Source organism: Rhizobium sp. Pop5 (assembly GCF_024721175.1).
GTDB lineage: Bacteria > Pseudomonadota > Alphaproteobacteria > Rhizobiales > Rhizobiaceae > Rhizobium.
In genome coordinates this window covers 627,702-743,044 of record NZ_CP099402.1, presented here as the reverse complement: position 1 = coordinate 743,044, position 115,343 = coordinate 627,702, and the positions used below count along the sequence as shown (strand labels likewise).

100 protein-coding genes and 10 pseudogenes (2 of these 110 cut by a window edge) are annotated in these 115,343 nt (G+C 59.6%); 44 read left to right on the top strand and 66 right to left on the bottom strand.

Annotated elements, in window-relative coordinates; genetic code table 11:
- From NE852_RS31490 to NE852_RS31470, 5 genes are all read right to left on the bottom strand, one after another.
- A protein-coding gene (locus tag NE852_RS31490) for an aspartate ammonia-lyase (RefSeq protein WP_008523495.1) crosses the window boundary here: on the bottom strand, positions 1 to 1,272 show its 5' portion. The gene continues 144 nt to the left of window position 1, outside the view; the window shows 1,272 of its 1,416 coding nt (coding positions 1-1,272); it begins with the start codon at positions 1,270 to 1,272; its stop codon lies beyond the left edge, outside the window.
- Between the two features lie 10 nt (positions 1,273 to 1,282).
- Positions 1,283 to 2,161: a 4-hydroxy-tetrahydrodipicolinate synthase gene (dapA, locus tag NE852_RS31485; protein ID WP_008523494.1), complete on the bottom strand. Its 879-nt coding sequence runs from the start codon at positions 2,159 to 2,161 to the stop codon at positions 1,283 to 1,285.
- A gap of 50 nt (positions 2,162 to 2,211) precedes the next feature.
- Positions 2,212 to 3,624 (bottom strand): aldehyde dehydrogenase family protein, encoded by a 1,413-nt coding sequence (locus tag NE852_RS31480; protein WP_258157036.1) that lies wholly within the window; start codon positions 3,622 to 3,624, stop codon positions 2,212 to 2,214.
- Positions 3,624 to 4,685 carry a homoserine dehydrogenase gene (locus NE852_RS31475; protein WP_258157035.1) on the bottom strand — a complete coding sequence of 354 codons (1,062 nt, stop codon included), beginning with the start codon at positions 4,683 to 4,685 and terminating at the stop codon, positions 3,624 to 3,626. Before NE852_RS31475 ends, NE852_RS31480 begins: the two co-directional genes overlap by 1 nt.
- 245 nt (positions 4,686 to 4,930) lie before the next feature.
- On the bottom strand, positions 4,931 to 5,407 hold the full coding sequence (locus NE852_RS31470) for an Lrp/AsnC family transcriptional regulator (RefSeq protein WP_008523489.1): 477 nt from the start codon (positions 5,405 to 5,407) through the stop codon (positions 4,931 to 4,933).
- A 171-nt stretch (positions 5,408 to 5,578) separates the two neighbouring features.
- Here NE852_RS31470 and NE852_RS31465 point away from each other — a divergent pair, with 171 nt between their 5' ends.
- The 9 genes from NE852_RS31465 to NE852_RS31425 all read left to right on the top strand — a co-directional run bounded on the left by NE852_RS31465 (position 5,579) and on the right by NE852_RS31425 (position 13,957).
- Positions 5,579 to 6,979, top strand: a complete 1,401-nt coding sequence (locus NE852_RS31465; RefSeq protein ID WP_258157034.1) for an aspartate aminotransferase family protein — start codon at positions 5,579 to 5,581, stop codon at positions 6,977 to 6,979.
- A 29-nt stretch (positions 6,980 to 7,008) separates the two neighbouring features.
- Positions 7,009 to 7,785 carry an amino acid ABC transporter ATP-binding protein gene (locus NE852_RS31460; RefSeq protein WP_008523486.1) on the top strand — a complete coding sequence of 259 codons (777 nt, stop codon included), beginning with the start codon at positions 7,009 to 7,011 and terminating at the stop codon, positions 7,783 to 7,785.
- A 37-nt stretch (positions 7,786 to 7,822) separates the two neighbouring features.
- Positions 7,823 to 8,641, top strand: coding sequence for a transporter substrate-binding domain-containing protein (locus NE852_RS31455; RefSeq protein WP_258157033.1), 819 nt, complete (start codon positions 7,823 to 7,825; stop codon positions 8,639 to 8,641).
- Positions 8,642 to 8,702: 61 nt separating this feature from the next.
- Positions 8,703 to 9,416, top strand: coding sequence for an ABC transporter permease subunit (locus tag NE852_RS31450; protein WP_008523483.1), 714 nt, complete (start codon positions 8,703 to 8,705; stop codon positions 9,414 to 9,416).
- Between the two features lies 1 nt (position 9,417).
- Positions 9,418 to 10,098 (top strand): ABC transporter permease, encoded by a 681-nt coding sequence (locus tag NE852_RS31445; RefSeq protein ID WP_008523482.1) that lies wholly within the window; start codon positions 9,418 to 9,420, stop codon positions 10,096 to 10,098.
- Between the two features lie 23 nt (positions 10,099 to 10,121).
- Positions 10,122 to 10,475, top strand: a complete 354-nt coding sequence (locus NE852_RS31440) for a cupin domain-containing protein (protein ID WP_008523481.1) — start codon at positions 10,122 to 10,124, stop codon at positions 10,473 to 10,475.
- 43 nt (positions 10,476 to 10,518) lie between these two features.
- Positions 10,519 to 11,838 carry an FAD-binding oxidoreductase gene (locus tag NE852_RS31435; RefSeq protein WP_037170765.1) on the top strand — a complete coding sequence of 440 codons (1,320 nt, stop codon included), beginning with the start codon at positions 10,519 to 10,521 and terminating at the stop codon, positions 11,836 to 11,838.
- A gap of 140 nt (positions 11,839 to 11,978) precedes the next feature.
- Positions 11,979 to 12,962 (top strand): hydroxyectoine utilization dehydratase EutB, encoded by a 984-nt coding sequence (eutB, locus tag NE852_RS31430; RefSeq protein WP_008523479.1) that lies wholly within the window; start codon positions 11,979 to 11,981, stop codon positions 12,960 to 12,962.
- Positions 12,962 to 13,957: a cyclodeaminase gene (locus NE852_RS31425; protein WP_008523478.1), complete on the top strand. Its 996-nt coding sequence runs from the start codon at positions 12,962 to 12,964 to the stop codon at positions 13,955 to 13,957. Before eutB ends, NE852_RS31425 begins: the two co-directional genes overlap by 1 nt.
- A gap of 26 nt (positions 13,958 to 13,983) precedes the next feature.
- Here NE852_RS31425 and NE852_RS31420 read toward each other — a convergent pair.
- Positions 13,984 to 14,868 (bottom strand): annotated as a pseudogene (locus NE852_RS31420) (LysR substrate-binding domain-containing protein).
- Between the two features lie 427 nt (positions 14,869 to 15,295).
- Between NE852_RS31420 and ltaE the strand changes: the two are divergent.
- From ltaE to NE852_RS31390, 6 genes and pseudogenes are all read left to right on the top strand, one after another.
- Positions 15,296 to 16,333: a low-specificity L-threonine aldolase gene (gene ltaE / locus NE852_RS31415; protein WP_008523477.1), complete on the top strand. Its 1,038-nt coding sequence runs from the start codon at positions 15,296 to 15,298 to the stop codon at positions 16,331 to 16,333.
- Between the two features lie 309 nt (positions 16,334 to 16,642).
- Positions 16,643 to 17,633, top strand: a pseudogene (locus NE852_RS31410) (threonine dehydratase).
- A 381-nt stretch (positions 17,634 to 18,014) separates the two neighbouring features.
- Positions 18,015 to 18,437, top strand: a pseudogene (locus NE852_RS31405) (ATP-binding cassette domain-containing protein); the annotation flags it as partial.
- 118 nt (positions 18,438 to 18,555) lie between these two features.
- The gene (locus NE852_RS31400; protein ID WP_008523475.1) at positions 18,556 to 20,058 is read left to right on the top strand and encodes an NAD-dependent succinate-semialdehyde dehydrogenase; all 1,503 of its coding nucleotides are present in this window, start codon (positions 18,556 to 18,558) and stop codon (positions 20,056 to 20,058) included.
- 84 nt (positions 20,059 to 20,142) lie between these two features.
- A complete protein-coding gene (locus NE852_RS31395; RefSeq protein ID WP_008523474.1) occupies positions 20,143 to 20,496 on the top strand; it encodes a cupin domain-containing protein in 354 nt (117 codons plus the stop codon).
- A 192-nt stretch (positions 20,497 to 20,688) separates the two neighbouring features.
- Positions 20,689 to 21,524 (top strand): annotated as a pseudogene (locus tag NE852_RS31390) (GNAT family N-acetyltransferase).
- Positions 21,525 to 21,771: 247 nt separating this feature from the next.
- On the opposite strand, the gene NE852_RS31385 reads toward NE852_RS31390, so the two are convergent.
- The 5 genes from NE852_RS31385 to NE852_RS31365 form a co-directional block, all read right to left on the bottom strand.
- A complete protein-coding gene (locus tag NE852_RS31385; protein ID WP_008523467.1) occupies positions 21,772 to 22,248 on the bottom strand; it encodes an Lrp/AsnC family transcriptional regulator in 477 nt (158 codons plus the stop codon).
- 282 nt (positions 22,249 to 22,530) lie between these two features.
- Complete coding sequence (locus NE852_RS31380) at positions 22,531 to 23,604, bottom strand: tartrate dehydrogenase (protein WP_258157032.1); 1,074 nt, start codon at positions 23,602 to 23,604, stop codon at positions 22,531 to 22,533.
- Positions 23,605 to 23,830: 226 nt separating this feature from the next.
- Positions 23,831 to 24,538 carry a GntR family transcriptional regulator gene (locus tag NE852_RS31375; RefSeq protein WP_008523447.1) on the bottom strand — a complete coding sequence of 236 codons (708 nt, stop codon included), beginning with the start codon at positions 24,536 to 24,538 and terminating at the stop codon, positions 23,831 to 23,833.
- Positions 24,539 to 24,615: 77 nt separating this feature from the next.
- Complete coding sequence (locus tag NE852_RS31370; RefSeq protein ID WP_008523445.1) at positions 24,616 to 25,983, bottom strand: aspartate aminotransferase family protein; 1,368 nt, start codon at positions 25,981 to 25,983, stop codon at positions 24,616 to 24,618.
- Between the two features lie 8 nt (positions 25,984 to 25,991).
- A complete protein-coding gene (locus tag NE852_RS31365) occupies positions 25,992 to 27,056 on the bottom strand; it encodes a phosphotransferase (RefSeq protein WP_245270533.1) in 1,065 nt (354 codons plus the stop codon).
- Positions 27,057 to 27,586: 530 nt separating this feature from the next.
- Here NE852_RS31365 and NE852_RS31360 point away from each other — a divergent pair.
- Positions 27,587 to 28,276: a haloacid dehalogenase type II gene (locus NE852_RS31360; RefSeq protein ID WP_037170760.1), complete on the top strand. Its 690-nt coding sequence runs from the start codon at positions 27,587 to 27,589 to the stop codon at positions 28,274 to 28,276.
- A 519-nt stretch (positions 28,277 to 28,795) separates the two neighbouring features.
- Here NE852_RS31360 and NE852_RS31355 read toward each other — a convergent pair.
- The 3 genes from NE852_RS31355 to NE852_RS31345 all read right to left on the bottom strand — a co-directional run bounded on the left by NE852_RS31355 (position 28,796) and on the right by NE852_RS31345 (position 32,355).
- The gene (locus NE852_RS31355; protein ID WP_008523439.1) at positions 28,796 to 30,238 is read right to left on the bottom strand and encodes an aldehyde dehydrogenase family protein; all 1,443 of its coding nucleotides are present in this window, start codon (positions 30,236 to 30,238) and stop codon (positions 28,796 to 28,798) included.
- 147 nt (positions 30,239 to 30,385) lie between these two features.
- Positions 30,386 to 31,363: a threonine/serine dehydratase gene (locus NE852_RS31350; protein WP_205621924.1), complete on the bottom strand. Its 978-nt coding sequence runs from the start codon at positions 31,361 to 31,363 to the stop codon at positions 30,386 to 30,388.
- Positions 31,360 to 32,355 (bottom strand): ornithine cyclodeaminase family protein, encoded by a 996-nt coding sequence (locus tag NE852_RS31345; RefSeq protein ID WP_008523435.1) that lies wholly within the window; start codon positions 32,353 to 32,355, stop codon positions 31,360 to 31,362. The genes NE852_RS31350 and NE852_RS31345 overlap by 4 nt, the downstream gene beginning before the upstream one ends.
- Positions 32,356 to 32,925: 570 nt before the next feature.
- Here NE852_RS31345 and NE852_RS31340 point away from each other — a divergent pair.
- The 5 genes from NE852_RS31340 (at position 32,926) to NE852_RS31320 (ending at position 38,211) form a co-directional block, all read left to right on the top strand.
- Positions 32,926 to 33,594: a haloacid dehalogenase type II gene (locus NE852_RS31340; protein WP_008523433.1), complete on the top strand. Its 669-nt coding sequence runs from the start codon at positions 32,926 to 32,928 to the stop codon at positions 33,592 to 33,594.
- A gap of 221 nt (positions 33,595 to 33,815) precedes the next feature.
- Positions 33,816 to 34,910, top strand: a complete 1,095-nt coding sequence (locus tag NE852_RS31335) for a phosphotransferase enzyme family protein (RefSeq protein ID WP_037170757.1) — start codon at positions 33,816 to 33,818, stop codon at positions 34,908 to 34,910.
- A 101-nt stretch (positions 34,911 to 35,011) separates the two neighbouring features.
- On the top strand, positions 35,012 to 36,346 hold the full coding sequence (locus NE852_RS31330) for an aspartate aminotransferase family protein (RefSeq protein ID WP_037170755.1): 1,335 nt from the start codon (positions 35,012 to 35,014) through the stop codon (positions 36,344 to 36,346).
- Between the two features lie 59 nt (positions 36,347 to 36,405).
- Complete coding sequence (locus tag NE852_RS31325; protein WP_258157031.1) at positions 36,406 to 36,885, top strand: Lrp/AsnC family transcriptional regulator; 480 nt, start codon at positions 36,406 to 36,408, stop codon at positions 36,883 to 36,885.
- 51 nt (positions 36,886 to 36,936) lie between these two features.
- Positions 36,937 to 38,211, top strand: coding sequence for an FAD-binding oxidoreductase (locus tag NE852_RS31320; protein WP_008523416.1), 1,275 nt, complete (start codon positions 36,937 to 36,939; stop codon positions 38,209 to 38,211).
- A 34-nt stretch (positions 38,212 to 38,245) separates the two neighbouring features.
- On the opposite strand, the gene NE852_RS31315 is transcribed toward NE852_RS31320, so the two are convergent.
- The 6 genes from NE852_RS31315 to NE852_RS31290 form a co-directional block, all read right to left on the bottom strand.
- Positions 38,246 to 39,568, bottom strand: coding sequence for an FAD-binding oxidoreductase (locus NE852_RS31315; protein WP_008523414.1), 1,323 nt, complete (start codon positions 39,566 to 39,568; stop codon positions 38,246 to 38,248).
- Between the two features lie 19 nt (positions 39,569 to 39,587).
- Positions 39,588 to 40,013, bottom strand: coding sequence for a RidA family protein (locus tag NE852_RS31310; protein WP_258157030.1), 426 nt, complete (start codon positions 40,011 to 40,013; stop codon positions 39,588 to 39,590).
- On the bottom strand, positions 40,013 to 41,191 hold the full coding sequence (locus tag NE852_RS31305) for an alanine racemase (protein WP_008523403.1): 1,179 nt from the start codon (positions 41,189 to 41,191) through the stop codon (positions 40,013 to 40,015). Before NE852_RS31305 ends, NE852_RS31310 begins: the two co-directional genes overlap by 1 nt.
- Before the next feature lie 78 nt (positions 41,192 to 41,269).
- The gene (locus tag NE852_RS31300) at positions 41,270 to 41,998 is read right to left on the bottom strand and encodes a 4-hydroxythreonine-4-phosphate dehydrogenase (protein ID WP_008523401.1); all 729 of its coding nucleotides are present in this window, start codon (positions 41,996 to 41,998) and stop codon (positions 41,270 to 41,272) included.
- Between the two features lie 11 nt (positions 41,999 to 42,009).
- The gene (gene pdxA / locus NE852_RS31295) at positions 42,010 to 42,984 is read right to left on the bottom strand and encodes a 4-hydroxythreonine-4-phosphate dehydrogenase PdxA (protein ID WP_037170746.1); all 975 of its coding nucleotides are present in this window, start codon (positions 42,982 to 42,984) and stop codon (positions 42,010 to 42,012) included.
- Positions 42,981 to 44,192 carry a four-carbon acid sugar kinase family protein gene (locus NE852_RS31290; protein WP_037170744.1) on the bottom strand — a complete coding sequence of 404 codons (1,212 nt, stop codon included), beginning with the start codon at positions 44,190 to 44,192 and terminating at the stop codon, positions 42,981 to 42,983. Before NE852_RS31290 ends, pdxA (NE852_RS31295) begins: the two co-directional genes overlap by 4 nt.
- Before the next feature lie 108 nt (positions 44,193 to 44,300).
- Here NE852_RS31290 and NE852_RS31285 point away from each other — a divergent pair, with 108 nt between their 5' ends.
- The gene (locus tag NE852_RS31285) at positions 44,301 to 45,170 is read left to right on the top strand and encodes a LysR substrate-binding domain-containing protein (RefSeq protein ID WP_037170742.1); all 870 of its coding nucleotides are present in this window, start codon (positions 44,301 to 44,303) and stop codon (positions 45,168 to 45,170) included.
- 114 nt (positions 45,171 to 45,284) lie between these two features.
- Here NE852_RS31285 and NE852_RS31280 read toward each other — a convergent pair whose 3' ends face one another.
- The gene (locus NE852_RS31280) at positions 45,285 to 45,953 is read right to left on the bottom strand and encodes a FadR/GntR family transcriptional regulator (RefSeq protein WP_008523394.1); all 669 of its coding nucleotides are present in this window, start codon (positions 45,951 to 45,953) and stop codon (positions 45,285 to 45,287) included.
- A gap of 214 nt (positions 45,954 to 46,167) precedes the next feature.
- Between NE852_RS31280 and NE852_RS31275 the strand changes: the two genes are divergently transcribed.
- The 8 genes from NE852_RS31275 to NE852_RS31240 all read left to right on the top strand — a co-directional run bounded on the left by NE852_RS31275 (position 46,168) and on the right by NE852_RS31240 (position 55,885).
- Positions 46,168 to 47,811: an ABC transporter ATP-binding protein gene (locus NE852_RS31275; protein ID WP_008523392.1), complete on the top strand. Its 1,644-nt coding sequence runs from the start codon at positions 46,168 to 46,170 to the stop codon at positions 47,809 to 47,811.
- A gap of 49 nt (positions 47,812 to 47,860) precedes the next feature.
- Positions 47,861 to 49,531 carry a peptide ABC transporter substrate-binding protein gene (locus NE852_RS31270; RefSeq protein WP_037170740.1) on the top strand — a complete coding sequence of 557 codons (1,671 nt, stop codon included), beginning with the start codon at positions 47,861 to 47,863 and terminating at the stop codon, positions 49,529 to 49,531.
- A gap of 65 nt (positions 49,532 to 49,596) precedes the next feature.
- Positions 49,597 to 50,547 (top strand): ABC transporter permease, encoded by a 951-nt coding sequence (locus NE852_RS31265; protein WP_008523386.1) that lies wholly within the window; start codon positions 49,597 to 49,599, stop codon positions 50,545 to 50,547.
- Positions 50,548 to 50,579: 32 nt separating this feature from the next.
- Positions 50,580 to 51,458: an ABC transporter permease gene (locus tag NE852_RS31260; RefSeq protein ID WP_037170748.1), complete on the top strand. Its 879-nt coding sequence runs from the start codon at positions 50,580 to 50,582 to the stop codon at positions 51,456 to 51,458.
- A gap of 175 nt (positions 51,459 to 51,633) precedes the next feature.
- Positions 51,634 to 52,968, top strand: coding sequence for an FAD-binding oxidoreductase (locus tag NE852_RS31255; RefSeq protein WP_008523382.1), 1,335 nt, complete (start codon positions 51,634 to 51,636; stop codon positions 52,966 to 52,968).
- Positions 52,969 to 53,125: 157 nt separating this feature from the next.
- Positions 53,126 to 55,078: an acetate--CoA ligase gene (gene acs / locus NE852_RS31250; RefSeq protein ID WP_258157025.1), complete on the top strand. Its 1,953-nt coding sequence runs from the start codon at positions 53,126 to 53,128 to the stop codon at positions 55,076 to 55,078.
- 208 nt (positions 55,079 to 55,286) lie between these two features.
- Positions 55,287 to 55,595, top strand: a complete 309-nt coding sequence (locus NE852_RS31245; RefSeq protein WP_008537324.1) for a type II toxin-antitoxin system RelB/DinJ family antitoxin — start codon at positions 55,287 to 55,289, stop codon at positions 55,593 to 55,595.
- Positions 55,592 to 55,885 (top strand): type II toxin-antitoxin system RelE/ParE family toxin, encoded by a 294-nt coding sequence (locus NE852_RS31240; RefSeq protein ID WP_258157024.1) that lies wholly within the window; start codon positions 55,592 to 55,594, stop codon positions 55,883 to 55,885. The genes NE852_RS31245 and NE852_RS31240 overlap by 4 nt, the downstream gene beginning before the upstream one ends.
- Before the next feature lie 187 nt (positions 55,886 to 56,072).
- Here NE852_RS31240 and NE852_RS32655 read toward each other — a convergent pair whose 3' ends face one another.
- The 14 genes from NE852_RS32655 to NE852_RS31165 form a co-directional block, all read right to left on the bottom strand.
- A complete protein-coding gene (locus NE852_RS32655) occupies positions 56,073 to 58,292 on the bottom strand; it encodes a methyl-accepting chemotaxis protein (RefSeq protein WP_008523373.1) in 2,220 nt (739 codons plus the stop codon).
- A gap of 210 nt (positions 58,293 to 58,502) precedes the next feature.
- A complete protein-coding gene (locus tag NE852_RS31225) occupies positions 58,503 to 59,411 on the bottom strand; it encodes an alpha/beta hydrolase (protein WP_008523371.1) in 909 nt (302 codons plus the stop codon).
- A gap of 53 nt (positions 59,412 to 59,464) precedes the next feature.
- The gene (locus NE852_RS31220) at positions 59,465 to 60,397 is read right to left on the bottom strand and encodes an electron transfer flavoprotein subunit alpha/FixB family protein (RefSeq protein WP_008523369.1); all 933 of its coding nucleotides are present in this window, start codon (positions 60,395 to 60,397) and stop codon (positions 59,465 to 59,467) included.
- Between the two features lie 25 nt (positions 60,398 to 60,422).
- Positions 60,423 to 61,172 carry an electron transfer flavoprotein subunit beta/FixA family protein gene (locus NE852_RS31215; protein ID WP_008523368.1) on the bottom strand — a complete coding sequence of 250 codons (750 nt, stop codon included), beginning with the start codon at positions 61,170 to 61,172 and terminating at the stop codon, positions 60,423 to 60,425.
- A gap of 96 nt (positions 61,173 to 61,268) precedes the next feature.
- Positions 61,269 to 62,051, bottom strand: coding sequence for an SDR family NAD(P)-dependent oxidoreductase (locus NE852_RS31210; protein WP_008523365.1), 783 nt, complete (start codon positions 62,049 to 62,051; stop codon positions 61,269 to 61,271).
- Positions 62,048 to 62,881: an SDR family NAD(P)-dependent oxidoreductase gene (locus NE852_RS31205; RefSeq protein WP_008523363.1), complete on the bottom strand. Its 834-nt coding sequence runs from the start codon at positions 62,879 to 62,881 to the stop codon at positions 62,048 to 62,050. Before NE852_RS31205 ends, NE852_RS31210 begins: the two co-directional genes overlap by 4 nt.
- The gene (gene surE, locus NE852_RS31200) at positions 62,878 to 63,732 is read right to left on the bottom strand and encodes a 5'/3'-nucleotidase SurE (RefSeq protein ID WP_008523360.1); all 855 of its coding nucleotides are present in this window, start codon (positions 63,730 to 63,732) and stop codon (positions 62,878 to 62,880) included. The genes NE852_RS31205 and surE overlap by 4 nt, the downstream gene beginning before the upstream one ends.
- Positions 63,733 to 63,760: 28 nt before the next feature.
- Positions 63,761 to 64,915, bottom strand: coding sequence for an FAD-binding oxidoreductase (locus NE852_RS31195; protein ID WP_008523358.1), 1,155 nt, complete (start codon positions 64,913 to 64,915; stop codon positions 63,761 to 63,763).
- Positions 64,916 to 64,927: 12 nt separating this feature from the next.
- Positions 64,928 to 65,722, bottom strand: coding sequence for an SDR family NAD(P)-dependent oxidoreductase (locus NE852_RS31190; protein ID WP_258157022.1), 795 nt, complete (start codon positions 65,720 to 65,722; stop codon positions 64,928 to 64,930).
- Positions 65,719 to 66,894: a saccharopine dehydrogenase family protein gene (locus tag NE852_RS31185; RefSeq protein ID WP_008523344.1), complete on the bottom strand. Its 1,176-nt coding sequence runs from the start codon at positions 66,892 to 66,894 to the stop codon at positions 65,719 to 65,721. Before NE852_RS31185 ends, NE852_RS31190 begins: the two co-directional genes overlap by 4 nt.
- Before the next feature lie 190 nt (positions 66,895 to 67,084).
- Complete coding sequence (locus NE852_RS31180) at positions 67,085 to 68,113, bottom strand: phosphotransferase (protein WP_008523342.1); 1,029 nt, start codon at positions 68,111 to 68,113, stop codon at positions 67,085 to 67,087.
- Positions 68,113 to 69,597, bottom strand: a complete 1,485-nt coding sequence (locus tag NE852_RS31175) for an aldehyde dehydrogenase family protein (protein WP_258157021.1) — start codon at positions 69,595 to 69,597, stop codon at positions 68,113 to 68,115. The genes NE852_RS31180 and NE852_RS31175 overlap by 1 nt, the downstream gene beginning before the upstream one ends.
- Before the next feature lie 295 nt (positions 69,598 to 69,892).
- Positions 69,893 to 71,368: a cytosine permease gene (locus tag NE852_RS31170; RefSeq protein WP_128623496.1), complete on the bottom strand. Its 1,476-nt coding sequence runs from the start codon at positions 71,366 to 71,368 to the stop codon at positions 69,893 to 69,895.
- A gap of 12 nt (positions 71,369 to 71,380) precedes the next feature.
- A complete protein-coding gene (locus NE852_RS31165) occupies positions 71,381 to 71,680 on the bottom strand; it encodes a hypothetical protein (protein ID WP_008523337.1) in 300 nt (99 codons plus the stop codon).
- A 242-nt stretch (positions 71,681 to 71,922) separates the two neighbouring features.
- Here NE852_RS31165 and NE852_RS31160 point away from each other — a divergent pair, with 242 nt between their 5' ends.
- Positions 71,923 to 72,621 (top strand): TetR/AcrR family transcriptional regulator, encoded by a 699-nt coding sequence (locus tag NE852_RS31160; RefSeq protein ID WP_245270529.1) that lies wholly within the window; start codon positions 71,923 to 71,925, stop codon positions 72,619 to 72,621.
- 60 nt (positions 72,622 to 72,681) lie between these two features.
- Here NE852_RS31160 and NE852_RS31155 read toward each other — a convergent pair whose 3' ends face one another.
- The 3 genes from NE852_RS31155 to NE852_RS31145 form a co-directional block, all read right to left on the bottom strand.
- Entirely contained in the window at positions 72,682 to 73,050 is a 369-nt protein-coding gene (locus NE852_RS31155; protein WP_008523332.1) for an ethanolamine utilization protein EutQ, read from the bottom strand.
- Positions 73,051 to 73,093: 43 nt separating this feature from the next.
- Positions 73,094 to 74,611, bottom strand: a complete 1,518-nt coding sequence (locus NE852_RS31150) for a class I adenylate-forming enzyme family protein (protein ID WP_128623494.1) — start codon at positions 74,609 to 74,611, stop codon at positions 73,094 to 73,096.
- Between the two features lie 173 nt (positions 74,612 to 74,784).
- Positions 74,785 to 75,798, bottom strand: a complete 1,014-nt coding sequence (locus tag NE852_RS31145; protein ID WP_037170731.1) for a 3-keto-5-aminohexanoate cleavage protein — start codon at positions 75,796 to 75,798, stop codon at positions 74,785 to 74,787.
- A 175-nt stretch (positions 75,799 to 75,973) separates the two neighbouring features.
- Between NE852_RS31145 and NE852_RS31140 the strand changes: the two genes are divergently transcribed.
- The 3 genes from NE852_RS31140 (at position 75,974) to NE852_RS31130 (ending at position 78,564) form a co-directional block, all read left to right on the top strand.
- Positions 75,974 to 77,110 (top strand): saccharopine dehydrogenase family protein, encoded by a 1,137-nt coding sequence (locus NE852_RS31140; RefSeq protein WP_128623493.1) that lies wholly within the window; start codon positions 75,974 to 75,976, stop codon positions 77,108 to 77,110.
- 119 nt (positions 77,111 to 77,229) lie between these two features.
- Entirely contained in the window at positions 77,230 to 77,934 is a 705-nt protein-coding gene (locus NE852_RS31135; RefSeq protein ID WP_008523324.1) for a CoA transferase subunit A, read from the top strand.
- Complete coding sequence (locus NE852_RS31130; RefSeq protein ID WP_008523322.1) at positions 77,935 to 78,564, top strand: CoA transferase subunit B; 630 nt, start codon at positions 77,935 to 77,937, stop codon at positions 78,562 to 78,564.
- A gap of 141 nt (positions 78,565 to 78,705) precedes the next feature.
- Here NE852_RS31130 and NE852_RS31125 read toward each other — a convergent pair whose 3' ends face one another.
- Together NE852_RS31125 and NE852_RS31120 are read right to left on the bottom strand one after the other, a co-directional pair.
- Entirely contained in the window at positions 78,706 to 79,089 is a 384-nt protein-coding gene (locus tag NE852_RS31125; protein WP_008523320.1) for a type II toxin-antitoxin system VapC family toxin, read from the bottom strand.
- Positions 79,086 to 79,286 (bottom strand): type II toxin-antitoxin system VapB family antitoxin, encoded by a 201-nt coding sequence (locus NE852_RS31120; RefSeq protein WP_258157020.1) that lies wholly within the window; start codon positions 79,284 to 79,286, stop codon positions 79,086 to 79,088. The genes NE852_RS31125 and NE852_RS31120 overlap by 4 nt, the downstream gene beginning before the upstream one ends.
- Positions 79,287 to 80,234: 948 nt before the next feature.
- Here NE852_RS31120 and NE852_RS31115 point away from each other — a divergent pair.
- Entirely contained in the window at positions 80,235 to 81,533 is a 1,299-nt protein-coding gene (locus NE852_RS31115; protein WP_258157018.1) for an Nramp family divalent metal transporter, read from the top strand.
- A 471-nt stretch (positions 81,534 to 82,004) separates the two neighbouring features.
- Positions 82,005 to 83,840 carry a methyl-accepting chemotaxis protein gene (locus tag NE852_RS31110; RefSeq protein WP_008523293.1) on the top strand — a complete coding sequence of 612 codons (1,836 nt, stop codon included), beginning with the start codon at positions 82,005 to 82,007 and terminating at the stop codon, positions 83,838 to 83,840.
- Positions 83,841 to 84,096: 256 nt separating this feature from the next.
- Here NE852_RS31110 and NE852_RS31105 read toward each other — a convergent pair.
- Positions 84,097 to 84,556: pseudogene (locus NE852_RS31105) on the bottom strand (transposase); the annotation flags it as partial.
- A 175-nt stretch (positions 84,557 to 84,731) separates the two neighbouring features.
- On the opposite strand from NE852_RS31105, the gene NE852_RS31100 reads away from it, so the two are divergent.
- The gene (locus tag NE852_RS31100) at positions 84,732 to 85,112 is read left to right on the top strand and encodes a hypothetical protein (protein ID WP_008523289.1); all 381 of its coding nucleotides are present in this window, start codon (positions 84,732 to 84,734) and stop codon (positions 85,110 to 85,112) included.
- 89 nt (positions 85,113 to 85,201) lie between these two features.
- Here NE852_RS31100 and NE852_RS31095 read toward each other — a convergent pair.
- From NE852_RS31095 to NE852_RS31060, 8 genes and pseudogenes are all read right to left on the bottom strand, one after another.
- Positions 85,202 to 85,486: pseudogene (locus tag NE852_RS31095) on the bottom strand (IS110 family transposase); the annotation flags it as partial.
- Positions 85,487 to 85,625: 139 nt separating this feature from the next.
- Positions 85,626 to 86,390, bottom strand: a complete 765-nt coding sequence (locus NE852_RS31090; RefSeq protein ID WP_008523284.1) for a FadR/GntR family transcriptional regulator — start codon at positions 86,388 to 86,390, stop codon at positions 85,626 to 85,628.
- 84 nt (positions 86,391 to 86,474) lie between these two features.
- Positions 86,475 to 87,539 carry a four-carbon acid sugar kinase family protein gene (locus NE852_RS31085; protein ID WP_008523282.1) on the bottom strand — a complete coding sequence of 355 codons (1,065 nt, stop codon included), beginning with the start codon at positions 87,537 to 87,539 and terminating at the stop codon, positions 86,475 to 86,477.
- Positions 87,536 to 88,528, bottom strand: coding sequence for an ABC transporter ATP-binding protein (locus NE852_RS31080; protein ID WP_008523280.1), 993 nt, complete (start codon positions 88,526 to 88,528; stop codon positions 87,536 to 87,538). Before NE852_RS31080 ends, NE852_RS31085 begins: the two co-directional genes overlap by 4 nt.
- A complete protein-coding gene (locus NE852_RS31075; RefSeq protein WP_008523278.1) occupies positions 88,528 to 89,532 on the bottom strand; it encodes an ABC transporter ATP-binding protein in 1,005 nt (334 codons plus the stop codon). Before NE852_RS31075 ends, NE852_RS31080 begins: the two co-directional genes overlap by 1 nt.
- The gene (locus NE852_RS31070) at positions 89,532 to 90,491 is read right to left on the bottom strand and encodes an ABC transporter permease (protein ID WP_008523276.1); all 960 of its coding nucleotides are present in this window, start codon (positions 90,489 to 90,491) and stop codon (positions 89,532 to 89,534) included. The genes NE852_RS31075 and NE852_RS31070 overlap by 1 nt, the downstream gene beginning before the upstream one ends.
- Before the next feature lie 2 nt (positions 90,492 to 90,493).
- On the bottom strand, positions 90,494 to 91,450 hold the full coding sequence (locus tag NE852_RS31065; RefSeq protein WP_008523274.1) for an ABC transporter permease: 957 nt from the start codon (positions 91,448 to 91,450) through the stop codon (positions 90,494 to 90,496).
- A 130-nt stretch (positions 91,451 to 91,580) separates the two neighbouring features.
- Positions 91,581 to 93,218 carry an ABC transporter substrate-binding protein gene (locus NE852_RS31060; protein WP_008523272.1) on the bottom strand — a complete coding sequence of 546 codons (1,638 nt, stop codon included), beginning with the start codon at positions 93,216 to 93,218 and terminating at the stop codon, positions 91,581 to 91,583.
- Between the two features lie 325 nt (positions 93,219 to 93,543).
- Here NE852_RS31060 and NE852_RS31055 point away from each other — a divergent pair, with 325 nt between their 5' ends.
- From NE852_RS31055 to pdxA (NE852_RS31040), 4 genes are all read left to right on the top strand, one after another.
- Positions 93,544 to 94,449: a dihydrodipicolinate synthase family protein gene (locus NE852_RS31055; protein WP_008523264.1), complete on the top strand. Its 906-nt coding sequence runs from the start codon at positions 93,544 to 93,546 to the stop codon at positions 94,447 to 94,449.
- A gap of 11 nt (positions 94,450 to 94,460) precedes the next feature.
- Positions 94,461 to 95,648: an exo-alpha-sialidase gene (locus NE852_RS31050; RefSeq protein ID WP_008523261.1), complete on the top strand. Its 1,188-nt coding sequence runs from the start codon at positions 94,461 to 94,463 to the stop codon at positions 95,646 to 95,648.
- 355 nt (positions 95,649 to 96,003) lie between these two features.
- Complete coding sequence (locus NE852_RS31045) at positions 96,004 to 97,137, top strand: iron-containing alcohol dehydrogenase (protein ID WP_258157016.1); 1,134 nt, start codon at positions 96,004 to 96,006, stop codon at positions 97,135 to 97,137.
- A gap of 144 nt (positions 97,138 to 97,281) precedes the next feature.
- The gene (gene pdxA / locus NE852_RS31040) at positions 97,282 to 98,268 is read left to right on the top strand and encodes a 4-hydroxythreonine-4-phosphate dehydrogenase PdxA (protein WP_037170721.1); all 987 of its coding nucleotides are present in this window, start codon (positions 97,282 to 97,284) and stop codon (positions 98,266 to 98,268) included.
- 107 nt (positions 98,269 to 98,375) lie between these two features.
- On the opposite strand, the pseudogene NE852_RS31035 reads toward pdxA (NE852_RS31040), so the two are convergent.
- From NE852_RS31035 to NE852_RS30990, 9 genes and pseudogenes are all read right to left on the bottom strand, one after another.
- Positions 98,376 to 98,558, bottom strand: a pseudogene (locus NE852_RS31035) (hypothetical protein); the annotation flags it as partial.
- A gap of 148 nt (positions 98,559 to 98,706) precedes the next feature.
- Positions 98,707 to 99,147 (bottom strand): annotated as a pseudogene (locus NE852_RS31025) (DUF5615 family PIN-like protein).
- Positions 99,144 to 99,776 carry a DUF433 domain-containing protein gene (locus tag NE852_RS31020; RefSeq protein ID WP_258157014.1) on the bottom strand — a complete coding sequence of 211 codons (633 nt, stop codon included), beginning with the start codon at positions 99,774 to 99,776 and terminating at the stop codon, positions 99,144 to 99,146. The pseudogene NE852_RS31025 and the gene NE852_RS31020 overlap by 4 nt, the downstream one beginning before the upstream one ends.
- A 611-nt stretch (positions 99,777 to 100,387) precedes the next feature.
- Complete coding sequence (locus NE852_RS31015; protein WP_008523235.1) at positions 100,388 to 101,062, bottom strand: 4-carboxy-4-hydroxy-2-oxoadipate aldolase/oxaloacetate decarboxylase; 675 nt, start codon at positions 101,060 to 101,062, stop codon at positions 100,388 to 100,390.
- Positions 101,063 to 101,153: 91 nt separating this feature from the next.
- A complete protein-coding gene (locus NE852_RS31010) occupies positions 101,154 to 101,990 on the bottom strand; it encodes an ABC transporter substrate-binding protein (RefSeq protein ID WP_008523233.1) in 837 nt (278 codons plus the stop codon).
- A 32-nt stretch (positions 101,991 to 102,022) separates the two neighbouring features.
- Positions 102,023 to 102,787, bottom strand: a complete 765-nt coding sequence (locus tag NE852_RS31005) for an amino acid ABC transporter ATP-binding protein (RefSeq protein WP_008523230.1) — start codon at positions 102,785 to 102,787, stop codon at positions 102,023 to 102,025.
- A complete protein-coding gene (locus tag NE852_RS31000; protein ID WP_008523228.1) occupies positions 102,784 to 103,539 on the bottom strand; it encodes an amino acid ABC transporter permease in 756 nt (251 codons plus the stop codon). Before NE852_RS31000 ends, NE852_RS31005 begins: the two co-directional genes overlap by 4 nt.
- Positions 103,536 to 104,243: an amino acid ABC transporter permease gene (locus NE852_RS30995; RefSeq protein WP_008523226.1), complete on the bottom strand. Its 708-nt coding sequence runs from the start codon at positions 104,241 to 104,243 to the stop codon at positions 103,536 to 103,538. The genes NE852_RS31000 and NE852_RS30995 overlap by 4 nt, the downstream gene beginning before the upstream one ends.
- The gene (locus NE852_RS30990; protein WP_008523224.1) at positions 104,240 to 105,013 is read right to left on the bottom strand and encodes an SDR family oxidoreductase; all 774 of its coding nucleotides are present in this window, start codon (positions 105,011 to 105,013) and stop codon (positions 104,240 to 104,242) included. The genes NE852_RS30995 and NE852_RS30990 overlap by 4 nt, the downstream gene beginning before the upstream one ends.
- 232 nt (positions 105,014 to 105,245) lie before the next feature.
- Here NE852_RS30990 and nac point away from each other — a divergent pair, with 232 nt between their 5' ends.
- A complete protein-coding gene (gene nac, locus NE852_RS30985; protein ID WP_008523222.1) occupies positions 105,246 to 106,151 on the top strand; it encodes a nitrogen assimilation transcriptional regulator NAC in 906 nt (301 codons plus the stop codon).
- Positions 106,152 to 106,157: 6 nt separating this feature from the next.
- On the opposite strand, the gene NE852_RS30980 is transcribed toward nac, so the two are convergent.
- The 7 genes from NE852_RS30980 to NE852_RS30950 all read right to left on the bottom strand — a co-directional run bounded on the left by NE852_RS30980 (position 106,158) and on the right by NE852_RS30950 (position 112,168).
- Positions 106,158 to 107,360 (bottom strand): pyridoxal phosphate-dependent aminotransferase, encoded by a 1,203-nt coding sequence (locus NE852_RS30980; RefSeq protein ID WP_258157012.1) that lies wholly within the window; start codon positions 107,358 to 107,360, stop codon positions 106,158 to 106,160.
- A 61-nt stretch (positions 107,361 to 107,421) separates the two neighbouring features.
- Entirely contained in the window at positions 107,422 to 108,189 is a 768-nt protein-coding gene (locus NE852_RS30975; protein ID WP_008523211.1) for a 5-oxoprolinase subunit PxpA, read from the bottom strand.
- Positions 108,190 to 108,227: 38 nt separating this feature from the next.
- Positions 108,228 to 109,223, bottom strand: coding sequence for a biotin-dependent carboxyltransferase family protein (locus NE852_RS30970; RefSeq protein WP_258157011.1), 996 nt, complete (start codon positions 109,221 to 109,223; stop codon positions 108,228 to 108,230).
- Positions 109,220 to 109,927, bottom strand: coding sequence for a 5-oxoprolinase subunit PxpB (pxpB, locus tag NE852_RS30965; RefSeq protein WP_258157010.1), 708 nt, complete (start codon positions 109,925 to 109,927; stop codon positions 109,220 to 109,222). The genes NE852_RS30970 and pxpB overlap by 4 nt, the downstream gene beginning before the upstream one ends.
- Positions 109,924 to 110,346 carry an acetyl-CoA carboxylase gene (locus NE852_RS30960; protein ID WP_258157009.1) on the bottom strand — a complete coding sequence of 141 codons (423 nt, stop codon included), beginning with the start codon at positions 110,344 to 110,346 and terminating at the stop codon, positions 109,924 to 109,926. The genes pxpB and NE852_RS30960 overlap by 4 nt, the downstream gene beginning before the upstream one ends.
- Entirely contained in the window at positions 110,343 to 111,737 is a 1,395-nt protein-coding gene (gene accC / locus NE852_RS30955; RefSeq protein ID WP_258157008.1) for an acetyl-CoA carboxylase biotin carboxylase subunit, read from the bottom strand. The genes NE852_RS30960 and accC overlap by 4 nt, the downstream gene beginning before the upstream one ends.
- Positions 111,737 to 112,168 (bottom strand): biotin/lipoyl-containing protein, encoded by a 432-nt coding sequence (locus NE852_RS30950; RefSeq protein ID WP_008523187.1) that lies wholly within the window; start codon positions 112,166 to 112,168, stop codon positions 111,737 to 111,739. Before NE852_RS30950 ends, accC begins: the two co-directional genes overlap by 1 nt.
- A gap of 388 nt (positions 112,169 to 112,556) precedes the next feature.
- Here NE852_RS30950 and NE852_RS30945 point away from each other — a divergent pair.
- Both NE852_RS30945 and NE852_RS30940 read left to right on the top strand, forming a co-directional pair.
- Positions 112,557 to 113,348, top strand: a pseudogene (locus NE852_RS30945) (transposase).
- A 28-nt stretch (positions 113,349 to 113,376) separates the two neighbouring features.
- A pseudogene (locus NE852_RS30940) lies at positions 113,377 to 113,625 on the top strand (integrase core domain-containing protein); the annotation flags it as partial.
- Between the two features lie 81 nt (positions 113,626 to 113,706).
- Here NE852_RS30940 and NE852_RS30935 read toward each other — a convergent pair.
- Positions 113,707 to 115,343, bottom strand: the 3' portion of a protein-coding gene (locus NE852_RS30935) for a glycoside hydrolase family 32 protein (RefSeq protein ID WP_374992017.1). Its footprint extends 52 nt past the window's final position; 1,637 of the gene's 1,689 nt are visible here — the last part of the coding sequence; its start codon lies off the right edge, out of view; its stop codon occupies positions 113,707 to 113,709.

Sequence of the window (115,343 nt, the reverse complement as noted above, 5' to 3'; positions counted from 1 at the left end):
CGCGGCCTTACTGTACCCGATCAGCATCGCCAAGGGAGTTGCGAGTACGAGAGACTGATCGAGGAGGTCCTTGCACCGGTCGACATCAACTTCAATTCCATCGACGCATCGCTGCTTAAAAATTTCCATCCCCCGCGTCAACATCCGCATGGATTGGAGGATGTTGAGAATGATCACTGGCTCCATCGCATTGAGCTGCAATTGCCCCGCGCTTGCCGCCAGCGTGACAGTGAGATCATTTCCAATAACCTGGAATCCGATCTGGTTCATCATTTCGGGGATAACGGCATTGACTTTACCGGGCATGATTGAGGATCCGGCTTGCACGGGCGGAAGTCGGATTTCGCCCAGACCGCCCCTCGGCCCGCTGCTCAAGAGACGCAGATCATTGCAGATTTTTGTTAGTTTCACGGCAATTCGCTTGAGAACGCTGGAGAACGAAACGAAGCCGCCGGTGTCGGATGTCGCTTCGATAAAATTTCGAGCGGGGATCAGCCGAATACCGGAAATCTGAGTGAGGTGGGCGCAAGCCGCGCCGGGGAAGCCGCGGGGAACGTTAATTGAGGTTCCGATTGCCGATCCGCCGAGATTAACCTCTTTCAACAATCGGGAAGCGGACTGCAGCTGGTTGATATCTTCATCGATCAATTCGCCGAACGCATCAAATTCCTGTCCTGCTGTCATCGGGACGGCATCCTGCAATTGAGTGCGGCCGACCTTCAATGCGCTGGCATACTCGCGCGCCTTCGCACGGAATGCATCGCGCACGCCTACCTGAGACGCTATAAGCCCTTCGCAAGCGCGAAGAATCGTCAGACGCAGAGCGGTCGGATAGACATCGTTTGTCGATTGGGAAAGGTTCACGTCATCATTTGGATGAAGTTTGTCGTAGTCGCCGACATTCGCCCCAAGCTTCAGCAGCGCCAGGTTGGCCACAACCTCATTCAGATTCATATTAGTGGACGTGCCCGCGCCACCCTGCATCATATCGACAGGGAAGTTCCCATCAATGCACTTCAACTCGATGAGATCATCGCAAGCCTCGCAGATCGCCGATGCCTTTTCCGTCGGAAGAAGCCTAAGGTCAGCGTTTGCGCATGCTGCCGCCTTCTTGACCATAGCCATTGATTGAATGAGTTCGGGGAAGTCTTTCAGCCGAACGCCTGAAACGTCGAAATTGAGCTCAGCCCGTCGGGTATGGATGCCGTATAGAACCTCGCGAGGGATAGGAAGCGGGCCGATCAAATCGACCTCTACGCGTTCAATTCCCATTCTCCGCTCCTTAATCCAGAATTCCGGCATGGCGCATCGCATGGACGATGGCCTCTTTAACGGGCGGGCTCACCTCGACGAGAGGAAGGCGGAGGTCTCCGCGAATCCTGGAAAGTTGTGACAGCGCGAATTTCACGCCAGCCGGACTGGTCTCGAGAAACAGCGCGTGGTGGAGGGGCATCAGCCGGTCTTGAAGGTCCAGCGCCGTCTTGAAGTCGCCTTTCAGGCACGCACGCTGGAAGTCTGCACACAGCCGGGGAGCAACGTTCGCGGTTACTGAGATGCAGCCGTGGCCGCCATGGGCCATGTAACCAAGCGCCGTGCCGTCTTCGCCGGTGAGAAGATTGAACTCATTGCCGCAGGTCATACGCTCCAGAGACGGTCGCAAGAGATTACCTGTCGCGTCCTTGACACCCTTGACGTTCGGACAATCCCTGAAAATACGGGCAAGCGTTTCGACTTGAATATCGATCACGCTCCGACCCGGGATATTGTAGACGATGATCGGAACCGTGGCTTCGGCGTCGATGGCCCTGAAGTGCTGATAGATCCCCTCTTGGGTGGGTTTATTGTAGTAGGGCGCGACGATCAGCAAGCCGTCCGCGCCGGCCTCCTGTGCATGCCGCACGAAGCTGATTGCTTCCTCCGTGCTGTTGGAGCCGGCGCCGGCTATGACCGGAATGCGACCGTTCGCTGCCGCGATCGCGAGTTCCACGACGCGCTTGTGTTCGGCATGACTGAGGGTCGGGCTTTCCCCCGTTGTTCCGCAGGGGACGAGCCCGGACGTGCCCTCGGCGATCTGCCATTCGATTAGGCTGCGAAGCGTAACCTCATCCACTTTCCCACCGGCAAATGGGGTGACAAGGGCCGTGATGGATCCTTTGAACATCTTGACTTCCAAAAACGACGATGGGTTCAAATTGCCGCCGGCTTCGCCGATCAGTGTTGCAGTGACGTGATGCAGACGACCTTCGGCTGGGTCATGTCCTCGTAAGAAAACCGAACGCCTTCGCGTCCCATGCTGCCGTATTTGAACCCGCCAAACGGCATTGCGTCGAAGCGATAGTCGGACGACTGGTTGATCATGATACCGCCGGCATCAATCCGCTTGGCGGCATCGAGGGCGTTGGCAAGATCGTTGGTAAAGATCCCGGCATGGAGGCTGTATTCGGGCTCGTTCGCTCGCTGTATTGCCTCGTCGAGCTCATCGAACGGTTGCAGTATGACGACCGGAGCGAAGACTTCGTCGTTCAATACGTCGCACGTCGCCGGCACATTTTCCAGGACGGTTGGGGGATAGAGAGTGCCGACTGGCTTGTGACCGCAAAGCAGCGTCGCGCCGGCAGCGATTGCTCGATCGACCATGGCGGCGGCACGGTTCACCGCGCTTACGGAGATCATCGGGCCCATATCAGTCTCAGAGTTCATCGGATCGCCGGTCTTCATCCAGGCGGTCCGAGCCACGAACTCGGTCTTGAAGCGCTCATAGACCGAGCGCTGTACCAGAATCCGCTGTGTTCCGATGCAGTTTTGGCCGGCTGCCCAGAAGGCACCTGACACGCAATCCTCCACGGCAGCGTCAACATCGCTGTTTTCCATCACGATAACAGGGGCATTGCCGCCGAGGTCCATCGCGAGCTTCTTGATGCCGGCGGCTTTTGCGATAGCCTCGCCGGTGACAAAACCGCCCGTGAAGGAGATCATGCGAACGTCTCTCGCCGAAACGAGCGCCTTGCCGAGTTCGGCGCCGCCGACAGCGACCGTGATGACCTCCTCCGGCAAACCGCTTTCGATCAACACCTCCACCAGCTTGATGGCGGAGAGCGGCGCAAGCTCCGACGGCTTCAGCAGTACTGCATTGGCGCCGGCGATGGCAGGCCCAAGCTTGTGCGCCACGAGATTGAGCGGATCATTGTAAGGCGTGATCGCCGTGATGATGCCGAGGGGCTCCCGGGTATACCAGCCTTGACGAGATTCCGAGCCGGCATAAGCATCGAAGGGAATGACCTCTCCAGCATTCCGCTTGGCCTCTTCCGCGGAGAGTTTCAGGGTGTTGACACAACGTGTCGCCTCCTTGCGGGCCTGAGCGATTGTCTTCCCCGCCTCTCGTACGATCAGGAGCGCGAACTCCTCCTTGCGTTCTTCGATAGTGGCTGCGGCCCTTTCGAGAATTGCAGAGCGGTGGTGACGGGGGAGCGACCGGGCAATCTGCGCGCCGCGCCTGGCGCGTTCGAGCAACAGCTCGACATCGTCGGCACTGGTCTCCTTAACGGCTCCGACAAAGCTGCCGTCAAAGGGACTATTGACAATGATCTCGTTGGAAGGGGTGGGGTTCGGGGCCAGACCGGGCATTACGCAGCCTCCTTCGCGAATTCGGGCGGGTGGGCAGTGTGTATCGCCACGATGTCGGACAGCAGAGCGTAAGCGGTTTCCATCCGTCCGGCACCTGGGCCAGTGACAGTGACGGAGCCGAGCAGTTCAGTGTTCAGTGAAACTGCATTGGTCGCGCCGTTGACGCCGGCGAGCGGATGCCCAAGCGGAAGCTGTTGAGGTGCAACGCTGCCGCTTATCGTCCCGTCGGCGTTGCGAACTGCCGATCCGATCAATTTCCAACGGCTCTCGGTCCTGGCCGCTGTTTGAATATCGGTAGGAGAAAGCTTTGAAATGCCAATGCAGGAGACATCCGCGGGCTTGAGGTTTGCTCCCAGCAGCTCGTTTGCGAGGATCACGACCTTGAGGCGCACGTCGAAACCTTCGACGTCGGCGGTCGGATCGGCTTCGGCATAGCCGAGCGCCTGTGCCTCTGCGACAGCGCTGGCGAAGTCGAGACCCTTCTCCATGCGGCCGAGGACAAAGTTCGAGGTACCGTTGAGAATCCCTTCGAACCCTTTCACTTCTGCGCCAGCAAGGGTCTTTTTTGCCATGCGCATGACAGGCGTCCCGCTCATGACCGCGCCCTCATACTCGAAATGGACGCCGTTAGCCTTGGCAAGAGCCTTCAGTTCCTGAGCGGCGATTGCAACAGGCCCCTTGTTTGTGGTGACGATGTGCTTGCCGGACTTAAGGGCCCAGCGGCAATGCGAAATAGCGGGCTCGCCGTCCTTCGGGTTCGTAAATGTCGCTTCGACGACGATGTCGGCCGGCGCCGTCTTGATGATCGCTTCATTGTCCGCTTCCGCTTTGCCGCCGGAGAGCCCGCCGAAGCCGCCCTTCGCAAAATTGGCATCCACGAGCGTCTTGGCGTCCAGACCGTTCGGCGAAATGACGGAACCGAGATGGAGATCACTGACGGCAACGATGTTAAGGCGAAAACCAAGATCCCGCTCCCACAGCGGGTTCTTCGTCGCGATGAGCTCCGCCAAAGCGCGGTTGACGCCACCAAATCCTACTAGTGCGATATTGTAGATCTTCATGCGGTTCCTCCGGTGAAGCGATTTATGTGCGCATCATCGGATACAGATCGGTCAGTTTGAACGGCACAAACAGACCAATCCACCTTGCATTTTGCTCATGACGCTGACGGCTTGCCGCCTGCCTTCAATCCGCCCGCAGCGCTCGAACGATAATGGTCCGGCTCCGGAGACATTCCCAGGTGCAATCCGTCGAAGTATCAAACGTCATTCCGCGAAAACCCGGCGGACTCAAGGCCGTGTCTATCTCAGGAGAAGTGATCAAAGTCGATCGGCACTGAAAAGCCTGTCTTGACGCGGTCCATGACCACCATTGTCTTGAAGCCCTTGATATCGGGATTTTCATAGAAGAACTTGCGGGTAAAGACCTCGTAGTCTTCCATGCTCTCGGCAGTGACAATCAGGACGAAATCCGCATCGCCTGTTACATAGTAGCCGTTCATCACTTCCGGCGTCTGCCGTATCGATTGCTTGAACCGGTCAACGATGTCGGCTCTTTCGCGCTCGAGCGTGACCAGTACAAGCATTGCGATCGGCCGGCCGACAGATTTGGGCTTCACAACCGCAATCTCAGCCTCAATCACGCCCGCCTCACGAAGCCGCTTGAGGCGGCGCTGCACCGCAGTGGCCGAAAGACCGACCATCGCACCGAGTTCCTCGCTGCTGTGTCTGTTATGGACCTGCACGAGACTGAGAAGACGAGCATCTAGCCGATCGAGCTGCATGGGAAACTCCGCAGGATTTCATCGTTTAACGGACCAAAAAAGCAGGAATTCCTCGTCCAAGCAAGCCTTCCGCCGGAATTCATCGTCTCAATACTTCTACGCTTGATGGACAAGACAGAGGCGGCAGCAATGTGCAGCCCGAGATGACCTCGCTGCATGAGGAACCGAGAAATGACCAATATTGCTGAAATTGCTGACATGGACCGCAGGACCGTCCTGCATCCGTTCACTTACCTTAAGAATTACGCTGCCGGAGAGACCGATCCCACCATCGTCGAGACTGGAAAAGGCGTTCGTATCCGCGATGCATCCGGCCGAGAATATCTGGACGGCTTTGCGGGCCTCTATTGCGTGAATGTCGGCTATGGCCGCACCGAAGTCGCCGAAGCGATCGCTCGGCAGGCTTACAAGCTTGCCTATTACCACTCTTACGCAGCACACACGACTGAGGAGCTCGCACGACTTTCGGATCGCCTGGTGCGAATGGCCCCAGGCAAAATGTCGAAGGTCTTTTACGGACTGTCCGGTTCCGACGCGAATGAGACGCAGGCGAAGATCGTCTGGTATTACAACAATCTGCGCGGGAAAGCGCAAAAGAAGAAGATCATCTCGCGTGAGCGCGGCTATCATGGATGTTCAGTGGTTTCCGGCTCCATGACAGGCTTGAGCTTTTACCACGATCATATGGATCTGCCGGTTTCGGGGATTCTGCGCACCGGCGTCCCACATTTCTATCGCGGTGCGATGCCTGGCGAGACCGAAGAAGCCTTTTCACAGCGCCGCGCTGATGAATTGGAAGCGCTTGTTCTCGCCGAAGGGCCGGACACTGTCGGCGCCTTCATAGCGGAGCCGGTCCTTGGAACGGGAGGCATTACACCGCCGCCGGCAGGATACTGGCCGAAGATCCAAGCTGTGCTGAAGAAGTACGACGTGCTGCTGATTGCCGACGAGGTGGTCTGCGGGTTTGGCCGCACCGGTGCCATGTTCGGTTCGGACCTCTACGGTATGGATCCCGATCTGATCACCGTCGCCAAGGGCTTGACGTCAGCCTATGTGCCGCTGTCGGCGGCCATCGTTTCGCAAAAAGTCTACGAGGTCATGGAGGAGGCAACGCCGCGTGTGGGCTCGTTCTCACATGGCTACACCTACTCCGGTCATCCGATCGGCGCCGCGGCCGCGAACGCGGTTCTTGATATCATCGAGCGCGAAAACCTTGCCGGCCAGTCCGCGACGAAAGGCGCTTATCTTATGCAACGGCTGAAGGCGGAGTTCGAGCAAAATCCGATCGTCGGGGAGGTTCGTGGTGTCGGCATGCTTGCAGCCATCGAGTTCGTTTCCGATCGCGGTAGCCGGGCTTCGTTCGATCCCGGCCTGAAGGTCGGCGCGCGCATCTCCCAAGCCGCGCGAAATCGCAACCTCATTGCCCGCGCGATGCCGCATGGGGACATTCTGGGCTTTGCACCGCCACTTGTGATGACGGAAGCGGAAATCGACGAAATGGTAGCGATCGCAAGGGCTGCCGTTGACGAGGTGTTGCGGGAGCTGGACTCTCAAGGACTGGTGGCGGGATAACGAATGGGCGACTGTCTGAGGCTTTGCGCATGAACGCAGTTCTAAAGGTTCGAGAACTCACCAAGACGTTTGGATCGACGAAGGTACTCGATGGTATCAGCTTCGACATGAGCGAAGGTGAGGTCATTTCCCTGATCGGGTCGTCCGGATGTGGGAAAAGCACCGCCCTTCGCTGCATCAACTTTCTGGAGACGCCGACATCAGGTCGGATCGAGTGCATGGGTCAGTCGGTCTGCGTTGTCAATGACGAGCGCGGCAGGAGCCAGATTGTCAACGCTCGCGATATCAGGAACCTTCGCAGGCAGATTGGCATGGTGTTCCAGAACTTCAATCTCTGGCCTCACCTGAACGTCCTGTCTAACGTGACCGAGGCACTCGTTTGGGTGCTGAAACTCGCGAAGAAAGACGCTGAAGAGGTCGCGCTCTCGGCCTTGTCGAAAGTCGGCATGGCGAGTTTCCGCGATCGCTACCCGCAACAGCTTTCGGGCGGGCAGCAACAACGCGTCGCGATCGCACGTGTTCTGGCGATGAGACCAAAACTGATGCTGTGCGATGAGCCGACATCTGCACTGGACCCCGAGCTCGTGGGTGAAGTGCTGAAAGTCATAAGGGCGCTGGCGGAATCGGGGGCTACGATCCTCCTCGTCACGCATGAAATGCGGTTCGCACGCGATGTGTCGAACCGGATGATATTCCTGCAAAACGGCCGCCTTGAGCAGGATGACGAGCCGAAGGAACTGTTTCGAAATCCCGCAACGGAAGGGGTGAAGCGTTTTCTATCGACAGTGATGGCAGCCAACGCCTGAAACCGCGCTACAACGAAAACCAAAAGGGGTAACAATCATGATCAATAGCAATCTCATCAAGTCAGCATTGGCAACCAGCCTTCTCGTCTGCGCACTGGCGACGGGCGCGTCGGCAAAGGACGGCGTTCTGCGTATCGGGACGGAGGGCGATGCGCCGAAGTTCAGCATGGCCGATCCGAGCGGCAACGTAACCGGATTCGACGCCGATATCGCCAATGGCCTCTGCGCCGAGCTGAAACTGAAGTGTGAATTCGTCGTACAGACATTCAGCTCGCTGGTGCCCTCCATGGATAAAGATCGCTTTGACGTCATCATTTCCGGCCTCGGTATCACCGCCGAACGTGAGAAGAAGATCGACTACTCCATCCCCTATGCGACAACGCCGCTCTATTTCGCTGTTGCCAAGGACTCTCCGCTTGCAGGTCTCAAGAGCCTCGCCGAAATCGAGAAGGCCCTAGAGGGCAAGAGTGTCGGCGTCGTCACCGGGACGACCTACGCCAGGTTCATGGAGAAGCGGATGCACGGCGCCGATCTTAAGACATACGACGCCGTCACTCAGCTGACAGCCGATCTCGCGAGCGGTCGCATCGACATCGCCTTCGCGGATTCGCCGACATGGATGGATTTTCTCGCAACGCCTGACGGCGCCAACTTCACCAAAATCGACCTGAAGATCATGGCCATGGATGACCCAGACGTTCTTGGCCATGGCATGGGAGTCGGCATGCGCAAGGGCAATACCGAACTCAAGACGAAGGTCGATGCCGCCCTGTGCAAGATGATCAACGATGGCAAGGTCAAGGAAGCCTCGATGCATTGGTTCCAGGACGACTACACGATTCCCTGCAAGAAGTGATCGTTTTGAACGTGAAGCCTGCCTTGGCACAGCCCAAGGCAGGTTAGGGGGGATTGTGTCCATGTTGGGTGATCTTTGGGTGTTGATGGTGGAGCAAAGTTGGGCGCGGGCTCTGCTGAAAGGAAGTGTCGTCACGATCGTCATCGGTTTGATCGGAATGGCACTCGGTTTTCTCGTTGCAACACCCTTGGCCATCATGCGCTGGCGGAAGGTCGTGGTCGTCTCGCAACTTGTCGACGGGTACAGCATTCTCGTTCGTGGCGTTCCGGGCTTGCTGGTCATCTATCTCCTGTTTTTCGGGTCGATCGAGTGGGTGAAGGCGATTACGGCTGCGTTCGGCTATCAGGACTCGGCTGATAACGCATATCCCTACATCGTCGGGGTAATCGCGATTGCCGTCATCTCGTGCGCCTATTCGATCGAAGTCATCCGTGGTGCGCTTCAGGCCGTGCCTTACGGTCTGCTGGAAGCCGCTCAGTCGCTCGCCTTGCCAAGAGGGGTAACGTTTATGCGCATCACGTTCCCACTGGCACTGCGGCTGGCGCTTGGCGGGATCAACAACGTCTGGCAGATGACGATCAAGGATACGTCGCTTGTCTCGGTCGTCGGCTTACAGGAATTAATGAGGACGGCTGCCATCGGCGCAGGAATCACACGATCCCCGCTGCTTTTCTACTGTATCGCTGCGGCGCTCTTCTTCTGCATGACCGCAGTCAGTCAAACCGTGTTTTCCAGCGCTGAACGTGCGCTCGACCGCGGCTTCCGAGGACGCTGATATGGATCTCGGGATAATTGCATATGCCGTTCCGTTCCTTGTCACAGGTGCCAAGATGACGTTGCTGATCGCCCTATTCGGCGTCGGTATCGGGCTTCCCTTTGGTGTCGCCGTCGGGCTCGCGCGCTGCTCGAGAAGCCGGGTATTGCGCCGCGTATGCGACGCCTACTGCGCGATCTTCCGCGGCACGCCTATGCTGGTGCAGGTCTTCGTCATCTATTACGGCTTGGCCCAGGTGAGTTTCATTCGTCAGAACCCCATTCTATGGTGGATGATCGGAGATGGGCTGAACGCTGCAATCCTTGCTGTGGTGCTCAACACCGGTGCCTACACGGCGGAGATTTTCCGCACGGCTTTCCTCTCCCTGCCGAAAGGACTTATCGAAGCGGCAGAATCCTGTGGCATGCACCCGTGGCACGTCTTCAAGAGGGTGAAGTTTCCGCTTGCCGTGCGCCAGGCTCTTCCCGCTTATAGCAGCGAGGCGGCGATCATCGTGAAGGAATCCAGCCTAGCATCCACGATCACCGTTCTCGAAATCACCGGATATGCGAAGCGGCTCATGAGCGAGACTTTCGCGATCATGGACATCTTCATCGTCACCGCAGCGTTCTATCTCACCATCAACGTCGTCGTTCTGACGGGTTTGAAACACCTCGAACGGCGCCTGTCGTTTGTCCGATAAACAGATCCAAGAAAGGTCTACCAATGTCCAAACTCACTTTCGTCGATTACGGCAACCTGCCTCAACCGCGAAAAGGCCAGCCCGCGCCTGAAAGGCTTATCGAGGGTAATCCGCAATTTCTCGCCTGGGACATTGCGCAGACCGCCGACGGCGTCGTTCGCTCCGGCGTCTGGGAAGCGACACCCGGCGCCTACCGCTCGATCAAGGGCGAAACTTTCGAATTCTGTGTCATTCTTTCGGGCGTGTCTGAGCTGATCGAGGATGGCTGCGAGCCGCGGCGCATCGTTGCCGGCGACGCCTTCGCGATGCATCCGGGTTTCGTCGGAACCTGGAGGGTGATCGAAACGACGCGAAAGCTTTGGGTCTGCCGAGACTAAGCCAATAATCGATTGAAATCATCTTTCCGGAACTTAAGCTCTCATGGCCCAGGCTCAAGCGCATCCCATTAAATCCACGCCGTACTGGTGGGAGGACAGCACATTTCCTTCCCTGCCAGCGCAGAATGTCGAGAAAACATGCGACGTGGCGGTCGTTGGGGGAGGGTATACGGGTTTGTCGGCAGCGCTCGAACTTGCTCGTGCGGGCAAGCATGTGCAGCTGTTCGACCGTCAGGCCCTTGGCCTTGCGGCATCGGGCCGCAATGGGGGCATGGCCAGCGGAAGCATCCGTCCGGGGCGGAAGGATTTGGTCAGGCGATTTGGGCAGGAGAGGGCGCAAGCCATTCTCCTGGAAGGTAAGGCGGCGCGAGAGGATCTCTGGCGCTTCCTCAGAGACGAGAATATCGAATGTGACTTCTCACTGTCTGGCGCCTTCAACGGGGCCATGACAGCTGATCAAGCCGACGAACTCCGTCGTCAGGCAGACTTTCTGCATCAGAATCTCGGCATCGAGGCATACCCGGTGGAAAGGGCCGATGTTCCGAATTTCATCGGAACTGACCTTTATGTCGGAGGCTTTGTGCGCAAAGACATCGGTGGGCTGCAGCCGGCCAAGCTTCTTGCGGCCATGATCGATCTGGCAAGTTCATCGACGGCGGTCATACATGAAAATACCGCAGTCCTTAGATCGACTAGCGAGGCCGGAGGCGTGCGAATTCAAACGCAGCGCGGAGAGGTTTTCGCCAGAAAGCTTCTTGTCTGCACTGATGGCTACACCGACGGTTTCGACCCGTGGCTGCGTCGCCGGCTTGTTCCTGTTCGCAGCAGGATAATTGCGACTGAGCCGCTCGACAGGGAGGTGATGGATCGGCTGATGCCGCCACGCATGATGTATGGCGACCTGCGTAAGCTTAGCTATTATTATCGGCCGTCGCACGATGGATCTCGGATCTTGTTCGGCGGGCGCGACGGGACGACTGAAGGGGACTCCGCTGCTCCGATTGCACATCTGCAAAGCGAACTTGCTCGGCTCTTTCCCGAACTCGCAGGAATAGGTCTTACGCACAGCTGGTTCGGCTATGTCGCCATGAACCGCGACATGATCCCGCGCATGTTCTCCCGCGGAAATACAGTCTATGCGACCGGCTATTGCGGCTCCGGTGTCGTGTGGGCCAGATGGCTGGGCAAAAAGGCGGCGTTCAAGATCCTCGGTGACGGGGAACAATCGCGGTCTGCGTTCGATTTCGATGCCGCTCCGAGGGCCGTCCCATTCTTCAACGGCAAACCCTGGTTCATTCCTATCGTTTACTCGATGTATGCGCGGCACGACAGGAACATGCTCCTCAGACGCCGGAAGGGCTGAGGTTCAGGTGCCATACTCGTTTCTGCAAGTCCGCGACGGCGCCGAAAAAGTTCGTGCCGTCCGCTTGCAATCAAGCCCCTGCGTTGGCGCTACGCGCAGCAGACAACAACTGGCAAAGGCCGGAGCTAAGGTGAACAGACATGATTAGTCTGGAAACGATTGAGCAGGCGCGCGAGCGCATCAGCAAGCACATCCGGATCACGCCTGTGGTCATGTCGGCGACACTGTCCGAACTGGCCGGGACGCAGTTCGGCCCGAAGCTGGAGCATCGCCAATTGACCGGAAGCTTCAAGCTTCGTGGAGCAACCAATGCAATTTTGCAGCTCACTCAAACCGAGCGGGATAGAGGCGTTGTTGCGGCTTCCACGGGCAATCACGGACGCGCGCTGTCCTATGCCGCCGACGCGATTGGCTCCCGAGCGACCATTTGCATGTCGCACCTCGTGCCGGAAAACAAGGTGTCCGAAATCCGCCGACTCGGCGCTCGCGTACGGATCGTCGGGTCATCCCAAGATGAAGCGCAGGTCGAGGTTGATCGTCTCGTCGCGGAGGAGGGCCTCACCATGATCCCGCCCTTTGATCACCCCTGGATCATCGCCGGCCAGGGCACCGTCGGACTTGAAATTGTCGAGGCGATGCCTGACGTCGCCGCGGTTCTCGTTCCCCTGTCCGGCGGCGGTTTGGCAGCAGGTGTCGCGTCGGCGGTCAAGGCGGTGCGCCCGGATGCCAAGGTAATCGGTATAACTATGGAAAGGGGAGCAGCGATGAAGGCTAGCATGGACGCGGGGCACCCGGTCCAGGTCGAAGAACATCGAAGTTTCGCCGACTCGCTCGGTGGCGGCGTCGGTTTGGCCAATGCCTGGACGTACCCGATGTGCAAAACCCTTCTCGACGACGTGGTGCTCGTCAGCGAGCGTGAGATAGCCGCTGGGATACGTCACGCCTATGCGTGTGAGCGTGAGTTAATCGAGGGTGCTGGGGCAGTCGGCATTGCTGCGCTGCTCTCAGGTAAACTGGCGCAGGTTGAAGGCCCGATCGTTGCCATTCTTTCAGGCGGTAACATTGACATGGCCTTGCACATGAAGGTGGCCAACGGCCTTGACACAATTGATGAGGGACGCTGATGTCAAAAATCAGGATTTTGACCGAGTCAGAGCTTCGAACCATCATTCCGCTCGACATGGATGCGGTGAATTGCGTTGAAAACGCTTTCCGCGCATTGGCCGTGGAAAACGCGGTTCAGATGCCGCCGATTTTGCGCCTCGACGTGCCCGACAGCAGAGGCGAAGTCGATGTGAAGACGGCTTATATTCGTGGTTTGAGGAGCTTTGCCATCAAGGTCAGCCCTGGTTTCTTTGATAATCCGAAGATCGGGCTTCCCAGCACCAACGGTCTGATGGTCTTGCTGTCGAGCAAAACGGGCTTGGTGCAGGCGCTCTTGCTGGACAATGGCTACCTCACCGACGTTCGCACAGCGGCCGCTGGCGCTGTCGCGGCAGACCATCTGGCACGGAAGGACGCGTCGATTGCAACGGTCTTCGGGGCGGGCGTTCAGGCCAGGCTGCAACTCGAGGCCCTCATGCTGGTGAGACCTATTCGAGAGATCCGCGTTTGGGCGCGTGATTATCGACGGGCGCAAGCGCTTGTCGGGCAGATCAGAGGCAGACAAGATCTGTCCATTTCCGCATTTGAGGATCCGCGAAGCGCGATCGCCGGGTCACAGATCGTCGTCACGACGACACCTGCCGACCGACCGATTGTCGATGCCTCGTGGCTCGAACCCGGACAGCACCTGACCGCCATGGGTTCGGACGCGGAACATAAGAACGAGATTGACCCCATCGCTATCAAAGCGGCAGATGTTTACGTGGCTGACAGCCTCAAACAAACGCGAAGATTGGGTGAATTGCGCCATGCCATCGACGCAGGTCTCGTCGCAAGTGACGCTGATTTTCCGGAGCTAGGTCAGGTCGTTGTGGGTGCCAGACCGGGCCGCAGAAGTGCCTCGGACATCACCATAGCCGATCTTACGGGCACCGGTGTTCAGGATACCGCTATTGCCACGCTGGCGTTTGCGCGCGCCGAAGAACGAAGTGCCGGCACGTTCTTTGAAAGTTGACAGTCGTCGGCTCTTTGCCGCCGACCTCATGACGCAGCATGAAAATCTTCTTGGATGGTGGCGAGAAGCCAAGACACGAATTGATCGATTCCAGCTGTCCTCCTCGCCAGTGCCGAACGAATAACGCCGTAATGTGAACCATCAGGGTGAAAGCTGAATGGTGCGGTCAGGCGGCCTTTGCGGATATCGTCAATGGCAATGATTTTTGGGCACATGGCTACACCAAGACCGCTGGCTGCGGCCTCCACCATCAGGAAATGATGGTCAAGAGAGCGCGTCGAGCGCGGCTTCGGCGCGTCCGGATGAGCGGTAGACCACTTCTGCCATCCATCCGGACGGGTCTTTGCAGCAAGCGCGACATAATCGCCGGCAGCAAACCGATCCGTCATGGCAGGATGCATGACAGGACCGACTTCCTCCTCGATCAACCGTTCGACCTGCCAATTCGCATCGATCGCGAAATCAAGCCTGCGGATCGCAAGGGTGATACGGTCGCGCGCAAAATCGAACCCCCCGCCACCGACAGAAAGATGAAAGTCAATTTCGGGATGGCGATCCTGAAATTCCGAGAGGCGCGGGATCAGCCATCGCATGGCGACGGATCGTTCGCATCAAACGACGATCGGTGGTGACAGATCGACTTTGCGGATATCCTCCAGCGCCGCCGAAACGAGGGACAAAGCGTCTGTCGTCGCCTTCGCGAGCCGTGAACCCTCCTCCGTCAGCCTTAGGCCACGCCCATCAACTTCCAGCAAACGAATGTCGAGGTGTTCGGAAAGTTTCGAAACGCGCCGGCTGACAGCACCGTGCGTCAAATTTAACTCAGCCGCCGCCGCACGCACGGAACCAAGCCGCGCAACGACTTCAAAGGCACGCAGGTCATCGAGGGATGGAATGTCCGACCGCTTCATTGGTGACAAACTATCACCGGTAGATTAGATTTGAAATCATATCAATTTCCATCTCAAAGTACGGCGGATCGGCCGAGGCGGCGCTCTCGTGAAGGGCGGCTCCTCGAATCTGCAGAATAGGACAGGACGGCAACGTTTCGGATGTTGTCTCCATCGAAGATGGCAGCCTCCCGTGAACCGAGACAACATATGTGACGTCACAGGGCGGCTGCCGCTTGCAGACAAGCCGAGAAGATCGAGCCAAAGATCGAGTTGCAGGTGGTGGTCGAGGCAGCCAACGCCACATTGACATGACACCATGACTCGACGCGGCTAGATCGCATGATTGGTGATCCTATATCACCATAATCCGTCAGTTTATATAGATTGTCCGAGCCTATCCATTCGCTAGTATGACCGATACAGCCAAACCGATAGGGTCTCGATCATGCAAGCCAATGCTGCTATCCGCCTGGACTTCCGCTCTGATACGGTCACCCGTCCCACCCTTGGCATGCGTGCGGCGATGGCTGCCGCCGAGGTGGGCGACGATGTCCTTGGCGACGACCCGACGGTCAAGGCGCTCGAGGCCCGACTTGCCGCAGTGTTCGGCAAGGAAGCGGGACTGTTCGCGCCAACCGGCACCATGTCCAATCTCGCTGCGATCATGAGCCATTGCCAGCGCGGCGAGGAATTTCTCTGCGCAACCGGAGCTCACACCTATCTGTGGGAAGCCGGAGGCGCTGCGGTGCTGGGCTCGGTCCAGCCGCAGCCATTGCCGGTGCGCGCCGACGGCACGATCCCCCTCGAGGAGCTTCACGCCGCGGTGAAGGACGATGATCCGCATTTTGCGATCACGCGACTGGTCAGCATCGAGAACACGTTCGCCGGGCGGGTCCTGCCGCGCGATCATCTGGCCGAGGTCGTCGAATTTGCGCGGGAGCGGAAGCTCGCCACCCATCTCGATGGTGCGCGGCTGTTCAACGCGGCTGCGGCGCTCGGCGTTGATGTCGGGTACCTGGCAGAGGGCTTCGATAGCGTGTCGCTGTGCCTTTCAAAGGGGCTGGGGGCGCCGATCGGATCAGTGCTGGTCGGCGATGTCCCATTGATCGCCCGTGCGCGCCGATGGCGCAAGATGCTCGGCGGCGGAATGAGGCAAGCAGGGATAATTGCAGCGGCTGGGCTGTACGCGCTCGACCATCACGTCGACCGGCTGGTCGAGGACCACGCCAATGCTCGGGTGCTCGCGCAAACATTTGCGGGAATTGAGGGGCTGAAGGTGACCCCGCCGCAATCAAACGTGGTCTTTGTCGAGCTCGCGCCCGAGCTGGCGACCCGGCTATCCCAGGCGCTAGGTGAGCGCGGCATCGCGGCGAGTTTTTGGCCAGGTGGGCGAATGCGCTGGGTCACCCATCTCGATGTCAACCGTGCCGCTGTCGACGAAGCCATCGCGGCAGTGCGCGAGATCACTGAGGGCCGGACATGAGAGGCGTCATCGATCCACGATTGATCATCAGAATAACAAGCGCCACTGCCGCACCGAACAGCCCTTTGCGCCGTCATAGCCCAATGACGGCGCCGGTCTGACGGGGAGCAGGAGAGCGTGCAGACCGGATGGGCGGTCGCAACTGGCGGAAAGACTGCCAAGGCAGGGGCGCTTCCCATATTTACCTGAAGAAGCACCGATATTGTAGGTGGGGTCTGGTGGAGATGCGGTAGGTGGCAGAAACCTTCGCCACGTTATTGGACCGGTAAACGACGCTGGTTACGCGTCGAACAAGCAAGGAAGCAAGGCATGCATCTGTTCGCACGCAAGGACCTCGAGGAAGCCGCCGCACTCGTCTACCGGCATATGTCACCTACACCGCAATACGTGTGGCCGCAGATCTCGGAAATGGCAGGGGCCGTGGTCTGGATCAAGCACGAGAATCATACGCCAGCCGGCGCTTTTAAGGTCCGCGGCGGAATCACCTTTATGGATTGGCTCCGCCGCAGCGGGGGTTCGGCCAGGGGAATAGTCACGGCAACGCGCGGGAATCATGGCCAGAGCCAGGCCCGTGCCGCGCGGGCAGCCGGTCTTGCCGCCAAGATCGTTGTCCCGCAGGGCAATTCGGTCGAGAAGAACGCAGCCATGCGGGCCTTTGGCGGCGAGGTCATCGAGTACGGCCGCGACTTCGACGAGGCCCGTACCGAAGCTCGGCGACTTGCCGCCGAAACCGGCCTATTTCTGGTACCGCCCTTTCACGAAGAAATTGTCCGGGGTGTCTCAAGCTATGGGTTGGAACTCTTCACCGCAGTGCCCGATCTCGATGCGGTCTATGTGCCCATTGGCTGCGGCTCGGGGATTTGCGGCGTCATCGCCGCGCGCGAGGCCCTGGGCCTGAAGACGGAAGTGATCGGCGTAGTTTCGACGCACGCGCCGGCCGCGAAGCTCTCCTTCGAGGCCGGACGGCTGATCGAAACTGAAACGGCACTGACGTTCGCCGACGGCATGGCCGTACGCATTCCCGTCGAAGAAGCTTTCGTAAATCTACTCGAAGGGCGCCTCGCGGATCGTCGCCGTCAGCGACGAGGAGGTAGCCGAAGCGATGCGCCTCATCTACCGCATGACCCACAATGTCGCCGAGGGTGCCGGCGCCGCGTCACTTGCGGCGATGCTTAAGGAAGCCTCTGCCATGCGCGGCAGAAAAGTCGGCCTTATCTTGAGCGGCGCAAATGTGGACGCCGAGGTCTTCCAAAAAGTACTGGGTGGGGAGACACCACCGGTGGCGACGGTAAGCAAGTGACAGCAGGCGGCACGAGAGCTTAAGGCAGCGTTTTCACTATGGCTATCTCGTCGGAGCCGGCCGATAGTGTGAAGAGCCTTTACCCGGCCGCGGGCGAGCTCCGGCCACGGCTTCGGGGTCGTGCCAGTATCGGCCGCTTGTATCAGCATGCTGGACAAGTGGGATCGCTAGCCGCCCGAACCGCTACTTCTCCCTGCTGACCGTGTTGGCGTAGTCCCATCATGGGTCGGAAGGGTCGAGGTGCGCCCACGGTTGCGGTGTTCACCAGACGCGAAGGGGCTCGCCCTTCGATTCCTGCCCATACGCTCATCAATTTCGAGTAACCTTTCGGCGGCCGGAGAAAACCGCACCCCGGCGTACAATCCCAGCCAGGCAAAGCCGATGGTTTCCATCGACTCACTTACATGTCCTTCGGCGCCTATGTGGCTGTCTAGGATGTCGATCTCAGTGTCTCGGATGGCGAGTTCCTCGCTATCGTCGGACCTACCATATGCGGCAAGAGCACCATACTCAATGCGATCGCCGGCCTCCTGAAACCTGCAAGTGGCATCCTTTCCATCGACGGTCAGCCGGTGCGCGGGATCAAGAACGACATCGGTTACTTGTTCTAGGATGCATTGCTTCCGTTTAAGACCGCGATCAGAACGTGCAGCTCGGTCCCATGTTCAAGGGAGTCGGCGCTGCCGAACGTCGCAAGCGGTCGATGAGATGGCTCGCGAAAGTTGGGCTAAAAGGTTCGAGCATCGCAATCCGCATCAGCTTTCCGGCGGTCAGCGCAAGCGCGTGCAAACTGCGCAGTCGCTGACAGGGCACCGGGATTTCGGAAGATCGAAAATAATCCGCGAGACCAATTTGATCTATATTGACACCAATTGCTAAACCAATTCTATATTGATCGCACAACGATCCTGATTGGTAGCGAATGGTGGTGAACGTGAAAGCAACTCCGACACTTGAAGCAAGCCGTGCGCCTTCGCAGGCGGCTGTAGCATGCGAAGCTCCCACGCAACTGTTCATCGACGGCGAATGGGTTTCGGCAAAAGGTGGCCGGACCTTCGATGTGATCGATCCTTCGACTGCGGAAGCGATCGCCACAGTTTGTGACGGCGACATCGCGGATGCAATGGCGGCCGTCGACGCGGCAGAAAAGGCGGCTGCGGCCTGGAAGGCAACGTCGCCGCGGCGGCGCGCGGATGTCCTGATGAAGTGTTTTCACCTCCTTCTCGAACAAGCAGAGTGGTTGGCGCAACTGATCACGGTGGAAAACGGCAAGGCGCTTCCCGACGCGAGATCGGAGGTCGCCTACGCGGCCGAGTTTTTCCGTTGGTATGCCGAGGAGGCCGTTAGGGCTCCCGGTGAATTCGGATCAGCACCTTCGGGCGCAAACCAGATCATCGTCAGCCATGAGCCGATTGGTATCGCCGTATTGGTAACGCCCTGGAATTTCCCGGCAGCGATGGCGACCCGAAAAATTGCCCCGGCATTGGCTGCAGGCTGCACTTGCATCCTGAAGCCGGCAGCCGAGACGCCTCTGACGGCGCTCGCGATCGGCGAACTGATGCGTCGGGCAGGCATTCCCGCCGGAGTCGTCAACATCGTTCCCACGAAGAAAGCCGGGCCTGTGGTCAGCGCAATGCTGCATGACAAGCGGGTGCGGAAGCTGTCGTTCACTGGCTCGACAGGTGTTGGCAGGATACTGCTGCGCGAGGCTGCGGACCAGGTCGTCAGTTGTTCCATGGAACTGGGCGGCAATGCGCCTTTCATCGTGTTCGACGATGCCGATCTGGAGGCAGCCGTCGCCGGCGCGATGGTCGCCAAGATGCGCAACGGCGGTGAGGCCTGCACGGCCGCAAACCGCTTCTACGTCCAAAAGGGGATTGCGGCTGATTTCACACGACGCTTCGCGGAAGAGATGGCAGCGCTCAATGTCGGACCAGGACTAGCACCGGATACGCAGCTTGGCCCGCTGATCACCGATGCCGCGGTGACCAAGGCGGAGCGCTTGGTAGACGACGCGATCGCCAAGGGAGCCCGGCTGGTTACCGGTGGTAGCAGATTGAGCGGCGAGGGCTTCTATTATCTGCCAACTGTTCTGGCCGATGTCTCTCCAGACGCTGAGATCCTTAGCGAAGAAATCTTCGGTCCGGTCGCGCCGGTTATTGTGTTCGACACCGAGGAAGAGGTCGTCGAGCTGGCCAACGATACCGAATATGGACTTGTATCCTATGTCTTTAGCCGGGACCTCAAGCGTGCGCTTGCAGTCGCGGGCAGGCTGGAAAGCGGCATGGTCGGAATTAACCGCGGCGTCGTCTCCGACGCCGCCGCGCCGTTCGGCGGAATGAAACAGAGCGGCCTCGGACGCGAAGGCAGCCACCAAGGCATGCTCGAATACCTCGAAACGAAATACATCGCCGCCACCTGGTAAGCGCGCTTCGATCAACTCAGATCAGATCGGCTTGGAACCTTACAAGGGTAACGTGGATGGCTCCAGCCAGAAATAGGAGAGACAATGTCCCTACTAAAAACCATCGACCCGAATCCATCATTCGAGCCCAAGCAGCGAACTGCCGAGCCGGATCGCCTCATCGCTGGCAGCCCCGCTTTCAAGACCTGGCTGCAGGACACTGCCAAGGACGGCAAAGTCAACACGGGGGTCTTCGAGGCGACGCCGGGCGAAACGCATTCCATCAAGGGCGAGACATTTGAATTTTGCCATCTCGTCCATGGCGTGATCGAATTGACCGAGAAGGGGAAGGAGCCCGTCATTTATCGCGCGGGTGATAGCTTCGTGATGAAGCCCGGTTACGTCGGCGTTTGGAAGACGATCGAAACGGTGCGGAAGATCTTCGTCACCGTCACCTGATCATTCGAGGAAGTCGCTAGCCTTGCGTTGCCCTATTTCGAGGTGCAAACGGAGCACTAAGCCAGCGCAAGGTCCCTTGAATGGTTCAACCCCGACTGGGTAGGCGCTTTATTCGTCCATCCGACTTTCAAACTCCGCTTGGATGGCAATCGCTCGCCCCGATTTCACGAGAACCACGAAATGGATGAACTCTTGCAAACGGAATCGATTGTTCTTGCGCCTTTCGAGGCTCACCATCTGGACGGTGCCGTGGCGTTGTCGCGGGCGGCGGGCTGGGCGCACAGGAGAGAAGACTGGCAAATGATATGGGGCCTAAGCGAGGGACGCGTTGCCCTCGCGGGCGACCGGGTGGTGGGTACCGCCCTGATGACCCCTTCGGCGACACCTGCTCGGCCATCAACATGATCATTGTCGACGAAAGCCAGCGCGGCCGGGGATTGGGAAGAAAGTTGACCACCGCCGTGTTGGCACTCGCCGGTGATCGGGAATGCCGTTTGACGGCCACAAGTGACGGTTTGCCACTTTATGAAAAGTTGGGCTTCGTTGCGACGCATAAAATCGTCCGCCAGCAGGGTATCACCGATCACGTCGAGGCCCCTGCAAATGTTGAGTGGATCGAGTCTGCCGCCCTGCCGGCCATCAAGGCGCTCGATCGTGCGGCATTCGGCGCCGATCGCGACGGTCTGTATGACGTTCTGGCGAAGGAGGGGACATTCGCCGCCATCCGGAATGGTGACGGTATCGCCGCCTTCGCAGCGACGCGGCTGTTCGGCAAGGGCGAAGTCGTGGGGCCAGTTGTTGCGGGAAACGTCGAACAGGCGAGGGATTTGCTGGCGTTCATCCTCGCTGGCAAGGAAGGTCGTGTCGTGCGAATTGACATCCCTGAGGCGAGCGGCCTTTCATCATCGCTCGAAAAATGCGGGCTACGTCATGAGGGTGGTGTCGTTGCGATGGTCCGGCGTGCAGGAGGCCGACCTCAAACACCGGCCGTTCAAACCTTCTGCCTGGCGAGCCAAGCTGTTGGCTGAAGTGAAGGTCTGAAGGGCGAGGCAGTTGAGCACTCCCGCTTGGCGAGATGATCAAGCGCATAGGCCTTTACTCTTCGAACATAGCCTCGTCAAAGGCCACAGCGGGCGGCCTCAATCGCTCGCCAGAGCGCTAATGCGAGCGTGCTTCGTTTCTCGTCTCTCTCCAATCTGGCGGCACGAGATGCCGGCTGCTCATCAATGCCGGACGACGGCCAGACCGACCAACATCGATGCATCTGCTACGAGATTACTGCTGGAACAGGCTTGCCAGCGGCAAATGCCCTTTGATCAGCGGCGATTTTAGCACGACGAAGCTGAAGTACTTGTCAATGCCGATCTGCGAATCGAGAAGCCGTTCCATGATCGCCTGGTACTCGTCGATTCCGGCCGTGACGAATTTTACGAGGTAATCGTACCCTCCCGAAACCAGATGGCACTCGATGACCTGATCTACCTTCTCGATCGCAGCAAGAAATCTGGCGAAGTCGAGATGACGGTGGTTCTTCAGCGTGATTTCGGTGAAAACCGTCAACGTCTGGCCCAGCTTTCCGATATTGATCTGAGCAGAGTAGCCCTCGATATATCCCTCCGCCTGCAGCTTTTTCACGCGCAGCAAACAGGGACTAGGCGAGAGATTGACCATCTCCGAAAGCGCGGCATTCGTAATTCGGCCATTCGTTTGCAACGCGGTAAGTATCTTGACGTCGATCCGATCAAGTTTCATCGGCCAGCTCCCGCTGATAAGGATTGTTCGGACATGGTCGCTGTGCACGCGCACCGTCCTCGGATCAAACCAACCTGTTCATGCGCGCGAGTGTGTCTGGCGTCACGAGAGCGCCCGCCGGGATGTCTTTCCGGCGCTGATCACGACACTTCCGCCTTCCGCGTGGCAGCGGATGCCGCTGGACGATCGACACGGGGCCAGGACTGCCGACAGCCATCAAAGATGCTGCGCAATGTCTTCCTTCCTTTCTGATCGTCCAAGATCATAGTCGGCTAAGTTTCCCTAGACATTAGAGGAGTGGATTGCGTCGCAGACGGCTTCGGTAACCTCCCGGGTTGTCGCTGAACCTCCCACGTCGGGGGTAAGGATTCCCGCGCCGGTCACTTGCGCGACAGCGCGCATGAGGCGGGCCGATCCCTCCCGCTCGCCGAGGTGGTCAAGCATCTGGGCCGCAGTCCAGAAGGCCGCAACCGGATTAGCGATGCCTTTGCCGGTGATGTCGAAGGCGGAGCCGTGGATCGGCTCAAACATCGAGGGAAAGCGGCGCTCCGGATCGATGTTCGCCGTCGGTGCAATACCCAGACTACCGGCAAGCGCACCGGCGAGGTCGGAAAGAATGTCGGCGTGCAGGTTCGTTGCCACGATCGTGTCGAGGCTATGCGGCTTGAGCGTCATCCGGACCGTCATGGCATCGACCAGCATCTTGTCCCACGTAACCTCGGGGAATTCCTCTGCCACCTCGCAAGCGATCTCGTCCCACATGACCATGCCATGCCGCTGGGCATTGGACTTCGTAACGACCGTAAGCAACTTGCGCGGTCGGGATTGAGCCAACCTGAAAGCGTAGCGCATGATGCGGGTGACGCCGACGCGGGTGAAGATGGCGACCTCCGTGCCGACCTCTTCGGGCAACCCGCGGTGAGCGCGGCCGCCATGGCCGGAATATTCGCCTTCGGAGTTCTCACGCACGATCACCCAGTCGAGGTCGCCGGGGCCGCAATTGCGCAGTGGGGAAGTTATCCCAGGCAGGATTTTGGTTGGCCGGACATTGGCGTACTGGTCGAAGCCCTGGCAGATCGGCAATCTGAGACCCCACAGGGTGACATGGTCCGGAACATCCGGTGCTCCGACCGCGCCGAAATAGATAGCGTCGAACTTCTTGAGCTGCTCCACCCCATCCGAGGGCATCATCACGCCATGTTTCTTGTAGTAGTCTGTGCCCCAGTTGAAATTTTCGAAGATGAATTTTACGTCGCCGAGTCGCATCTCCAGGTTTGCGAGAACCGTCTGGCCGGCGGCGATCACCTCAGGTCCGATGCCGTCGGCGGGTATGGTTGCGATGGAGTATTCACGCATCAAACTTCTCCGTATCGTTATTCGATCGAGTTGGCCAGCAGCGGCCGCAACTACGTCTTTGATGCCATACGCTCAGCGTCGACGCCGCGAAGCGGGGCCTCGCGAAGTCACAGAGGAAGCATCCGAGATGGGTGCTTGCTCCGCGTCGAACCCGCGGCGCCGGCATCCTCAGCGCCGCCTGACAGTTCATCCTTTCCGAACTGTCAAACTCCGCATGGAGCGCTGGTCAGCGTTGATCAAGCAATTTGATCTGGAGATCCACCCAGTGCTCCTGGAACGCCTCCCGTGCCGTATCGTAGTGCCGGCTTCTCAAGCTGTTGATGAGCCGCTCGTGTTCTTCCGCCATTTCTTCGGCGGTAGCGTAGAAATCCTGCCGCTGTGCGAGGAGGAGTTCGATCTCGCCTTCGAGGTCTGAATAGGTCCGCTTCAGGCGAGCGCTACCGCTCGCGGCGATGATTGCGCGGTGGAAATCGCGGTCCGCAGCAACCAACAGGGATCTGTCGGAGGATAGCGTCGACCTGTGCATAACGTCGACTGCCTCCAGTGCCTGAGACGGGATGACGCCGGTCAGCACGATCAGACGAATGGCCTCGCCCTCGACGGCGCCGCGCACGCGGGTGATATCGACGATATCGTCTGGCCCGAATTCGGGCACCACAAAGCCGCGGTTCGGTATCTGACGCAGCAGGCCCTGTGTGACGAGCACCTGGGCTGCTGTACGGAAGGTGTGCCGCGAGGTCGAAAGCTCTTCGCACATCTTCACGTCGCGGAGGAACTCGCCCGGTCGGAAATCCCCCGACAAGATGCGCCGTCGCAAGGCGTGGGTCAGGATTTCCACCGCGCTGGCGGGCAAGGGCTCGACGTTCATCTCTGGATCTTCAGCTCGATTCTTGGCGGCAGCGGCGGCATGGCTTTGGCTTTGCTCGTTGATCATGTACGTGTACCTACGCCACATGAGGCGGCGCAGGGCAAGGGAGATGATTTTGCCTCCTGGCCGCATGGAGGCAGGCCCTACTGCACGGACCGAAGCGCCTCGTCGATGCCCTCGAGCAGACGAGCAGCATTGGATGATGTGAAGATGAGCGGGGGCCTGATCTTCAGGATATGCGCGTCCGCTCCCGTCGCGGAAATGAGGATGCGCCGGTCGCGCAAGGCATTGACGGCTGCAAGCGCACGGTCCATGTCCGGAGTCTTCCGGTCTCCACCCTTGACGAGTTCGACGGCGAAATAGAGGCCGGCCCCGCGAACATCGCCGACGAATTCATATTCCTTCTGTAGGTCCCGAAGGCCGTCGAGGATTTCGCCGCCGATCTTGACAGCATTGTCTAACAGGCCTTCTTCGAGGATCGTGTCGAGCACGGCTTTTGCAGCGGCGATAGCGACGGAGTTGCCGCCAAACGTGTTGAAGTAGCGCATGCTGGATCCGAATTCGGCCACGAGTTCGGGCCGCAGCACTACGCCTGCGACGGGATAGCCGTTGCCCATGGGCTTGCCCATGGTGACGATATCCGGATCGACCTTATGACGGCGGTGACCCCAAAGATGGGTGCCGGTCCGCCCGAATCCGGATTGCACCTCGTCGGCAATGAACAGGCCGCCCGCCTTGCGCACCAATTCCGCCACGGGCGCCAATACGTCGGTCGGATCGACGTAAAGACCATCGGAGGAGAAGACGGAATCGGCGATAAAAGCCGCCAGGCCGCCGCCATGCCGCTCCATGTCGGCGATCTGCCGCACGACATCATCCGCCATCCGCCGGCCGATTTCCTCGACGGGGAGGCGATAGGAATCGGGCGCGGCGACCGTGCGAAGATAGGGATCCAGAGCCGACTTCCTGCCGAGCGACGGCGAGATAGCCGCCACCGCGCCGCTGTTGCCGTGATAGGCTTCGGCGGTGACGATGACGCCGGTCTTGCGTGTGTGGTAACGCGCGATCCGCAAGGCGAGATCGTTGGCTTCCGAGCCCGTGCATGTGAACATCGCGCATCCGGTCCGGCCGAGTTCGCCGCCGAACGTATTGATCAGGGCTTCGGCATAGTCCAGCAGCGGCTCCTGCATGTAACGCGTGTGGGTACAGAGTACCTCGAGCTGCTTCTGGATCGCCTCGACGATACGCGGATGAGAGTGACCCAGCGATACCACGTTGTTGTAAGCATCGAGATATTCGTTGCCGAACTTGTCATAAAGGAAGACGCCCTTGGCGCGAGAGATCTCAACCGGCGACTTGTAGAAGAGCCGATAAGCAGGCCCGAGCAGCCGTTGCCGCCTCGCGACATGCGCCAGATCTTCACTTGTGAGATGAGACGTGTCCTGAGGGTTGAAGCCATTGGGCATGTCGCCACGGAAGCCCTGGGGAAGAGTAGTCGCTTGCTTGGACATTATGGCTCCTATCGTGTCAGAAGATCGGAAATCTGTGCGGTGGAAATCGAGTGGAACCACTCGAGATGGCCCCAGCCGGCTTCGGTGTTGCGCAAGATATAGCGGCTATTCTCGGGGAAGATCTCGGCGCGCCAGCACGTCAGCAGCGCGCGAACCGCAAGACGACCCATCGACAGGAAAGGAATGAGCCGGATCTCCTCGTCCGTCAGATCGGCATGGCGGAGATAACCGCGCAGAACGTCGCGCGGTTCGTCGAACAGATCACGCCGGTTCCCATGGTCGAAGGTTTTTGGCATCTGGTTCATCAACGCCGTGGAGACATCGACGGCGACGGCGGTACGGACCGCATCGCCGAAGTCGATGACGCCGGTCAGGAACTGCGGGTTGGCGTGATCGACGACCAGGTTCGACGTATTGAAATCGTTGTGGAGCACTTGTCGCCGGCAGAGGTCGAGTTTCGGCTTGACTTCGGCAAACCGCTCGAGCGCGCGGACGGTCCAGGTCCGCCTGTCGCCTCTGGGGATGAAACTTAACAGATCGCTGAGGTCGAGCAGATGGGTGACATCCCATGCCACCGCCCGGCCGTCGGCGGGATGCGTGAAATCGGCCATGGAATGACGCAGCTTTGCCAGGATTTCACCGATCCGTTCGCGCTGGGGGGCTGTGCAAAATGTGCGGTCGAGCGGGGTGCCGAGCAGGAAGGTAATGAGCCGCACCACGCGCCGCTCGCCGTCACTCGTGGTGACGACGGGCAAATCTGCCCCGTCGACGTCGCGGAGAGTGCGGGGGATGGGTAGATCAGGGGCCCGTTGCTCGAGATGCCGCGTCAGTGCGACCTGGAAATCGAGCTCCACGATCCGCTCAGAAGGATGAGCGATCTTGAGCACAAACTTCCCCTGGGCCGCGCAGTCGAGGAGGAACGTGTCGTCCTTTTCGGTTTCAAAGCGTGTTGCCGAGCCGCGAGTGCCATATAGCCGCTCGGCGATTGCTTCGGCTTCCTCGGTTCCCACGGGATGGCACGCCTCGGAAAGCTCAGGGATGCGGGCTGGCCCGCACTGATGCTTATGATCCATCTTGAAACTCACTCAGATCCTACCTCGAGAATGGGAGGCTCGATGGTCTCAGTATGTCACACTCCAATTTTTGTACAACAATTTTTTTACGCAACGGAAAACAATCAATCCGATTCCCAATCACCAAGAGCGGAATTCTCCTGATAAGTCCGAATCAATACGTAGCAATTTCAGCTATTTAAGATAATTGCCAGGAGCAACCGATCGCTACGGCAAGCAGGAACGAGGAGAGTTGCAGAACGAAGGATCTTAAAAATTGTTGTACAATTGGTTGCCATGGTCGCAAAGTTATGCCAGTGTGCATTCCACTCGTCGGAATGCAGCAAACAAGTTGGAGTGCTCCGCTTGGGTGGATCCGACCGGTATCGACAAAGGCAGAAGAAATGACCGGTTACGGATTCGCAAAGGATACTGCTCCGCTGCGGCATTGCAGTCTATCGGAACCGCGTCCTCTTTAGACAGGCGGTATGCCCGCTACGATGACCTTGGATAGGCACACCGTGCCAAGAAAATTGGAAGGAATACACGCCATGACTCAATTTCGACCGAAGTACGTGACCTTCGACTGCTACGGCACGCTCACCAATTTCGATATGGCCGGCGCTGCGCGACGCGTCTACGGCGAGCGCCTCTCCCCTGAAGCGATGGTCGCCTTCGTCGAGGCTTTCAGGGGCTATCGCCTTGACGAGGTGCTGGGACCATGGAAACCCTTCGTCGAAGTGGTGCACAATTCAATCGAACGCAGCTGTAAACGCATCGGTATCCCGTTCAAACCCGAAGACGCGCAACGCATCTATGACGAGGTGCCAACCTGGGGTCCGCACCCGGATGTCCCGGCTGGCCTGTCCAGGGTGGCCAAGGAAATTCCGCTGGTCATCCTGTCGAACTCCATGAACAGCCTGATCATGTCGAATGTCGAAAAGCTGGGCGCGCCCATCCATATGGTAATCACGGCAGAAGAAGTCGGGGCCTACAAACCGCTGATGAAGGGTTTCGAATACATGCTCGAGAAGCTCGGCTGCGGACCGGAAGACATTACTCATGTCTCCTCATCTTTCCGCTACGACCTGATGACCGCCTATGACCTGGGCATCAAGAGTAAGGTCTGGGTCAACCGCGGCCATGAGCCGGCCAATCCCTATTACGAATACACTGAGATTAAGGATATCGGCGGGCTGGCCGCCGCCGTTGGCCTGGAGCCAGCCCTCAAGCGCGCCTGAAAACCGGGGCTCAGGCCATTTTGCTGATGAGCCGGGGGGGGCCTTCGCCCCTTCTCTTTATCGTCCGGAGGGGCAAGCATGGCCTCCCTTGCGTAAGCGTGACTTGCCGGATTAGATGATGGTGCGATCCGGACGTCGGGCTCGGGGCGGGTTGTGCGCTGCCGCTAACGATATCCGCTTTCGATAACCCAGGCGATTGATCGGGGCGCACAACGCTCGTCAGCAAAGCGTCGGAGATGGCTGGGCAAAGTCGATCTTCGGTTGGTTCCTGCAGAAGGGGCGCTTCGATTAGAAGCGCAGCCACAAGCACCGCGATTCAACTTGCTACGGAATGGTTAGGTGTTGTCGACGTCGATCCCGAGGTATTGCGCCGGTGCTCTCCAGCCTCTGGTGGCCGAGCAAAAGGGGCGGCCAGGTTTCCGTCTCATTGTCGATGTCAGCGACTTTTATCCCTTTCATCGAGTGTGTGCCGCACGTTTTGGGAAAGCGCGATGCTCGACACCCGCTTTCGACGACTGGCTAGGTTTGCGTGTCGCACTCGTCCAAGAAGCCGACGATGCCCTTGATTTCGGTAAACTCGTGCAGTCCAAATTTCCCGTACTCCCGACCGTTGCCTGATTGCTTGTAGCCGCCGAAAGGGGCGGCTGCGTCCCAGGCGGAGCCGTTGAGGCGAACGGTTCCGGCGCGCAGCCTGCCTGCGAGCGCGCGCGCCTCCTTTGGATCGCCCTGTATGTAGGCGGCCAGCCCGTAGGGCGTATCGTTGGCTATCGCGATCGCTTCCTCTTCGCTGTCATAGCCGATGATCGACAGCACCGGGCCGAAGATTTCCTCCCGCGCAATCGCCATCTGATTGGTGACGCGGGCAAACACGGTTGGGCGCACGTAATAGCCCGCATCGAGATGCGAAGGGCGGCCGAGGCCACCCGCGACGAGCTCGGCTCCTTCCGCGATGCCGCGTTCGATCAGCGTCTGGATCTTGTCGAACTGGGCGGCGCTTGCGACTGGTCCGAGGCTGGTGCGCGGATCCGAAGGGGGACCGACAACGAGCGCAGCCGCTTCGATCGCGGCGATCGAGCTTGCTTCCGCCATTCGCTCCGCCGGCACCAGCATCCGCGTTGGCGCGGTACAGGTCTGGCCGGAATTGCCGAAGCACCGGCGCACGCCAGCGGCGACCGCGGCCGAGAAGTCGGCGCTGCGCAGGATGATGTTCGGCGACTTGCCCCCAAGCTCCTGATGCACCCGCTTGACCGTCGGTGCTGCCGCCTGCGCCACGGCAATGCCGGCGCGGGTCGACCCGGTGAAGGACACCATGTCCACATCCGGGTGGCCGGCCAGTACCGCACCTACAGTAGGCCCGTCGCCTTGCACGAGGTTGAAGACCCCCTTCGGCACGCCGGCCTCATTCATGATCTCGGCGAAGATCACAGCGTTGAACGGAGCGATCTCCGACGGCTTCAGGACCATGGTGCATCCCGTGGCGAGGGCCGGAGCGACCTTGCAGGCGATCTGATTGATCGGCCAGTTCCACGGCGTAATCATCGCAACCACACCGACGGGCTCGTGCAGGATGCGCGTGGCCCCCTGCATGTAGTCGAAGGCAAAGGTCTCGATGGCCTTGATCGCCTGCTCGAAATGGACAGCGCCGATGGCGGCCTGCTCAGCCCGGGCCATGGCGAGCGGTGCGCCCATTTCCCGTGAGATGACATCGCCGAGCTCGTCGTTGCGACGCTTCAGAATCATTACAATGCGCGTCAGCAGCTCGATGCGCTCTTCATTGGACGTCTGCGAGAAGGAGGAGAAGGCCCGCCGCGCAGCCGCGACCGCCCTTTCTGCGTCGGCGGCACTGCCGAGTGCGATCGTTCCGATCGGCAGTTCCGTCGAGGGATCGATGACCTCAAGTGTTTTCGACACAGACGGCTCGACCCACTCCCCGTCGATATAAAACCTGTGGGCATGTTTCATTGGTGGCTCTCATATTTGGCTTGGTCCGTCGCCCTGCCGAATGAAGCACGCGTTTCCCCCGCGGTTAGATCGCTTCCAGTCGCGCAGATGTGATCCCAGATGTTCAACGGCGATCGGGTTGGTGCATTAATCGAAGGTGAAAACGGATCAGGGCGCTACATTGTAAATCTCGGCAAGGTCGCTTAGATCCCAATTTCCGCCGGACAAGACCGCACACACTTTCTCATCTGGCTCCACGTGAATGTTGCCTGCCAACAGGGCTCCTATTCCGATGGAGGCGGCTGGTTCCGCGATCAATTTTGCATCCTTGGCAAGGGCGCGCATTCCGGCGATGATGTGTTCGTCTTCAACAAGAACAATCTCGTCGACATATTTTTCGATGATCGGGTACGGATTTTGACCCGGAACACTTAACCTTAGGCCATCCGCAATCGTGTTCTTTAACGGAAGCGATGTGCGCTCGTGGTTTTTCCGGCTGTAAAAGTATTTCGGCGTCAAGGCAGGCTCTGCCCCGATAACGCGCACCGATGGCTTGGTTTCTTTTATCGCAGTGGCGATGCCCGAGATCAGCCCTCCACCGCCCAAGGGCACGATAACCGTGTCCACATCTTCCAGGTCTTCCAGGATCTCACACCCGATCGTTCCCTGACCAGCCATTACGACGGGGTCCTCGAAGCCGTGAATGACCGCATAATTGTTTCCTTCAGCGATCTCGTAGACTTTTCTCCATCTAGCAGCGTTATCACCATCAAAAAGAATGACTTCCGCGCCAAGGGCTTCCGTATTGGCGATCTTGATTTTGGGTGTGGTGACCGGCAGCACCAACCTGACTTTTACGCCGAGCATCTTGGCTGCGTAAGCAAGCGCCTGGGCATGATTGCCCGACGAGGTCGCAATGATCCCGTTTGCGATCTCTTCTCGGGGGAGCGAGAGAGCCTTGTTCAGGGCGCCGCGGATCTTGAATGCGCCAGTGATCTGCAGGGTTTCCGGTTTGAGGTAGAGCTGACAACCAGCCGCTTTCTCGATTTTGTCGGCACGCAATAGCGGCGTGTGCCTGACATGCGGCTCTAACCGTTGCCGAGCTTCATGGATGTCCTGAATGGTCGGATAGTTGCGCATGGTCATTCCTCAAAAAACTGGAAGAAAGTGCCGATATTATTGGCTATGGCGTTGCGATAAATTCTGCTGGCGGTCGTATTGTCTTGTATGGCCATCCCCGTGGAGTCGAAAATGGTGATTTCGTCATCACTTTCTCGTCCCGGCTTCCTCCCCAATAATACCGCGCCGATTTCACCGTGGATGTCGTCCTTGGTAATGATGTTTTTATCCAGCGGGTGCCAGGTCTCGCCCTTCTCCGTGCATTGCGAAAGCGAGTCGACAATGATTTTGGCGTTTCGGAAGAGCTCTGGATCCAGCTCCTGTTTGCCGCGTTGATCCGTGCCGATTGCGACGATGTGCGTACCGGGTTTTACCCATGCCGCTTCTACAAGCGACCCTTTCCCTCGGGTCGTTGTGATCAAGATGTCGGCCCGCTCCACCGCCTCCTTCTTCGAGCTTGCGACGGTGACGGAAATGCCGAATTCGCGCTCGATGTCCGCCTTGTATTTGGAACTTGTTTCGTAGGTGCTGTCCCAGGCGTGGATCTCTTCGATCTTCATGATCTCATTGATCGCCCGGATTTGCATTCTTGCCTGATTGCCGGTGCCGATCGACGCGATCGTCCTGGCGTTCTTTCTGGCCAGCGCTTTGACGGAGACGGCTCCCGCCGCCCCGGTTCTAAGGCCAGTGATCAAGCTGCCATCCATGATACAAATCAACGCACAGCTCCTGGCATCAAACAGGAGAATGGTGCCCATGCTGTTCGGCACGCCGTGTTCTGCCGGGTTGTTGGCGAACCCTCCCGAATGCGCCTTCATGGAGATGATTTCAGCGACTTTATGATAGCCAAGTTTGAAGTCGATCTCGCCACGCAGGGAGGGCAGATGAATCCCGATATAGTCGGGCTGTTCCACCTGGTCGCTGCTGGAGGCCTTATAAGCCTCTTCGACCGCGCTAATGACTTCCGTCATGCCGATAAGCCGTGCTACCTCATTCTTCTTGAGCAGCAGCGTTTTCATGCGTGACCTCTCTATTCAATTCATCGGATGCGTCGGCGCATTGCGACCCGACCTGCACTGATCATATCAAGCCTGCTGTAAGTCTATTGACCGCATTCGCGGGACCCCTGGCAGATTGTTTTATATCGCACGGCAATTTTGGCAGAGAGTACTGGCAGGCGCCTTTTGGAGCTTGGGCGGGGTGCTGCAGCTATCCCGCCACTTCCAGTGCCAATCTCGGCAAATGATTGGGAGCTGACCCAGTCGATCTTACTCGCTGTCGCGTAGGGTGCCGAATGACGAGCTTCTCAGGATCGGACCCTTTCCGCTTCGCGAAATCTCTGCGACGCAAGCCCATACTTCGCGGTTGCGCTTCCGTTTCCGGCATGACGCGTTGACCGGGCAGTACCTACCTACCGCGTCCGGCATCTCGACCGCGGATCACTGTAACCCTGCAGTCACAAGCGCAAATGATGTTTCCTTCCAGCATTTTGTGCTGATGTTCCGCAATCTCCGGGCAATTCGGATCCGAGCACCGGGCTATGGTTTGTCATAACTTAAACAACTCCCCGCAAAGGAAGGACGAAGCGCATGACTACTTTCCGCCCGAAATACATCACCTTCGATTGCCATGGCACTCTCATCAACTTCCAGATGGCGGAGGCGGCACGTGATCTTTACGGCGACCGAATGAGCGAGCAGAAAATGCTGCAGTTCATCACGGACTTTTCCGCATACCGCCTTGATGAAGTCATGGCCGACTGGAAGCCTTATGCGGAAGTGGTCCACAACGCATTGGCAAGGACCTGCAAACGCAACGGCGTCGAGTTTAAGGACGAAGACGCGCAGATGGTTTACGAACGTGTTCCCACTTGGGGGCCGCATCCAGACGTTCCGGCGGGTCTTGCCAAGGTGGCCAAGGAAATTCCACTGGTCATTCTGTCAAATGCGATGAACTCGCAGATCATGTCCAACGTCGAGAAGCTCGGCGCGCCGTTCCACGCCGTCTACACCGCCGAACAGGCCGGCGCCTACAAGCCGCACTTCCGGGCGTTCGAATATATGCTCGATATGCTTGGTTGTGGCCCGGAGGACATCCTGCATTGCTCCTCCTCATTCCGCTACGATCTGATGTCCGCACATGACCTCGGGATCAAGAACAAGGTTTGGGTCAATCGCGGTCACGAGCCGGCCAATCCCTATTACGGATATACCGAAATCGCAGGCATCTCCGGATTGCCCGGCGTCGTCGGGCTTTAATGTGCGAGAATACCATCTGAAAATCCCGATCCCACCGGCCCGACAACCAGTCTCGGTTTGCCGTGAGATCGGGGCGGGGCATTGCAATGCCGCCGCGTTCATGTGCTTCGGCAGCAAATGCCGAACCCAGTCGGGATTGATCGAAGCGGACCGGATGTCATAGCGACGATCGCTTCGGATGAGTACGCCGCCCGAATTCAAACAGTGTGAGGGTTTCAGTCGTGGGTACCCCCAATGATGTGGTTTCAGACGGCGGTGCGCGTCATCTCGACGACAATCCGTCGGTCCGGGAGCCGTTCACTGAAGCATATTTTGAGGACGCTGCAGCAACTCTGGCGACAAAGCCGAGCTCTGCCGGAACACCGTTGTCCGAGTTGCTGCTGCGCCACTATGGTGTAACGGGAGCGATCAGCGTTCTCTCCTCGGAGGCTGAGTGTACCGCCGAGGTCAAGCTGTTGACCGGCGACCAGTTGATCCTCAAAACCTCAACGCGGCCCGAAGGAAGAGACAGTTTCCGCTTCCAGGTTGCGGCCCTTGCCGGACTGAAAGGCGCTTTCGGTTTCGCAGCTCCTCATATCGTGCGTACCAATGATGCCAAGTTGATGTTCGACGAGGAGAAGATTTGCGGCTACCTGCAGACCCGACTTTCAGGAACGCCGCTGCACCAGGTGACCGCAACTCGGGACGCCCTTTACCGGGTCGGTCAAGCGCTCGCCAGGCTCAGTCTGGCTCTCGAGCCTCTGAGTTTACCCGCCATCCACCGTCCAGTTCTTTGGCATGTCGGATGCTGGTCGCGGCTAATGGGACTAGCGGAGCATTTGCCTTCAGAGCCTGTCGCGGCATCCGTGCGTCTTGCCATGAACAACTATGTCGACTCCATCGAACTGCAATTGCGCGAGGTAGCCTGGCAGGTCACGCACAATGACCCCAGCCCGTTCAACACACTCCTCACCGATAATGGTGTCGCATTCATAGATTTTGGGGACGGCTGCTGGGGGCCACGGATTCAGGATCTGGCTGTTGCGGCGAGCCTCGTGGTGACAGATCCGACTTTGGCTATCGGAGGCGCAGAAAATCTCATCTCGGGTTATGCGTCGGTGCTTCCGCTTTCCGCGCTCGAGGCAAAGCTGCTCGTCGGGCTGATAAAGGCGCGGCAAAGCGCGCTCATCCTGATCAACTATTGGCGAGCCAGACTGTTTCCGGCGGAGGCAGCGTATATCAAAAAGAACGTGGGCCGCGCCGAACGCGGGCTCTCGATACTATCGTCGCTAGGGGTCGAAGAGGCAGAGCTCGCTGTGCTGCGTGCGGTGGCTTGACCCGGCGTTGCCGGAGACGACCCAAGGTTTTCGTCAGTCGCCTTGGCAGTCAGAACGATAACTCGCGCCTTCTCGCGGATGAAACTTACAGGATCAAAGCTATGTCCACAGATCTTATGCCTAACCGTTTTACCCCTGGTGAAGCCACGATTCCAATGCGCGAATCTGAGCTTATCGCGCGCCGGGACAACGTACTTGGGAACTCGTACAGGCTCCAATACCGCCGACCCGTTCATTTCATTCGCGGCGAGGGCATGTGGCTCTACGATCCCGACGGACGTCGTTATCTGGACTTCTATAACAACGTGCCTTCTCTGGGGCATTGCAATCCGGAAGTAAACGCCGCGATGACGGAACAAGCCAGTCGAATTAGCGCAAACACGCGATATCTCGAACCGAGGCTTGTCGATTATGCCGAACGGCTTGTGGGCACGTTTCCTCAGGAGCTGAACCGCGTTGTATTCACCTGCACGGGCAGCGAATCGAATGATCTGGCGCTCCGCATCGCCAGATTGGTTAGCGGCTGTGAGGGCGTGATCGTCACGTCCCATGCCTATCACGGCACAAGCGCGGCCACGGCGATGGTGTCGCCCAATTTGGGCGACGCCGTCAAGCTGAGTCCTGCCGTCCGGATGGTCTCGCTGCACGGGCCCGCCGGCGTATCCGAGATGCAAGCTGCGGCATTCTTTGAGGAACAGGTCCGATCGGCCATCGCCGATTTGAATCGACGTGGCACTGGCGTAGCGGCCTTGCTCTTTGACAGCATTTTCTCCAGCGACGGCGTATGGGTGGATCCGCCTGGTTTCATTGCGGGCGGAGTCAACGCGGTGCGAGAGGTGGGCGGCCTCGTGATTGCCGATGAAGTTCAGCCAGGCTTCGGGCGGACGGGCAAAAACATGTGGGGTTTTGAGCGGCACGAAGTCGTTCCGGACCTCGTCACTCTCGGTAAGCCGATGGGCAATGGATTTCCGATCGGCGCGGTTGTCGGCCGCAAGACAGCGATGGATCGCTTTGGCGCTGCCGCCCGCTACTCAAACACCTTCGGCGGCAATACCGTCGGGATCGCGGCAGCGGATGCCGTCCTGACCATCTTGCATCGAGACCGGATCCTGGAGCATGCGCATGTCATGGGCGAGCGCCTGAGGGTGGGATTGCAGCAGCTTGCCACACGGCATCCGGGTGTTCGCGATGTCCGAAATGCCGGCCTGTTCTTCGGCATTGACATCGGGCTGGACGGAATGGGGGCGGCCGGTCGACGCGCCATGGCACTGGAGATCGTAAACCTGCTGCGTGATGATGGCGTTCTCATCAGTACGACGGGCGCCAACGAGGATACGCTCAAAGTTCGTCCTCCGCTCGTTTGCCAGGCGGAGCATGTGGACCGATTCCTCGAAGCCATCGAACATGCGCTCAGGAAAGCCGCCGCACCGGTGTGACATCAGCTGCCTCGGCGGCCGAATGGCACGCGCTCTCTTCATCAGCGAAAGCTACATCCATGAAGCTAGATCGTATCGACATCAAGATCCTGCATGTACTCCAGCAGAATGGCCGGATGACGAATGTTGAGCTTGCGGAGATGGTCAACCTGTCGCCGAGCCCCTGCCTGGTGCGACTGAAGAACCTCCAGTCGGAGGGCTACATCGAAGGCTACACGGCGCTCATCAATATCGCGAAGTTGGGGCAGGCGCTGACGGTGTTTACTGAGGTTACGCTGAAGAACCATCGGCAGACCGATTTTGCACGCTTCCTTGCTGCCATCGAGAGGATCGAGCAACTCATCGAGTGCCATGTGATCTCGGGCGGGTACGATTATCTCTTGAAATTCGTGACCACTGGGATCGGCGAATATCAGGAGATTATGGAGCGGCTGGTCGAATTGGACGTCGGTATCGACAAATACTTCAGCTTCGTCGTGCTGAAATCGCCGATCCGCAAGACGCAACTACCGCTGACGAAGCTATTTCAACCCGGTTGACCTCCTCGCCCATCTCCGGGCGATCCAACGTAAAGAACAAGGCGCACTGCCATGAAATTCCTATCCTACTGGCATGACAACGCCCAAGCTTTTACCGGGGCCGCGGAGGGTCCGGTCGATGGCCACTACGACGTCGCAGTGATCGGCGGCGGCTTCACTGGTCTCGGCGCCGCCCGACAACTCGCGAAGGCGGGTGCTAAGGTTGTGGTGCTGGAGGCGGAGAATGTTGGCTGGGGCGCCTCCGGTCGCAATGGTGGGCACCTAAACAACGGGCTTGCGCATAGCTACCTGGCGGCAAGGGCGGAACTCGGCAAGGAGAGGGCGATCGCGCTTTACAATGCCTTGGACGACTCCATCGACACGATCGAAGCGCTGATTGCGGAGGAGGGCATCGACTGCAATTTCCGCCGCGCCGGGAAGCTCAAACTCGCCTCAACGCCCCAACATTTCCAGGCAATCGCCCGCAACTTCGAAGCCGTGAATGCTGAGGTCGATCCCGACACGGCGCTGCTTGGCGCAGACGACCTGAAACAAGAGATCCGTTCGCCCTTCTTCGGCGCGATGCTCTCGAAGAAGAGCGCGATGATGCATATGGGCCGATACGTCACAGGGCTTGCCGAGGCCGCAAAGCGTCACGGCGCGACGATCTTCGAGAACGCCGCCGTCACGGGCCATCGGCAGTCGGACCGCCGTCATCATCTGAAAACCGGTCGCGGCAGCGTCACCGCCGATGCGGTGCTTGTTGCCACCGGCGCCTATACACCCTCGACCTTCGGCTATTTCCGGCGCCGGATCATTGCGGTAGGCAGCTTCATCATTGCCACGCGTTCGCTGAGCGAAGCGGAGATTGCGGCGACGATGCCCGGCAACCGCACCTGCGTCACGTCGAAGAATATTGGCAACTATTTCCGGCTCTCGCCCGACAACCGACTGATCTTCGGAGGCCGCGCGCGCTTCTCGGCAACTTCCGACCACAGTTCGGACGCCAAGATCGGAGCGATCCTGAAGGCGAGCCTCACAGAGATCTTCCCGCAACTTGCCCGTGTCGAGATCGACTATTGCTGGGGCGGCCTCGTAGACGTCACCAAGGACCGGTTTCCGCGCGCAGGCTTTCATGATGGCGTCTGGTACGCCATGGGTTACTCCGGCCATGGCGCGCAGCTTTCGACCCATCTCGGAATGCTAATCGCCGACGCGATCCTCGGACGGCCGGACCGCAATCCCATGAAGGGGCTCGACTGGCCGGCGGTCCCGGGGCACTTCGGAACACCCTGGTTCCTGCCGCTGGTCGGCATGTATTACAAGATGCTGGACAGCGTCGGCTAGGAACTTCTTGTTTTACACTGGCCCTCTGCCCCGATCAGAGCCCGCCGACCTCGACCCTCGAGCCGTCAAAGAAGCGCGACAGCCGGAAAGGCGTGGGATCGACGCAAGGCCTATCGTTCGCAACCAGGTCGGCTGCCAGGCGGCCGATGCCGGGGCCAATGCCGAAGCCATGGCCGGAGCCGCCGGCCGCCAAATAAAGGCCCTTCACGTGATCGGAAGCCGAGATGACCGGCACCGCGTCCGGCGTGCAGTCCACATAGGCGCCCCAACTGTCAACGATTTCGACACCCTTAAGCGCCGGAAACTGCTCGGTGACGCCCTCTAGAATAGCCTCGATCGTCCGGCGGCTCGGCGTGGGGTCGAGAACACGGATCCGCTCGAAAGGCGAAATGGTATCCTTTGTCCAGCGCGCCAGCGCTTCGGGTCCATGGAACATGGATCTGCCGACGCCGATCTGAACCGCTTTCAGTCGCTTCAGAAACATCGGCATGAACCAGCGTGCATATCGAATGCCCTGCGGCGTGATATCCAGTGTCGCCCTGCCGCTGATCGCAAGCGTGTAACTGCCATCCAACCTGCGGGTCAGCGAGCACTCCGGTGTATATATCGCCTCGCCGAGATTGGCTGTGGGTCGCGTCCGAATTGCAGTCTGGCGCACACTTGCCTGTGGGAACTGGACGCCGTATTGGCGGCAGAACAAGGAGGCCCACGCACCCCCGGCGTTCAGAACGGCCTGCGATCTGATAATTCCTTTTTCGGTGATCACTCCCGCAACTGCGCCATTGACGATATCGAGGCCTCGTGCAGCGCATTCCTGGTGGATGGTCGCGCCAAATTTGCGGGCGCCGTTCGCGATCGTCGGCGCGGCAATGGCCGGTTCGCCTTTGCCATCATCGACCGAATGGACGCCGCCAAGCCAGCTGCGGCCTTGCGCAGGAATTCTGTCATGCGCTTCGCGGGCACTTAACATCTTCGTGTTGACGTCGAATTGCCGCGCGATATCAAGCCATTGTTCCCATTCCGCCAGTTGCCTAGGGTCGTCAGTCGCGTAGAACAGACCGCATCGACGAAAGCCGACGTCCTCGTCGATTTTGGCGGCAAACTGGTCCCACGCCTGCATGGAAATCCCCGAGAGCGGCAATTCGCGCTCATCCCGGTTCTGCCGACGGCACCAGCCCCAGTTTCGGCTGGACTGCTCACCGCCGACATAGCCCTTTTCCACCAAAGCAACGGTGAGCCCCCGCTCCGCAAGAAAAAATGCCGCCGAGGCACCGACAATCCCACCGCCGATGACGACGACGTCCGCCTTGGCGGGAAGCTCTTGATCGCTCTGTATGCGTTTGAGGAGTGGTGACATCGAGGCTGACCTGAATTGATTAGTCGGGGCTGTTTTCTGCTTGCCGGGCAGGGGCGTCATGCGGCAGCACGGCGATGGCGTCCACTTCGACAAGATAGCCGTAGTGGAGCTCTGGCACTGGAACCACCGTGCGGGCCGGGCGCGCCTCTCCTAGCCTTGCTGCATAGACCTGGTTGAAGACTGGCCAATTGCTGACACCGACGATGTAGGCCGTCACCCTGACGAGATCGCTGGGGGTTCCGCCTGCGGCGTCGAGAACTGCCAGCATGTTGTCGATGGCCTGCCCGGCTTGCGTCGCGAAACTCTCGTCGCGAAGCGGCGCTCCATCCGGTCTGATCGGGAGCTGGCCTGATATATAGAGATGCTGGCCCGCCAGCTTCGCCTGGACGTAATGACCTGCAGGACTGGGCGCACGATCGGTATCTATAGTTATGAAGGAGGACATCACCAACCTCCGAAGCGTTGCCAGCACGCCTCAATGGCGTGCGATTGGCCTCGAACAACATGATAGGCTTCGTGCTGCGCCGCCGTCGCGCAGGCATGGTTTGGCAGGATCCTGACGCGGTCTCCGATCCTCAGATCGGGCAGACGAGCGTCCGACCCGGGCCGCACGGCGACAATGCCATGCTCCTGGTTCGCATCGGCAACGATGATGTCACGATAGTTCTGGCCTTGGATGTCGCAGACGAGGCCATATCCCTGGTCGACGGCTTGCTTGCTCGTGCCGCGATCCCGCGAGAGCGACATCCATCCCGCGTCGGTGATGATCCAGCCCTTCTCGCGCTGGTGCCCGATCACCGTTGCAAGAACGCTGAGCGCAATATCGTCGACCTGACAGACTCCGATCCCCGCCATCACCAGGTCGAAGAACACGAATACGCCTGCACGGACCTCGGTCACTCCGGTAAGATCCTTCGCGTAATGGGCCGTCGGCGTCGACCCTACGCTGACGACGGGGCAGGGCAGGCCCGCACTGCGCAGAAGTTGCGCAGCTCCCACGACGGCCGCTCGCTCCGATTCCGCATATCGCTGCTGTGCCTCGGGGCCTCCGCCCTTGTAGCTGTCGCCAGCATGGGTCAGAACGCCACGCAGCTCCGCACCTGCCGCAAGCGCCAGCCCGATCTCCAGCAGCTGGGCGTGATTGGTGGGAACAACACCCGAGCGGTGGCCGTCGCAATCGATCTCGATCAAGGCTGGGATCCGCATTCCCGCGCTTCGGGACGCCTCGGCAACTGCCTGGGCCTGTTCGACGGTATCCAGCACCACCACGAGATCGACGCCCTTGGCGCGCAGTTCGACGACCCGAGCGAGCTTTGCAGGGGCGATGCCAACAGCATAGACCATGTCGCGCAGGCCATCGGCCGCGAATTGCTCGGCTTCCTTTAGTGTGGAGACGGTCGCCGGGCCCTCAGGGGCACTCATGATCCGCCGGGCGACCTCAATCGACTTCGCCGTCTTCAGATGCGGCCGGAGCGACACGCCCAGGCTGCCGAGTCGGTTCCTGAGCCGCGTGATATTCCGGTCCATCCGGTCAGCATCCAGCACCAGGCTGGGCGTTTCAACCACCTCTAGAGTGGCCGTCGCCGCCACCGAAGTGGAAGGGTCGAACGTCGCTAGATCCATGTCTCTGGTCTCCAAATTCGAAATTCACCTTGTCGCCAATTCGTAAAGATGGCAATTAATGGTTGGTGAAGGTTCGATTCAGTTAGATATTAATGTTGACCATGCGATATCGCCCGCATTTGCCTGAACTTGTTTGAGCACGTCGATTTCCGTCTCGATCTCCAACCGAAGATTGGAACTGCCGGAAAATGCCCCGTTGAAAGCCGCGGTTCCGATGGTAAACCCTGCAGCGCCAGATCGCACGACGGCCGCCATCCTTTGAGGGCTGTCGATCGAGCCGGCGATCACCACGGGCTTGTCGACGGCTTCACACACGCGCGTCATCAGCGCCTCAACATCGCCGTCGAAGCGATAAGCGAGCAGATCGAGACCACTGACACCCTCGATCGCCGTCAACTGCAGAGCACTTTCCACGATCGTTTCGATCGTCCCTTCGAGCTTGCTCGGATGGCCGACGATCTTGCCGGGGAACGGATAGTACAGGATGTTCTTCCCAGCAATGACAGGCAGAACGACATTGGGCCGCGTTCCACCCATCAAGATGTCGACGCCGAGGTCGACGGCGGCCTGCGCGGATCGTCGCTCGCTCTCCTCGTCGAGGCTGACCACCTCGAGGTGGAGCGTCGCACCCGCGGCCTTAATCGCCGCGGCAAGGTCCAAGAGCCTATCCAGGGGCAGACCAATATCCTTGAATCCCACATGCGTGATGCCGGCGGCAAGCACATCCTTGAGGCGCTCGGCCGCGTCGGCAACGGTGCGATCTTGATGGGTGAGCATGAAAATGAAGTCGGGAGAAGTTTGGGGCATCGAAAGCGCTCCTAGATAGCGTTGAGAAACAGCGCCTGATCGAAGGCGTAGCGAAGAGAGGAATGATCGGCCGTACCCTGGCCGGCGATGTCGAATGCCGTACCGTGATCGACGCTGGTGCGGATGAAAGGCAAACCGATGGTGACGTTGACGCCGTTGTCGATACCGAGATACTTGACCGGGATGAGGCCCTGATCGTGATATTGCGCGACGACGATATCGAACTCGCCCCTGCGGGCCCGCATGAAAATCGTGTCCCCGGGCCAAGGACCGGACGCGTCTATTCCGACTTCCTGAGCCCGGCTGATTGCCGGCGCGATGATGTCGAGATCTTCGCGTCCGAACATACCGTTTTCGCCGGCATGGGGATTGAGGCCGGCCACCGCAACGCGCGGCGACGCAATCCCATAAGCCTTGCCTGCCCGGTGCGCCAATTCGATCGTTCGGAAAACCGAATCCTCTGTCACGAGGTCGATCGCATCGCGTAATGATACGTGGATCGTGACCAGAATGACGCGAAGCTCGTCGTTCGCGAGCATCATCGCGAACTTGTCGGTCCCCGTCCGCTCAGCAAGGATTTCCGTATGGCCGGGATAATTGAGCCCACCCTGCTTCATCGCTTCCTTATTGATCGGCGCGGTGACGATTGCCCGGATATTTCCTGCCAGCGCTTCGTCGATCGCCCGCACGACATAGTCGTAGCTGGCGCGGCCGGCACGAGCGTCCACCTGACCGATAGGCAAATCGTCCGGCAGATCCGAGACGTTGAGAACGGCTATGAGCCCGCTGTCTGGCAAAGCGTCATCGACTGACGCGACGGGCTGCACCTGCAGGGGAAGATTGAGGGTGCGGACCGCGCGCTCCATTACCCTGGCGTCACCGATCACCACCGCTTGTTCCGGCAGCCCGTTCGCGAAGACACGGGCGATAATTTCTGGGCCGATCCCACAGGGATCGCCCATCGTTATTCCAATAGGTTTCTTCATTTCTTATCTCCAAGCCAGAGACCCCGAAGCAGCGCGGCCGATGTCAGCAGGATATGCGGCGAACCGAAGCCGCCCGCCTTTGTGATAATGTGAATGGGATGCGGCCCCGTGGTGCGGCCGACCGGAATTCCGGGCTCGATCTCGCTCAGGAGTTCGAGTGAACTGATCTCAAGTTCGCTCAACACGGATTCGGCGGTGTCACCGCCCGTCAGGAAAAGCCCGGTCACGGATTGACTTCCCATGACTGCCCGCACAGCCTGGCCAAGAGCGCTTGCGATGGACCGAGGATTGGCGGACGCACTCCCTTCGGACGTGGTTAGAATAATATCTCCGCCGGATGCAAATCGGCTGTACTCCGCAGCGGCGCGTTCGGCGGCGAGAGCGGGAGAGCGAGACGCCGCCTCCGAGTCGATAATGATCTGCCGGACGTTGCCGGTGCTTATCAGTCTTGAGCATTGCTCGCGGCTCTGCGGATTCACACTGCCGATGACAAAGAGATTGACAGGCGTCGTTGCCGTGGACGGTGCGATTTCATCAGCCCGGCCCACATAGTCCGCCAGCGCGATCGCCAGGCCCGGAGATCCACACCAGAGGATGGACTTTGGATCGGCCGCCGATTTCACCAGCAGTGCCAAGTCATCTTGCACAGTCGCATCGGCGATCAGCAACTTTCTGCCGTTGGCGACAAGTTCACCGGGTTTCAATGCCCGCACTTCCGCAAGCGTGAGATAACGCACTTCCACATCCGGGACGTCCCGAAAAAGGGCGCGAAGATGGGAGTCCGTTACGGGGTGTAGCGGGTCCTTGACAAATTCGGTTTGCTCCAACGGCACGCCACGAAGAAGCTGCCGCCCACCTTCAGTGGTTCGCCCACCGGCGGGGAAAGCCGGAGCGACGATTGCAATTGCCCGGCCGGAAGCCGGGAGCGCGGCAGTTATCTCGGCTCCAACGTGGCCGCGAATGGTCGAATCGACGGTGTTGTAGAGAATATCCGCGGACGCAAGGCTTCTCGCCGCCTTCCTCGCCCGATCGGCAGCGTCTTCAGCCGATGCGGTGCGGCTTGCCTTGTTCACCGATATGATCGGCACGTTTTCCGGCGACGTCTGCCGGCAGTCGGTGAAAACCAGGCATCTGTGCCCCATGCTCACGAATGGTCCGGCGCCATCCGTCGCACTTGTCAGATCATCGCCTAGGATTCCTACCTTCAAAGTCGCAGTCCTGTCGGTTTTCGTTGTAACGACGAGGATATTAGCGCTATTGCCTTTGGCGAAAAAACGATCAATTCTGACCGAATTCAGTTACTTTGGCTCACAGATATGGCCGCACGATTACCTTCTTTATCCGCGCTCAGAGCATTTGAATCGGCCGCACGTCATTTGAATTTCGGGCGTGCCGGCGATGAATTGTTTGTTACGCACAGCGCCGTCAGCAAGCAAATACGCTTGCTCGAGGAAGACCTTGGGGTAAGCCTTTTTGAACGAAGAAACAGAGCCGTTTTCCTCACCGACGCGGGCCGGCGCCTGCTTGGCACGATGAGCGAGGTGTTCCGCCAGATCAGCGATTGCTGCGACGAAATAAAGCGTGGGGGGGCGGCACCGCTGGTGGTCTCATGTGAACCGACTTTTACGCAGCGCTGGCTGATCCCGCGCCTTCCGCAATTCAATGCACTTCATCCGGACATCGAAGTTCACGTTTTGGCCGCTGGCGGTCCCGTAAGCTTCGACAGAAGTCACATTGATCTGGCGCTCCGGAGAAGCGATTTTAGCTGGTCGCCCGAACTCTTCGTGGAAACGGTGGTCGAAGAACGTGTCGGGCCAGTATGTGCGCCACGCCTGCTGGCTGGCGGCGGAGATGAAATTCTCTCGTTGCCTCGAATTCATTCGGTAACGCGTCGAGATGCGTGGGCAAGATACCTGGCGGACAACCGGATCGGAGATCCAAATCCACCCGGTAGCCACGCGTTCGAACATTTCTATCTTAGCATCGAGGCTGCAATCGCTGGATTAGGGGCCGCGATCGGCCCAGAGCCCTTGGTAGCCGACGCTGTCGAAAGCGGGCAACTCGTGGCGCCGTTAGGCTTCTCCAGCAATGGCTATAGTTACATTCTGTTGAGCCGCCTTGCGTTTGAAGGGGATACCAGAAAACGGGATTTCCTTGCGTGGCTTCGGGCGCAGTTCGGCCGGTAAAGCAAGCAGCTTGACTGGCACTCCGAGGCGGATGGTCCGCGTCGTGAGATTATCGATAGCATCCACGACAGAGCAGGGAGGCACCAATCGATACCAATTGCTCAGATCGAGTTCTCAGATGCTGGGGCCTAGTATGTTCGCTCTGGCTTCAATGATGTGGTCGTACATATTTCGCTCAGCCTCTCTGCTGTCGCGATCCTTGATTGCGTCAAGGATCGCCTGATGGCTGACGATATAGGCCTTCATGCGCTCAGGGGTCAGCGATTGTTCTTTCATTTTCCCCCACAGATTTCCGGCGCGCACAGCGTGAATGCCTTCATAAAGCGACGCAAGAAGACCATTACGCGCGGCCTGGACGACGATACGGTGAAAAACGGCGTCCCATTTTTCGAATTCTCCAAACGACTCCGAGGCGCTGCCTTTGACGATGGATTTCTGCATCTCTTCGACTTCCTGCCTGGTCGCACGTAACGCTGCCAACGCTGCGATCTTTGGCTCTATGATCAGCCGAGCCTCGAAGACTTCCGCCGGATAGGTGCGCAAAGTGTTTCCTTCATTGCTGGACGGCCGGCGAAGGGCGCTGGAGCCTACGCCGCTGCCGGCAATGAAGGTCCCCCTGCCAACATGCCTGATAAGGCGGCCTTCCTTCTCTAACGAACTGAGCATCCTTCTCAGGGCGGTACGCGGCAGCCCGAGTTTCAACGCCAGGTCACGCTCGGGAGGCAGTCGATCCCCAGGTTCCAGACCTTCCGCCTCAATGAAATCCTTCAAGACCACGCTCATGTGCCCTCCGATAAATATTTCGCGAAACCAATTTGATCCATATTGACACCAATGGCAAGACCAATCTTATATTAATCGCAGAACCAACGCCGATTGGTAGCGAACGGCGCTGGAGTCCAAGGATCAGCTGTGCACCGCTCAAGAGACTATGAGCAGCACGCGTGCAGCGACAAAAACATCAATCAAGAAGCTGCGTAGACAAGGGAGATTATCGATGGCCGCCACGACTGAGGCTATTCCAGCAGACGACGCAGCACTTTCGGTGCGCGCCCTGACAGTCGACCTGCCAAAAGGCATGGAACGGGCGCATGCCGTCGAAAACGTCTCGTTTGAGCTCAAGCGTGGTGAGATCCTTTGCATCATCGGCGAATCTGGATCCGGCAAGTCAGTAACGGCGAACACGATCATGGGACTGTTGCCGAAGATTATTCCGGTCTCTTCCGGTGCGATCAATCTCGATGGAACGGCCATCGTTGGCGCGCCAGCAAAAAAGCTGCGCCAGCTGCGCGGCCGCGTCGTCTCAATGATCTTTCAGGATCCCCTATCGGCGCTCAACCCACTGATGACGGTTGGCGAGCAGGTTACTGAAGTGATGGCGGCCCACGGAGTGGGTACCAAGGCCTCGCGCCGTGAGCGCGCTCTCGAACTGCTGACCGAAGTCGGCCTGCCCGATCCGGAACTGATGTACCACCAGTATCCGTTCAGGCTTTCAGGTGGCCAGCGCCAACGCGTCATGATCGCGATGGCACTGGCCCTTGAACCGACCGTTCTGATCGCAGACGAACCGACGACAGCCCTCGACGTAACCACCCAGGCGCAAATCCTGAAGCTCATCCGTGACATTCAGCGTCGTAAGGACATGAGCGTCATGTTCATCACCCACGACTTCGGCGTTGTGGCTGAGATCGCCGATAGCGTCGTTGTTATGGAGAAAGGACGGATCGTCGAGCAGGGCAGCGCCGATCAGGTTCTCAAATCCCCCACCCATCCCTATACCCAGCGCCTGATCGCGGCTGTTCCGCGCCTGACGGGCGAAGACAGAAAGCTCGATGTACCGACGAGCGACGAGACCATCCTGACGGTCCATGGACTGTGCAAGACCTACCGCAGCGGCAGCGCCTTGTTCGGCAGCCAGCGTGTCGTGCCTGCGGTGAAGGACGCGTCATTCACGTTGTCGGCGGGCCGCACCCTCGGCATTGTCGGGGAAAGCGGTTCCGGAAAATCGTCGTTGGGACGGCTCTTGATCAAACTTCAGGACAGCGACAGCGGTCAGATCCTGTTTGAGGGAAAGGACATCGTCAAACTCTCAGAATCCGAGTTTCGGCCGCTGCGCCCTCGAATTCAGATGATTTTCCAGGATCCTTTCGCCTCACTCAATCCACGCTCCACGATCGGTCAAATACTGACCGTCGGGCCTGTCGCGCATGGCATGCCTTACGCGCAGGCGCGCGAAGCGGCCCGGGCGTTGCTCTCCCATGTCGGTCTCGATGCCGGTGCCTTCGGCCGCTACCCTCACGAGTTCTCGGGTGGACAGCGCCAGCGCATCGGCATTGCCCGGGCCTTGATGTTCAAGCCCAAGCTGCTGATCGCGGACGAGGCGGTCTCCGCGCTCGATGTGTCGATCCAGGCCCAGATCCTCAAGCTGCTTGATCAAATCCAGCGCGAAACGGGCGTCTCAATGATCTTCATTACCCATGATCTTCGTGTCGCCAGTCAGATCTGTGACGAAATTGCAGTGATGCAGAAGGGCCGGGTCGTCGAGCGCGGCCCTCCGTCCCAGATCTTCCTGAAGCCGCAATCAAACTACACGCGCGAGCTTGTCGCTGCAATTCCGGGAGAAAGCCGAAGAGACAGCTGAGATCAACTCCCGGCGGTAGCTTCCTAATGAGCAAAAGAGAGGGAATAAAATGACAAAAGATTCTATGACCAAAGCGAACTATTCTCGGCGCGACGCACTGCGCCTGATGGCAGCAGGCGGCATTGCCTGCTTTGCCGCTCCCAATCTGATCGGCAAGCCTGATATTGCCCGGGCCGCGGACAAGAAACCTGCAGGCCGCGTCGTGGTCGGGCTTTCGCAGGAACCGACCGTTTTCAATCCGCTGATGGCGCATATCGAAACGGATGATGCGGTACACTTCTCGCTCTTCGACGCGCTCTTTCGCATGGATCCCGGCGGTGTGCTCCAGCCCAATCTCGCGACGGAAGTGCCGACGCAGAAGAACGGCGGCATCTCCGAGGATGGCCTGAACTGGTGCGTTCGCCTGCGTGATGATGTTCGCTGGCATGACGGCAAGTCGTTCACGGCCGAGGATGTGAAGTTCACCCTTGAACTGATCACCAATCCGAAATTCCGCGCCTGGCGCACCGGCGGCCATTCGCTGGTGCGTGACCTCACGGTGGTCTCGCCAACTGAAATCACCTGGCGCATGGAGCAGGTTTTCGCTCCTTACCTCTCGTTTCTCACCGAAACCTTCATCGTGCCAAAGCACCTTCTCGAGAACGAGGCCGATCCGAACACAGCAGCCTTCAACCAGGCACCCGTTGGCACCGGCGCCTTCAAGTGGACACAGCGCGTCGCCGGTGACCATCTCGAACTGGCCGCGAACCCGGATTATTTTGGGGACGGGCCGTATGTCGAACAGCTCGTGTTCAAGTACATTCCTGACCAGACGGTGCTGTACACGCAGTTCAAGAGCGGCGACATCGACCTCACAGACCAGGCGTACATCACGCCGGATCACTACGACGAAGCCAGCAAACTGCCGGGCCGTGTGGTGAGCCTCGTGCCCGGTGCCTCCGTCGAGTCGCTCTACCTCAATCTCGAGCGGCCGCAGTTCAAGGAACTTGCGGTGCGTCAGGCACTCTATGCCGCAATGGACAGGGCGGCAATCATCGACGCGCTCTATTTCGGCGTGGTTACAACGACCGAAACCTTCATGCCGAAGGAGTCATACTACTTCAATCCGAAACTGCCGGCGCAGGAATTCAATCTCGACGCCGCACGCAAACTCCTCGACGATGCCGGCTGGGTACCGGGGTCGGATGGTATCCGCGAGAAGAATGGAGTGAAGCTGGCATTCAACAATTCGACGACATCTGGCAATAATCTCCGTGAGCAGGTGCAGCAGTTCCTGCAGCAGACATTTGCAGACATTGGCGTCCAGATGACGATCTCGAATTTGCCGGCCGCCGTGATGTTCGGCGAATTCTGGCTGAAGTCACAGTTCGACACGGCGATCTCGGGCGTTACGCATCTGATTGCCGCAGACCCCGACGCCACCAACCGCCTCGCGACCAGTGCGATTGCCGCTAAGGGTGGAAAGGGCTCGAACGTCGGCCAGTATTCCAATCCGGAAGTGGATGCGCTGCTCAAGAAGGGTGCCCAGACCTTCGATCCGGATGCACGGCGTGAAATCTACTACCGTATCCAGGAAATCGTGCGTCAGGACCTTCCCTTCCTCCCGCTGTTTGCCGCCACCTATGTGGTCGGCACGAAGGACGGCCTTGAAGGCTGGGAACCGAATACGAACACGCGCACGGCATCATGGCATGCTGCCGCCTGGCATTGGAAGAGCTGAGTACCTACCGTCGCCGCCGCGCGCGCGGCGGCGGCCTCTATTGGCGCTATCAAAAGGAGAGCTCCATGCGTAGCTTCCTACTTAACCGGTTCGCTCAGAGCCTCGTCCTGCTCCTGATCGTTTCCGTCATCGGCTTCGTGGTGCTCAACCTGATTCCCGGCGGCCCACTGGCGCAGTTTGGGCTGGATGCCAGCATGACGCAGGATGACTTGAACCGACTGGCCGAACAGATGGGGCTAAACCGTCCGCTGTGGATGCAGTATCTGGATTGGGCCTGGCGCCTTTTGAAAGGAGACTGGGGCCATTCCTTCCGCGACGGGGCGCCGGTTCTCGAGGTAATTGGCCGACACCTCATGGCAACGCTGTTGTTGATGGGATCGTCCACCATTATCGCGATTGCCATCGGAACGTGGATTGGCGTTCGCGGCGCCATAAAGCGCTATTCGCTTTTCGACTACATGGCGACGGTCGGTGCGATGGTGGCTCTTTCGATCCCGACATTCTGGTTTGGCCTGATCGGCATTTACGTGTTCTCGCTCAAACTTGGCTGGCTGCCAGCCGGCAACATGTACACGATCGGCGACGAGTCCGTTCTGAACTACCTCCACCATCTGATTCTGCCTAGCGTGGTGCTGGCGCTGGTGCATGTGGCCATCTGGAGCCGCTACATGCGAACGGCTACTCTCGACGTTATCAATCAGGAATTCATCAAGACCGCCCGCGCCAAAGGATTGAGTGAGCGGCGCATCTTGATGAAGCATGTTATCGGCAATGCCCTCCTGCCGATGATCACGCTCCTTGGGATGCAGCTTCCCAGCGTCCTGACGGGGGCGTTGGTGACCGAGACGGTTTTCACCTGGCCAGGGATGGGCCGCCTGTTCCTCGACAGCCTCGGCTACAGCGACTATCCGGTGGTGATGGGATTGCTCATGTTCTCGGCGATTCTTGTCGTGCTTAGCAACCTGGCCACCGACATCGTTGTCGCCGTCATCGATCCCCGTATCCGTCTGAGTTAAGCGCCATGAACGCTCATCAGGAGTCAGCCATCATGACTGCCATTGCCGCAAATTCTCCTCGGGAGCGCTGGTGGAACAGCCGAACCGCGCACCGTTTCATGAAGCACCATTTGGCCCTCATCGGCATGGTGATGATCGCTCTGCTGACGCTGGCATGCGTCCTGGGTCCGCATTTATTGCCGTATGATTCTCTCTATATCGATCTGCGCGCCCGCTTCGCTCCGCCGCTGACCGGCCAACATTACCTGGGCACAGATCCGCTGGGGCGGGACTTGGCTGCCCGGTTGTTCATGGCGGGCCGAATTTCGCTCCTGGTCGGTTTCTCGGCGATGCTTTTGTCGACCCTGATCGGAACCCTTGTCGGCGTGGTGGCCGGATATCGGGGTGGTCTGGTCGGCACGGTCCTAATGCGAACTGTGGATGGCTTCCTTTCCTTCCCGTCCATCTTCCTCGTGCTTGCTCTTGCCGCTGCGCTGAAGCCGAGCCCGATCATGATTACCGTCGTCATTGCTGCAACGAGCTGGATGGAAGTTGCCCGCATCGTCGAGGCCGAGGTGCGCTCCCTGCGCGAGCGTGAATTTGTGCTGGCCGGCCGCATGCTGGGACTGAGCGCAACGCACATCATGTTCCGCGAGATCCTTCCCAATGCCATGGGCCCGATCATAGTCGCGGCCACCCTGACGGTCGCCCGGGCGATCCTGATGGAGGCCTATATCAGCTTTCTCGGCTATGGAATTCAGCCGCCACTGCCCAGCTGGGGCAATATGCTGAACGGCGCGCAGCAATATCTGGGTACCGCGCCCTGGCTGGCGATCATTCCCGGCGCGGCCATAACGATCGCTGTCACCAGCTTCAACTTCATCGGCGACGGCCTCCGCGATGCGTTCGATGTTCGCGGTGATCACAGCTGAGAAACAGCATCTCGCGCTCGACCACAAGAGACATCCGCCCAGGTCGGCGGAAGAGAGCGGGCGTAATTGCCGCCTCGGACTCATCGGGTAAGTCCGGTGTGCACGACGACGAAATATTGAGCTTTACCACTCCTGTCGAAAATGACTGGAGCACGATGCCAGAGGAATAGTGACCATGCCGGCCCAGGTTCAGACAGTAAGTGATAGCGTCTCCTTTCCAACCGAGGTCGACGTCGTCGTCATCGGGGCGGGCATTGTCGGCACCTGCACGGCCTATGAACTGGCCCGCAAAGGGGTCTCGGTTGCCCTGCTCGAAAAGGGAATCGTCGGTGGCGAACAGTCGAGCCGTAACTGGGGGTGGGTCCGCCAGCAGAATCGCGACCTCTATGAACTCCCGTTAGCCATGTACAGTCTGCGGCGCTGGGAGGAGTTGGGCACCGAAACAGGCCGTGATCTCGGCTTTCGGCGGAGCGGGATCCTTTACTGCACCAAAGAAGAGGCGGATGTCGCCCGTTGGGAAAAGTGGGGGCAGGCTGCTCGTCTTCGGGGTTTTCATAGCCAGATACTCGGCGCTTCCGAGGCCAACGAGCGCGCTTCGGGCGGCACGTCTTCCTGGGTGGGTGGCGTTTGGTCACCGAGCGACGGGAGAGCCGAGCCTGGCCTGGCCGTGCCTGCCATCGCCGAGGCCGCAAAAGAAAATGGCGTATCGCTCCACCAGAACTGCGCGGTCCGGGGCCTCGACATCGCCAACGGCCGGGTAACAGGCGTTTGGACAGAGCGAGGACTGGTGAAAGCCAGCACCGTTGTCTGCGCCGGCGGAGCATGGGCTTCCCGGTTTTCTCATCGGTATGGCATCGAGGTTCCGGTCGCAAACATCTCCGGGACGGCGATCAAGACCACTCCTGCACCCCAAATCATTCAAGCCGGATGCCTCTCCGCCTCAAACTTCGTGCTGCGGCGCCGGATAGACGGTTCATACACGGTTGCCGTACCGGGGCGTGGAACGCTCGATATCACGCCCCGAGGGATGCGATATGCGTTCAAATTCTACCAGATGTACCGCAGCAAGATCGGCAAGAAGCTGAAGTACCGTCTGAACAGCAGCTTCTGGAATGGGCCCGATGCTTTCAGTAGCTGGGAGAACGATGAAGTCTCGCCGTTTGAAAAAAACCGCATTCTGGATCCTGCGCCGGACGGAGAACTCGTGAAGCTCGCATTGAAGAACCTTGAACGCGAATACCCGGTGCTCAAGGGAATCGGGGTCGAGCGGGCGTGGGGAGGGCTCATCGATACTTCGCCAGATCTCGTCCCCGTAATCTCAAGAGTGGAGCAACTGCCTGGTTACGTGATCGCCGCAGGATTCAGCGGCCACGGCTTTGCCATCGGACCGGGTGCCGGTCGGTTGGTCAGCGAGATCGTGATGAACGAGACGCCCATCACGGATATCTCACCCTACAGGCTGAGCCGGTTCAGCGACGGCTCGGCAATCAGACGACCGGAAATGATGTAGCTGTCGACGTTGGGTCGCAGTCGAAGGTGCTGCCGGCAGTGTGCCCATAAACGGGTCTCATATCGACCAATCGGTCGGATATCGATCAAACAGAGCGGCTTCAATTTTCCCGTCGAGCGGGATCAGTTTTGAGGAGCCAAACACAGGGAGCTAAATAGTGGTCCTCGAGCGCTACAACGTGCCGCGCCTCGTCCGGGAACGAGCATTCATAGACCGGGAAAAGTACCTGAAATGGTACGAGGAGAGCATTGAGAACCCGGACAAGTTCTGGGGCAAACACGGCAAGCGGATCGACTGGTTCAAGCCCTATACCAAGGTCAAGAACACGTCCTTTACCGGCAAGGTCTCGATCAAGTGGTTTGAGGACGGCCAGACCAATGTCTCCTACAATTGCATCGACCGTCATCTGAAGACCAATGGCGACCAAGTGGCGATCATCTGGGAAGGCGACAATCCCTATATCGACAAGAAAATCACCTATAACGAGCTCTACGAGCACGTCTGCCGGATGGCGAACGTCTTGAAGAAACACGGCGTCAAGAAGGGCGATCGTGTCACGATCTACATGCCGATGATCCCTGAGGCGGCTTACGCGATGCTCGCCTGCGCCCGCATTGGCGCCGTGCATTCGGTCGTCTTCGGCGGCTTCTCCCCCGAGGCCTTGGCCGGGCGCATCGTCGACTGCGAATCCACCTTCGTCATCACCTGCGACGAAGGTCTGCGCGGTGGCAAGCCGGTGCCGCTGAAGGACAATACCGATACGGCGATCCACATCGCCGCCCGCCAGCATGTGCATGTCAGCAAGGTGCTGGTCGTGCGCCGCACCGGCGGCAAGACCGGCTGGGCGCCGGGCCGCGATCTCTGGTATCATCAGGAAGTCGCCACCGTGAAGCCGGAATGCCCGCCGGTGAAGATGAAGGCGGAAGATCCGCTGTTCATTCTCTATACGTCAGGCTCGACCGGCAAGCCGAAGGGCGTGCTGCACACGACGGGCGGTTATCTCGTCTATGCCTCGATGACGCATGAATATGTCTTCGACTATCATCATGGTGACATCTACTGGTGCACGGCCGATGTCGGCTGGGTCACCGGCCATTCCTACATCGTCTACGGGCCGCTGGCCAACTGCGCGACGACGCTGATGTTCGAAGGCGTGCCGAATTTCCCCGATCAGGGCCGCTTCTGGGAAGTCATCGATAAGCATAAGGTCAACATCTTCTATACGGCGCCGACGGCGATCCGCTCGCTGATGGGCGCCGGCGACGACTTCGTCACGCGCTCCTCGCGCTCATCGCTGGGCCTGCTCGGCACGGTCGGCGAGCCAATCAACCCGGAAGCCTGGGAGTGGTATTACAATGTCGTCGGCGACAAGCGCTGCCCTGTCATCGATACCTGGTGGCAGACGGAGACCGGCGGCCACATGATCACGCCGCTGCCGGGTGCGATCGATCTGAAACCCGGTTCGGCGACGGTGCCGTTCTTCGGCGTCAAGCCGCAGCTGGTCGATAATGAGGGCAAGGTGCTGGAAGGGGCAGCCGATGGCAATCTCTGCATCACCGACAGCTGGCCGGGCCAGATGCGCACGGTCTATGGCGATCACGAGCGCTTCATCCAGACCTATTTCTCGACTTACAAGGGCAAGTACTTCACCGGCGACGGCTGCAGGCGCGACGAAGACGGCTATTACTGGATCACCGGCCGCGTCGACGACGTGCTTAACGTCTCCGGTCACCGGCTCGGCACGGCGGAGGTGGAATCGGCGCTCGTCTCGCACAATCTGGTTTCGGAAGCGGCGGTCGTCGGGTATCCGCATGCGATCAAGGGTCAGGGGATCTATTGCTATGTGACGCTGATGGCCGGCCATGAAGGGACGGACACGCTTCGCCAGGAACTGGTGAAACACGTGCGCGCCGAAATCGGGCCGATCGCGGCTCCCGACAAGATCCAGTTCGCGCCGGGCCTGCCGAAGACCCGCTCGGGCAAGATCATGCGCCGCATCCTGCGCAAGATCGCCGAAGACGATTTCGGCGCTCTAGGCGATACCTCGACGCTTGCCGATCCCGCTGTCGTCGATGATCTGATCGCCAACTGGCAGAACAAGGAACGTTGAAGGGGCTATTTTACGATATCACCTCCTTACAATCAAAAGCACGAGTTCCATAAATACCCGATATGCCACATGATTGAGATGACGTTCGGCGGTTCGGACACATTCAGGAGCAACTACAGGAAACGAGAACCCGCAAAGGCAGCTCAACAGCGCTATGGCATTTGTCATTCATTTGCATTAACATCTCATCTGAAAGTCGGAGATCGCAATGGCTGCAAATGCACTGGTACAAACTCGTATTGACGCCGAGATTCGGGATCGTGCCTCCGCAGTGCTTGGAAATATGGGGCTTACGGTATCGGACGCGGTTCGTATCTTGCTCACCCGGACAGCCAACGAGGGTGCGCTGCCACTGGAGCTTCTTTCAGGCAGCGAGGCCCATGACGCTTGGTTTCGCGCCAAGGTACTTGAAGCGCTGAACGATACGCGACCGGACGTTTCGGACGATGAAGTCGAGACACATTTTGCTGAACGTAGAGCGGCCGCCCGCCTTAACGCGGGCGCGCGCAAATCGTGAAGCTTACCTGGTCTGCGTTCGCGTTATCGGATCGCGACGCCATCTTCACATACATAGAAGGAGAAAATCCGTCAGCCGCCATTCTGGTCGACGAACGGATCGTTGCTGCCGTCCGTCGCTTGATAGATTTTCCAGCGAGCGGCCGTGTTGGCAGAATCGCTGGCACCCGAGAACTGGTGATCAACGGCACGCCCTACGTCGCGGCGTATTCATTTAATGAAACAGCGGTCCGGATTCTTCGCGTTCTCCATGGTGCGCAGGAATGGCCAGATACTTTGCCAACGGGCTAGGCTTTTCTCTATGCTGAGGATAGTCGGGTCGCTGGTTCGTATCGGTTCAAGGCGAACGAGACCAGCCCCATTCGGCGGCGCATATTGCAGCTAGCAAGATCGGCTCGATGCGATGCGCTGCGGGGATAAAAACACCGTACTACCACCTTGCGATATTCACCTTCGTTCCACATCGTTCCGGCGACAGCTAAGCTGCCGCTACAGTCCGATCGCGCTCCCTGAACTGGGGCGCTCGTGAAGATACCCTAAAGCGGCCTACGACTTCGCTCAGGAGACGCACCTCGTCCCACAAAGAGGCGCTTGCCGCAGTCATTTCTTTCACCATGACGGTATTTGCCTGAGTAAATTGATCCATTTGGTTCAACGCAGCACTTATTCCTTTCAAGCCTGAAGACTGCTCTTGAGCAGAAGTCGAGATTTGCTGAACGCTGGAATTAATATCCAAGATCTGAGTGGTGATACGTGCGAGCGCGTCTCCGGCGCCTGCCACCCGTTCGACACCCTCTTTGACCTCGACAGCGGAAGCACCAATCAGCGCCTTAATTTCCTTTGCGGCAATAGCTGAGCGCTGAGCAAGCTCTCGCACCTCTTGAGCCACCACGGCAAATCCCCTGCCGGCGTCTCCGGCTCGAGCTGCCTCTACGCCGGCATTCAAAGCCAGAAGATTTGTCTGGAATGCGATCTCATCAATCACGCCGGTAATCCGGGTGATCTCGAGCGACGAGCGGCTGATGTTTTCCATGGACGAGATCGCTTGCCCTACGATCTCTCCAGTGTTCTTGGCATCGTCGGTTGCCGCTCGGACACTTGTTGATGCGGAGCGTGCGTTGGCTGCGCTTGCCTGAACTTGCCCTGTCAGTTCCGTCATTCCCGCCGCAGTTTCCTCAAGGCCCGCGGCCTGCATTTCGGTTCGGCGAGAAAGATTGTCGGAGCTGCTGCTGATCGTGTCGACGCCAGCGCTGATCTGGCACACGCTATTATTTACGGTTGCGATCGTTTGCTCCAGACTTTCCAGCGCGGCATTGAAATCGAGCTGCAATTTACGGTATTCCCCGGGAAACTCCTCGGTGATCCGGCAAGTCAGGTTGCCGGCCGACAGATCGCCAAGAGCTCGGCCAACCGTGCCGACGATCCTGCGCTGCAGGTTTAGTGCATCGATGCGCGCCGCCTCGGCGTCGGACCGTTCTTTTGCTGCGATTTGGCGCGTAGCTTCTGACTCGGCCTCAGTGGTCTTGGCATTGATCAGAGCTTTTCGAAGTTTCTCGAGCGCCGTCGCAGCTCCACCAATCTCGTCAGATCGTGATTGATCACTTGGCGATGCACTGAAATCTTCAATGGCCAATCTCTCGATTGTGCCCATCAAGCGGCCAAGCGGACGCTGAATCATTGCTCTAATCGTAAGATAAAGAGTTCCGGCGATGGCCATCAACACGACTATGCCGGCGCCTACCAGCAGCTTGATTTGCTGACGCGCTGCTGATGTTATCACTGTGGTGGGAACGTCGACGCACACCACCCAACTGGTATTGAGGCCTGAAACCTGAAAAGGAAACAAGATGCGGCTGTACGATGTTTCGTCAAGTTCAACGTCCGCCACTACGACGAGTTCTTGATTAGACAACACCTGTTGTACGTCTTCCGAACCGGGACCATCGTAACCTTTGGTGATGAGATCGGGATTTGGGGCAACGATCCATTTCCCTGACTGAGAAATCAATCGAACGCGGCCAGAACCGAACGGCCGCAAGTCGGAGAGCTTTTTCGACAGCGCCGTAAGGTCGATGTCCGTGCCGGTAACACCGATCAACTTACCTGAAGACAGGACCGGATAAGAGATGCTGGCAAGCAAGAAGGAGCCATTCTTGTCGGTCCACACATATGGTTCCGTTAGATATCCTTTGCGCGATTTTGCTGCCACCCGATAATATTCGCCGGTGTAGTCGAGTGAGACCGGCGCCATCGATAGGCTATCTCCGCTTCGGGTCCAGGTTGGCGAAAACGCACCGTCTTCGGCAGTGCCAAGCTTGGCGTCACCCTTGTGCGCAGATGCCTTGCCGTCGAAGGCATTCGGTTCTTCCATGAACCAGCTGCTCAGCACGATTTTGGATTGCGCGTTCGCACGAAGTATGTCGATGACCGCCGATCGATCCAGATAGTCCTTTTCTCGTCCTTGACCGACGACTTCGGCCATCGTGGCGGTAGGAGCCGCTAGCTGTCCTAGCTCAGCTGATATCTCATTTGCGACCTTGGAAGCTTCAAGCCTCGCCTGCTGAAACGTCAGTTCCGCAATGCGGTTGCCGGTTGCGTAGACTAGCAGCGTATTCGCAGCCAAGAGAACCACCGTGATCGAAATGACGGTGACCCCAATGACCTTAAAGATAAGTGATTTCCTCGCGCTCTGTTTCATGTCCCCGACTCCCCGCGATACCAGACTGTCGGATCATAACGCGACTGTATTAACGAACGATTGTTAATGTCGCCCACCGCCACGCGCGCATTGCAAAGGGCGATTTCAACACATCTTGAAAGCACACCGTGAACAATCGTTCATGGTGCTCTGAGTAACGACTTGTGCGCTGGCATCGACGCCCGGGTAGCGGCGCTACCGCAGGCGGCGTCAGGGCACCTGCGGTCTTCCGGAAAGCTGTTCAATAAGCCATTCGGCTGCGACGCGACTGGAGCGCTCGAACAGGTCCGTGTATGGCGCGAAATGACCGCCGGGCAGAACTTCCAAAGCTTTTGGCTCTCCGGCTCTGTCAAATGCGTCCAATGCCAGGTCGGTTGGGGTGAGGTGGTCGTTTTCCGCAACGATCATCAGCAGTGGCGTCGGGCTGATTAGCCTGACAAAAGCGCCGGGCTCGTTTGCCCTTGCTAATTCAAGACTCCGCAGCGTCACCTGCGGGTTCCAGTTTGCCGCCATCGTGTGAGAACGGCTAAAATACTCGTAGCTGTCGGCTCCAGGCAAAGCGCACGGTCGTTGGGGATCGCTTGTGACGACATCGACATATGCTCTCCCCTTACCGAGCACTCGAGCTATACGATCGTCCGAAAGACTTTTCCTCAGTTGCGCAGCTTGCGGGGATGTCGCGCGGCGAACGGCAACTTTTGATCCACTGATTGTCGGAACCTGGGCGACCACTGCTTTTACACGCCGATCCTGAGCCGCGACCACCAGGACATGTCCGCCGCTGTAGCTCGTACCCCATAGGCCGACACGCTCTGGGTCTGGGCCGTCCAGAGTTTGGACAAAGGTTATGGCGTCGCGATAGCCCCGCCGCTGTCGTTCCGGATCAACTTCGTATCGCGGTTCACCTTCGCTCTCGCCGAAGCATCCGTGATCATAAACCAGGGCTCCCAACCCGTGTGCGGCAAATACCTCGGCGTATCTGTCGAGATATTGCTCTTTCACGGCCGAAAACCCGTGACTTAAGATGACCGTCGGAAAGGAAGAGGCGTCTTTCGTTGGCCTGTAGAACCAGCCCTGTAGTCTGTCTCCCTCTGACCAGAAAGTCACGTCCTCACGCATTCTTCACTCCATTCATGCAGATCTTGGTCCGTTGGATGGACATCCGCAGGTACCTAAAGCGCACGCTCGAGTTCCGGCAGGGCGTCGAAGAGATCGGCGACGAGGCCGTAGTCGGCGACCTGGAAGATCGGCGCCTCCTCGTCCTTGTTGATCGCGACGATCACTTTCGAATCCTTCATGCCGGCCAGATGCTGGATGGCGCCTGAGATGCCGGCGGCGATGTAGAGATCGGGGGCGACCACCTTGCCAGTCTGACCGACCTGCCAGTCATTCGGGGCGTAACCAGCATCGACGGCCGCACGGCTTGCGCCGACGGCAGCACCGAGCTTGTCGGCGACCGGCAGGATGACTTCCCTGAACTTCTCGGCAGAGCCGAGCGCCCGGCCGCCGGAGATGATGATCTTCGCCGAGGTCAGTTCCGGACGGTCCGACGACGACAGCGCGTTGGAGACAAACGCCGAAAGATCAGAAGAAAAGGCTGCCGTTGAGATCTCCTCAACGGCAGCAGATACGCCTTGGGAGGCGGGGGAAAAGGATGCGGTGCGCACGGTGATGACCTTCTTGGCATCGGTCACCTGCACGGTCTGGATGGCGTTGCCGGCATAGATCGGCCGTTTAAAAGTGTCGGGGGAGATGACTTCGATGATCTCGGAGACCTGGGCGACGTCGAGCAGGGCGGCGACCCGCGGCAGCACGGTCTTGCCGACCGAGGTGGCGGCAGAGACGATCGTATCATAGGAGCCGGCGAGCGAGACGATCAGATCGGCGAGCGGCTCGGCGAGATTGTTGGCAAGCGCGTCGCTTTCGGCGAGCAGCACCTTGGAGACGCCGGAGAGTTTTGCCGCCTGATCGGCCGCCGCCTTGGCGGCCTTGCCGGCGACCAGCACATGCACGTCGCCGCCGATCTGGGAGGCCGCCGTCAGCGCCTTGGCGGTCTGGTCGGAGAGATGATGGCCGTCATGGTCGGCCAGAAGAAGAATGGTCATGATAATTGCTCCTGTTCCAGTCCGATTACAGCACGTCGGCTTCGTTCTTCAGTCTGTCGACCAGTTCGGCGACCGACTTGACCTTGACGCCGGCCTTGCGGCCGCTGGGTTCCTCGGTCTTCAGCACCTTCAGCCGCGGCGTGGTGGAGACGCCGAAATCATCAGGCGACTTCTTGTCGAGCGGCTTCTTCTTCGCCTTCATGATGTTCGGCAGCGAGGCATAACGCGGCTCATTGAGCCTGAGATCGGTGGTCACCACCGCCGGCAGCTTGATCTCGATCGTCTGCAGGCCGCCGTCGACCTCGCGGGTGACCTTGGCGCTTCCCTCACCGATCTCGATCTTCGAGGCGAAGGTCGCCTGCGCCGAACCGAGCAATGCCGCCAGCATCTGGCCGGTCTGGTTCGAATCGTCGTCGATCGCCTGCTTGCCGACGATGATCAGGCCCGGCTGCTCGGCATCGGCCACACCCTTGAGGATCTTGGCGACGGCCAGCGGCTCGACTTGATCGTCGGTCTCGACCAGCACCGCCCGGTCGGCACCCATGGCAAGTGCGGTCCTCAGCGTCTCCTCGGCCTTGGCCGGGCCGATCGAGACGACCACCACTTCCTCGGCCTTGCCGGCTTCCTTCAGCCGCAGCGCCTCTTCCACCGAGATCTCGTCGAACGGGTTCATCGACATCTTGACGTTCGCGAGCTCGACGCCTGTGCCATCAGACTTCACGCGGATCTTCACGTTGTAGTCGACGACGCGCTTTACTGTGACGAGAACTTTCACCTTCGCAGTCTCCGTTTCGAATGGTTTGGGGAAATGGTGCGTAATGAGCCTGCTGGGCAGGGTTGGCAAACCGCGGTCCAACGCATATTGCACGGTTCAAGCGCCGCTGAAATATCCCGCTGTGGAGCCTCCATCCAGCGCGATGACCGCCCCGTTCAGATAGGCGCCAGCTGGCGATGCAATGAATCCCGCCAGTTCGGCAACATCCTCGGGTCGCGCAAATCGTCCCAACGGGACGCTTCTTTTGTAGAAGCCGCGATCGGAAGGGCTGTCGGCAAACAGTTGATCCAGCATCGGAGTTTGAACGAAACCCGGGCAGATCGCGTTGCACCGGACACCCTGCGGCCCATGGTCCAATGCCATCGACTTGATCAAGCCCACCATGCCGTGCTTGCTTGCGCAATATGCGGCATAGCCCGATGCGCCCTGTGTGCCCGCGTCGGATGCGATCGCGGTGAAGCTTCCTTTTCGGCTCACGAGACAGGGCATCGCATGCTTGGCCAGCAAGAAAGTACCCTTGAGATTGACGTTCATTACGAGGTCAAAGGTCGACTCATCCATTTCGGTGACGGTTCCGAGCCGCGCCACACCGGCACAATGAACGACGTGGTCGATGCCCCCGAGGCGGTTAATCTCGGCAAAGATCTCTCCGAGCCTTGCGCCGTCGATGACATCCGCCTGGAATGTGTTCACCGTTCCGCCGCAGCCATCCGCATCTGACGACACGGTTCGAAGGCCGTCGAGGTTTCGGTCGAGCATGAAAACGTTCGCCCCGCGTTCCAAAAACCGCCGTGCCACAGCAGCACCAATGCCCGACGCGGCACCTGTGACGACAGCGGTTTCGCGCGGTGAAGCTTTCTTGTTCTCGCCGTCGCTCATGCTGGCGAACCGTCTGCAGTGGACAGCCATTTTGGCTCTCCCGGCGTCGAACGATCCTGGCGAACCCATTGCGGTTGGCCATAAATGGACTGCCCGCCGTCAACGAGCAGCGATGCCCCCGTTATGAAACCAGCGGCTGGGCTTGCCAGAAACGCGACGGCCTCCGCAACGTCTTCCGGTCTACCGAGGCGCCCTGCCGGCGTCTCCTGCAGCAATGTTTCCCGGCAGCCGGGAACATCCAGCATCGGACGGGTCATCGCGGTTTCCACGACGCCGGGAAGGACGGAGTTCGTCCTAATGCGGTAGATCCCGAGCTCCGCTGCCATGGTCCTGGTCAACATCAGGAGCGCAGCCTTGGTCGCGCTGTATGCGCCGGTCTGGTCCGCGTGGAACTGAGCAAGGCAGGATGAAATCAGAGTTATGCTCCCTCCCTTGCCCCCTGCGACCATATTGCGTGCGACTGACTGGCAGAGATGAAAGGTGCCGTTGAGATTGATGTCGACATGGAGATCCCACACCTTTCTGGATGTTTCGAGGAACCCGCCAAATCTCGCGAAGCCAGCATTTGCGACAAAAGTTCCTATGGCCCCGAAACAATCGCCGATCTCAGAAACGGCTTTTTCGAGCGCGTCCGGATCCGTCTGATCGGCAGCCAAGGAAAAAACCCTTGCGGCGCCGGCTCGACGCAACTCCTCCTCGATTGGACCAAATTCGGCGACATCACGATCGATCAAGACGATATCATGTCCGTCGCGAGCAAATCGGCTGGCCAGCGCCCGGCCCATCTCGCCGCCGGCACCGCTGATCACCACGCAGAAATTGTCGTTCATGATCCCAGCTCCTTTCCCGATTGCTCGGAAGCGAGCGCTTCATTGAGCTCAGCAACAGCGGAGCGCGTCCATCTGGCGAACCCGCGTCGCGCGCCGGGCAAGGTCCATTCGAAGTTGAGGGGCGTCAGCGCCGCATGGCCCTGTGACAGCACCCAGGAATCGGATCCCGGTCGATGCTCAAAAATCGGATCGCGTTCAGGATGCGTGCCGAAAAGCAGCCATCCGGGGCCGTTCTCTGTCTCGATCGAGTGGATGCGAGATGGATCCCAGACGCGGCGATCGAGACTTGCGATCTTGATCTCGCCGGCTGGCAGGGCTGGCGCATTGAAGTTCAAAACCGATCGGGGCGGCAGCTTCGACCGGTCCCGGATCATCAGCCTGGTAAGTTCCGCCATGATCCGGGCGCCGCAGCTGAAATCGTAGTCGGTCAGATCGACCAGCCGGAAACGGCCGTCCCGGGACTGCTGGGATGCGGCAAGTGCTGGAAAGCCCAATAAGGCGCCTTCGATTGCAGATCCGAGCGTGCTGGAATAGGTGGCGTCGTCGCCGAGGTTCGCACCTTCGTTGATGCCGGACACAACGGCGTCGACTTCCGAAGCAAGGCCGGAAAGAACCGCGACGCGAACGCAATCGGTTGGGGTACCATTGGTGACATAAATCGGATTGACGTCGTCACCGCCGGCCTTGGTCATCGTAATCGCCTTGCGAAACGAGGCGGATCTCGACGTACCGCTCCGCGGGCCGTCGGGCGCAACCGTCAGCACCTGAAGGCCGCAGGCGATCAGCGCGTCGCGTGCCGCTGCAACTCCGGGGGATTGGTAACCATCGTCATTTGTAAGCAGGACTTTCACGTCGGCGCCTTTCTTGGAATGATCTGTTTCAAGCGGCCCGCGACAGCCTGTCGGGCAGAAGCTTCACGGCATCGGGAACGGTGGCCGGCTTGCCGAGTATCGCCCACTCGGCAGCAAGGGCTCCGGTCAGCGCACCGCTCGTTACTCCCGTGCCACCCATGCCGGCGACGACGATGACGGAGGGATCGGCTGCGTAGGGACCGATTTGGAACTCCCCGTCGGCGCTCAAGGGATAGAGGCCATGCCAGCCGTTTTTGAAGCCGAGGTCGTCGATCCGCAGCCGATCGCTGACGAGTTGCGCTACCTCGAGAAAATAGTCGTCGCCATCCGGCGGGCTATAGGAGTCGGGGTCACTGACTTCGTGGCCTTCGACCGAATAGTAGGTGTGAAGCCCGGCAATCAGCGAATCCTCGCCGTCTTGCCTGAAATAGATACCGGCGCCGTTCTGGCCAGGCATATAGAAGTTGCACATGGGAACGACGTAATCGAGCTTACGCGGCAGCTTGACGATGATCACCTCGTGCACCTCGGGCTTGATAGGTGCTGCATGTCCCAGCAAATTGCCAACGTGCCCCGCCCAGGCGCCTGCGGCATTGATCACCACGTCGCATTCGATCTTCCCGCGCGTGGTTGACAGTACATGGGTCGATCCACGCTTTTCATAGGCAAGCACCTCCGCATTGTTCATTACCTTCGCGCCGAGATCGCGTGCTTCATCGATCAGCGCGGAGCAAAGGAGATGACCGTCGAGATGACCGTCGTTGACGCCGTAAAGGCCGGCGACGACGTCATCGCAGCGCAGGTCGGGAACGAGAGCCTGCAGCTCCTTTTGCGACAAGATCCGCGTATCGTCCGCGCCGAAGCTCTTGATCGCGGCGAGTGCGGATTCGAGTTTGGGAATGTCGGCTTCCGTCGTCGCAATGCGGATATTGCCGATGCGGGCCAGCGGCAGACCGCGGTTGCGTTCCAGCTGGAACAGAATTTCCCTCGAACGGATGCGGATCTCGATCTGCAAAGGATCGAGCGTCTGTGTGTTGTAAACCCCTGCCGAGCGGCCAGAGGATCCGGAGGCCGGCGTGCCTTTTTCCAGAACGACGACGTCCTTGGCATGCAGTTGTGCAGCTCTCAGCGCGGCTCCGCAGCCTGCGACACCCGCTCCAATAATGGCGATACGTGGCGACATCGTCGTCCTCCTTCAGAACAAGGGCCGGATGGTTTCGTGGACGTAGAGCGTCGCCAGCGTTCCGCAGTCGACCGGCAAGTCGATTCCGGTAATCGCGGAAGCCTTGTCAGAGACAAGAAAGACGACAGCGTTGGCGAGCTCAGGGATTTCGACAAGCCGCTTCATGGGCACGCGCTGAAAGTCGGTCATCATGTGCTGAAGTGCCTTCTCAGACACGAATTCCTCGACCATTGGAGTGCGCGTCCAGCCCGGGCTGACTGAATTCACCCGGATACCGTGTTGCGCGAGCTCGACCGCAGCATTCTTCGTCAAGCCCACAAGGCCCGCCTTCGCGGCGACATACGAACCCTGAGGACCGTCGTAGCCATTGGCGTCAATCGAGGCGATGTTGACCACGGAACCGCCGCCTGTGCCGCGCATCCTGCGTGCGGCCCGCTGGGTCACCAGGAACGCTCCGGTCAGATCTGTGCCGATGGTCTTGTTCCAGCCCTCGAGCGAGATATCGAGGAAATCCGCTTCGTCAACGATGCCGGCATTGTTGACAATGATCTCCAGCCTACCATGTGCGGCCAGTACATCATCAAGCACGCGTTCGACTTCGTCGGGATTACTGACGCTTCCGATATGAACGGAAGCTCTCCCGCCGCCCGCCTGAATATGCGCGGCAGTCTCGTCAAGCGGAGCTCGGGTGCGTCCCATGAGGGCCACCGTTGCACCGGCCTGAGCCAGGCCCCCAGCAATGCCGGCGCCAATTCCCCGGCCGCCGCCGGTAACAAGGGCAACCTTTCCTTCAAGCTCTCGCATCATGCTACCTCCCTCTGGCCAATTTCTCCCGCCACCAGATCGCGGATTCTCAACCGTTCCGTCGCGACGCCGCCCTCAAGTCTGAACAGAGACAAGCCGCCGCCGCCCGTGCTCACGCGTCGCAGCACTTCAAAAAAGTCGGCGGGGTGCACCACTTCCGGCGCAAAGGCGCCCCGGCGGTTGATCTTTCCATCGAGCATCAACAACGCGCCGGCTGCGGCCGGAATTCCCGTGGAATCGTCCATCCCACCGTCGCTGCCGGCTGCAAACCTCAGACCGGAGCCAGCCGTGTGCACGTCGATAATCATGCCGCTGCCAATCCGTGGTGCTCCAACGCGCCTTTCCCTGTAATAGCGGAAAAGGCTGGCCGCGGGATCGGTCAGTTCTCCATTGGAGCGTTGTTCATCGGCAATATGTGCGAGCGCCCAGGCGGTGACGAGCGCCTCTTCCGGATTGAGGCTACCGAAATTGGAGGCACGCTTGACCGGAAGAAAACGCGGCACCGTCAACGGCTCCGGATGGGCGAGCCTGACGACCGTCTGCAGGCCGACCGGCGCCGGGAACTCGACCTGCCGACGCTCCAGGCCATCCCAGCCCGTCACTTCATGTATTGTGCCGTCCGCATCAACCAGATTGAAGCAATGCCAGAAGTGCCGGATTGCGGCCTCGGTCAGATCCGCGACGTCGACCGTCCAGTAGATGTCAACGTCGTCGACTGGGCCGAGATGGTCGACAGCACTTCGGATCAGGATGTTCGTCGTTCCGGGGGAGGAGCCCATTCCGATGAGGGCGGAAATGCCGGCCTGTTTGGCGCGGGCGTCCCGCTCGAGCATAGGGAGGGTAATGTCCGCATCGTCGCAGATATCGAGATAGTCGGTCCCGGTTTCGATGGCGGCGTCGAGGATGGCAAAGCCGGTCTTGTAGTAAGGTCCAGCCATGTTCACCACAAGGCGGGTCGTTTCTAACAGCCTGTGCAGAGTTTCCGGTTGTTCGAGCGGGTTCAGTTCCTGAACGGCAAAGCCCATCTCTTCAGTTGCAGCACGTGTCTGCGGCCGCCAAGCGCGATCGATCGCAAGCCAGCCCTCAGTCGCGTCGGCACGTGCGATACCGCGCAACATCGCTTGTGCCTGCGACCCGCCTGCACCGATTACAATTGTCTTCCACTGCCGGGCCATTAGCGGCACTCCTTCATTTTAGCGGCTTTGACAAAAGCCGTTGCAGTTGGGTGAACGCCCTCTTCAATGAGCAAGGGCAATTGAGTGGCAGGCGACCAGTATCCAGCACCGCGTACCGACATTGACGCGGGGTGCATCTGATGCGGGTCGGCGACCGTCGGGAAAGGAACAGCGGACATTGGTCCCTCCGTCAGAACAAAGCCCCGGGCCTGACAAATCCTGCCTTGGAAGCAAGTTCGTCGGCGGGGTTTTCGCGAATGAGAGCCTCGGCCAGCCGAATGTTCACATCCGCATGGGAGCGATAGCTCCAACCGTCCAGCAGAGTCGTCTTCGCTGCCATGAACGGCTCCGCCATCGCGGCCCAAGCCACCTCCCGCAACGCGTTCACAAAACGAAGGACCTGTACGCGGGCGATCTGGTTCCTATCGAGGTTCGGGTCATAGAGCCGCAGAAACGTCGTGGTTTCGTCGTCGGACATTTCCGCTTGCGAGGTTACGCTTGCAAGATCTATCGCGAGCAGGGCTTCGCCAGCGTAGTCGAAATCGACCATCTTCACGCGGTCCGAACATGCGATGAAGTTCTGCGGCACGAGATCGTTGTGGCCGAAGCCGACAGGCGCGTTCGCTCCAGCGAGAATGGATTCGAAGCGTTGGGCAATTTCCCAAAGCGCCGCGTAGGATGCGGGATAGGAGCCTCCCAGCTTGGCGGCTCCCGCCATGAAGCCTCGCAGATCGTCGAAAATGTCAAATTTTCTGGGCGAGAAGTGATGCGCGTGAAGTTGCTTCAGCGTATCGACGATCCTCGGCGCCATGGAAGGATGTCGGATGTGCTGCGGGCGCAACGTTTCCCCCTCCACGAATTCGGACATGAAGTGTCCTTCGGGCAGACATTTGGCTATGACGGCGGGCGCCAACCCGAAACTCGCCGCCATGGCTTGGGCCTCGACAGCGGCGGTCACTGATGTGCCCGCAAACGATGCATCGGGCTCACGAATCTTCAGCGCCCATTTCCTGTCGGCTTGTCTGAGCACGAGGTTGATATTGTTTGCGCCGCCCGGCAGGATCGAGAAGCGTATGTCGCTTTCGCCGGGCAGGAAACGCCATTGATCGAGAAGATTGACAGCGGTGTTCCGCACAAGGTCGGGCACGTCGTCCTCGAATACACATCGAGCCTGAAGGTCACCGGATCCTGAGTTCGTCGAGCTTGCAGCCGGGATCATCAGATTCGCTCCCGGTGTGTGATGGCTATGTGCTTCAGTTCGGTGTGCGCTTCGATCGCGTAGATCGACAGATCGCGGCCGATGCCGGACTGCTTGTAGCCGCCGAACGGCATCTCAGCCGCCGTCGGTCCGTGATCATTGATCCAGACGCTGCCGGCCTTGACCCGGCCCGCGGCGACGATCGCCCGCTCGATATCGGACGTCCAGATCGAAGCGGCCAACCCGACCTCAAGGTCATTTGCCTTGGCAATGGCATCAGCCTCGTCTTCAAACGTGGTGACGGCTACAACGGGCCCGAAAATCTCCTTCTGGATGATCTCGGCGCCGTGCTCGACACCGTCGACAACGGTCGGCGCGTAGAAGTATCCTGGCCCAGCGATAGGTCCACCAGCAACGACGCGCCCGGACGCGTTCTTCACAGCTCGATCGACGAAGCCCGAGACGAATTCATGGTGTTTTGCAGACACCACGGGGCCCATGTCGATCCCGCGCTCAGCATGACCATTGCCGACCTTGATCCCCTTGGCCATCGATGCCAAGGCCTCGACGACGTCCTTTTCGCGCTTTTTCGAGACGTAGACACGGCAGGCGGCTGTGCAGTCCTGTCCGGAATTTCCAAAGGCCGCGCTTCTCAGCGTTGTCGCCAAGCGGTCGATATTCGCATCGTCGAAGACAATAACCGGCGCCTTGCCGCCGAGTTCGAGATGAACGACCTTGATGCTCTCAGCTGCGTCCCGCATCACGGAGCGCCCAGTGTCCGTGCCACCGGTGAGCGAAACCATGGCAACATCCGGGTGCCGAACCAGATGCGTGCCGGTCGTGCTACCAAAACCGGTGACAATGTTGACGACGCCCGGTGGAAAATACTTCTGCGCTACTTCGCCCAGGAGAAGGGCAGTGAGCGGCGTCACCTGCGTGGGCTTCAAAACGACAGTGTTGCCGGCTGCCAACGCAGGGCCGATACGCCAGGCGGTCATGCCCATCGGGTAGTTCCAGGGAGCAATTGCGCCGACGACTCCGATTGGCTCGCGTCGCACCATGCTCGTGATGCCGGGTTTGTACTCACCCATGGCCGGCACCAGCATGGTCCGGCACGCACCAGCGAAGAAACGATATTTGTCTGCGGCAGAGGCCATCTCGGCGCGCGCCTTTTCGAGCGGCTTGCCAACGTCACGTGCTTCGAGTTCGGCAAACTCGTCGACGCGGGCCATGATTTCATCGGTAAACGCAAGCAACGCGGCGGCCCTGTCCTTGGGCGGCGTCGACGACCAGGTTCCGAAGGCTTCCTTGGCGGCGGCTACGGCAGCATCCACCCCTTCTGGTCCGACATTCGGCACGCGAGCGATCACATTTCCAGTCGCCGGTTCGAAAACGTCGAAGTCGTTTCCCTTCGACCAGAAAGATCCGCCGATAAGCGGACGTAGTTCCCTGATTGTCATTTTTCCCTCCTGTTTAATCGCGTGGAGCCGGTTGTGGCTTGTCACCGCTGGTTCTGTCGCTTCTCCGCGCGGTCCGCTGGATCTCGGCGAAAACGTGGTTCGTCGTGCTCGGCGGCTTGGTCGGTTCCCGGTATTCGGGAGCGCCAGACAGCTGGTCGTCATCTCGATATTAATTAACGCTCATTAATCCACGTATTCAGGCGGTAGTCAATGAATCTTTTTGAGTTGCGTCATCAAACTGACGGGATCGCAAATCTGCGTTCGCCGATTTAGAGCGCGAACGTTAACGGCGCCGATGGATGCTCCACCGCCGCCGCGATTTCTCGTCAGAACTGTCTGATTAGAGGGTAGGTATGACTTCCGGCGAAGTAGTCGCGGCACCAGCCTGCTTATATCCGCCCTTGCCGCTGGGAATGACGAACATCCTCATAATCAGGTAATATGCGATACCGGAAACGACCACAGTCGGAATGCCGGCGCCCAGCGTGTGGGCCAACGGATGCATCGCAGTCGTGACGGGATTGTACAGGTAAAGGTACAGCGCGACCGAAAGCACCGATATGATTACCGCGACCCAATTGACGCCGCCCCAGAACCAGTACTTGCTCGACGGATCACGCGAGAACAAATGTGCCGGTGCGAGCGTCTCTTTGCGAAGGATGAAGTAGTCGACAAAGGTAACGCCCGTGATGCCGACGAACATCACGCCGTTATAGGAAAGCCAGCTCATGACGATCGAGAGAGTCCACTCGGTTCGAAATGCCACATAGACCCCGGGCAGCAGCATCAGAGCGATCAGGATATCCCAACGAACGCGCGTCAGCGGTTTTATTTGTTGAATCGAAACTCCTGCCAGATAAAGCATGATCACCATCGTCGCGATGTTGGCCGCGAGAACGAAGGTCATGATCAGCGAACCCAATGCGGGGCCGGCGAGTTTGATCATCCAGATCGTCGGATCGGGCGTTCCCGCAGACAGAGCGGCAAAGGCGGCGACCATCGATATGAAGGCGGCGCCCAGAACGCCGACGCCGACGACGGACGGACCGACGATATGCGAACGGCGTTTCACCAATCGTGTCAGGCCACCCATAATGGGCCACCATGTCAGCGAGTTCGAGATGCCGAATTCGACTGCGAGCGCGAAACCCTGTCCTGGCGTGGACGCGAGGCGCTGATCCGCCGGAACCTGCAGCGTCCAGAGGCCGGCGCCATAATGATAGAGCAGGATGGCGAACATCACGACGGTCACCAGAATGTGGCCGGGCGCAATGTAGTTGCTGATGCGTTCGAACAACCATGGTCCTTTGCTCGCGACCAACCAGACGGCGAACATTGTAAACAGCGCCAAGCCGATTACTACAGGCTCGGCCGTCGCCACCTCCGATTGCTCCACTGTCTGCAAGACGTTGGCTGCTCCTCTGGCAGTCAACGCGACCACCACATATGTCCAGCCGACACAAGTTGCCAGCAATCCAAACAGTGGCAGGACAATGCCATAGGGACCGAAAGACGCCTTGGCCGCATCGATCGGCTCAACGCCATATTTGAAAGACGGCAAGCCCGACGCCAACACGACGACGGCCATTCCAATCAGCATGCCGGCCAGGTAACCGAGCACACCTACACGAACATCGCCAACATAGGGAAGGAACCCTCCAATGAGGAACGCCCAGGTCGCGGCGCTGAATGCCGTGCATGTCCAAAGAAACGAGCCGTAGCCGTTGTACACTCGTTCGCTGCTGCGCAACGGAAGTCGCCCTGATAGAGCCTCCTCCGTGACTCTTGATTGGGTGAGTTTGATATCGCTGCTCATGGGTTCTCCTCCTTAACCAAAATAGAACAGTGTCGCGATCCAGATCGCGACCCCGAGAATTGCCCAACTCGTGGCTTCGACGAAGCAGGCGCGCGTCGGCGCGTAGCATTCGGAGTCGATATGCGGAGCCTCTTCCAAGGATTGGATTCGTCTGGCGAGCTCCGCATCCAGAGCAACCTCGAACCCGCGGGCTTCGGGCAGGTGCGCCCGTTCCAATTCAATTGACATCGTCGTTCCCTTTTCTGGACGTTCCCGGCCGGTTGCCGGCTCTTTACTATTTGGCCGCACCAGCGGCGCCGCCTCGTTCGCCACATGCCCTTTCCAACAAGAGCAACAATGAATGAACGATCATTAATATTCCTCCCATAACGCCAATATGTCAAGCGCTTCCGTCGCGGCCCATGCCGATCTGAAAAGCCCACAAACGCAGTTGAAAACCCTCTAAATGCACCCGAAAAGTAATTCCGAGCAAGCGGCGAATTTTGACCATGTTCCTTTGACAGATCGGCATTGGTGACGCATTATGTGAACAGATATTCATGAGGATCATTATTGTGAACGAACTCGCACGCAACTATCAGGAGGCCGCTCCTGATGAGGCAGAGCGGTCACCCCGTCGTAACAACCAGGCCAGCAAAGTGTCGGCGAGTCGGTCGGACACACGAGAGCGACTGCTCGGCGCAGCGATCGAACTTTTTGGGTCAAGGGGTTTTGACGCTACCTCGATGAAGGACATTGCAAACGAGGTCGGCATCAAGGCACCGGCCGTCTACAATCACTATAAGTCCAAGGAAGAACTTCTGGCCGGGGCGGTGACGGAAGCGCTAGGCGCCTTCAACGCGGCGATCGCAGCCGCCGATTCCGCCGGGGCCGCTCCACTTGAACGTCTGCAAAGCATCACTACCGCTCACATCCTCTACCAGATCAACCATTCTAGGATAGCGCAGGCCAACGATCGTCTCCTCGAGTCCGGTATTCTGAGCAAGCTGGATCCGAGTGTCAGACACAAGGTGAAGGGCATGATGAGAGAACATCTTGACCGACTGACCAAGATCGTCGAGGCAATACCCTCGCCGGCGACAGGCTCGCCACCCGAGGCGCGGCTAACAGCCCTTGCAATCATCACGATGTGCGACAACGTGCTCAATTGGTATCGACCAAGCGGACCCTATACCCCAGAAAAGATCTGCAAACACTTCTATCATCTTGCGCAGAATATGCTTCTCGCTCGGACAGGTGCGCTTGAGAATTAGCAATCGACTTCGCGTTGCCCTCGACCGGCATTGATCTCGATGCCGTCGGGTCGATCGCTTTCACACTTGCGTCGCGTCTTGACTGAGCCGGTTGCGCCAATCGACTGGAGCGATCGCGATAAAGACGAGACTGTCTGCGCCGTCGTAAGCGAGTTCGGTGTCCTTTGGGATCCAGATCACATCGCCGGGGTGGAGAGTGTGAAGGATCAGGCCGACGCGAAGGCGGAACGCGCCCTCGATACACGTGATGAGCTCATCATAGCGCACTGTCCAAGGCACAGACCGACCGTTGAAGCGGGCGAGATAGGCGCCCATCGTCTCACTTTCCTGGGGCCCGACGAGGCGCGCAATCGATGCCTCACCAGGCCCTTCACCGTATGCGGCAAATTCAGTCGTATCCTTGCGGAATACCGTTGGTTCTCTATGCATGGCTTGTTCCTGCTGCTGTCGCCGAGAAGAGGCGGCGGCTTTCCTAGTGACCTTGCGCGGATGAGAGGTAGGCGGCGCGCACGGCACGTCTGTCAAGCTTTCCTGAGGCCGTGCGCGGAAGGTCGTTGCCGACGATAATCGTTTCCGGCACGGCATAGCCCGGAAGTTGCGTACGCAGGAAATCCAGGAGCGCCGGGACATTTACCTTTGTCTCTGGACGAGGCTCGAGCGCGGCGACGATGCTGTTCTGCAGCACTGGGTGAGGAATGCCAAATACCACAGCTTGAGCGACTTCGGGGATCTTTGCCATTGCCGCCTCGATAAAGGAGGGAAGAATCTTTTCCCCACCCCTGTTGATCACGTCATCCCGGCGGCCGACGTGATATAGAAGGCCAAGCTCGCGACGTTCCCCGAGATCGCCGGTCCGAAGCCATTCGCCTTGGATTTTCTCGGCGGTGACGTCGGGGCGGCGCCAGTATTCGCGCATGCGCGTTTCGCCACGCACCCAAATCTCCCCCGGAACCCCATCCGGCACATCTTGACCATTCTCATCCACCAGCCGCAACTCCACGCCTTTGGCCGGATAGCCGATCGAGTCGCCGTGGCTTAGGATGAATTCAGGCGGAAGAAGAGTGCAACACGACGTGAATTCGGTCAGGCCATAGCCATGCACCAACCGCAGGTTTGGCCAGCGCTGATGCATTTCCAAGGACCATGGCGCAGGCATCGGCGAACCGCCGAACAGAACCAACCGCGCCGGCCCGTAAATCGCCTCGGCACCTTCGGCTGTCATCATCATCCGCAAAACGCTCGGGACCGCCGTGACGAAGCTGACGGGACGGCGCTTGCATGCCTCAATGGCCCCTTGCGTCCGATATCGTGGCAGAAGATCGGAGCGGCCGCCGAGAAAGAGCATGGTGCAGAGTTGATCGACAAAGCCGGTATTGTGAAACAAGGGGGCAACAATCAACGTCGAGGGTGACTGGTCATCGCCTATTAGGTCAGCGAATACCTCCGCGTTCTGCCGCAGGGCCTTATGAGTGATGACTGCACCCTTTGGAACTCCTGTGGTGCCGGAGGTGAAGCTAATCAAAGCGTCTTCCGACGCCTCCGGCAGGGCAGGGAGTTCCGTGGCTGTTTCAAGCGAGAAGAAGGACCTGCCGGCAGAGCCGGTGATCGAGAACACTTCGACTCCGGCGCATTCCTTAAACATGCCCAAATGGAGGTCGTCCGCTAGAACAATACGTGCCTCGAGTATCTCCAGCAATTCGCCGACTTGCGCGGGCGCCAGCCGATTGTTCATTGGCACGGAGATTGCGCCGATGCGCATCGTCGCCAGATAGCATATGACCCACTGCCAAGTATTGTTACCGACAAGGACCACCCGGTCCCGCCTTTGTACACCGAGTGAGACCAGCCGCCTGGACGCTGCTTCCACCAGGGAAGCCAATGAAGCGTACGAAATCTCCGTATCCCCATCGGTGACTGCGGCAGCGTCGGGTGTGCGCTCGCCCCAGTCGAGCAAGGCATGAAGAATCGTCCGATAGTTGCGGTAAGCCACTGACTTCTCTCCTGGTTCGAAATAAATCCGATCGCTGGCCGGATTGAGAGATCGTCGCTTCCAGACAGCTGGTCTGTTCGGCTAAGCGGTCCTGCGATCGATGCTACCACACAACGCGTGTCGAGACCGCGCCTTTGCGGGAGGCGACACCGTGTCAGTGTCGCCTCAGAGGGTCACGCGCGCAGCGTCATAAGATCGCGATACTCATCGGCGGTCATCAGATCGCGGCCTAGTGCACCCGCTATTCCAGAAATCTGCTGGAATACCTCGACGTTCGACTGAATCTTGTCGTCACGGTGAGGCCACTTCCAAACCGTGTCTTCCATGCCGACCCGCACATGAACGCCGAGCAGGATTGCCAGGGTCGCAAGGTAACTGCTGGTACGACCGCCGGTGCAGGCGATGATGGTAGAGTCTGCGTCGATGTGGCGGATGAGCCGAACGAGCCGAAGGAAGCCGTCGACCATCGTTTCGGGCGAGTACATCGGGCTGCAGCCCGGAAGACCGGGCAGAACCAGCCAGTTCAGAGGGCCCTGAATGAGGCCACTGTCGATCAGATACCGGCGGGCATTGTCGATGTCGGCATCGGAGTAAACCGCAATCTGCGGCGTGAGGCCGGCGTCGAGGGCGCGCTTGGTTTTCTCGATGATTGTCGCGGGAGATTTGACGAAGTGATTGTCGCCGAGAATGAGGGCCGTCGTGTTGACCGGCACGCCCTCCATAAGGCCGAGCTTCATCATTTCGGCCATCATTCGCTCTTCATCCGCGTTCACTGCAACGAGGCAGGCGTCCAGTGCGACATGCTGATGGTTGGTGCGCAGATGCGTCAGCGTTTCGCGGAAAAGACCAGTGTCGAGCACGTTGTAGCCGCGTTCGTCTCTCGCATGAATATGGATGATCTGCGCTCCTGCGGCGATGCATTCCTCAGCGGAGCGGATGATCTCCTCAGGCGTAATCGCCTGGTTGGGGTTCTCGTTCTTCGTATAGAAGGCGCCATTGATCGCGGTCGACAGGATGAGCTTGGGCGGAGCCTCCCATTTCGGCATCGGCTCGGCGTCCGAAAAGGCAGTTCGGTCGATCGACATAATCGACGGGAAACCGAAAACTTTCCAACTCGCCTGGGCTCCCTCCCGGGATACCCATTTGTTTACCTGCTCCCAATTTACCGTGTTCGGTCTGCGTGACATTAGAACCTCCCTTGCAGCAATATGAATGAACGTTAATGCATATTGACAAAGGTGTAAAGACCCAATCCGTTGGATGCCATGTTGCGCACAAGCCCATCCAACAGCCGCCGACGCTCTTGACGAATAAAAAAATTGGGCGCCTAATGAATTAACGTTCATTCTTTAGGAGGAGACGATGAGCCCAACAATTATGCTCGTGGGCGCGGGCCACATGGGAAGGAGCGCGCTCGCAATCCTCGCGCGGTCACTGCCCAACGCAAGGTTCGTCGTCGTCGACCGGTCCGCAGAAAGCCTGCGTCTGGGTGAAGCGATCGCCCCTGAAAGAATAGCAAGCCGTCAATTTGATATTTCGAGTGACGGCCTCGACGCATCAGGTATGGATCTGGTGGTGAACTTGGCCGGCCCGTTTTTTCTCGGCTCGGATGGAGCGGCACGCGCGGCCATCGCCGCAGGTGCGGCCTACATCGATGTAGGGGACGATGCCGAAGGCACGACGACAATTCTCGCTCTGGACGAGTCGGCCAAATCCGGAAATGTGCCGGTGATAACGGGTGCCGGACTCTCGCCGGGCGTATCAAATTGGCTTGCCTGCAGCTTGCTTGAAAGTCACCCGGACCTCGACGGCGTCAAAATTGTCTGGATCACGCGCGAGCCGGATCCGGGCGGCCTCGCTGTATTGCGGCACATGTTGCACATGGCGGTAGCGCCGTGTCCGACGTGGCGAAACGGCGGTATGGAATTCACCAAGGGCTTTGTTCCGGAAACCGCCGAAAGCTTCGATGTACCGCCCCCCTTTCATCGGATCGAGGCCTACGACACTGCCCATCCGGAGCCAGTCACGTTAGGGCGCTTTCGTCCCGATCTTTCGCTGGTTCAGTGCAAGGGCTCGCTCTTCCCGAATTGGGCGAATGCCGCCTTCTCGACACTCGGACGAATTGGTTTCGGCCATTCCGACATGGTGGTCGAAATTGACGGCAAGGACGTACAGCCGATCGAGGTTTTGTGGAAGTTGCTCTGGAAGAGACATGAATTGAAGCCGAGCGCGCAACGAATCTCGGCGACCCAGGTCAACGTCATCGGCACGCGAGGGAACAAGCCGATCGTTATGAAGTCGATCACGGATGCGGGAGACATGAGCCGTGGCACGGGACTCGGCATCTCCGCCGCGGCGCTATCACTTCTTGAGGGCGGTGTTCCAGCGGGAGCCAACGGAGTGGAGGCGATCCCCTATCAGAGTGGCATCGACCGTTTCCTGCGTCTTGCCAGCGACGCGGAGTGTTTCGCCGACGGCGTCGTGACCACCCGCTTCTGAATAAGCGCTCGGCTCGGGCACGAGCACACTGCTGAGTGGCCCTTAGGGCAACTGTCATGCGATGGGCCGGGTGAGGCGATGCACGCCATGCAGGCCAAACCAATGGTTAAGGGAGAGCCATGAACAAGACCTATCCAACAGCCGAGGCCGCACTCGCCGGTCTCCTTTATGATGGCATGACAATCGCGTCGGGCGGCTTTGGGCTGTGCGGAATCCCGGAACTCTTGATTACCGCGATAAGGGACGCCGGAACGAAGAACATGACCATCGCCTCCAACAATTGCGGCGTCGATGATTTTGGACTCGGTATTCTTCTGAAAACGAGGCAGATCAGCAAGATGATCTCGTCCTACGTCGGTGAGAACGCTGAGTTCATGCGGCAATATCTGAGCGGGGAGTTGGAGCTCGAGTTCAATCCGCAAGGCACTCTTGCCGAGCGCATGCGCGCCGGTGGCGCAGGCATTCCCGCTTTCTACACCCCCACTGGCGTGGGCACAGTGATCGCCGAAGGCAAAGAGCATAAGGAATTCGACGGCAGGACCTTTGTCCTCGAACGTGCGATCGTCGCAGACGTTTCCATCGTGAAGGCCTGGAAGGCCGACCCCGCAGGCAATCTGCTGTTCCGAAAGACAGCGCGCAACTTCAATCCCCCTGCTGCCACATGCGGAAAGATTTGCGTTGCGGAGGTTGAGGAGATTGTCCCTCTAGGCTCGCTCGATCCTGACCACATTCACCTTCCGGGAATCTATGTTCATCGCCTGATACAAGGGCAGCAAGTGAAACAGATCGAGCAACGAACGGTTCGTAAACGGGAGGCTCAATAAATGGCTTGGGACCGCAATCAGATGGCCGCCCGCGCAGCGCTGGAACTACAGGACGGCTGGTATGTAAATCTTGGCATCGGCATTCCGACCCTCGTATCGAACTATATTCCGGACGGGGTCAATGTCACCTTGCAATCTGAAAACGGGATGCTGGGTATGGGCCCCTTCCCCTACGAAGGTGAGGAGGACCCAGATCTGATCAACGCCGGGAAACAGACGATCACGGAATTGCCGCAGACGGCCTACTTCGATAGCGCGACTTCCTTTGCAATGATCCGTGGTGGAAAGATCGCAATGGCCATCCTCGGCGCGATGGAGGTGTCCGAGGAAGGAGATCTCGCCAACTGGATGATCCCCGGTAAGCTTGTGAAGGGGATGGGCGGCGCTATGGATCTAGTCGCCGGGGTTGGACGTGTGGTTGTCCTCATGGAGCATGCGAACAAAGCAGGCGAATCGAAGATTCTGAAGAAATGCAGTCTACCCTTGACTGGAAAGGGCGTAGCGAACCGGGTCATCACCAATCTCTGCGTATTTGATGTGGTCCCAGGCGGATTGAAGGTAGTGGAATTGGCGCCGGGAACGTCAGAGAGTGATGTTCTGGCAGCGACCGAGGCCCGTATTGTCGGCTGAGTATTGTAGCCTTCTCATGAGCGCGGCGGACGGCTTGTTGCTAGGGTGTTCATGTTCTTGGCCAAAAAGATCGCATAATGGATCGATCGGAACTCTGCACTCAGGCGGCTCGCGACCAGCATGAGCGCTTCGATATAGCATTTAGTTTCGCGGGTTGTCAGGGGTGTGCAGTGAAGCCCCCGCCTTTTCGGCCGCTGCCCGCAGACGCTTGTCTCTGGTCCACAGGGCCGCTCGTTGGTCGAGGAGAACTGAGGCCATCAAGTGGGCATCTGTGTAGCCAATGCCCATGCTGAAAATGGAGTGGCGATCAATCATCATCATGACTTCGTCGTGAGTCGCGACGAACGCTTCGCGCTGGGCCGCTAGGAAGGCTATCACGCTACTGCGATCCCGAAGGCCGCCAAGTGCGAGCTCTCCGATTACGGCTGGATGGCATAAGAGACGATCGTCCTCAATAATCCTACGCAACTCTGAATCGGCATGTCGGAAATGATCGATCCAGATGGAAGTGTCGGCAAGTATCACTTGGCAACTGCGCTCCGGCGGCGTGGGGCTGCCTCCGCATCCGGCATAGTTCCGCCGAGCGCGATGAGGCGTTTTCCTGATTCCACGCGAACAAGCGTCTCTAACGCTTGGCGGACCAGAGTGGCGGTTTCTTTCGTGCCGGTTAGGGACCTAGCCCTTTCCATGAGGATATCGTCGAGATTAATAGTTGATCGCATCTTTTGGCTTCCTCATTTTGGTCTTACAAATAGCACCATTTGGTGATGAAATATATGCCTTATCTCCACTACAATACGTCCGCCGTCGGATGATGCAAATCCGGCAACATGGTATATTGCGCGGTCGCGGGCGCCCCCCAGCTTAGGGCAAGTGCGGCCTCGCCAGCGATATGTGTCGACGTCGCACCCCTGAAACCAAAAACTGCAGGCGCGCGGGTTCGACTGCACGATTGTGGAATGGCGGGGTCGGTGCTTCGTATCCCCTCAAGGCGTGCAAACGGATGGATCTGGCGCCACCGATCCAATTGACTTCCGTGATATTTTTTTATTTGCAAAGGTTACCTCGAACATCGGGCTGAGAAGCGTGGATGGCCCTGCCGTATAAGCGCGACCGCTTCCCAAATCCCGCAAACTTGATAGCAAAGACAGCGGGGTCAGAAACAGGGGCTTGTGGCCACCGTGTGGCCGGCAAAGGGGACGGTATGGGCTTTATGGCAGCTGTTTCGATCGGCCTCGCCATCGGTCCGGCGGGTAACCGGCGGTGCCCGGTTAGGTCGTCTGCGGAGGAGCAGATCGAGTGCCATCGAAGCGGGACCGAAGCGAATGAAAAGGTCTTTAGCCGCAATGACATCCGGATCATGTTTTCTTGAAGTCCGCCAGAGAATAGGGCACCCCTGATCCCTCGGCGCGCCGTTCGAACCGTCGCTGCGAGGGCAATCTATGATCCCTTCATTTCGACCAGTCAAATCGAGACGAGGCTGGAAAGTTTCTTCGTGGGCAAGTCATCGCGAAGGAGCACACAGCGATTGAGAATGGTTGCCTTGAAGTATTTGAAGTTGAATCATTTTTAGCTCTCCTGCCCCTCCGGAACAAACAGTCGACATCGGCGATTCATTCGCACCGAGAGCGGTGGAAACGCGCCGTATCGGGATGTGCTGGGAGATAGTGATGAGCGGCGACCATTTGGACGACAGAAGTGCGGTCGTTGAACCTTCGAAACCGCGACTGCTGGAGATACTGGGGCCTGGCCTGGTCACCGGTGCCTCGGACGACGATCCGAGCGGGATCGCGACCTATTCTCAGGCGGGATCGCAATTCGGCTACATTGTGAGTTGGACGCTGATACTGACGTATCCGCTGATGGTCGCCGTGCAGATGATCAGTGCCCGCATCGGCCGGACCACCGGTCGGGGGTTGGCGGGCAGCATGGCCCAGTGTTATCCGCGCTGGGTCGGCGTGAGCGTCACCGTCCCGCTTCTACTCGCCAATGTCATCAATCTCGGCGCCGATCTTGGGGCGATGGGAGACGCGGCTCATTTGCTGATCAACGGCAACCCGTTGATCTATGTCGCTGCCTTCGGTGTCATCTGCGTCCTCTTCCAGGTCCTATTGAAGTATAAGCGCTACGTCGCGGTCCTGAAATGGCTGAGTCTGGCGCTACTCTCCTACATTGCGACTCTGTTTGTCGTACATGTCGACTGGTCGAACTTCACGCGCGGGCTCCTGCTGCCGACATTTAAGGCGGATCCGAATTATTGGTCGATGATCGTCGCCATCTTCGGTACGACCATCAGCCCCTATCTTTTCTTCTGGCAAGCCTCCCAGGAGGCCGAAGACCTGAAGGAGAAGCCCCGCGAGGAAGCGCTGGTGAAGCATCCGCAAGAGGCAAAACGGGCCGAGACGCGGATCACCCTGGATACGCTGATCGGCATGGCCGCCTCCAATATCGTCGCGCTTGCGATCATGACGACGACTGCGGCGACCCTCAACGAGGCGGGTGCGACCAATATCGAGAGCTCCGTCGATGCTGCGAAAGCGATCGAGCCGCTCGCCGGGCACTTTGCCAAGATCATCTTTGCGACCGGCATAATCGGAACCGGTTTGTTGGCGGTCCCCGTTCTTGCCGGTTCGGCAGCCTATGCGATCGGCGAGGCGGCACGCTGGAAGGTCGGACTGTCGCGCGAGCCTAGCGAGGCGAAGGCCTTCTACACAACACTGGGGCTGGCGACGGCTGTCGGAATGCTTTTGAATTTTACGCCGATCGCGCCAATGAAGGCCTTGTTCTGGAGCGCCGTCATCAATGGGATCGTCTCGGTTCCCGTCATGGTGATCCTGATACTGATCGCGTCTAATCGGAAGGTCATGAAGCAGTTTGTCATCGGAGGCGCCTTGAAAGCATTTGGCTGGGCCTCTTGCCTTGCGATGTTCGCCGCCGTGATCGGCATGGCCGTGACTGCACTCCTCTGAGCATTGGGCGCGAACTGCATGTCAAAGCTGGTCAGCAGAGCCATAAGAACTCGCGATCGAGTTCGCGAGAAGCCCGCTCTCGCGGACTTCTCATCTCGGCGTGTTTGTTTGCAAAGCGCCGCGCCGCCAGGAAGTCGAAGGTATCTCCCTTGCATCAAAACGAAATTGCCCGCTATCGGAGGACCTATTAAAATCTCCGCGAGCTTGGCCTCGTCGTCGATCGTGACTCGATCCTGCCGCGTCGAACGAATGATTCGCCGCCACCGCGTCTGCTGCATCGATTTGCCGAGCGCCGGATGCACACCCTGGATAGTATGTCGCAGCGACGTTTCTATGTGTCGTTTGTAAGCAAGGCAAATCTCGGAACGGGGGAGGGCAGAAACGAATAAAGTTAAGTCAAAATTAGCAAATCCAGCAAACTCTTGGGGGTGCCCGACCCGCGTGGTCACTCCTCAGGAGCTGGAGACCAGAATGAAGCGCCCGAGTGTCAAGCAGGCCCTTATTGCCGTTTTGTCCGTCATCTGCGCCTTCCTTGTCGTCTTATCCTACAGTTCCCTCAGCACGATCTCGACGCTGAACGAGAATACGCAGCAAATTGGCGGCTTCTGGGTGAAACGGCTGATCACGGCCAGGGATATCAAAGGGAATTTCTCCGATTTGAAGCTGGCTTACGCGCGCTACCTGTTGGAGGCGTCAACAGAAAAGCGAGCCGCGGAAGCGAAGCTGGTCGACGACGCGACTTCCACGGTCAAGGGCGCGATCGATGAATATGTGAAAGGCGTCCGTACCGAGCGGGGCCGCGAGCTAATCAATCAGGTCAGCTCGGAACTGAAAAAATACGGCGAGCTCGCCGAACACATGGTTCAACTGCAGGACAGCGGAAAGGGCGTCGAGGCGGTCAGCTTCTTCCGCGAGAATATGGAGCCGCAATCCGATCTCGTCAGCCAGAAGATCGCAGAGCTTGTGGCCTTCATTTTGAGTCAGACCGAGACCTATGTGGCGGCAAGCGGCGCCGCCGCAAGCAGTGCGTTCATAATTACAGCAATAATTGCAACTCTTGCAGTTCTTGTCGCCTTGGCCGGAACGACATTTGCCGTGCTCGGCATCGCAAACCCGATCCGACGCATCGCCTCCGCCATGAAGATCTTGTCCGACGGCGATCTACAAAGCGAGATCCCCTATGCCGGCCGCGCCGACGAGATCGGCGCGATGGCGGCAGCGGTTGAAGTGTTCCGGCAGAACGCGATAAATGTGCTTCGCCTGGAGCAGGAGGCGTCCGCATCGCGAAGTCAATCAGAGGCCGCTCGTGCAGCAGCACAGGAGCGTGCTGAGCGAGAAGCGCAACAATTGCGCTTTGCGACAACCAGCCTGGGCGACGGGCTGAGACGGTTGGCTGGCGGCGACGTCTCTTTTCAGCTGGCGGAGCCCTTCGCCGCGGAATACGAGCAATTGCGCGAGGACTTCAATACGTCACTCAAACAGCTCGGTACGGCGATCGGCGCTGTTTTGCAAACGGTGCACAGCATCGACAATGGAACGCGCGAAATCGCGTCCGGTGCGCAAGATCTTTCCAAGCGCACGGAACAGCAGGCCGCCTCGCTGGAAGAGACGGCAGCCGCTCTCGATGAGATTACCACCAACGTTATCATCGCCTCGAAGCGAACCGACGAGGCTCGCAATGTGGCGCAGGAGGCGAATGTCAGCGCCGAACGCTCCGCTGCCGTTGTGTCTGAAGCCGAACAGGCCATGAGGCGTATTGAGGACAGCTCGGAGCAAATCTCCAATATCATTGGTGTGATCGACGAAATCGCTTTCCAGACGAACCTCCTGGCGCTGAACGCAGGCGTCGAGGCAGCCCGGGCCGGAGAAGCCGGCAAAGGCTTTGCCGTCGTCGCTCAGGAGGTTCGCGAGCTAGCGCAACGCGCGGCGACTGCTGCGAAAGAGATCAAAGGGCTCATCGAAAAGTCGTCTGTTGAGGTCGGCACCGGCGTGAAACTAGTCCTCGAGACCGGCCAGTCGCTTAAGTCGATTGGCGATCAAGTGGCTCAGATCAATCAGCTGATGTCGTCGATTGCGACATCCGCCCGCGAGCAGTCCACCGGACTCGCCGAGATCAATACCGCGGTCAACCACATGGATCAGTCGACTCAGCAGAATGCGGCAATGGTCGAACAGTCAACGGCAGCGGCCGCGTCCTTGTCGAGCGAGGCGGCCAGACTTCGCGATCTGGTCAATCAGTTTCGTCTCGACGATCTCCCCAGCCGCGTCGCTGCGATGAGAAATGATGTCAGGGGCAGGGCGGCATAATCATCGCTCAGCTGCGGGTTCGTGCGACTGCTGTACTGCTGACGGATGAACGCTCCTGCGTCAGCTGATCGGCCGCTCGCTTGTGTCGAGGACTGCGGCATCATCTTGGACCTCACGGAGCTCTTGTAGGATGGGTGCGCGCGCAACGGGCGACCACTCTTCGTGCTCTGGGAAAATGTCGCTTGCCATGGGTCCGATTGCCTTCGCAACGGGTATCCCGAAAATGCGTTCGAACGCTGGATTGAGTGTTGATCGACTAGTCACCTGAATCTGAAGTTCGGTTCATTGTCTTCTGGCAAAAGCACTTGACCGAGGCGAGGATCCGGTCGGCGGATTTGACCCACTTATATGGGATGGGATTTTCGTTGTGGGTTCGATGAATGCGTCGATGTCGGCTTCCAGTTCTGCGGCGGAACGGTGTACGCCATGCTGCAACTGCTTTCGTGTCAGCTCTGCGAACCACCGCTCGACCTGATTGATCCAGGATGCCGACGTTGGCGTGAAATGAACATGCCAGTGTGGCGGCGCGCCAGCCAGGCCTTGACCATCGGCGTTTTGTGGGTCGCATAGCTGTCCATCACACCACCTCCGGCTCCTTGGGCATCTCGGTGTCGATCCGCTTCAGGAAGTCGAGGAATTCGGTAGCCCGGTGACGCTTGTAGCACTGACGCACCCGTAGCAACATCGAGCGTGGCGAACAAACCCCCGTTGTAGTGCCCGCTCGGCTTGCTTGCCGGCGTCGATATCGATGATCCCGACTGCCGGTTCCGGTATACTGCCCGGCAGAAGAATTGCCGGTGGCGTGTGGCTGGGTTTTAGGATTTCAGGCCGCCATTTGCTTTTGGTCTCACCGCTCTACCTCAATCGACAGAGGCAGTGGAGGAAGTAGCATTGCGTAACCCGATCATATTATTTGCCTTTGCCGCGTTCGCCTTCTCGGCAAATGCGATGGCACAGTCGCCTGAGCTCGAGGATACCTGCAAATCCGTGGCAAAGAGCTTCTTCATGACCGATCAGCTCGCTATCGGCACCGTGCAATCCTTTCCCGAATTGAAGCCGCCGGGTGTCCGCATGTCGTATTCGACGCGGCAGGGAACGGCGCCGGCCGAAATGACGGACATATTCGAATGCGAGTTCGACAAGGCGGACAAGCCGCACAATCTGGCGCGCTTCTGCGTGTCGAGCACGTGCTATTCACCGAACGTCGATGACGGTGACCGCAAGCGCCGCTTCGACGAAATGCGCATTCTTCTCAACCGCGCTGAAAAATAGGATAGCGCGTGCTGGGCCTGATACCGACAAGGCTCGCGCTGGCTCTCACCGTCGCGGGACAGACCAACGGCTTTGTGCGCGGCTTCGGGGCGATCTCGATTGACAGGTTCGTATTCCCGAATTCCCTGTGTGAAGAGCAGTCCCTTTATGCAATTGACGTGGAAGACGCGCTCGGCAATCAGAGTTTTCCGCTCCCGCCCGATTCGTCGGTTGTCGTCTTCCTCGGGTGTGAGAAGCCTGACCATTGAGCACGCACGAGGCTCGCTACGTTTCCATGCAATCAAAGCGCGGATCAGCGTCTCGCCGTCGATGCGGTCGGTCGTCGCCCGGCGATGCCGGCGCGGCATGGCAATCGATGCGGCTTCTACGATGTGGCGGCGCGGTCTTTATCGACCTTGTCGAAGACGTCCGATGGGATCCGTCTTGGGGTCGCCTCAGGTAATAGCAGACGCCGCGGTCTCTAATGGACCAGGCAGCCTGGGCAATGCTGCACTTATCTTCCGGAGGATGCCCTCAGAAGGACAGGTCGAGCACCCTGCCCTCGAACAGCCGGTCCCTTGAGCCTTCGAGATGCGCCTTCATCAGCCTTTGTGCGTCGTCGGCCCGGCCATCGGCGATCGCCTTGTAGATGGCGTTGTGCTCTTCGTAGACCTGTTCCAGCCCCTGGCGGGGCCCAAGCAGCGACAGGCCGTGCAGATGCATGCCGACGGCGATATGGGCTTTCAGCGCATCGATCGAGGCCGTGTAATAGTGATTGTTGGCAGCTTCCGTCACCGCGCGATGGAAGGTGAAATCCGCGTCGGCGCGGTGAAGCTGATGGCTGGTCGCCTCGCGCAGATCCGCAAGGGCGTTGGCGATCTTCTGGATCGCCTGCTCATTGCGCCGCTTGGCGGCAAAATAGGCGGCAGCCGGCTCGATCGTCAGGCGGAATTCGTAGCAGCGCTGAATGTCGGCGATCGTTTTGACCGGCGAATAGGCAAGCTGCGTCGTAGGCGATCCATGGGCGCTGACGAAAGTGCCGGCGCCTTGCCGGGCATAGACCATGCCTTGATCGCGCAGGCGCGCCAGCGCGTCGCGGACGATCGGCCGGGACACACCCAGCATCGAGGCCAGCTCATGTTCGCCAGGAAGGCGGGAATCCGGCGGGTAGTTTCCGCCGCGGATGCGTTCCAGCAACTGGTCGAAGACGCGATCGACCAGCTTGACGGCCTTGCCGCGTTCGGGCTTGCCCGGTGGGCCGGCTTCCGCGTTCAAAGATTCGCCATTCGCTTCAACCACGTCATTCTCCCCGACGGTATCTTACTAGAGCATGATGCCGAAAAGTGTGAGCGGTTTTCGGGTGACATCATGCTCTAACTCTTTCTAGGCCGCCTGATTCCGAAGAACCAGTCTTAGCAAACTATCGGGATGGCCGAAGCCCCCCGACTTGACGGCACACCGAAAATGCCGCCCGTCAGCGGCCGCCACATCGAACCACGGAATTCCCGCTTCGATCTCCCCCTTCGGCGCCAGCACGCTGACCCCGAGTGCCCGGAAAACGGCCAGTGCCGTGTCGCCGCCACCGACCATCAGCATATCCGGCCTCGTATCGTCGATAACGGTCCTGACGCCAGCGGCAAAGCGGCGGGCGACGAATTCCGCGTCGGTGTCCGTCTCGCCGATACAGCGCAGCAACACCGGCAGCGCCAGACTCTCACCGCATTCGATTTCGCCCATCGGCGCGTCCACCACCACACGCAAGGCGCCCGAGGCCTCGAGCCGATTCATCTGGGCGACGGTGATCGGATCGCGCGAGCCGAAGGCAAACAGCGTGCGCGGGGTTGCCACAAATTCGGTCAACGGTCGCCGTTCTGATTCGCGGAGACGGCGAGCGAGCGCCGCACCGAGACCACGCGCGCCGACCGCAAGCGTCGTCAGCCAGTCATGACCCTCGGCGATCTGATCGAGATCATTATCGTCCTCGGCATCGGCGACGACAACACTGTCTGCGAGGCTTTCGAAAAGCTTGGCGATCGGCAGCGGCCTGCTGACGCCTCGGCCGACGACACAGCCCCGATAGGTCAAACGCTCCTGATCGGGAATGGCGGGCGCCACGAGGATGGTCTTCAGACCGAGCGCTTCCGCCAGTGCAAAGCTTTCCGCCGCGACATTGCCCTTCAGCCGGGAATCGATCTTCTTCATGACGACGGCGGGTTTTGCGCCGCCGAGCGCCTCCGTCGCCGAGCGGACCCTGTCGGCGGCTTCATGCTCGCCAAGGGCACGGGATGCCGTATTGACGACAACGACATCGCAGCCGGTGGCGATCGCTGCTTGCGCCGCCTCGACGTCGATCGCGACCGCGACCGACAGGCCGGCCGCAACGAAGGGCGTGCCGGTATCGAGTGCGCCGGTCAGATCGTCGGCGATGATCGCGGCCTTCAGCGTCATCCCATCTCACCCGTATTGACGGCATGGCAGGCGACGAGGTGGCCAGGCTTGGCCTCCTTCCAGGCAGGGATGACCTTGCTGCAGACATCCATGGCGATCGGGCAGCGCGTGTGGAAACGGCAGCCGGCGGGCGGATTCAGCGGGCTCGGCACGTCGCCCTGCAGGATCTGGCGCTGGCGCGTGCGCTCAAGTTCCGGATCGGTTTCCGGAACAGCCGACAACAGCGCCCTGGTATAGGGATGCAGTGGATTGTCGAAGAGCTCTTCACGGGTGGCCAGTTCGGCAAGGCGCCCGAGATACATCACGCCGACACGGGTGCTGATATGGCGCACCACCGCCAGGTCATGAGCGATAAACAGATAGGTCAGCCCGTATTTCTCCTGCAGATCGAGCAGCAGGTTGATGATCTGCGCCTGGATCGATACGTCGAGTGCGGAGATCGCCTCGTCGCAGACGATGAATTTCGGCTGGCAGGCGAGCGCCCGGGCGATGACGACGCGCTGACGCTGGCCGCCGGAAAGCTCGTGCGGGTAACGCTGGGCAAATCGGGTCGGCAGGCCGACATCGGTGAGCAGCGTCGCCACCCTCTCCTTCAGCTCGGCCTTGGTGCAAAGCTTGTGGAAGAGGATCGGCTCGCCGATCGCCTCGCCCACCGTCATGCGCGGATTGAGCGTCGAATAGGGGTCCTGGAAGACGATCTGCAGGTCGCGGCGGAAAGGCCGCATCTGCTTCTCGTCGAGTGTGGCGAGATCCTGTCCCTTGTAGACGACCCTGCCGCTGGTCGCCTTGTAGAGATTGAGGATGGTAAAGCCGGTCGTCGATTTACCGCAGCCGGATTCACCGACGAGGCTCAGCGTCTCGCCTTCCATGATGTCGAGATCGACATTGTCGAGGGCATAGACCGTGGCCGAGCGTTCGCCGAAGGCACCGAGCTTGACGTGGAAATGCTTGACCAGGTTTTCGACCTTGAGCAGCGGTTGAGCAGCCATCACGCGGCCTCCTGCATTCTCTGGACGACGAAACAGGCGGCGCGATGGTTGCTGCTGCCGCTCAAGGGTTCGAGCCGCGGCACCTTCTCGTGACAGATCGCCTCGACGAGCGGGCAGCGCGGCGCAAACGGACAGCCCTTCGGGCGGCGCCCCGGCTCCGGCGGCGTGCCGCCGATCGAGGAGAGCCGGCTTGCCGGCGGATCGGACAGTTTCGGGATCGAGGAGAGCAGGCCGCGCGTATAGGGATGGCTTGGGCAGGCATAGAGCTCGTCGACCGGGGCGTCCTCAACGACCGTGCCCGCATAGAGCACGGCGACGCGATCGACGAGGCCGGCAATCAGCGCCAGATCATGGGTGATCCAGACGACGGACATGCCGAGCTTGGCACGCAGGTCCTTCACCAGATCGACGATCTGGGCCTGGATGGTGACGTCGAGCGCCGTCGTCGGCTCGTCGGCGATCAGTAGCTTGGGGTTGCAGGCAAGACCGATCGCGATCATCACGCGCTGGCGCATGCCGCCTGATAGTTCATGCGGAAAGGCCTGCAGCCGCTCTTCCGGGCCGGGAATGCCGACGAGGCGCAGAAGCTCGACAGCGCGGACGCGAGCCTCCGCCTTTTTCATTTTGCGGTGATAGATCAGCGGTTCGCAGATCTGGTCGCCGACGCGCATGACCGGATTGAGTGAGGTCATCGGGTCCTGGAAGACGAAGCCGATATCGCCGCCGCGCACCTTGCGCAGTTCGGCATTCGACATCGTCTGCAGGTCGCGGCCGGCGAAGCTGGCCGTTCCCCTGGCGACCTTGATCTTGTTCGGCAGGAGCCGCATCAGGCTCAGCATGGTGAGGCTCTTGCCGCAGCCGGATTCGCCGACGACGCCGAGCGTCTCGCCCTTGTCGACGTGGAGATCGATGCCGTCGACGACGACGGCCGGGCCGTTGCGGCCGTCGATTTCGACGGTGAGGTTCCTGACATCGAGCAGGCGTTCTCTGTTTTGCGTGTTCATCATTTGCTGCCCCGCGGATTGAGCGCGTCGTTGAGGCCGTCGCCGAGGAAGCTGAAGGCAACCGAGGCAAGGCCGAGCACGGCCGCCGGAGCGGCGAGAAGATGCGGATAATGCTGCCAGACGCGAAGGCCGTCCGAGATCATGTTGCCCCAGCTCGGCGTCGGCGGGTTGACGCCGACGCCGAGGAAGCTGAAGGCGCTTTCCAGCACCATCGCCGTGCCGAGACCGGCGCTGACCGAGACGATCAGCGGCCCGAGCGCATTCGGCACGACATAGCGCTTGATGATGACCCAGTTCGACAGCCCGAGCGCCTGGGCGGCGGTAATATAGGGGCGGCTGCGGATCGACAGCACCTGAGCGCGCACGAGACGGGCATAAGGCGGCCAGGAGATCAGCGCCATCGAGCCGAAGACGAGGATGAAGTCGACCCATATGGTCTGGCGGTAGAAGGGATTGAGGGTCTCGAGATAACGCGCCTCCATCCATCGGGTGATCGGCGATTTCAGCGAGGCGTTGATGACGACGACGAGCAGCAGGTTGGGGACCGACATCGTGACGTCGGTCAGCCACATGATGGCGCGGTCGAAGGGATTGCCGAAGAAACCGGCCACCGCGCCGAGGGTGAGGCCGATCAGCACGGCGAAGAAGGTGACGATGACGGCGACGAGGAAGGCGGTGCGCGTGCCGAAGACGACGCGGCTGAAGACGTCGCGGCCGAGATCATCGGTTCCGAAGAGGTGGCTCATCGACGGCAGTGCGTTGCGGGCGTTGAGGTCCTGACTGAGATAATCATAGGGCGTGAGGTAAGGCCCGAAGATCGCGGTGAAGGCGAGGATCAGGACGACGACGAGGCCGAAGACGGCGAGCTTGTTGCGCCACAGCCGATGCCAGGCGTCGCGCCACAGGCTGACTGGCGGCTCCTCGATGGTCTCGGTGGTGGAAAGAGGGATTGCGGACATGGTCAGCGGCTCCTTCTTGAATCGTTGGCGCGCGGATCGAGCAGCGGATAGAGCACGTCCACCAGGAGGTTCGACACCATCACCAGGAACGATCCGATCAGCGTGATCGCCAGGATGACGGGATAATCGGAATTGATCAGCGCCTGCACCGTCAGGCGGCCGAGACCCGGCAGGCCGAAGACAAGCTCGACGAAGATGGCGCCGTTGACGATGGTGATCATGATCAGGCCGAGCTGCGTGACGACAGGCGTCAGCACCGGGCGCAGGATATGGCGCAGCGCCACGATGATTTCGGGCACGCCCTTGGCGCGCGCGGTGCGGACGAAATCCTCCGAGAGCACCTCGATGACGGCGGCGCGCGTCTGGCGCACGATCAGCGCGATCGGCTGGAAGGAAAGCACGATCAGCGGCAGCAGGATGCGGACATCGAAGACGCCGCCCCAGCCATAAGGCACGCTCGCCCCCGGCAAGAGCACGATGAGGCCGACCATCAGCAGCGGACCGGCGACATAGGCAGGGATCGCCCAAAGGAAGAGCGCCGAGCCAAGAATGGCATAGTCGAGGCGGGAATTCTGGTTCAGCGCAGCGATCATGCCGAGCGGGATTGCGACGACGGCCGTCAGGATGATGGCACAGAGGGCAAGCTGGAACGAGACCGGGGCGGCGGCCGCGACCATCGCCCAGACGGCGCGGCCCGATGTCAGCGAATTGCCGAACTGGCCGTGCAGCAGGTTCCATATATAAAGGCCGAACTGCTCGATGAAGGGCCTGTTGAGACCCGCACTTTCGCGGATGGCCTCGATGCGCTGCGGATTATAGGCGACGTCGCCCGGCGCGCGCAGAAAGATGAGCTTGATCGGATCACCGGCGCCATAGAAAGCCAGCGCGTAGACGGCCAGCATCACCACGAGAACGGACGGAATCCAGATGGCGAACCGGGTTAGCACGTAGCGCAGCAAGGCCACCTCCCACCTGTTGTACGACGCGTTCCCGCTCTTTGCAGAAGCGGCGGATCGCATCTCTTCTTGAAACTTGCGCGAAGGCCTTGCGGCCTTCGCGCGCTTATTGCCAGGAGACTATCGTTGCGGATCAGCCGATGGAGATGTTCCAGGGTTCGGCGATCTGCCAGTCGAGGTTCTTCTCCATGCCCTTGACCTCCTTGGTGGCCCAGCGCGACATCGCCTGAGAATACCATGGAATGAAGGCCCAATCCTCACGGAACGCCTTCTGGGCTTCCTGGGCGAGAGTAACGCGTTGCGGATCGTCCGCAGCCTTGGTCGCCGCTTCGGCAAGGGCGCTGTCGACCTTGTCGTTCTTGTATCCGCCGAGCTTGTTCTGCGCGTTCGACGAGGTCGAGGCGATGCTGCCCGCCAGATAGGAAACGGCGTCGGGAACACGGGTGCCGACATCGTCGCGGAAGATCTGGACCGAGTTCTGATCCGGGCCGGCATAGGCGTCCTGCTGCGGCTTCATGTCGACGGCAGTGATGCCGAGGTTCTGGCGCCACTGCTCGGCGATGAACTGGGCGGCGGCCTGAATGGCCGGCGCCGAGATGCCGACGAACAGGAGCTTCGGCAGGCGCTCGGGGCCGCCATAGCTCGATTCGGCGAGCAGCTTCTTGGCGGCAGCCGGATCATAGGGAAAGGGCTCGAAGCCGGAATTGTCGGCGCCGGGAACCGAATTGAGGATCTGGTCGGCCTTCTTGTGCGGTCCATCCGGATAGGAGGCCTTGAACAGGCCGTCGCGATCGACCGCCATGATCAGCGCCTGGCGTACCTTCGGATCGTCCATCGGCGCGCGCGAGATGTTGAACCAGAAATGCTGACTGGTCGGGATCAGCGGGCCGGCCGAGAATTCCGGGCCGAGATCCTGAATGATCGTCGACGTCACGAGCTCGGTATGGGCGTTGAACTCGCCCGACTTGATCAGCGACGTCGCGGTGACATTGTCCTCGATCGAGGTAATGTCGATGCGGGCAAGCTTCGGCTTCTGCCCAAAGAAGTTCTCGTTCGGCTCGAAGGTGATCTTGCCGGCATCGATATCGATGCTCGTCAGCTTGAAGGGGCCGGAGAAGACCGGCTTGTTCTCCGGCTTGTACCAGTCGATGATTTCCTCGCCGTCGCTGCCGCGGGACTGCGACGCCTTGGTGATCGGCGCGATATGGTTTGCGAGACGCATGAAGAAGATCGGATCGGCGGCGGCGAGCGTCACGATGACCGTGCCCTCGTCGGGTGTCGCGACACCGGTCAGCTCGTTGCCGGAGCCGGCGGCGATTTCGGCGTAACCCTTGACCTTGCTCAGCACCTGGTCGGCGCGCTGGCTCTTGGTGTTCGGCATCGAGGCGACTTCCCACGATCCCTTGACATCGGCCGAGGTGATCTTGCTGCCGTCGGAGAAGACGGCCTTGGGATCGATCTTGAAGGTCCAGACCGTGTTGTCGGCCGATTCCCAGCTGGTGAAGACATAAGGCTTGATATTGCCTTCGCTGTCGAAATACATCGGCGAAGCCCACCAGATCGAATTCCAGCGGAAGGTCCTGCCGCCGCCGCGCAGCGGCGACCAATCCTGGTCGAAGGCCGGATGGGCGACCTTCAGGACCTGGCCTTCATCGGCCATCACGATACGGGCATTCATTCCGAACACGGTGAGGCCGACGCCGGCAGCAAGGCCAAGCTTCAGCGCATTGCGACGCGAGATATTGGTTTTATCAGATTGATCAAAAGACATGCGTTCCTCCCACGGTAAATTCGGCAGCGCTCTCCCTGCCCCTTGCCAGGCGCAGCACAATCCGTTCCGTATCGTTCTCCCGTTATTGTAAATATGTCAACAAAAAATCGCGTTTTTCAGTCGAACAAAAATTATCACAAAAAATATACATGTAAAAACAAATAGATAGTTTTTTGGTTTTCCACGAGGCCACTTTGTCTTCTTGACAAAATCGCCGCAATGGAAAAGTTCTTGGCACTCCATCGCGACAGACGAGTGATGATTGCATGCGCAGCCGAACGGTTTGAACACCGATCGGCAAGAGGGACGCGCCGAGGAGGGCGGGATGAGCCATCACAGGATTACAGGCGTTTTCAGCGCGGCAGCAACGCCGCTGACCGCGGACAATACGCCGGATTTCGCCCTATTCACCGATCATTGCCGGCGGCTGCTGGCCGAGGGATGCCATGGGGTAGCTCTGCTCGGCACGACCGGCGAGGCCAATTCCTTTTCCGGGGCGGAGCGGCGTGCCATTCTGGAAGCAGCGCTGAAGGCCGGCATTCCTGCCGACAAGCTGCTGCCGGGCACGGGCGTCGTCGCCATTCCAGAAACGGTGGAACTGACTCGGCATGCGCTGTCGGTCGGCGTGACCCAAGTGGTGATGCTACCGCCCTTCTACTACAAGGGCGTTTCCGACGACGGGCTCTTTGCCGCCTATTCGCAAGTGCTGGAAAAGATCGCCGACACGCGCCTGCAGGTCATCCTCTACCACATCCCGCAGGTCTCGGGCGTGCCGCTCTCTATTCCGCTGATCGGCCGGCTCATCGCCGCCTTCCCCGAAACCATCGTCGGCATCAAGGAATCCGCTGGCGATTTCAATAACATGCAGGCGATCATCGCCGCCTATCCCAGCTTTTCCGTTCTGGCCGGCGCCGATCCGCTGCTGCTGCCGCTCATGAAGGCCGGCGGCGCTGGCTGCATCACCGCAACCTCCAATCTCGTGGCGGATTCGCTGCGCACTGTTTACGATCATGTCCATGACGAGGCGCGCGCCGCCGATGTCGAGGCGGCGCAGGCGCGCATCAACGCCTATCGCACGCTCTCCAACTCTTACGTCCAGATCCCGACCATCAAGGCAATGGTGGGCCTGAAGACAGGCAATCCCGCCTGGAGGCGCACACGCGCGCCGCTGATGCCGCTCGGCGATGCGGACTATGCTGCGCTCGCCGAAAGCTACGCCAAGCTGCCTTGAGGAGATCCGCCATGACCTTTACCGGCCTTTCCCCCGAAGCCGTCCCCGCCTTGATGACCGGGACTATCACACCTCACCCCAATGTTGCGGGCCGAGCCGATGCTTATCTGCCTTCCCCCTGTATCCAGAACCATGCGGCCAATCTCGCCTTTTTGCCCGATGGCACGCTGACCTGCGTCTGGTTCGGCGGCACGATGGAGGGCATGGGCGACATCTCGATTTACATGTCGCGGCTGGCGCCGGGGTCGAAGCGCTGGTCCGAGCCTGAAAAGATGACCGACGATCCGCAGAAATCCGAGCAAAACCCATTGATTTTCAATGCTCCTGACGGGAAGACATGGCTGCTCTATACCTCGCAGACCTCGGGCAATCAGGACGGTTCCGTTGTCAAATGCCGGATATCCGATGATGGCGGCCGAAGCTTCGGCCCGGTCCGCATCCTCTGCGACAGCCCCGGCACATTCGTTCGCCAGCAGATCGTCGTCAACGGCAGGGGCGAATGGCTGCTTCCGGTGTTCCGCTGCGTCGGCCTCAACGGCCAGCGCTGGAGCGGCGACGCCGATACGGCGGCCGTGCTGATCTCACGCGACGGCGGCGCAAGCTGGCAGATGCACGACATTGCCGACAGCATCGGCGCCGTGCATATGAACATCCTGCCGCTCGGCGGCGACGAGATGATTGCCTTCTACCGCAACCGTTTCGCCGAAAGCATTCTTTCCAGCCGATCGAGCGATGGCGGCAGGACGTGGAGCGCGCCCGAGCCCACCGAACTTCCGAACAACAACTCCTCCATTCAGGCCACGGTTCTGAATGATGGAGGAATCGCAATGGTTTACAACCATTCGAACGCCGCTATGTCGGATGCGCGGCGCCTGTCTCTCTATGACGAAATCGAGGGCGACGACGCCGGAGAGACGGCTGCCGCCGTTGCCGATATCCGCCGGAAAGCGATCTGGGGTGTTCCGCGTGCGCCGCTGAGCCTCGCAATATCGAGGGATGGCGGCAGGAGCTTCCCGTATCGGATCGACCTCGATACCGGCGACGGCCACTGCCTCAGCAACAATTCCAAGGATTCGCTGAACCGCGAATTCTCCTATCCCTCTGTCATCCAAAGCGGCGACCGCACGCTCCATGTCGCCTATACCTACTATCGGCGCGCCATCAAATATATGCGCCTCGACCCGGCCACCCTGCCGTAAGCAAAGCAGCGGCAATCAATTGTAAACCTGCGTTCGATCAACACCGAAAGGACGCAGGTGGATTGGTTTTGACGGACTGAACAGCTGCGAATTGACAACAAGCCCGGCTGGTTGACTGCCGGCGCGATGGACTCCGCTTTTCCCAGGCCAAATGCCCGCCCAGTCGGCGAAATCCATATATCTCATTGTTTTATCTGAAAAATAATCGCCAAGACTTGATCTCAGAACCTGCTCAGACAGATATCGAGCGACAAAATTTCAGGCTCTCGGGAATGTCGGCTTGACTTTGACATTACAACTTTACAATAAAGAGAGCGACACTATTGCCGCAAGATCCTGCAGGGAGGACTGGTTCATGGCCAGCTTGGGTTCGCCAATCACGATAATTCGGCCGCATCAGATCGAATTCGGCATCGGCACGGCAGGGAAGCTCGGCAAATGGGCCAGCGAAAGAGGCTATCGGCGCATGCTTGTCATCTCCGATGCTTTCAACGCTTCGCGCATCGACGTGCTGGAGCTGAAGGGCGAGGTGACGGTCTTCTCCGAAGTGACACCCGAGCCGGATACGGCCAACCTCGATAAGGTGCTGGCTGCGGCCAATGAAGCCGATGCCGAGCTGATCGTCGGCTTCGGCGGCGGCAGCGCCATGGATCTGGCAAAGCTTGCCGCCGTGCTTGCCGGCTCGGTGCAGACGCTGCATGAGGTCGTCGGCCCGAACAAGGTGCACGGGCCGCGCAAGGCCGGCCTTGCCCAGGTGCCGACAACCTCGGGCACCGGCAGCGAAGCCGGCATCCGCGCGCTGGTCACCGATCCCAAGACGATGGCGAAGCTTGCCGTCGAAAGCCTGCATATGCTGGCCGACATCGCCGTCATCGATCCGGCCCTGACCTTCACCGTGCCGGCCCGCACGACGGCCGCCACCGGCGTCGACGCAATGGCCCATTGCGTCGAGGCCTTCACCAACCGCAAGGCCCACCCGATGGTCGATATCTATGCAATCGAGGGAACACGGCTGGTCGGCAGATATCTCGCCCGCGCCGTCAAGGACGGCAGCGACGCGGAAGCGCGCGCCGGCCTGTCACTCGCCTCGCTCTACGGCGGCTTCTGTCTCGGCCCGGTCAACACCGCCGGCGGCCATGCGCTCGCCTATCCCCTCGGTACGCGCTGGCATGTGGCGCATGGCGCGGCGAACGCCCTGATCTTCCCGCATGTTCTCGCCTTCAACACACCGTCGGCTCAGGAGAAGACGAAGGCGGTGATGGCGGCCCTCGGTTATGAGGCCTCAGACGATACAGCATCCGTCTTCGATCCGGCTTACGCTTTCTGCGCCGATCTCGGCATCGAGATGAAACTCTCCGGCCTCGGCGTGCCGGAAAGCGATCTCGACGCCATGGCCGACGACGCTTTTGCCATTCGCCGGCTGCTTGATAACAATCCGCGCGATCTCACCCGCGCCGACATTCGCTCGATTTACGCGGCGGCTTTCTAGAACAGGATGATTTTAGGCCCGTTCGGCCTAAAAATCTGAATCCTGTTCTAAATTAAAGAGTTAGAGCATGATGTCGCCCGAAAACCGCCTACACTTTTCGGCATCATGCTCTAGGCGACACGGTTTTCAGAAGGGACTTTGATGATGGACAGGAATGCAAAAGTCGCCGTGACGCTCGGTGATCCCGCTGGCGTCGGCCCCGAAGTGATCGTCAAGGCCCTGGCCGCCCTTCCGAGTGAAGAGCGCCGCGATTTCGTCATCGTCGGCAATGTGGAAGCGCTGGAGCGGGCCGACCGCGTCAGCGGCACTGGCCTGAAATTTGCGCCTGCCGACGCCGCCGGCAATGGCAGGATCGCCGTCGACGAGGTTCCGCTCGGCGCGGCCCTCCCAGAGATCGGCAAGGTCAGCCCGGTCGCGGGCGACGCTTCGGTGCGCTATATCACCCGCGCCGTCGACCTCGCCATGTCTGGCGAAGCCGATGTCATCGTCACCGCGCCGATCAACAAGGAGGCGATGAACCTTGCCGGCCATCACCATGACGGCCATACCGGGCTCCTCGCGCATCTGACCGGCTCGAAGAGTTCCTTCATGCTGCTTGCCTCCGAGCGTCTGAACACCATCCATGTCTCGACCCATATTTCGCTGAGAGGCGCGATCGAACGCGCCAAGACGGAGCGGGTGCTGGCAACCATCGAAGCCGGGCACAAACATTTCCTGCGCCTCGGCAAGAAGGCCCGCATCGCCGTTGCCGGCCTTAACCCGCATTGCGGCGAAAACGGCCTGTTCGGCACCGAAGACACGGAATTCCTGGCGCCCGCCGTCAGGCAGGCGCAGGCCAAGGGCATCGATGTCGCCGGGCCGATCTCGGCCGATACGGTGTTTGCCCGCGCCTATAACGGCGCCTTCGATCTCGTCATCGCCCAGTATCACGACCAGGGCCACATCCCGATCAAGCTCGTTGCCTTCGAAACCGCCGTGAACGTCTCGCTTGGCCTGCCGATCGACCGCGTCTCGGTCGATCATGGCACGGCTTTCGACATTGCAGGCACGGGAAAGGCCAACCACGTCAACATGCTGTCGGCCATCGCGTATGCCCGGCTGATGGCCCGATCTCCACGCCAGAAGGGGTGAATTTGCGATATCTGTTTACGCCACCGATTGGCTGATCCGGGCGCTAAAGAAGCAGCGACGACGTCAATAACGCTTCGCCAATATCTCAGTTCGCGCCGCGGCCCGGCTCATTGCGTTGCATCCACCTCGTTCGATGCGGGTGCGGTGGGTGGGGTATCCGGCCGGCGAAGCCGTACAGCCATAGCTTTGTCCACGAGACGAGCGGTTACATAAGCGAAACAGACGACTACGCTCAGAACCACGACGAACGCGAGAGGGCCACTCAATCCGATCGGCGCTGCAACCGGCTCTGTGCATAAAACCACGCGGCCTGCTCACAGATCGTCAGACCATACAGGTCAATGCATTGAAGCAGAGCTCTCGAGTGTTCGCCATAATGCGTGGCCTGGCTAACCGAATTCCTCCGATCCAACCAGGGCCGGTTGGAGCAGATCAAAGTCACCCGAATGTTAGGATGAGCAGCCGAAAATTAGTTAAGGATGTCGGGGGCGGGGGACGCGACCAAGCCTCCGGAAGCGAATAGCGCGTGAGAACCGCGTCCTCTCCGGCGAGGGTCACTTCGATGACTTCATTGACCATATCCTGCGCGCCTGCCAGATCCTGCAATATGAGGGCAAACAATTCTCGTTGCAGCACAGGCAGCACCTGGGGGACGATAATCACCAGGCCCGCATGCAGCTCTTCTTTGGCGTAAAGCTTCCGGAAGTCGCGGGCATTGTTCGTCATGAAAGTGAAATCTTGCTCGACGATCGGCGGCATCAGATCCTAATCGGTTTCGCCACTCAGTCCCAGCCAGTTCACATGGAAGCAATCGTGGCCGTGCGCTTGAGCCACGGCCACGAGAGACGTGTGAAGGCATTCATCGATAAGAAATTTCACGAGGTCGAGCCAGACGTTTTCGGGACGTTCTCGTTCCGAAGGATCAGGCGCTTCACGGATTTCACCTTCAGGCCCTGCTCCGAAAGCTTCCTCGGACGTCCTCTGGCGGGATGGGCCGCAACCCAGATCTCGGCAAGTTCCACCATGCGCTCGGTGAGTGAAGGATAGCCCTCGACGATTTCCGCTGTGCTTGCGCCCTGGGTCTTCATCGCGGCAATCGTCCGCACGGGAACACGGGTTCGCTTGAAAACCGGCTCGCCGCCCGCGACCCCTTTCACGCTTTCAATCATTCGTTCGGCTTCTCGAAGCGCCTCGGCGCGCGCGGCCAGTTGTTCTCGTGCCCGCGCAACGTCGATAATGAGATAGTCGTCTGCCCTAACAGTTTCGGCATCGGGGTTTTGGTCGATCGTATCGAACAAGCGCTTGCGGCGCTCGGCAGACAAGATCGATCCGACGCCGTACCAGAGCTTCAACCGAAGCAGATCCTCATCGGTGAGTGCTCGACCCCTGCTACCAACGAGATGAGTCTCGATGATGCGCTTGTCGATCGCATTGTGCACCGACTTCACGGCGATCTCGCTGACAGCCGCCGCCTCTGCGGGCGTGTAGGCGTGTGATGTGTTGATCATAATCATTCTCCTTGTGGAGAATATATAATGAAGGTGACGTCCTTCGTAAACACCGGCGGAGCTTTTCAATCTCGCTTCTCGTCAGCCTATTGGTGGGCACTTCTTCTCCAGCGGCCGTTCAGTCACGCGAAACAGCGCCTCCGTCCAAGCGAGGGATTTGCTCGTGCCGGCTCTTCACTTCAGTTCGTCGAAGATCAGGAGCCGGAAATCACTCAAGATTTGCTCTCGCTGATTGCTGCAATGGCAGGGCAATCGGGTCTATTCCCATCAAGGCGGCAGGTCTTTGTGCCAATGCCAATCGACGCATGGAAATCGCTAGGTTTTCTCAGTGCCGGGACATTGGTCCGAGACGCGAATAGGCCCGTCAGAGAGGATGATTACCGCCGCCCTCTGTCATTCGCTGGAGCAGACTTCCGCAGTGCTGGTCGGGACCATGATCGAAACGATCACACAGGGTGCGTCGGACAGCACAATTCAGCGGACCATTACCTTTGAAATCGTGACGCCCGAGAATATCTGAGTGCCCCCGGTCGCCGCGACCGAACCGCGACGGGCAAAGCCCGCAACCGGAAAGCCGGCGCGGGCTGCAATGAGGCGATCCGCACGTCGTCTCAGATGTCGACGACCAGGCCCTTGGCCTTCAGCACCGGTGCCAGATTGCTGACCTCAATGACCGATTTACCCGCCTTGTAGGCGGCGATATAGCCGGCTTCGGCATCTTCGCGAGCCTGCGAAAGCCGGGCGGCTTCCTGCGCTTCCTGCCTGCGCACGACCACCAGTCCGTCGGCATCGCCGACGATGATATCGCCGGGATTGATGGTTTCGCCGCCGACGATGATCGGGTCGTTCACGGCCGCGATGGTTTCCTTCACCGTGCCCTTGATGCAGACGCTGAGCGAGAAGACCGGGAAGCCGAGTTCCCTCAGTTGCAGCGTGTCGCGCACGCCGGTATCGGTGACGAGGCCGCCGATGCCCTTGGCAAGGCAGGCATTGGCAAGCACATCGCCGAAGGATCCGGCCTCCTCATATTCGCCCGCCGAGACGACGATGATATCGCCGGGCTTGGCATAGTTGATGGCGAGCTGGAGCATGATGTTGTCGCGCGGTGCACATTTGACGGTAAAGGCCGGACCGCAGACTTTCATGCGGTAATCGACCGGCTTGAGGCGGGAGGAAAGCGCCCCGCGGCGGCCCTGGGCTTCGTGGATCGTCGCCGGCGAAAATTTGGAAACGGCGTCGATATCGGCTTTAGCAGGGCGTTCGGGGATATCTTTAATATGGATCATGGATGCCTCACATCGTTGGTCGACGGCGGGCATGCCCCGCCGCCTAATTTCTTTGGAAATCGTCATTTGAGGACGTTGAGGCCGGCTGGCCTCACGGGATCGGGTCGAACTTCAGCTCGGAGAGCGGCACGACCTTGTCGGTGCGGGTCATCTTGTATTCGGTATCCGGGCCGAGCCACTTGTCCCAGATCTTGTTGATCTCGCCGGATGCGTCGAGCTTGTGGAGGATTTCGTTGATCTTGGCGGTCAGCGCCGGCTGATCCTTGGCCATGCCGATGCCGATCGGCTGGTAGAGCATCGGCTCCTCGATCATCCTCATTTCCTTGCCCTTGCTCTTCGATTCATTGACGAACTTGGTCGTCGTCATGGTGTTGGCGACCATGCCGCGCGCCTTGCCCTGCTGGACGGCGAGATAGGCCGAGGCGGTATCCTGGAATGTCAGAGGATCGGATTTGTTGAGTTTGATCGACATTTCCGACGTCGAGCCCTTGGTCGAAGCGATGCGCTGGCCGGCATAATCGGCCTTTTTCTTGCCGGCATCGTCGGCCGGCACGATCAGCATTTCCTTGGCGAGATAATAGGGATCGCTGAACTGGATCTGCTCCGCACGGCTCAGCGTATAGGCAAGATTGGCAACGGTAATGTCGACGCGGCCGAGCTTGACTTCGGGCACGCGCGCTTCGACAGAAACCGGCTTGATCTCGGCCTTGACGCCTAATTCCTTGGCGATGGCGCCGCACAGATCGACGTCGAAGCCGGCCATTTCGCGGGTCTTCGGATCAGGCGAAGCGAAAGGGGGAACGTCGGCGAACGTCGCGCAGCGCAGGGTCTTGGCCGACATGATGGTGTCGAGCTGATCGGCTTTCGCGGGCAAGGCGGCTGCCATGCCGGCAAAAGCGACGGTGAGGCTTAGATATTTCCAGTTCATTGCTGTTCTCCTTTGTTTTTGGTGATTGGTATTCAGTGCCTGAGATCCGCGAGGAAGCGCTGGGCCCGGGGATGGCGCGGACTGCTGAAGAAGTCGTCGGGCGTCGCCGTTTCGATGATCTGGCCCGCATCGATGAACCAGATTCGGTCGGCGACATCGCGTGCGAAACCCATTTCGTGGGTGACGCAGAGCATGGTCATGCCTTCGGAGGCCAGGCTCTTCATGACGGCGAGCACCTCGCCGACCATCTCGGGATCGAGCGCGCTCGTCGGTTCGTCAAACAGCATCACCGGCGGTTCCATGGCAAGCGCGCGGGCGATCGCCACCCGCTGCTGCTGGCCGCCCGACAGCTGACCGGGATAGGCGCGGGCCTTGTCGGCAAGGCCGACCCGGTCGAGGAGCTTGAGGGCCTTTTCATGCGCGATATCGGGCGCCACGCCCTTCACCCGGATCGGCGACATCGATACGTTTTCGGCGACCGACAGATGCGGAAACAGGTTGAAGTTCTGAAATACGAAGCCGATCCGGCTGCGCATCGCGTTGAGCGCCTTTGCCCGCATCGAGGCATGAATATCTTGCCCGTCGAGCGTGATCGATCCGCTGTTGATCTCCTCGAGACGATTGATCGTGCGGATCAGCGTGGATTTTCCCGACCCGGACGGTCCGCAGATGACCACGACTTCGCCGCGCGCCACCTGCGCATCGATGTCCTTCAGAACCGGATAGTCGCCGTAGCTCTTGCAGACCCGTGAAAGCCGGATCGTCTGCGATTCCTGCGTTGAAACGGACATGGTCATAGCTGCTCCGATACGATTTTCGACGGCGTGACCACGGCAGCGGCGGGCACGAGAAGTCCCGCACGTCGCCGGGTGATGCGCCGCTCGAGGCGATTTGCGAAGTAGGTCAGCGTCCAGCAGATGGCGAAATAGACGATCGCCAGGATGAGGAAGACCTGGAAGGGCTGCGTCAGGAGCTGATTGTTGACCTGGCTTGCGGCAAAGGTCAGGTCCGGCACGTTGATCACATAGCCGAGCGTGGTGTCCTTGATCGTCGAGACGAAGGTGGAGAGGATGCTCGGGATCATGTTGTAGAGCGCCTGCGGCAGGATGATGTAGCGCATCGCGCCGATATAGCCGTGGCCAAGTGCGCGCGCCGCATCCATCTGGCCCGGTCCGAGTGCGACGATGCCGGCACGAACGACTTCGCTCAAAAACGCGCTCTGATAAACCACCAGCGTCGTCAACATGGTGACGAAGCTTGGCACGTCGGCGCCGGTCAGCAGTGGAACCAGGAAATAGCTCCACAGGATGAGCATCAAGAGCGGCACGCCCCGGGTGAAATAGACAAGGGCAGTGACCGGCCAGCGCAGCAGCGGCGACCTGGAGAGCCGCGCCATTGCAAACAGGATGCTGGCGGGAAAGGCGAGAGTGATGCTGAGCGCCGAAAGGATCAGCGTATTGGCGAGCCCGCCGAGTGGTCCGTTCGGATATTGGCCGATCAGGAGCAGCAACCAGTAGTCGCGGACGATGGCGATCATATCCTGGATCATGCGCGCGCACTCCTGGCAGGATCCGCGCGCATTGCGAGATAGGCGCCGATGCTCATGATCACGAGCGAGAAGAAGAGGTAGAGAACCGTGCCGATCAGATAGATCTCGAAGGTGCGGAAGCTGAGGTTTTCGATTTCCTTGACGGCATGCGTCAGTTCCGACGCGCCGATGACGACGGCGAGACTGCTGTTCTTGAACAGGGAGACGCTGTGATTGATGAGCGGCGGCAGCGCGTTGCGCACGCCCTGCGGCATGATGACGAAACGCATCGCCGAGACATAGCCATGGCCCAGCGCACGGGCCGCCTGCATCTGCCCGGGACCGACCGAGCGCACGCCCGATCGGAGATCCTCGCTGAAATAGGCGGCCTGGCAGAGCCCGAGCCCGATCACCGCGAAGATCGCCTCGGCATTGTGGCTTGCGAGCCATGTCGCGAGCCCGTTCGGCATCAGGGTGAAAATCCCGAAATACCACAGCATCAGCTGCACCAGCGTGGGGACGTTGCGGTGGTAGGATACGTAAGCGGCGACCAACGGATCGCCGAAGCGAAAGGGCGACAGGCGCACAGCCAAAAGCAGAAGCGCGAGCGCCATCGCCAGCGACCAGGACCCGGCATAGATGATGAAGGTCATCTCGATGCCATGCAGCAACATGGCGGCATATTCGGGATTTCCAAGGATTGCCGAAAGGTCGAACCCACTCACGGATTTGGCTCCCCGGATGGATCCGTCTTCGGCTGCGGCCTTGCGGTCTGCAGGCCGCCCATGACCTGCAGTGTCGGCGTGATCTCCATATGTCCGATGTTGACGGCGACGGGAGCCGATATGGCGAAGGCGATGGCGTCGGCAATATCGGCTGCTTGCGGCAGTTCGAAACCGTCGATGAAGCGTTCACGGATGCTAGGATCATCGCCGTGGACGTGATTGAAGATATCGGTGGCAACCCGGCCGGGGCAGATTTCGGTGACCCGCACCCGCTTGCCGAAGGCGTCGATGCGCAGCTGGTTGGAGAGCATGCTCACGCCGGCCTTGGTGGCGTGATAGGAGGAGTTGCCGCCGAAATTATAGGCACCGGCGATCGACGAGATGTTGATGACGTGGCCGCGGTCGCGCGCCACCATGCCTGGCACGACCAGGCGGCAGATGTGCAATACTGCCCGGAGATTAACGTCGACGATCAGATCGATGTCGCCCTCGTCGGCTTCCAGGAACTTCTTCGGCCGGTCGACGCCGGCATTGTTGACGAGAATGTCGAATTCCACTCGGCCCGCGAGCTCGGCGATCGCCTGGCGGTCGGTCACATCGATGGCGTGGGCAATGCAGCCCGTGCGTTCTGCCAACTGCTGAAGCATTTGGGCACTGCGGGCAACGGCATGGACCTCGATATTCTCCCGGCGGAGCCGCTCAACCACGGCTGCGCCGATACCGGAGGAAGCGCCGGTCACCAGTGCGGTCTTGTAGTCGGAGAATGGCATTGTCGTTCCCTTGTTGTTGATGGAGACAGTAGCGAAGCTTTAACCCCTTGCCTAAGACCGATTATCTCTGGAGCAATAAGCAACGGTTATGGAGCAGGCACGGCATGCCGAAGAAGAGAAAGCGGCGATGCCGGTATTCTCCCGGGGCCTCGCTTCAGGCCGCGTCGCGTTGCAAAAGCAATGCGCCTCTGCAAACATGCCATCCGCAGATCAGAATGGTACCCCGATCCCCATGGACATCAGACGCCTCAAATCTTTCATCGTGATCGTCGACAGCGGCAGCATCACGCGAGCGGCGGATCTTTTGCATATCGCCCAGCCGGCTCTCAGCCAGCAACTCGCGGCGCTGGAAGAGCATTTCGGCCACAAGCTGCTGATCCGCAGCCAGCAGGGCGTCAGCATGACCGATGCCGGACATGCGGTTTATCGCCATGCGCAGATCATCCTTCGGCAGATGGAGCAGGCACAGGCCGATGCGTCCGCCGCCGGCAATTCGCTTGCCGGGCGCGTGTCCGTCGGCCTCGTGCCGTTCAGCAGCGCGGCGACGCTCTCCGTCGATCTCCTGGCGGAAACCCGGAAACGGCATCCCGGCATTCTGCTGCACCTGACAGAAAGCGTTGGCCAGACCTACAGCCAGATGATCATGAACGGCCGGCTGGAGATGGCGCTTCTCCATGGAACCGGACCGATCAAGGGCGTGCGCTTCGAACCGATCCTTAGCGAAGAGTTTTTCCTTGTCGCCCACCGCGACTTTGCCATCGAAGCGGATGCGAAACCCGTTCCGCTCAACGCTCTCGACGGCATGCCGCTGCTCCTGCCGCCGGCCTATAATTTTGTCCGCCGCGCGGTCGATACCGCCTTCACCCGCACGCGCACCAATTTGAGGGTCGTGGCAGAAGTCGAAATCGTGCGCACGCTCGCCCGCGCGGTCGGCAGCGGCCTCGGCGCCACGATCATGCCGAAGGCGATTGCCGATCGCATCATCTCGGAATCGAGCGAGCCGCTGATCTGCCGGCTCGTCTCGCCGCGGATCGAGGAAACCCTGTCGCTGTGCGTTTCCGACCAGAACCCGCTGTCGGAACCCGCCCTTGCCGTCCGCGACATCCTTCTCGAATTGACGGCGCGGCTGAAGGGTTAAAAGCAGTCAGCGCATATCCTTGCAGAACTGGGCGATGCGCGCGCAGCCTTCATCGAGTTTTTCCATGCTTGTCGCGTAGGAAATGCGGAAGAAGGGGCTCATTCCGTAAGCCGCGCCTTGCACCGTCGCGACATGATGTTCCTCCACCAGGCCCATGACGAAGTCGACGTCGCTTTCGATCTTTCGTCCACCCTTGCTGGTCTTGCCGATCAGCCCCGATATGTTGGGATAGATATAGAAGGCGCCTTCCGGCCGGTGGCAGCATAGCCCTTCCACATCAGACAATCTGTCGAGGACGAAGTCGCGTCGCGTCTTGTAGATCGCCGCCCGCTCCTTCAGAAGATCCTGCGGTCCGTCAAGCGCCGCGGTCGCTGCTGCCTGGGTCAGCGTCGTAATGCCGCCGCCATTCTGGCCATTGACGTTGCTGACGGCGGAGATCAGCTCTTTCGGCCCGGCGCAGAAACCGAGCCGCCAGCCGGTCATCGCATAGGCCTTGGAGACGCCGTTCATCGTCAGGACGCGGTCGTACAGTCTGGGTTCGATTTCCGCGATCGTGCAGAACTGGAAGTCGTCATAGACCAGGTGTTCGTAAATATCGTCGGTCATGATCCAGACATTGGGATGACGCAACATGACCTCGGCAATGGCGGTCATTTCCGCCCGGGAGCAGGCTGCTCCGGTCGGATTGTTCGGGAAATTCAGGAAGAGCCATTTGGTGCGCGGGGTGATCGCCGCCTCCAGATCCTCCGCGCGCAGCTTGAAGCCGGTCTGTTCGTGGCACGGGACGGCGACCGGCACACCACCGGCGAATTTGACGATGTCGGCATAGCTCACCCAGGAAGGCGTCGGGATGACAACCTCGTCGCCCGGATTGCAGGTCGCCAGCATGGCGTTGAAGATCACCTGTTTGCCGCCGCCCGAGACGATGATCTGGCTGGCATCGTAGTCGAGATTGTTGTCGCGCTTGAACTTCCGGGTGATGGCGGCTTTCAGCGCAGGCGTGCCGTCCATCGGCGGATATTTCGTATCGCCGGCCAGCGCTGCGGCGTGGGCTGCCTCGATCGCGTGTGCCGGCGTCGGAAAATCCGGCTCGCCGGAGGAGAGGCTGACGACCTTGACCCCCTTGGAGGCCAATTCCCGGGCGCGCTGCGTCATGGCGGCTGATGCGGATATGGAGACGTTTTTCAGGCGATCTGCGATGACGGACATCGACATGGTCCTTCGATGAGGGATTGAAGTGGGAGACCGCCCGCGAGCGATCGGGATTCTATCAGTCGGCGAGTTCGGCGGCGGGGGCGAGTGTCGCGCCCATGGCTTCGATCTCGCCGCGCACGATGCCGGCAAGCTCCAGGGCGCCCGGCGTGTCGCTGTGGACGAGAATTGAGCGCGCCGGCATGGCGATCACGGCGCCGTCGATCGTCTCGACGCTTCCGTCGACGAGGAATTTTCGGACACGGGCGCGCACCGCAGCATCATCCTTGATGACGGCCCCGGAAAGCCCACGTGCGACAAGCCTGCCGCCGGCGTCATAGGCCCGGTCGGCAAGGAAAAGCGCCAGTGTCTTCAGGCGCGCACGTTTCGCCGCCTGCTCGATCTCGCTGCCTGACGTGACGAAGACGACGAGATTGGCGTCGACGGTGGCGATCGCATCCATCATCAGGTCGGCGAGGAGAGGATCGCGGTTGACCATATTGCCCATCGCCGCATGGAAGCTGATATGGGAGACGGCGACCCGTTCGGCGCTGGCGATCGCCATCAACGCGCCAAGCTGGTAGAGCATCTGCTGGCGAAGCTCGTCCGCTTGGAAGGGTATTTCGCGCCGGCCGAAGCCCAGCCGGTCGGGTAGGCCGGGATGGGCGCCGATGCCGACACCGTTCAGTTTCGCCAGCCGCACCATGCGCCCCATGGTATCGGGGTCGCCACCATGGAACCCGCAGGCGATATTGGCCGAGGAGACGATTTTCATCATCGCTTCGTCGTCGCAGAGCCGATAGGGACCAAATCCTTCGCCCATGTCGGAATTCAGATCGATCTTCATCAGTTCCTCCTTTTGACGGCCGCTATCTTCTGGCCGATCTAGGCCATCGCCTTCAGGGCGCGCTTGACCAGCCCGCATGTCTCCCTCACATCGTCGACATAGCGGGCGACGGCCTGTTCCACCGCGCGCGCTTGCGCATGCGTCGAGCGGATGAATTTCAGGCGCGCGCCGATGCGGGCTTGGCCGAGCCGCCAGAGGTCGCATTCGATCACGCCGGCGATCTTCGGATAGCCGCCGGCCGTATTCGCATCGCTCATCTGCACGATCGGTTCGCCGCCGGGCGGAACCTGGATCACGCCGGGCACGACGCCGTGAGAGCGCATCTCGATGGAGGCGGTCGGCGTGATCGGCTCGCCGGACAGGCGGTAGCCCGTCCGGTCGCTGCGCGAGGAAATCCGCCAGGTCTGGCCCCAGAAGGCTTCGCCGTCTCCGGCAAAAAGATCGTTCTCGCCGGCAGGCAAGGCGCGGATCGGCAGCGCCCCATCGACGGGCGCCGGGAAGACGTCGCGCAGTGCCACGGCCGGCTCGAGGACCGCGAGGCCCATGGCCGGCAGCATGGTAATCTCCAAGTCCTCGCCGACCGCGATCCGATCATCCTTCGCCAGCGGCCGGCCGGCATTACCGCCAAAGCCGCCGCGCAGCGACGTGCTGCGCGACCCCATGACAACTGGAATGTCCAGCCCGCCGCCGAACGAAATATAGGCGCGCGCCAGCAGCGGGGGCTGCTTCAGTTCGAGAACCTGGCCGGGCTCTGCTGCATAGGCGCACCAGGGCATGAGTTCCGATCCATCGAGACGAGGATTGCCGTCGGCGCCGGTCACGGCAAAAACGGTGGGCTGTTCGAAGCGCAACCTGAACGGGAATGTCTGCACTTCGATCGCCGCGGCATTCTCGTCATTGCCGACGAGAATATTGCCGATCCTGACCGCGAGTGGATCCATCGCGCCGCTCGCCGACACGCCGATATCGCGATAGCCGGGACGTCCGAGATCCTGCACCGTGTTGAAAGGGCCGCTTTCGCAAATCTCGATCATAGCTCGATCCTTGCCGGCAGGAACCGCACCGTATCTCCGGGCGCCATCATGGCGGGGGTCGGCGACGTCGGGTCGAACATGTCAAGCGTCGCAAAACCGATGGAATTCCAGCCGTTCGGGCCAGTAAGCATGGCGACGCCGGTCTGCATGCCGCCGATGGTGACGCAGCCCTTCGGCATCTTCAGCGACGGCACGGTCTTTCGCGGCATGTAGATGCGCGGATCGAGCCCATGCAGATAGCCGAAACCTGGCGCACTGCCCAAGGCGAAGACACGGTAGGTCGCTTCGTGGTGAATGCGGACGGCTTCGCGGTCGCTTAAACCCGAGAGATCGCAAAGAGCGGGAAGATCGGTCGCATGTTCGCCGCCGTAATGGACGGGGATTTCGATGGTCTTGCCGTTGAGGTCGATGCTTTGCGCATCCTCCCATGCTTCCAGCAGCCTGGCGACCACCGCATCTGGATATTCGGGTGTCTCCTTGAATATCACCAGCAGGTTGGTCATTCCGGGAATGTCTTCGGCGATATCCGGCCAGCCTTTCACCGTTCGGGACAGAGCCCAGATCCGCCGTTGCGCGATGAGATCGAAATCGCCGGGCGCTTCGAGCAGGAAGGATCTGGAGCCGATCGCGGAAACCCGAGCCCGGCTTTGCGTGGCCGGAATGATTTCGCGTTGCGAGGCATGTCTGTTCGTCGTGACGATCATGATGGCAGCTCGATTTCGAACAGAGGGTCGCCGAAGCCGACCAGGGCGCCGGGCTCGGCAAGCAGCCTGGTCAAAACACCGGAAAGATCGGCGCGAAGGGGAAGAAGGACATGTCCTACCCTGATGAAGCCGAGAGTATCCGCGTCTGATACGGAGCGCGGCAGAGTTTGGGGCGTGGCGGCGGCGGGATGTTCGGCGCAGAAATGCCCCGCCAGCGGCGCCTTCACGACGGCCGGCGCGGAGCCGGAAGCGCGAGGTGTGGCGACCTGCGCGTTGATCGGGGCGCCGGGCGCCACTGAAATGACGATGCGAATCTGCCCGTCCGGCCGGGAGATTTCGATGCCCGCCACGCCGGCCGCCGTCAGTGCGTCGGTGAGGAATGCGATGATTGCGGGATCGCTGAAATCGATCGCGCTCATGCCGCCGCCCTCCGCAGCTTCAGCCACTGCTCGAGATAATGGATATCGGTCTCACCGCGCGCGAATGCGTGGTCCTCGAACAGGGCGCGCAGGAAGGGGATGTTGGTGGCGATGCCCTCGATCTCGGTGCCGGCAAGCGCCTCGCACATTCTTGCCATCGCTTTCGCCCGCGTCGGCGCATGAACGATCAGCTTGGCGATCAGCGAGTCGTAATAGGGTGAGACCCTGTAGCCGGGATGAATATGCGTATCGACCCGGATGCCCGGCCCCCGCGGCAAAGTCAGATGGGTGACGACACCTGCCGATGGCAGGAATGTGTCGGGATCTTCGGCATTGATGCGGCATTCGAAAGAGTGGCCTTCGCAGGCCACATCGCCCTGGGCGAGATCCAGAACGTTGCCTTGGGCCGCCTTTATCTGCGCCTGGACGATATCGACCCCGCTCGTCAGTTCGGTGACGGGATGTTCCACCTGAAGCCGCGTGTTCATTTCGATGAAATAGAAAGCGCCGTTCTCATAGAGGAATTCGAAGGTGCCGACGCCGCGGTAGCCGATCTGACGGCAGGCCTCGATGCAAGCCAGGCCGACCGGCTGGATGATATCGGGCGCGATTCCCGGGGCCGGCGCCTCCTCCACCACTTTCTGATGGCGGCGCTGCATCGAGCAATCCCGATGTCCGAGCCACACGGCGTTGCCGTGATCGTCGCAAAGAACCTGGATTTCGATATGGCGCGGATGCTCCAGGAATTTCTCTATGTAGACGGCGCGTGAGCCGAAGGCCTTGCGCGCCTCTTCTCGCGTCATTGCGATCGCTTCATGCAGCTGATCGGCCCTCAGCACGACGCGCATGCCGCGTCCGCCACCGCCGCTGGACGCCTTGACGATGACGGGATAGCCGATTTCCAACGCGATGTGCTCGATTGTGGCCGGGTCGTCGGGCAGCGCGCTATCGGGACCGGGAACGCAGGGGACGCCGGCTGCCATCATCGCCCGCTTCGCCGCGATCTTGTCGCCCATGGTCGCGATCGATGAAGCCGTCGGGCCGATGAAGACCAGCTCGGCCTTCTCAACGGCGTCGGCGAATGCGGCGTTCTCAGACAGAAAACCGTAGCCGGGATGGATGGCGCCCGCGCCGGTCAGGCGTGCGGCGAGAAGAATGGCATCCTGATTGAGATAGCTCTTGCCCGCAGCCGCTGGGCCGATGCAGAGAAAATTGTCTGCGGTCTTGATATAAGACGCTTGCCTGTCCGCCTCGGAGCAGACGGCGACCGTCTTCAGGCCGAGTTCGCGGCAGGCGCGCTGAACCCGGGCGGCGATCTCGCCGCGATTGGCGATGAGGACCGTATCGAAACGGCGTCCTGAGGCAGCGGATTGTTCCAATGTTTTCGGCATCAGGCGATCTCCGCGAGCAGATCGCCGGTCTCGACCTCGCCATTGTCGATTTCGGTCAGGCGCGTGATGCGCCCGGACCGCGGCGCGGCGATCGTATTGTAGACCTTCATCGCCTCGATGATGAAAAGGGTCTGCCCCTCCTCCACCGCGTCGCCGATCGCGACGAACGGCGGCTCGCCGGGCGCAGGCGCCCGGTGCAGAACGCCGAAGACGGGCGCCTTCACCGCATGGGCGGTTTTCTCGATGCTCGAAGGTGCATCGGAGACGGGATCTGTCGTCGATTCCGGCTTTTGCGGGGGCACGGCAACAGCCGCGTCTGCCGGCGACCTGCGGAAAATCCGAACCGTCACGTCCTTTTCCGTCACGGTCAGCTCGGTAATATTCGATCGTCCGACAAAGTCGATCAGCGTCTTGATCTTCGAGAGGTCCATGTGCGTGCTCGGAATTTCAAAATTCCACCGCGCAGACCTGAAGTTTCACGTCGCCCGGTGTCGTGATTTTCCGTAGCACGAGGCGCAGGCTGATGGGGTCAGACGAAGTTTTGATGGAGTGCAGTCGGCCCTGCAAAAACGCGTCGCCGAACGTTTGCGAATTGCCCTGAGCGACAGGCGTGGACCCACGATGAGATCAGGGTGAAGACGCGGGATTTCAAATAGAGTGAAATTGAAGGATCGCCGGTTCGATTCTCTTCAAGGCTCGATTATGCGTCGCTTAAGGCGGCTTACTTTAGCTCTGTCCTTGATCGGCGCTGCCGGTCCCTTGAATAGCCCCGAGATTTGTAGACGCCTTCTTTCCTAATTTTGAGGCAAGAAGAGCATCATGAGCAAATCGAATTTCAGCGAAGAGTTTAAGCGTGACGCGGTGGTGCGCCAGATCACGGAGCGAGGCTAACCGGTTGCGGAGGTTTCGCAGCGTCTCGGCGTCAGCCAGCATTCGCTCTACGAATGGAAGAAGAAGTTTGTTGGGTCGAACGCCAAGGGCAACGACGAGGCCGATGAGATCAGGCGGCTGAAGAAGGAACTGGCTCGCGTCACCGAGGAGCGAGATATCGTAAAAAAAGCCGCCGCGTATTTTGCCAGGGATGCAAAGTGAAGTACGCGTTCATTGCCCTGCATCGCTTGCAATTCTCGGTGCGGACGATGTGCCGTCTTCTGCGGGTTCATCCCGGTGGATTTTACACCTGGCTGAAGAACCCGCTGAGCAGGCGAGCCAACGAGGACAAGCGACAGACCGATCTGCTCCTGAAGGCGTGGGAAGAGAGCGGCAAGGTCTACGGTTATCGCAAGCTGGAGGCGCAAGCCGAAGAACCAGGTGCTGATCCACTCGGACCAGGGCTCGCAGTTCACCAGCATGGATTGGGCTTCGTTCCTGAAACACCACAATCTGGTTCACTCGATGAGCCGACGCGGCAACTGCCATGACAATGCGGTGGCCGAGAGCTTCTTCAATCTTCTGAAGCGAGAGCGGATACGTCGCAAGGTCTACCGTTCACGCGATGAAGCTCGCCAGGACGTGTTCGACTACATAGAAATGTTCTACAACCCGAAACGCAAACACGTCAGGAACCGGATGCTGTCACCCGTCGAGTTCGAGAAGCAGCAGAAAATCTAACCCGAGAGTGTCTACGAAACTCGGGGCTATTCAGATCAAGTATTCGGAGCGACTGGCCGAGGCAGGCATCGAGCCTTCGGTCGGAAGCGTTGGCGATTCTTACGACAACGCGCTCGCCGAAACGATGAACGGTCTCTCCAAGGCCGAGGTCATTCATCGGCGCGGACCATGGCGGAGCTTCGAAGCGGTTGAATTCGCCACCCTCGAATGGGTCGATTGGTTCAACCATCGACGGCTCCTGGAGCCCATCGGAAACATTCCGCCAGCCGAAGCCTAGGAGCAGTATTACGCCATGCTGGACGAACCAGCCATGGCTGCATAACTTAAACCAAACGGCCTCCGGCAAACCTGGCGCGGTTCATTTCGAATGCCTTTCAAATACCTGCGCAAATGCAGAGGTTGAGATCTCCAGTCGATCGGGTTCGATATTTGCGTAACCGCGGCGGGTTCCGCAGACTGCTCCACCGTCGGCGAAAATCTCGACGATTCCGCGGTCATGAAACAGACGAAGGTCCTTCCCGCCGCTGAGATCCGCCACGTATTGAATGGAGCCATCGTCCTGGGCGAGCCGGATCGAAAGGACGCCATCGGCGATGCTCACCGCGAAGGCAAGTTCGCCACTATTCGTCGCAACAAGCTTGCTGCCCTGCAACAGTCCGGAAAGCCGAATTTCGAACGGACCGCTCGGCAGCGAATAAACACCACTTTGGTTCTGGGCGACGGGGATGGCGGCATAGTGCTCGTCGACCTCGATCGCCGGCAGCATGCACATCTTCTTCTTGTCTTCACTGAGACTTAGAACACGGGGCAGAGACATTTCGCCGGAATAGGCTGAACCGTCCGGCTTGCGGTATTCCCAGTTGAAAAGCCATGCAAAGGCGATCTGACGCCCTTCCGCTTCGAAACTCTGCATTGCGTAATAGTCCGTCCCGAAATCCAGCAATTGCAGCTCGGGTGTATCTGGCGCGAAACGATCGTCGACAAACTCGCCGATCAGGGCGTAGAGGAGATTGTGGCGCCGTGTCGTTGGTTCGACATGGCCCACAAAGCCCATGACCAACACCCACTTATCCCCCAAGCGGAAGAAGTCAGGGCATTCCACTGCACGGGCGCCTTCTTCGCGGAAATTGGTGGACGCACGGTAGAGCGGCCCCAGATAGTGCCATTCAAGTCCATCGTTTGAGCCATAAAGCAGCACCGCCGGGTCACCATCAACTGATGCGCCAAGGATCATCCGATAGGCATTGGCTGTTTCGTCCCACCAGACTTTGGGATCTCGGAAATCATGCTCCACACCTTCCGGACGAATCTCCAGCACGGTTGTGATCCGCTCGGCCTTTATAAGGTCGTGGCCGGGTTCGGCGATCTTCTGGACTTCGCGATAACCGCTGAAGAGATCGTAGGCGGGCAAGCGCTCCGTGTAATAGAACTTTACCTTCCCGCCCCGATCGCTGAACGCGCTCCCTGAGAACGCGCCACCGGTCGCACCGAGGCGCGCGAGGTTCTGTTCAGGTTGTAAGAAGACCGGCATATGTAGCCACGCACATAGGTCGCGGCTGGTGGCATGCCCCCAATGCATCGGCCCCCAATCCGGCCCGCCTGGATGGAACTGATAGAACAGATGCCAGATATCGCCGATCTTGCACAACCCGTTGGGGTCATTCATCCAGTTTTTCGGTGGGGAGAAATGCAGACGCGGGCGTCGCGGGTCGGAAGCGCACCAGGCATCAATCTCGGGTCCTGTGCGCTCGATGAGTTGTTCTCCGAATTCCAGAACGGTGATTCCGGTATCCGAGACTGACAGCGGATTGTAAGCATAGGCCCAGGTGAATTCCGTTACGCCTTCATCCCATTCGAACTCCACCTCGCACGTCTCACGATGATGGTAGCTGTAGAACTCCGAAAACTCCGAGAAGCGTTTCACCGCCCATAGGACCTGCTCGCCTTGCCGAATCAGGAACGGGAATTCGTCCGCATTTCTGTCGACCGCTCGTG

Coding starts and splice junctions, on each gene's coding strand:
- NE852_RS31050 (WP_008523261.1), top strand. CDS start 94,461: ATGACCTTTACCGGCCTTTCCCCCGAAGCCGTCCCCGCCTTGATGACC.
- accC (WP_258157008.1), bottom strand. CDS start 111,737: ATGCCGAAAACATTGGAACAATCCGCTGCCTCAGGACGCCGTTTCGAT.
- NE852_RS31320 (WP_008523416.1), top strand. CDS start 36,937: ATGAAATTCCTATCCTACTGGCATGACAACGCCCAAGCTTTTACCGGG.
- NE852_RS31045 (WP_258157016.1), top strand. CDS start 96,004: ATGGCCAGCTTGGGTTCGCCAATCACGATAATTCGGCCGCATCAGATC.
- NE852_RS31205 (WP_008523363.1), bottom strand. CDS start 62,881: ATGAACGACAATTTCTGCGTGGTGATCAGCGGTGCCGGCGGCGAGATG.
- NE852_RS31465 (WP_258157034.1), top strand. CDS start 5,579: ATGACCAATATTGCTGAAATTGCTGACATGGACCGCAGGACCGTCCTG.
- dapA (WP_008523494.1), bottom strand. CDS start 2,161: ATGTTCAAAGGATCCATCACGGCCCTTGTCACCCCATTTGCCGGTGGG.
- NE852_RS31355 (WP_008523439.1), bottom strand. CDS start 30,238: ATGAAACATGCCCACAGGTTTTATATCGACGGGGAGTGGGTCGAGCCG.
- ltaE (WP_008523477.1), top strand. CDS start 15,296: ATGCAAGCCAATGCTGCTATCCGCCTGGACTTCCGCTCTGATACGGTC.
- NE852_RS30990 (WP_008523224.1), bottom strand. CDS start 105,013: ATGCCATTCTCCGACTACAAGACCGCACTGGTGACCGGCGCTTCCTCC.
- NE852_RS31450 (WP_008523483.1), top strand. CDS start 8,703: ATGTTGGGTGATCTTTGGGTGTTGATGGTGGAGCAAAGTTGGGCGCGG.
- NE852_RS31305 (WP_008523403.1), bottom strand. CDS start 41,191: ATGGATCTAGCGACGTTCGACCCTTCCACTTCGGTGGCGGCGACGGCC.
- NE852_RS31015 (WP_008523235.1), bottom strand. CDS start 101,062: ATGATCCATATTAAAGATATCCCCGAACGCCCTGCTAAAGCCGATATC.
- NE852_RS31280 (WP_008523394.1), bottom strand. CDS start 45,953: ATGAGCGTGGTCTTGAAGGATTTCATTGAGGCGGAAGGTCTGGAACCT.
- pdxA (WP_037170746.1), bottom strand. CDS start 42,984: ATGAAGAAACCTATTGGAATAACGATGGGCGATCCCTGTGGGATCGGC.
- NE852_RS31455 (WP_258157033.1), top strand. CDS start 7,823: ATGATCAATAGCAATCTCATCAAGTCAGCATTGGCAACCAGCCTTCTC.
- NE852_RS31180 (WP_008523342.1), bottom strand. CDS start 68,113: ATGATCCCGGCTGCAAGCTCGACGAACTCAGGATCCGGTGACCTTCAG.
- NE852_RS31480 (WP_258157036.1), bottom strand. CDS start 3,624: ATGCCCGGTCTGGCCCCGAACCCCACCCCTTCCAACGAGATCATTGTC.
- NE852_RS31220 (WP_008523369.1), bottom strand. CDS start 60,397: ATGACCATTCTTCTTCTGGCCGACCATGACGGCCATCATCTCTCCGAC.
- NE852_RS31400 (WP_008523475.1), top strand. CDS start 18,556: ATGGTGGTGAACGTGAAAGCAACTCCGACACTTGAAGCAAGCCGTGCG.
- NE852_RS30970 (WP_258157011.1), bottom strand. CDS start 109,223: ATGATCGAGATTTGCGAAAGCGGCCCTTTCAACACGGTGCAGGATCTC.
- NE852_RS31475 (WP_258157035.1), bottom strand. CDS start 4,685: ATGAAGATCTACAATATCGCACTAGTAGGATTTGGTGGCGTCAACCGC.
- NE852_RS31020 (WP_258157014.1), bottom strand. CDS start 99,776: ATGATCAACACATCACACGCCTACACGCCCGCAGAGGCGGCGGCTGTC.
- NE852_RS30980 (WP_258157012.1), bottom strand. CDS start 107,360: ATGTCCGTCATCGCAGATCGCCTGAAAAACGTCTCCATATCCGCATCA.
- NE852_RS31115 (WP_258157018.1), top strand. CDS start 80,235: ATGAGCGGCGACCATTTGGACGACAGAAGTGCGGTCGTTGAACCTTCG.
- NE852_RS31005 (WP_008523230.1), bottom strand. CDS start 102,787: ATGACCATGTCCGTTTCAACGCAGGAATCGCAGACGATCCGGCTTTCA.
- NE852_RS30975 (WP_008523211.1), bottom strand. CDS start 108,189: ATGAAGATCGATCTGAATTCCGACATGGGCGAAGGATTTGGTCCCTAT.
- NE852_RS30950 (WP_008523187.1), bottom strand. CDS start 112,168: ATGGACCTCTCGAAGATCAAGACGCTGATCGACTTTGTCGGACGATCG.
- NE852_RS31085 (WP_008523282.1), bottom strand. CDS start 87,539: ATGACGCTGAAGGCCGCGATCATCGCCGACGATCTGACCGGCGCACTC.
- NE852_RS30960 (WP_258157009.1), bottom strand. CDS start 110,346: ATGAGCGCGATCGATTTCAGCGATCCCGCAATCATCGCATTCCTCACC.
- NE852_RS31070 (WP_008523276.1), bottom strand. CDS start 90,491: ATGTCCGCAATCCCTCTTTCCACCACCGAGACCATCGAGGAGCCGCCA.
- NE852_RS31380 (WP_258157032.1), bottom strand. CDS start 23,604: ATGCGTGAATACTCCATCGCAACCATACCCGCCGACGGCATCGGACCT.
- NE852_RS31190 (WP_258157022.1), bottom strand. CDS start 65,722: ATGATGCGAGAGCTTGAAGGAAAGGTTGCCCTTGTTACCGGCGGCGGC.
- NE852_RS31135 (WP_008523324.1), top strand. CDS start 77,230: ATGAACAAGACCTATCCAACAGCCGAGGCCGCACTCGCCGGTCTCCTT.
- pdxA (WP_037170721.1), top strand. CDS start 97,282: ATGGACAGGAATGCAAAAGTCGCCGTGACGCTCGGTGATCCCGCTGGC.
- NE852_RS31265 (WP_008523386.1), top strand. CDS start 49,597: ATGCGTAGCTTCCTACTTAACCGGTTCGCTCAGAGCCTCGTCCTGCTC.
- NE852_RS31080 (WP_008523280.1), bottom strand. CDS start 88,528: ATGGCTGCTCAACCGCTGCTCAAGGTCGAAAACCTGGTCAAGCATTTC.
- NE852_RS31000 (WP_008523228.1), bottom strand. CDS start 103,539: ATGATCCAGGATATGATCGCCATCGTCCGCGACTACTGGTTGCTGCTC.
- NE852_RS31375 (WP_008523447.1), bottom strand. CDS start 24,538: ATGATCAACGAGCAAAGCCAAAGCCATGCCGCCGCTGCCGCCAAGAAT.
- NE852_RS31365 (WP_245270533.1), bottom strand. CDS start 27,056: ATGGATCATAAGCATCAGTGCGGGCCAGCCCGCATCCCTGAGCTTTCC.
- NE852_RS31350 (WP_205621924.1), bottom strand. CDS start 31,363: ATGACCATGCGCAACTATCCGACCATTCAGGACATCCATGAAGCTCGG.
- NE852_RS31075 (WP_008523278.1), bottom strand. CDS start 89,532: ATGAACACGCAAAACAGAGAACGCCTGCTCGATGTCAGGAACCTCACC.
- NE852_RS31140 (WP_128623493.1), top strand. CDS start 75,974: ATGAGCCCAACAATTATGCTCGTGGGCGCGGGCCACATGGGAAGGAGC.
- NE852_RS31195 (WP_008523358.1), bottom strand. CDS start 64,915: ATGTCGCCACGTATCGCCATTATTGGAGCGGGTGTCGCAGGCTGCGGA.
- NE852_RS31210 (WP_008523365.1), bottom strand. CDS start 62,051: ATGAGCGACGGCGAGAACAAGAAAGCTTCACCGCGCGAAACCGCTGTC.
- NE852_RS31185 (WP_008523344.1), bottom strand. CDS start 66,894: ATGGCCCGGCAGTGGAAGACAATTGTAATCGGTGCAGGCGGGTCGCAG.
- pxpB (WP_258157010.1), bottom strand. CDS start 109,927: ATGATCGTCACGACGAACAGACATGCCTCGCAACGCGAAATCATTCCG.
- NE852_RS31285 (WP_037170742.1), top strand. CDS start 44,301: ATGGCCGCACGATTACCTTCTTTATCCGCGCTCAGAGCATTTGAATCG.
- NE852_RS31340 (WP_008523433.1), top strand. CDS start 32,926: ATGACTACTTTCCGCCCGAAATACATCACCTTCGATTGCCATGGCACT.
- NE852_RS31010 (WP_008523233.1), bottom strand. CDS start 101,990: ATGAACTGGAAATATCTAAGCCTCACCGTCGCTTTTGCCGGCATGGCA.
- NE852_RS31330 (WP_037170755.1), top strand. CDS start 35,012: ATGTCCACAGATCTTATGCCTAACCGTTTTACCCCTGGTGAAGCCACG.
- NE852_RS31260 (WP_037170748.1), top strand. CDS start 50,580: ATGACTGCCATTGCCGCAAATTCTCCTCGGGAGCGCTGGTGGAACAGC.
- NE852_RS31120 (WP_258157020.1), bottom strand. CDS start 79,286: ATGCGATCAACTATTAATCTCGACGATATCCTCATGGAAAGGGCTAGG.
- NE852_RS31445 (WP_008523482.1), top strand. CDS start 9,418: ATGGATCTCGGGATAATTGCATATGCCGTTCCGTTCCTTGTCACAGGT.
- NE852_RS31345 (WP_008523435.1), bottom strand. CDS start 32,355: ATGAAAACGCTGCTGCTCAAGAAGAATGAGGTAGCACGGCTTATCGGC.
- NE852_RS31435 (WP_037170765.1), top strand. CDS start 10,519: ATGGCCCAGGCTCAAGCGCATCCCATTAAATCCACGCCGTACTGGTGG.
- NE852_RS31395 (WP_008523474.1), top strand. CDS start 20,143: ATGTCCCTACTAAAAACCATCGACCCGAATCCATCATTCGAGCCCAAG.
- NE852_RS31255 (WP_008523382.1), top strand. CDS start 51,634: ATGCCGGCCCAGGTTCAGACAGTAAGTGATAGCGTCTCCTTTCCAACC.
- NE852_RS31170 (WP_128623496.1), bottom strand. CDS start 71,368: ATGAGCAGCGATATCAAACTCACCCAATCAAGAGTCACGGAGGAGGCT.
- NE852_RS31270 (WP_037170740.1), top strand. CDS start 47,861: ATGACAAAAGATTCTATGACCAAAGCGAACTATTCTCGGCGCGACGCA.
- NE852_RS31385 (WP_008523467.1), bottom strand. CDS start 22,248: ATGAAACTTGATCGGATCGACGTCAAGATACTTACCGCGTTGCAAACG.
- NE852_RS31155 (WP_008523332.1), bottom strand. CDS start 73,050: ATGCATAGAGAACCAACGGTATTCCGCAAGGATACGACTGAATTTGCC.
- NE852_RS31425 (WP_008523478.1), top strand. CDS start 12,962: ATGTCAAAAATCAGGATTTTGACCGAGTCAGAGCTTCGAACCATCATT.
- nac (WP_008523222.1), top strand. CDS start 105,246: ATGGACATCAGACGCCTCAAATCTTTCATCGTGATCGTCGACAGCGGC.
- eutB (WP_008523479.1), top strand. CDS start 11,979: ATGATTAGTCTGGAAACGATTGAGCAGGCGCGCGAGCGCATCAGCAAG.
- NE852_RS31110 (WP_008523293.1), top strand. CDS start 82,005: ATGAAGCGCCCGAGTGTCAAGCAGGCCCTTATTGCCGTTTTGTCCGTC.
- NE852_RS31300 (WP_008523401.1), bottom strand. CDS start 41,998: ATGCCCCAAACTTCTCCCGACTTCATTTTCATGCTCACCCATCAAGAT.
- NE852_RS31470 (WP_008523489.1), bottom strand. CDS start 5,407: ATGCAGCTCGATCGGCTAGATGCTCGTCTTCTCAGTCTCGTGCAGGTC.
- NE852_RS31060 (WP_008523272.1), bottom strand. CDS start 93,218: ATGTCTTTTGATCAATCTGATAAAACCAATATCTCGCGTCGCAATGCG.
- NE852_RS31360 (WP_037170760.1), top strand. CDS start 27,587: ATGACTCAATTTCGACCGAAGTACGTGACCTTCGACTGCTACGGCACG.
- NE852_RS31315 (WP_008523414.1), bottom strand. CDS start 39,568: ATGTCACCACTCCTCAAACGCATACAGAGCGATCAAGAGCTTCCCGCC.
- NE852_RS31130 (WP_008523322.1), top strand. CDS start 77,935: ATGGCTTGGGACCGCAATCAGATGGCCGCCCGCGCAGCGCTGGAACTA.
- NE852_RS31370 (WP_008523445.1), bottom strand. CDS start 25,983: ATGTCCAAGCAAGCGACTACTCTTCCCCAGGGCTTCCGTGGCGACATG.
- NE852_RS32655 (WP_008523373.1), bottom strand. CDS start 58,292: ATGAAACAGAGCGCGAGGAAATCACTTATCTTTAAGGTCATTGGGGTC.
- NE852_RS31145 (WP_037170731.1), bottom strand. CDS start 75,798: ATGTCACGCAGACCGAACACGGTAAATTGGGAGCAGGTAAACAAATGG.
- NE852_RS31310 (WP_258157030.1), bottom strand. CDS start 40,013: ATGTCCTCCTTCATAACTATAGATACCGATCGTGCGCCCAGTCCTGCA.
- NE852_RS31440 (WP_008523481.1), top strand. CDS start 10,122: ATGTCCAAACTCACTTTCGTCGATTACGGCAACCTGCCTCAACCGCGA.
- NE852_RS31245 (WP_008537324.1), top strand. CDS start 55,287: ATGGCTGCAAATGCACTGGTACAAACTCGTATTGACGCCGAGATTCGG.
- NE852_RS31325 (WP_258157031.1), top strand. CDS start 36,406: ATGAAGCTAGATCGTATCGACATCAAGATCCTGCATGTACTCCAGCAG.
- NE852_RS31275 (WP_008523392.1), top strand. CDS start 46,168: ATGGCCGCCACGACTGAGGCTATTCCAGCAGACGACGCAGCACTTTCG.
- NE852_RS31055 (WP_008523264.1), top strand. CDS start 93,544: ATGAGCCATCACAGGATTACAGGCGTTTTCAGCGCGGCAGCAACGCCG.
- NE852_RS31225 (WP_008523371.1), bottom strand. CDS start 59,411: ATGCGTGAGGACGTGACTTTCTGGTCAGAGGGAGACAGACTACAGGGC.
- NE852_RS31460 (WP_008523486.1), top strand. CDS start 7,009: ATGAACGCAGTTCTAAAGGTTCGAGAACTCACCAAGACGTTTGGATCG.